This is a genomic window from Gallintestinimicrobium propionicum (assembly GCF_025567525.1).
GTDB classification, from domain to species: Bacteria; Bacillota; Clostridia; order Lachnospirales; family Lachnospiraceae; genus Gallintestinimicrobium; species Gallintestinimicrobium propionicum.
Genome location: NZ_JAOQJY010000014.1, coordinates 1 through 108,201, shown reverse-complemented (window position 1 = coordinate 108,201; position 108,201 = coordinate 1). Strand labels below are relative to the sequence as shown.

88 protein-coding genes, 2 tRNA genes, 2 pseudogenes and 1 riboswitch are annotated in these 108,201 nt (G+C 48.0%); of the genes and pseudogenes, 15 read left to right on the top strand and 77 right to left on the bottom strand.

Features of this window, described 5'->3' with window-relative positions; genetic code table 11:
* Nucleotides 1-197: 197 nt before the first annotated feature.
* The 23 genes and pseudogenes from OCV62_RS11465 to trxB form a co-directional block, all read right to left on the bottom strand.
* Nucleotides 198-287, bottom strand: a tRNA-Ser gene (locus OCV62_RS11465).
* A gap of 98 nt (nucleotides 288-385) precedes the next feature.
* Nucleotides 386-471, bottom strand: a tRNA-Ser gene (locus OCV62_RS11460).
* 175 nt (nucleotides 472-646) lie between these two features.
* The gene (gene ispD / locus OCV62_RS11455) at nucleotides 647-1,384 is read right to left on the bottom strand and encodes a 2-C-methyl-D-erythritol 4-phosphate cytidylyltransferase (RefSeq protein WP_262586795.1); all 738 of its coding nucleotides are present in this window, start codon (nucleotides 1,382-1,384) and stop codon (nucleotides 647-649) included.
* Complete coding sequence (gene tsaD, locus OCV62_RS11450) at nucleotides 1,384-2,421, bottom strand: tRNA (adenosine(37)-N6)-threonylcarbamoyltransferase complex transferase subunit TsaD (RefSeq protein WP_262586793.1); 1,038 nt, start codon at nucleotides 2,419-2,421, stop codon at nucleotides 1,384-1,386. Before tsaD ends, ispD begins: the two co-directional genes overlap by 1 nt.
* 11 nt (nucleotides 2,422-2,432) lie before the next feature.
* Nucleotides 2,433-3,344 (bottom strand): ribonuclease Z, encoded by a 912-nt coding sequence (locus OCV62_RS11445; protein ID WP_262586791.1) that lies wholly within the window; start codon nucleotides 3,342-3,344, stop codon nucleotides 2,433-2,435.
* A 41-nt stretch (nucleotides 3,345-3,385) separates the two neighbouring features.
* Nucleotides 3,386-3,631: a hypothetical protein gene (locus OCV62_RS11440; RefSeq protein WP_262586789.1), complete on the bottom strand. Its 246-nt coding sequence runs from the start codon at nucleotides 3,629-3,631 to the stop codon at nucleotides 3,386-3,388.
* A 58-nt stretch (nucleotides 3,632-3,689) separates the two neighbouring features.
* A complete protein-coding gene (rimI, locus tag OCV62_RS11435; protein ID WP_262586788.1) occupies nucleotides 3,690-4,175 on the bottom strand; it encodes a ribosomal protein S18-alanine N-acetyltransferase in 486 nt (161 codons plus the stop codon).
* Nucleotides 4,172-4,921 carry a tRNA (adenosine(37)-N6)-threonylcarbamoyltransferase complex dimerization subunit type 1 TsaB gene (tsaB, locus tag OCV62_RS11430; protein WP_262586786.1) on the bottom strand — a complete coding sequence of 250 codons (750 nt, stop codon included), beginning with the start codon at nucleotides 4,919-4,921 and terminating at the stop codon, nucleotides 4,172-4,174. Before tsaB ends, rimI begins: the two co-directional genes overlap by 4 nt.
* Complete coding sequence (gene tsaE, locus OCV62_RS11425; RefSeq protein WP_262586784.1) at nucleotides 4,918-5,349, bottom strand: tRNA (adenosine(37)-N6)-threonylcarbamoyltransferase complex ATPase subunit type 1 TsaE; 432 nt, start codon at nucleotides 5,347-5,349, stop codon at nucleotides 4,918-4,920. Before tsaE ends, tsaB begins: the two co-directional genes overlap by 4 nt.
* Before the next feature lie 23 nt (nucleotides 5,350-5,372).
* Entirely contained in the window at nucleotides 5,373-5,849 is a 477-nt protein-coding gene (locus OCV62_RS11420; protein WP_021914239.1) for a YcxB family protein, read from the bottom strand.
* Nucleotides 5,850-5,989: 140 nt separating this feature from the next.
* On the bottom strand, nucleotides 5,990-7,780 hold the full coding sequence (locus tag OCV62_RS11415) for a glycoside hydrolase family 35 protein (RefSeq protein ID WP_262586783.1): 1,791 nt from the start codon (nucleotides 7,778-7,780) through the stop codon (nucleotides 5,990-5,992).
* An 80-nt stretch (nucleotides 7,781-7,860) separates the two neighbouring features.
* Entirely contained in the window at nucleotides 7,861-9,075 is a 1,215-nt protein-coding gene (locus OCV62_RS11410) for an ABC transporter permease (RefSeq protein WP_262586781.1), read from the bottom strand.
* Nucleotides 9,076-9,090: 15 nt separating this feature from the next.
* The gene (locus OCV62_RS11405; RefSeq protein ID WP_262586779.1) at nucleotides 9,091-10,650 is read right to left on the bottom strand and encodes an efflux RND transporter periplasmic adaptor subunit; all 1,560 of its coding nucleotides are present in this window, start codon (nucleotides 10,648-10,650) and stop codon (nucleotides 9,091-9,093) included.
* Nucleotides 10,651-10,888: 238 nt separating this feature from the next.
* Nucleotides 10,889-11,586 (bottom strand): annotated as a pseudogene (locus OCV62_RS11400) (ABC transporter ATP-binding protein).
* Between the two features lie 322 nt (nucleotides 11,587-11,908).
* Complete coding sequence (locus tag OCV62_RS11395) at nucleotides 11,909-12,637, bottom strand: ECF transporter S component (RefSeq protein WP_021914368.1); 729 nt, start codon at nucleotides 12,635-12,637, stop codon at nucleotides 11,909-11,911.
* Between the two features lie 196 nt (nucleotides 12,638-12,833).
* A riboswitch (FMN riboswitch) is annotated at nucleotides 12,834-12,991 on the bottom strand.
* Between the two features lie 65 nt (nucleotides 12,992-13,056).
* Complete coding sequence (locus OCV62_RS11390) at nucleotides 13,057-15,546, bottom strand: Tex family protein (RefSeq protein ID WP_262586776.1); 2,490 nt, start codon at nucleotides 15,544-15,546, stop codon at nucleotides 13,057-13,059.
* Nucleotides 15,547-15,729: 183 nt separating this feature from the next.
* Nucleotides 15,730-16,737 (bottom strand): D-alanyl-D-alanine carboxypeptidase family protein, encoded by a 1,008-nt coding sequence (locus OCV62_RS11385; protein ID WP_262586774.1) that lies wholly within the window; start codon nucleotides 16,735-16,737, stop codon nucleotides 15,730-15,732.
* Between the two features lie 146 nt (nucleotides 16,738-16,883).
* Complete coding sequence (locus tag OCV62_RS11380) at nucleotides 16,884-18,383, bottom strand: MBOAT family O-acyltransferase (RefSeq protein ID WP_262586772.1); 1,500 nt, start codon at nucleotides 18,381-18,383, stop codon at nucleotides 16,884-16,886.
* Between the two features lie 332 nt (nucleotides 18,384-18,715).
* On the bottom strand, nucleotides 18,716-19,777 hold the full coding sequence (locus OCV62_RS11375; protein ID WP_262586770.1) for a bifunctional glycosyltransferase family 2/GtrA family protein: 1,062 nt from the start codon (nucleotides 19,775-19,777) through the stop codon (nucleotides 18,716-18,718).
* Between the two features lie 70 nt (nucleotides 19,778-19,847).
* Nucleotides 19,848-21,887: a hypothetical protein gene (locus tag OCV62_RS11370; protein ID WP_262586769.1), complete on the bottom strand. Its 2,040-nt coding sequence runs from the start codon at nucleotides 21,885-21,887 to the stop codon at nucleotides 19,848-19,850.
* A 197-nt stretch (nucleotides 21,888-22,084) separates the two neighbouring features.
* Nucleotides 22,085-22,612 carry a ribosome hibernation-promoting factor, HPF/YfiA family gene (gene hpf / locus OCV62_RS11365; protein ID WP_262586767.1) on the bottom strand — a complete coding sequence of 176 codons (528 nt, stop codon included), beginning with the start codon at nucleotides 22,610-22,612 and terminating at the stop codon, nucleotides 22,085-22,087.
* 677 nt (nucleotides 22,613-23,289) lie between these two features.
* Nucleotides 23,290-24,669, bottom strand: coding sequence for a C40 family peptidase (locus OCV62_RS11360; protein WP_262586766.1), 1,380 nt, complete (start codon nucleotides 24,667-24,669; stop codon nucleotides 23,290-23,292).
* 213 nt (nucleotides 24,670-24,882) lie between these two features.
* The gene (gene trxB / locus OCV62_RS11355) at nucleotides 24,883-25,794 is read right to left on the bottom strand and encodes a thioredoxin-disulfide reductase (protein ID WP_117961790.1); all 912 of its coding nucleotides are present in this window, start codon (nucleotides 25,792-25,794) and stop codon (nucleotides 24,883-24,885) included.
* 237 nt (nucleotides 25,795-26,031) lie between these two features.
* Between trxB and ymfI the strand changes: the two genes are divergently transcribed.
* On the top strand, nucleotides 26,032-26,793 hold the full coding sequence (ymfI, locus tag OCV62_RS11350) for an elongation factor P 5-aminopentanone reductase (protein WP_021914377.1): 762 nt from the start codon (nucleotides 26,032-26,034) through the stop codon (nucleotides 26,791-26,793).
* Nucleotides 26,794-26,809: 16 nt separating this feature from the next.
* On the opposite strand, the gene OCV62_RS11345 is transcribed toward ymfI, so the two are convergent.
* The 12 genes from OCV62_RS11345 to OCV62_RS11290 all read right to left on the bottom strand — a co-directional run bounded on the left by OCV62_RS11345 (nucleotide 26,810) and on the right by OCV62_RS11290 (nucleotide 45,974).
* The gene (locus OCV62_RS11345) at nucleotides 26,810-27,214 is read right to left on the bottom strand and encodes a hypothetical protein (protein ID WP_021914378.1); all 405 of its coding nucleotides are present in this window, start codon (nucleotides 27,212-27,214) and stop codon (nucleotides 26,810-26,812) included.
* A gap of 122 nt (nucleotides 27,215-27,336) precedes the next feature.
* A complete protein-coding gene (locus OCV62_RS11340) occupies nucleotides 27,337-29,214 on the bottom strand; it encodes an ABC transporter ATP-binding protein (protein ID WP_262586763.1) in 1,878 nt (625 codons plus the stop codon).
* A 282-nt stretch (nucleotides 29,215-29,496) separates the two neighbouring features.
* Nucleotides 29,497-32,031: a beta-mannosidase gene (locus OCV62_RS11335; RefSeq protein ID WP_262586761.1), complete on the bottom strand. Its 2,535-nt coding sequence runs from the start codon at nucleotides 32,029-32,031 to the stop codon at nucleotides 29,497-29,499.
* Between the two features lie 29 nt (nucleotides 32,032-32,060).
* Nucleotides 32,061-33,917, bottom strand: coding sequence for a beta-N-acetylhexosaminidase (locus OCV62_RS11330; RefSeq protein ID WP_262586759.1), 1,857 nt, complete (start codon nucleotides 33,915-33,917; stop codon nucleotides 32,061-32,063).
* Nucleotides 33,908-36,211: a glycoside hydrolase family 3 N-terminal domain-containing protein gene (locus tag OCV62_RS11325; RefSeq protein WP_262586757.1), complete on the bottom strand. Its 2,304-nt coding sequence runs from the start codon at nucleotides 36,209-36,211 to the stop codon at nucleotides 33,908-33,910. The genes OCV62_RS11330 and OCV62_RS11325 overlap by 10 nt, the downstream gene beginning before the upstream one ends.
* Nucleotides 36,212-37,684: a sulfatase family protein gene (locus tag OCV62_RS11320; RefSeq protein ID WP_262586756.1), complete on the bottom strand. Its 1,473-nt coding sequence runs from the start codon at nucleotides 37,682-37,684 to the stop codon at nucleotides 36,212-36,214. It lies immediately after the preceding gene.
* A 59-nt stretch (nucleotides 37,685-37,743) separates the two neighbouring features.
* Nucleotides 37,744-38,502 carry a response regulator transcription factor gene (locus tag OCV62_RS11315; RefSeq protein ID WP_117961775.1) on the bottom strand — a complete coding sequence of 253 codons (759 nt, stop codon included), beginning with the start codon at nucleotides 38,500-38,502 and terminating at the stop codon, nucleotides 37,744-37,746.
* Nucleotides 38,477-40,261 carry a sensor histidine kinase gene (locus tag OCV62_RS11310; protein WP_262586755.1) on the bottom strand — a complete coding sequence of 595 codons (1,785 nt, stop codon included), beginning with the start codon at nucleotides 40,259-40,261 and terminating at the stop codon, nucleotides 38,477-38,479. The genes OCV62_RS11315 and OCV62_RS11310 overlap by 26 nt, the downstream gene beginning before the upstream one ends.
* Nucleotides 40,262-40,586: 325 nt before the next feature.
* Entirely contained in the window at nucleotides 40,587-42,083 is a 1,497-nt protein-coding gene (locus OCV62_RS11305) for an ABC transporter substrate-binding protein (protein WP_262586753.1), read from the bottom strand.
* A gap of 112 nt (nucleotides 42,084-42,195) precedes the next feature.
* The gene (locus tag OCV62_RS11300) at nucleotides 42,196-43,146 is read right to left on the bottom strand and encodes a carbohydrate ABC transporter permease (protein WP_021914387.1); all 951 of its coding nucleotides are present in this window, start codon (nucleotides 43,144-43,146) and stop codon (nucleotides 42,196-42,198) included.
* Between the two features lie 12 nt (nucleotides 43,147-43,158).
* The gene (locus tag OCV62_RS11295; RefSeq protein WP_118496864.1) at nucleotides 43,159-44,106 is read right to left on the bottom strand and encodes an ABC transporter permease; all 948 of its coding nucleotides are present in this window, start codon (nucleotides 44,104-44,106) and stop codon (nucleotides 43,159-43,161) included.
* Nucleotides 44,107-44,447: 341 nt separating this feature from the next.
* Complete coding sequence (locus OCV62_RS11290; protein ID WP_021914389.1) at nucleotides 44,448-45,974, bottom strand: ABC transporter substrate-binding protein; 1,527 nt, start codon at nucleotides 45,972-45,974, stop codon at nucleotides 44,448-44,450.
* Nucleotides 45,975-46,428: 454 nt separating this feature from the next.
* Between OCV62_RS11290 and OCV62_RS11285 the strand changes: the two genes are divergently transcribed.
* Nucleotides 46,429-47,865 (top strand): sulfatase-like hydrolase/transferase, encoded by a 1,437-nt coding sequence (locus OCV62_RS11285; protein WP_262586749.1) that lies wholly within the window; start codon nucleotides 46,429-46,431, stop codon nucleotides 47,863-47,865.
* A 155-nt stretch (nucleotides 47,866-48,020) separates the two neighbouring features.
* On the opposite strand, the gene OCV62_RS11280 is transcribed toward OCV62_RS11285, so the two are convergent.
* Nucleotides 48,021-49,310, bottom strand: coding sequence for a glycoside hydrolase family 125 protein (locus OCV62_RS11280; RefSeq protein WP_262586747.1), 1,290 nt, complete (start codon nucleotides 49,308-49,310; stop codon nucleotides 48,021-48,023).
* A 243-nt stretch (nucleotides 49,311-49,553) separates the two neighbouring features.
* Between OCV62_RS11280 and recQ the strand changes: the two genes are divergently transcribed.
* Together recQ and OCV62_RS11270 are read left to right on the top strand one after the other, a co-directional pair.
* A complete protein-coding gene (gene recQ / locus OCV62_RS11275; protein WP_262586745.1) occupies nucleotides 49,554-51,437 on the top strand; it encodes a DNA helicase RecQ in 1,884 nt (627 codons plus the stop codon).
* A 6-nt stretch (nucleotides 51,438-51,443) separates the two neighbouring features.
* Nucleotides 51,444-52,094 carry a YitT family protein gene (locus OCV62_RS11270; protein ID WP_262586743.1) on the top strand — a complete coding sequence of 217 codons (651 nt, stop codon included), beginning with the start codon at nucleotides 51,444-51,446 and terminating at the stop codon, nucleotides 52,092-52,094.
* A 95-nt stretch (nucleotides 52,095-52,189) separates the two neighbouring features.
* Here the strand turns inward: OCV62_RS11270 and OCV62_RS11265 are convergent, their stop codons facing one another.
* The 12 genes from OCV62_RS11265 to OCV62_RS11210 form a co-directional block, all read right to left on the bottom strand.
* On the bottom strand, nucleotides 52,190-52,921 hold the full coding sequence (locus OCV62_RS11265; protein WP_262586741.1) for a nitroreductase family protein: 732 nt from the start codon (nucleotides 52,919-52,921) through the stop codon (nucleotides 52,190-52,192).
* Nucleotides 52,918-53,805, bottom strand: a complete 888-nt coding sequence (locus tag OCV62_RS11260; RefSeq protein ID WP_262586739.1) for an SDR family oxidoreductase — start codon at nucleotides 53,803-53,805, stop codon at nucleotides 52,918-52,920. The genes OCV62_RS11265 and OCV62_RS11260 overlap by 4 nt, the downstream gene beginning before the upstream one ends.
* A gap of 34 nt (nucleotides 53,806-53,839) precedes the next feature.
* A complete protein-coding gene (locus OCV62_RS11255; protein WP_262586802.1) occupies nucleotides 53,840-54,340 on the bottom strand; it encodes a GreA/GreB family elongation factor in 501 nt (166 codons plus the stop codon).
* 286 nt (nucleotides 54,341-54,626) lie between these two features.
* Nucleotides 54,627-55,433, bottom strand: coding sequence for a glycerophosphodiester phosphodiesterase family protein (locus OCV62_RS11250; RefSeq protein ID WP_262586737.1), 807 nt, complete (start codon nucleotides 55,431-55,433; stop codon nucleotides 54,627-54,629).
* Between the two features lie 75 nt (nucleotides 55,434-55,508).
* A complete protein-coding gene (locus OCV62_RS11245) occupies nucleotides 55,509-56,789 on the bottom strand; it encodes an MFS transporter (RefSeq protein WP_117961746.1) in 1,281 nt (426 codons plus the stop codon).
* A 197-nt stretch (nucleotides 56,790-56,986) separates the two neighbouring features.
* Complete coding sequence (locus OCV62_RS11240; protein ID WP_021914228.1) at nucleotides 56,987-57,532, bottom strand: hypothetical protein; 546 nt, start codon at nucleotides 57,530-57,532, stop codon at nucleotides 56,987-56,989.
* On the bottom strand, nucleotides 57,517-57,855 hold the full coding sequence (locus OCV62_RS11235; protein WP_021914227.1) for a hypothetical protein: 339 nt from the start codon (nucleotides 57,853-57,855) through the stop codon (nucleotides 57,517-57,519). Before OCV62_RS11235 ends, OCV62_RS11240 begins: the two co-directional genes overlap by 16 nt.
* Nucleotides 57,856-57,864: 9 nt before the next feature.
* On the bottom strand, nucleotides 57,865-58,776 hold the full coding sequence (locus tag OCV62_RS11230; protein WP_021914226.1) for a hypothetical protein: 912 nt from the start codon (nucleotides 58,774-58,776) through the stop codon (nucleotides 57,865-57,867).
* A gap of 18 nt (nucleotides 58,777-58,794) precedes the next feature.
* Complete coding sequence (locus OCV62_RS11225) at nucleotides 58,795-60,171, bottom strand: MATE family efflux transporter (protein WP_262586733.1); 1,377 nt, start codon at nucleotides 60,169-60,171, stop codon at nucleotides 58,795-58,797.
* Nucleotides 60,172-60,442: 271 nt separating this feature from the next.
* The gene (locus tag OCV62_RS11220) at nucleotides 60,443-63,565 is read right to left on the bottom strand and encodes an alpha-mannosidase (protein WP_262586731.1); all 3,123 of its coding nucleotides are present in this window, start codon (nucleotides 63,563-63,565) and stop codon (nucleotides 60,443-60,445) included.
* Nucleotides 63,566-63,623: 58 nt separating this feature from the next.
* Complete coding sequence (locus OCV62_RS11215) at nucleotides 63,624-66,503, bottom strand: translation factor GTPase family protein (RefSeq protein WP_262586729.1); 2,880 nt, start codon at nucleotides 66,501-66,503, stop codon at nucleotides 63,624-63,626.
* 90 nt (nucleotides 66,504-66,593) lie between these two features.
* Nucleotides 66,594-66,806 (bottom strand): cold-shock protein, encoded by a 213-nt coding sequence (locus OCV62_RS11210; RefSeq protein WP_021914222.1) that lies wholly within the window; start codon nucleotides 66,804-66,806, stop codon nucleotides 66,594-66,596.
* A 261-nt stretch (nucleotides 66,807-67,067) separates the two neighbouring features.
* On the opposite strand from OCV62_RS11210, the gene OCV62_RS11205 reads away from it, so the two are divergent.
* Genes OCV62_RS11205 through OCV62_RS11185 form a run of 5 tightly spaced genes read left to right on the top strand, consistent with a single transcriptional unit; the run spans nucleotide 67,068 to nucleotide 72,219 of the window.
* Nucleotides 67,068-69,065, top strand: a complete 1,998-nt coding sequence (locus OCV62_RS11205; protein ID WP_262586726.1) for a glycoside hydrolase family 31 protein — start codon at nucleotides 67,068-67,070, stop codon at nucleotides 69,063-69,065.
* 36 nt (nucleotides 69,066-69,101) lie between these two features.
* Nucleotides 69,102-69,893 carry a GTP pyrophosphokinase gene (locus tag OCV62_RS11200; protein WP_021914702.1) on the top strand — a complete coding sequence of 264 codons (792 nt, stop codon included), beginning with the start codon at nucleotides 69,102-69,104 and terminating at the stop codon, nucleotides 69,891-69,893.
* Nucleotides 69,894-69,907: 14 nt separating this feature from the next.
* On the top strand, nucleotides 69,908-70,585 hold the full coding sequence (locus tag OCV62_RS11195) for an amino acid ABC transporter permease (protein ID WP_021914701.1): 678 nt from the start codon (nucleotides 69,908-69,910) through the stop codon (nucleotides 70,583-70,585).
* A gap of 3 nt (nucleotides 70,586-70,588) precedes the next feature.
* A complete protein-coding gene (locus OCV62_RS11190; protein ID WP_262586724.1) occupies nucleotides 70,589-71,326 on the top strand; it encodes an amino acid ABC transporter ATP-binding protein in 738 nt (245 codons plus the stop codon).
* A 59-nt stretch (nucleotides 71,327-71,385) separates the two neighbouring features.
* Nucleotides 71,386-72,219: a transporter substrate-binding domain-containing protein gene (locus OCV62_RS11185; RefSeq protein WP_262586722.1), complete on the top strand. Its 834-nt coding sequence runs from the start codon at nucleotides 71,386-71,388 to the stop codon at nucleotides 72,217-72,219.
* Between the two features lie 83 nt (nucleotides 72,220-72,302).
* Here the strand turns inward: OCV62_RS11185 and gloA2 are convergent, their stop codons facing one another.
* From gloA2 to OCV62_RS11155, 6 genes and pseudogenes are all read right to left on the bottom strand, one after another.
* The gene (gene gloA2, locus OCV62_RS18500) at nucleotides 72,303-72,680 is read right to left on the bottom strand and encodes an SMU1112c/YaeR family gloxylase I-like metalloprotein (RefSeq protein WP_262586800.1); all 378 of its coding nucleotides are present in this window, start codon (nucleotides 72,678-72,680) and stop codon (nucleotides 72,303-72,305) included.
* A 141-nt stretch (nucleotides 72,681-72,821) separates the two neighbouring features.
* A pseudogene (locus OCV62_RS18495) lies at nucleotides 72,822-73,637 on the bottom strand (serine hydrolase domain-containing protein); the annotation flags it as partial.
* 157 nt (nucleotides 73,638-73,794) lie between these two features.
* A complete protein-coding gene (locus OCV62_RS11170) occupies nucleotides 73,795-74,916 on the bottom strand; it encodes a DUF362 domain-containing protein (protein WP_262586720.1) in 1,122 nt (373 codons plus the stop codon).
* A 132-nt stretch (nucleotides 74,917-75,048) separates the two neighbouring features.
* Nucleotides 75,049-76,017 (bottom strand): TlpA disulfide reductase family protein, encoded by a 969-nt coding sequence (locus OCV62_RS11165; protein WP_262586719.1) that lies wholly within the window; start codon nucleotides 76,015-76,017, stop codon nucleotides 75,049-75,051.
* The gene (locus OCV62_RS11160; protein ID WP_330667369.1) at nucleotides 76,014-76,970 is read right to left on the bottom strand and encodes a 4Fe-4S binding protein; all 957 of its coding nucleotides are present in this window, start codon (nucleotides 76,968-76,970) and stop codon (nucleotides 76,014-76,016) included. Before OCV62_RS11160 ends, OCV62_RS11165 begins: the two co-directional genes overlap by 4 nt.
* The gene (locus OCV62_RS11155) at nucleotides 76,963-77,109 is read right to left on the bottom strand and encodes a CD1871A family CXXC motif-containing protein (RefSeq protein ID WP_021914695.1); all 147 of its coding nucleotides are present in this window, start codon (nucleotides 77,107-77,109) and stop codon (nucleotides 76,963-76,965) included. The genes OCV62_RS11160 and OCV62_RS11155 overlap by 8 nt, the downstream gene beginning before the upstream one ends.
* 146 nt (nucleotides 77,110-77,255) lie before the next feature.
* On the opposite strand from OCV62_RS11155, the gene OCV62_RS11150 reads away from it, so the two are divergent.
* From OCV62_RS11150 to OCV62_RS11140, 3 genes are all read left to right on the top strand, one after another.
* Complete coding sequence (locus tag OCV62_RS11150) at nucleotides 77,256-77,933, top strand: response regulator transcription factor (protein WP_262586717.1); 678 nt, start codon at nucleotides 77,256-77,258, stop codon at nucleotides 77,931-77,933.
* Entirely contained in the window at nucleotides 77,930-79,102 is a 1,173-nt protein-coding gene (locus tag OCV62_RS11145) for a sensor histidine kinase (RefSeq protein ID WP_262586715.1), read from the top strand. The genes OCV62_RS11150 and OCV62_RS11145 overlap by 4 nt, the downstream gene beginning before the upstream one ends.
* Nucleotides 79,103-79,173: 71 nt before the next feature.
* The gene (locus OCV62_RS11140; RefSeq protein WP_021914692.1) at nucleotides 79,174-81,660 is read left to right on the top strand and encodes an excinuclease ABC subunit UvrA; all 2,487 of its coding nucleotides are present in this window, start codon (nucleotides 79,174-79,176) and stop codon (nucleotides 81,658-81,660) included.
* On the opposite strand, the gene OCV62_RS11135 is transcribed toward OCV62_RS11140, so the two are convergent.
* The 17 genes from OCV62_RS11135 to OCV62_RS11055 form a co-directional block, all read right to left on the bottom strand.
* Nucleotides 81,655-81,843: a hypothetical protein gene (locus tag OCV62_RS11135; protein ID WP_262586711.1), complete on the bottom strand. Its 189-nt coding sequence runs from the start codon at nucleotides 81,841-81,843 to the stop codon at nucleotides 81,655-81,657. The genes OCV62_RS11140 and OCV62_RS11135 overlap by 6 nt on opposite strands.
* Before the next feature lie 333 nt (nucleotides 81,844-82,176).
* Entirely contained in the window at nucleotides 82,177-82,497 is a 321-nt protein-coding gene (locus tag OCV62_RS11130; protein ID WP_262586709.1) for a nucleotide pyrophosphohydrolase, read from the bottom strand.
* 422 nt (nucleotides 82,498-82,919) lie between these two features.
* On the bottom strand, nucleotides 82,920-83,336 hold the full coding sequence (locus tag OCV62_RS11125) for an MmcQ/YjbR family DNA-binding protein (RefSeq protein WP_262586708.1): 417 nt from the start codon (nucleotides 83,334-83,336) through the stop codon (nucleotides 82,920-82,922).
* Nucleotides 83,337-83,720: 384 nt separating this feature from the next.
* Entirely contained in the window at nucleotides 83,721-84,173 is a 453-nt protein-coding gene (locus OCV62_RS11120) for a hypothetical protein (protein ID WP_262586706.1), read from the bottom strand.
* 31 nt (nucleotides 84,174-84,204) lie between these two features.
* On the bottom strand, nucleotides 84,205-84,543 hold the full coding sequence (locus tag OCV62_RS11115) for a hypothetical protein (RefSeq protein WP_262586704.1): 339 nt from the start codon (nucleotides 84,541-84,543) through the stop codon (nucleotides 84,205-84,207).
* Between the two features lie 28 nt (nucleotides 84,544-84,571).
* Entirely contained in the window at nucleotides 84,572-85,276 is a 705-nt protein-coding gene (locus tag OCV62_RS11110) for a hypothetical protein (protein WP_262586702.1), read from the bottom strand.
* Entirely contained in the window at nucleotides 85,269-86,627 is a 1,359-nt protein-coding gene (locus OCV62_RS11105) for a PglZ domain-containing protein (RefSeq protein ID WP_262586701.1), read from the bottom strand. The genes OCV62_RS11110 and OCV62_RS11105 overlap by 8 nt, the downstream gene beginning before the upstream one ends.
* 105 nt (nucleotides 86,628-86,732) lie before the next feature.
* The gene (locus OCV62_RS11100; RefSeq protein ID WP_262586699.1) at nucleotides 86,733-89,420 is read right to left on the bottom strand and encodes a DEAD/DEAH box helicase; all 2,688 of its coding nucleotides are present in this window, start codon (nucleotides 89,418-89,420) and stop codon (nucleotides 86,733-86,735) included.
* Nucleotides 89,402-89,905 carry a type II CBASS E2 protein gene (locus OCV62_RS11095; protein WP_262586697.1) on the bottom strand — a complete coding sequence of 168 codons (504 nt, stop codon included), beginning with the start codon at nucleotides 89,903-89,905 and terminating at the stop codon, nucleotides 89,402-89,404. The genes OCV62_RS11100 and OCV62_RS11095 overlap by 19 nt, the downstream gene beginning before the upstream one ends.
* Nucleotides 89,862-91,007, bottom strand: a complete 1,146-nt coding sequence (locus OCV62_RS11090; RefSeq protein WP_262586695.1) for a nucleotidyltransferase domain-containing protein — start codon at nucleotides 91,005-91,007, stop codon at nucleotides 89,862-89,864. Before OCV62_RS11090 ends, OCV62_RS11095 begins: the two co-directional genes overlap by 44 nt.
* A gap of 3 nt (nucleotides 91,008-91,010) precedes the next feature.
* On the bottom strand, nucleotides 91,011-92,153 hold the full coding sequence (locus tag OCV62_RS11085) for an SAVED domain-containing protein (RefSeq protein WP_262586693.1): 1,143 nt from the start codon (nucleotides 92,151-92,153) through the stop codon (nucleotides 91,011-91,013).
* A gap of 14 nt (nucleotides 92,154-92,167) precedes the next feature.
* A complete protein-coding gene (locus OCV62_RS11080; RefSeq protein WP_262586691.1) occupies nucleotides 92,168-94,717 on the bottom strand; it encodes a DNA methyltransferase in 2,550 nt (849 codons plus the stop codon).
* A 53-nt stretch (nucleotides 94,718-94,770) separates the two neighbouring features.
* Nucleotides 94,771-95,769 carry a PDDEXK nuclease domain-containing protein gene (locus tag OCV62_RS11075; RefSeq protein ID WP_262586689.1) on the bottom strand — a complete coding sequence of 333 codons (999 nt, stop codon included), beginning with the start codon at nucleotides 95,767-95,769 and terminating at the stop codon, nucleotides 94,771-94,773.
* A 37-nt stretch (nucleotides 95,770-95,806) separates the two neighbouring features.
* Complete coding sequence (locus OCV62_RS11070) at nucleotides 95,807-99,481, bottom strand: DUF6079 family protein (RefSeq protein ID WP_262586687.1); 3,675 nt, start codon at nucleotides 99,479-99,481, stop codon at nucleotides 95,807-95,809.
* Nucleotides 99,482-99,495: 14 nt separating this feature from the next.
* Nucleotides 99,496-99,918 carry a BREX-3 system P-loop-containing protein BrxF gene (gene brxF, locus OCV62_RS11065; RefSeq protein WP_262586685.1) on the bottom strand — a complete coding sequence of 141 codons (423 nt, stop codon included), beginning with the start codon at nucleotides 99,916-99,918 and terminating at the stop codon, nucleotides 99,496-99,498.
* A gap of 13 nt (nucleotides 99,919-99,931) precedes the next feature.
* Nucleotides 99,932-100,168 (bottom strand): helix-turn-helix domain-containing protein, encoded by a 237-nt coding sequence (locus OCV62_RS11060; RefSeq protein ID WP_262586683.1) that lies wholly within the window; start codon nucleotides 100,166-100,168, stop codon nucleotides 99,932-99,934.
* Between the two features lie 426 nt (nucleotides 100,169-100,594).
* Nucleotides 100,595-101,035: an Rrf2 family transcriptional regulator gene (locus OCV62_RS11055; protein WP_262586681.1), complete on the bottom strand. Its 441-nt coding sequence runs from the start codon at nucleotides 101,033-101,035 to the stop codon at nucleotides 100,595-100,597.
* A gap of 128 nt (nucleotides 101,036-101,163) precedes the next feature.
* Here OCV62_RS11055 and OCV62_RS11050 point away from each other — a divergent pair, with 128 nt between their 5' ends.
* Nucleotides 101,164-101,919 carry a 4Fe-4S binding protein gene (locus OCV62_RS11050; RefSeq protein ID WP_262586679.1) on the top strand — a complete coding sequence of 252 codons (756 nt, stop codon included), beginning with the start codon at nucleotides 101,164-101,166 and terminating at the stop codon, nucleotides 101,917-101,919.
* 70 nt (nucleotides 101,920-101,989) lie between these two features.
* On the opposite strand, the gene OCV62_RS11045 is transcribed toward OCV62_RS11050, so the two are convergent.
* The 3 genes from OCV62_RS11045 to OCV62_RS11035 all read right to left on the bottom strand — a co-directional run bounded on the left by OCV62_RS11045 (nucleotide 101,990) and on the right by OCV62_RS11035 (nucleotide 104,151).
* Nucleotides 101,990-103,291: an RNA-binding domain-containing protein gene (locus tag OCV62_RS11045; RefSeq protein ID WP_262586677.1), complete on the bottom strand. Its 1,302-nt coding sequence runs from the start codon at nucleotides 103,289-103,291 to the stop codon at nucleotides 101,990-101,992.
* Between the two features lie 168 nt (nucleotides 103,292-103,459).
* Entirely contained in the window at nucleotides 103,460-103,669 is a 210-nt protein-coding gene (locus OCV62_RS11040; RefSeq protein ID WP_262586675.1) for a hypothetical protein, read from the bottom strand.
* Between the two features lie 38 nt (nucleotides 103,670-103,707).
* Nucleotides 103,708-104,151 (bottom strand): GNAT family N-acetyltransferase, encoded by a 444-nt coding sequence (locus OCV62_RS11035; RefSeq protein ID WP_147601824.1) that lies wholly within the window; start codon nucleotides 104,149-104,151, stop codon nucleotides 103,708-103,710.
* 387 nt (nucleotides 104,152-104,538) lie between these two features.
* Between OCV62_RS11035 and OCV62_RS11030 the strand changes: the two genes are divergently transcribed.
* Nucleotides 104,539-104,775: a DUF6061 family protein gene (locus OCV62_RS11030; RefSeq protein ID WP_262586673.1), complete on the top strand. Its 237-nt coding sequence runs from the start codon at nucleotides 104,539-104,541 to the stop codon at nucleotides 104,773-104,775.
* A 117-nt stretch (nucleotides 104,776-104,892) separates the two neighbouring features.
* Here the strand turns inward: OCV62_RS11030 and OCV62_RS11025 are convergent, their stop codons facing one another.
* Together OCV62_RS11025 and OCV62_RS11020 are read right to left on the bottom strand one after the other, a co-directional pair.
* Complete coding sequence (locus OCV62_RS11025) at nucleotides 104,893-105,492, bottom strand: DUF1349 domain-containing protein (RefSeq protein WP_262586671.1); 600 nt, start codon at nucleotides 105,490-105,492, stop codon at nucleotides 104,893-104,895.
* A 42-nt stretch (nucleotides 105,493-105,534) separates the two neighbouring features.
* On the bottom strand, nucleotides 105,535-106,746 hold the full coding sequence (locus OCV62_RS11020; RefSeq protein WP_262586670.1) for an MFS transporter: 1,212 nt from the start codon (nucleotides 106,744-106,746) through the stop codon (nucleotides 105,535-105,537).
* A gap of 115 nt (nucleotides 106,747-106,861) precedes the next feature.
* Here OCV62_RS11020 and OCV62_RS11015 point away from each other — a divergent pair, with 115 nt between their 5' ends.
* Entirely contained in the window at nucleotides 106,862-107,758 is an 897-nt protein-coding gene (locus OCV62_RS11015) for an AraC family transcriptional regulator (RefSeq protein ID WP_015559398.1), read from the top strand.
* A 125-nt stretch (nucleotides 107,759-107,883) separates the two neighbouring features.
* Here OCV62_RS11015 and OCV62_RS11010 read toward each other — a convergent pair whose 3' ends face one another.
* Complete coding sequence (locus OCV62_RS11010; protein WP_262586667.1) at nucleotides 107,884-108,102, bottom strand: PF20097 family protein; 219 nt, start codon at nucleotides 108,100-108,102, stop codon at nucleotides 107,884-107,886.
* Nucleotides 108,103-108,201: the final 99 nt, after the last annotated feature.

Sequence of the window (108,201 nt, the reverse complement as noted above, 5' to 3'; positions counted from 1 at the left end):
TTTTTGTTCTGTTTGGAATTTTCAGGGTTGCATTACTGTTTATTTGTCAAGGTGCTGTTCTTCTTATTGGAAGTATTTCCAGAAGAACTTTCGTTCCTGTCGCTCAGACAGCTTATTGAGTTTATCATAAGCAGTTTGGCTTGTCAAGAACTTTTTGAACTTTTTTCAAAGTTCATTGCCCAATCAAGTTGAGCGAACGGAGAAGGAGGGATTTGAACCCTCGCGCCGCTATTAACGACCTGCACCCTTTCCAGGGGTGTCCCTTCAGCCATCTTGGGTACTTCTCCATGTGCTGATTCACATTTACCAATATGACAATCTCGCGATTGTATCTGGAGGATTCCATCCACAGCCATGCTCCGCAAGACTATTTGCTGGAATCTAACGGAGAGGGTGGGATTCGAACCCACGCGCCCTTTCGGACAAACGGTTTTCAAGACCGCCTCGTTATGACCGCTTCGATACCTCTCCGGGTCATTCGGCTCATCTTTTGAACTTGCCGCGCTTCATCAGCGCAAGATGTATTCTATCAGAGCTTTACAGGAATGTCAACACTCTTTTTCATTTTTTTTACTTTTTTTGTAAAAAGCCGATTTTTTGTTGAAAACAGCCGGTTCCCGACCTAGAAAAAACATGTCCAAATCCTTTAACTGTGCAGATATTTTTCTGCAAGCGGAAGATCTTCCGGTGTAGTCACTTTCAGATTGCGGTAGCTTCCCTCAGTCAGTTTCACCTGATGATCTGTAAACGTCTCCACCACCATCGCGTCATCTGTAATTTTGATTCCTTTTTCCGCCAGAGTATCTTTTTGTGCTGCAAGTTGGGCATAGGCATCATAAATCAACCCAAACGAAAATGTTTGAGGTGTCTGCACCTGCCATACGCGATCCCTGCGGGGTGTCGTTTCCGCAAAGCCGTTTTCATCCGCAATTTTAATCGTATCCTTTACCGGCACTGCGGCAACACACGCATTATATTTTTGGGCATCCTGAAAACACCGTTCCAGAATATCCTCCGATACCATTGGTCTTGCTCCATCGTGAATAAACACAATTCCCTCTGTCGCTTCTTTTGGCAGATCGCCCTTTACCGCCTTCAGTCCCATCCAGACGGAATCATAGCGTTCTTTTCCACCTGTGATAACCGAAGCAACCTTCTGAAAGCCATAGGGACGCAGAATAGTCTCCTGACAATAGGAAATCTGTTCTTCGCTGCCGACAGTCAGTATGATCTTATCAATCCGCGGGGAACGTTCAAAAGCAAGGAGCGTATAGTACAGAAGCGGTTTCCCGTCTATTTCGAGATACTGCTTTGCAATCTTTGTCCCCATTCTTTTCCCGGAGCCTGCTGCCAGTACGATTGCCGTACAGAATGTTTTTTTCATCAGATTCTCTCTCCCAGTTTCAGGTTCGGCACCGCGTTTAAGTCCCAGCCATGCCGGACTCCCTTTAAATACTCATAATATCCTGCTGCTCCGATCATTGCAGCATTATCCGTACACAAAATCGGAGATGGTCTGTAAAACTTCACACCCTGTTTGCTGCACGCACTCTCCAGTGCCGCCCGCAGATGGCTGTTTGACGCAACACCTCCTGCAATCGCAAATTTGTCCACATGATACCGTTTTACAGCATCCATCGAGTGTTCTACCAAAACGTCCACCACTGCTTTCTGGAAAGAAGCAGCGACATCAGCCTGATTGATATCTATGCCTTTCATCTGGCACCCGTTTAAATAATTCAAAACAGCAGACTTTAAGCCACTGAAGCTGAAATCATATACGTTATCTGCGATTTTGGCACGCGGAAATATAATTGCCTCCGGATTGCCTTCGTTTGATACGCGATCGATTTTGGGCCCGCCAGGATACCCAAGTCCGATTGCGCGCGCAACTTTATCAAAGGCTTCTCCGGCTGCGTCATCCCTTGTTTTTCCGAGGATTTCATATTCCCCGTAATCCTTTACCCGGACGAGATGGGAATGTCCACCCGATACGACGAGACATAAAAATGGCGGTTCCAGTTCTTTATTTTCAATATAATTGGCGCTGATATGCCCCTCGATATGATGCACACCGACAAGCGGCTTGTTCGCAGCAAATGCAATTGCCTTTGCTTCCGCCACACCGACTAAAAGCGCACCGACCAGTCCCGGCCCGTAGGTCACTGCGACCGCTGTAATATCGTCCAGCGTACAGCTTGCGTCCGCAAGCGCCTTACGGACAACCTGATTTATCTTTTCAATATGCTTGCGTGACGCAATTTCCGGCACTACGCCACCGTAAAGCGTATGCAGGTCAATCTGCGAATAAATGACGTTGGAAAGCACTTCCCTGCCGTTTTTGACGACAGCCGCTGCCGTTTCGTCACAGGAGCTTTCGATCGCCAGTATGAGCACATCTTTTTCTTTTGTATCTGTCATGTCCTTACGCCTCATTCTTCCTCAAATGCAAGATCCTGGGTCCATCCGTCCTTTGCCGCAAAGGAATCCGGAAATATTTTGCGCACGCCGCCCATAAATTCCTCCGGATGCACCAGTGACGGACTGTAATGGGTAAGCCACATCTTTTTCACCTGTGCACGCTTCGCCATGTCCGCAGCTTCCAGAAACGTCATGTGCTTATGTTCTTTTGCCTTATCTTTCTTTTCCGGCTCCCCGTACATGCCCTCGCAGATAAAAAGATCCGAACCTGCCGCATGCTTTACAATGCCTTCCGTAGGTCTGGTATCCGTACAGTAAGTGACCTTCAGACCCTTTCTGGCTTCTCCCATGACCATATCCGGCGTATAGATTTTCCCATCCAGCTCCAGTGTCTCACCTTTCTGCAGCTTGTTCCAATAGCGTCGCTCAATTCCGAGCGCTTCCGCCTTATCCAGCTGGAACTTGCCTGCACGGTCAATCGAAAGACTGTATCCATAGCAGACAACATTATGATTGACCCGAAAAGCTTCTATTCTCAGCCCATCAAAACACAGGGTCTGTTCATTTTCTTCAAATTCAATACATCTGATTTCAAACGGAAGCTCCGGTGCAATCACACGGAGCGCATTCACCGTCCTGGTAAGCCCTTTGGGACCGATTACCGTCAAGGATTCTGTCCGTTCTGCATTTCCCATTGTTAAAAGCATTCCAGGCAGCCCGCTGATATGATCTGCATGAAAATGAGTAAAACAGATCACGTCGATAGGCTTTGGGCTCCATCCTTTTTCTTTCATCGCAATCTGTGTACCCTCTCCACAGTCGATCAGGATACTTTTTCCATTATAACGAACCATCAGAGACGTCAGCCACCGATATGGCAGCGGCATCATTCCTCCGGTTCCCAAAAGACAAACTTCAAGCATTCTATTCCTCATTTCTAAATGATAAAATATCTGTTTTTCATTCAGAGAAGCTCTGTCGATTCTTCTTCCTGCGGTGCAATCAGAAAGCTTTTCTTTAACTCCAGATAGCATGCCTCACACAGGTCAAATCTGACTTTTGTTCCATCCATTGCGCTAAAATAGCCAAACGTCTGACATACCTGCAGGCAGCCTTCTTTCAGCACTCCGTTCTCTACCTTCAGCTGTTTTCCGCATCGGTTGCAGACAACAGACTGCAGCACAGCTTCATCCTGTTTCCATTTCCGCATGGCAACCTCCTTTTCCTGCTCATTGTAGCGCTTCTTATGCACAATAAACAGCGGTAAATTATCCCTGCGTTTCCTGCTTTTTCCATAAAATCAAAGCATCTTCCTTCGGCGAATCATAAAAATTGGGACGCACGCCCTCGTCCAGAAATCCAAGCTTATGATATAGTCCGATTGCAGCCTCATTGGATCTGCGCACTTCGAGCGTAAAATTTTTCACACCCCGTTTTTTGCCGTTTTCCATCAAAAAAAGAAGCAGCTGTTCACCGATTCCCTGCCGTCTGAGGGTCTGATCCACCGCAACGTTGCAGATGTCCGCATCCTCAAAGGACTGCCACAGTCCGCAGCAGCCGACCAGCCTGCCATCCAGCCACGCGCCCGCATACCACGCATTTTTATCTTCCAGCGCGTCTTCCCACGCTTTTTTACTCCACGCTTCCTTTAAACAGGACGCCTCCAGCTCTGCTGCTTCCATCGCTGATGTTTGTGGAAGCTGTCCAAGCACAAGCATGCCCTTTTTGTTTTCCGTGTCCGTTTTTACACTCATTTTGTGATCCCGGCTTTCATCAGCTCGCGATGCGCCTCGTCTGCTTCCATCCGTTCGCGCTCTGCCTGGGACATGCGCAGATATTCCGGTGCAAAATCGTCGGAGCTTACCGTTTTTCCTGCTGCCGCCAAGCTTTGTCCTAAGACAGCAACACACGCCGCACGCTGTCTGTTGCAGCTTGCAGGTGCAAATTCACACTGCTCCTGCAGGATTTCCTGCACTTTTTCCCGATAGACCGGAACACCATCCCCCAGCAGAATCACTTTTTTGCCGTATTTTTCGCATTCTTCTTTCAGTCTGCCCGCAAGCTCTTCTACAGAAATCGCGCACTGTTCCTGGATCACCTGCATTTCACCGTTCACAAATGTATAAATTCCAGTATATACCTGTCCTCTGCGCGCATCCATCATCGGGCAGATCAGCTGTTCACAGCCGTACAGGTTATAAGCGAGGGCATCCACCGTCGGTACTGCTGCCAGCGGAATATCCAGTGCAAGTCCGAGCCCCTTCGCCGTCGCAGAGCCGATTCTCAGCCCTGTAAAGGAGCCGGGACCTGCCGCAACCGCAATCAGATCAATGCTCTTTAAATCGAGATCCACCATCCTGCGCAGTTCATCCAGCATCGGAAGCAGCGTCTGGGAATGTGTTTTTTTGTAATCCGTCGTGTATTCCGCAATCAAAACATCATCCTGTATCAATGCAACCCCAGCCACAAGGCCGGAGCTGTCCAGTCCAAGTACTTTCAATCTTCCACCTCCGTCACTGTAATTTTCCGGTAATCAAAGCCTTTTTCCAGGTCTTTTTCGATTCGGATTTCAGTATATTTTTCCGGCAGGATCTCTTCGATCAGGTTCGCCCACTCAATCAGGCAGACACCGTCCCCGTAAAAATAATCCTCATAGCCGATTTCGTCCATTTCCTCCACATCGCCGATGCGGTACACGTCAAAGTGATACAGCGGCAGGCGTCCTTCCTCATAGACCTGCAGAATCGTAAAGGTGGGGCTGTTGACCGCCTCTGTGATGCCAAGTCCCTCTGCCAGTCCCTGTGTCAGCACGGTTTTGCCAACGCCAAGATCGCCTACCAGCGTGTAGACAGTTCCCGGTTCTGCAGCTTCACCGAGCTTTTTTCCAAATGCGAACGTATCGTCCGCACACAAACTTTCGATGATCATCGCTACCTCTTTTCTGCCGCCTTTTAAGAGCGGATCTGCACCTTTCCAGGCTCCATATGGGAAGAAATCATTGCAATTACCGCAGACTGTTTCTCGCCCAGATCCTTTCTCGGGAAAATGCTGGCATGGATTTTGTCTGTATACAAAATCAGGCTTTTGCCTGTGGAAACCGCGCGGTACATATCTTCCCATTTCTGAAACTGCTGCGTCTCCTTCTGGGAAACCTCCACGCCCTCTTCGGTCATCTTATAATGAAGAGGCTCCTTAAAAACGGGAAGCAGCGCCTGTTTCTGCGCACGCAGCCATAAAGACACCGGCTGATACAGTAAAACCACCGCGCCGAAAATCACATAAATCGGATACCGCTGCATCATGCCTGCAACAATGCCGAGCGCGCCTGCTGTACTTCCCAGAATCCCCGCAGCCTTTGTAAAAGTATGGCGGAGCATATAATCGTATAACGCATTCGCATCCACATGTACGTCAAATTCCAGTTCCATCGCTTCCTCCTGCGTCTCTTTCTTACCTTTATCAGATTACAACAGAAAAAGAGGGCGGTCAAGCAAAACCGCCCTCCAAAAAGGTATGCATATGCCTGTTGCTGCAGCGTTGACTATCTATCACGCTTTTGATTTCCGGATCACTCGTCTCCGAGATCCGGCGTATCGCACAGGATTACTGTAGCTTTGTGTTTCCCTTCTGTTTCGAAAATCAAAAGCTCGTTTTTGCCGGGCTTTAATAATGCGCCAGGCAGATAGAGGCGGCGCTGGGGACCTTCTTCCCAAAAGCGTCCGAGATTAAAGGCGTTTACAACCACGAAGCCCTTACCCCAGCCTGTCATATCCAGGAACGTATCTGCAGGCTCGTCTACGTTAAATTCTACCTGATAAAAGGCAGGAAGTCCTTCTTCATAACCGGCTTCAAAGTTCAGCTGATCCAGGTTCGTCATGGGCAATGCATACTGCTTCCAGTTATGCTGTGCAAAACGGTCGTTAATCATAACGCAGCCGTCGATACCTTTTCTCTGCCAGTTTAAGTACGGTCCGTAGTTGACGCGTCCCATGTTCTCCACCAGAATGTCGAGGTGCATATTTTCCCCATGGAACGGTCCTACCTCATGACGCACTTCCAGCTCCCGGTCGTATGCTGTCATCGCGCGCTGTTTATCAATAAACGCGATTGCACGGTCCGCCGCTTTGAATAATTTCAGGCTGTTTAGCTCCGAGCTGGATTCCAGAACAGCAGAATACAGCATGTAGCCGTAACTCTGTCCCATCCGTTCCATCGCCTGCGGCGTTACACTCTCCTGTGGCTGCGCCAGATCCGGCAGGGCATGGAACAGATCGGTCTTTGCCACAACGGGCGCTTCTCCGTATGCGCTGCGCTTTACCGGTGGCAAGAGCTCTACTTCCTGCTGTGGCTCAAACTCTGCGATCACCTTCTGGCATTTTTTATACTTTTCAGTAATCTGACCGTCCTCTGTCAGCAATGCATCATAATCGTAGGACGTTACATCCGGTGTCAAAAACTCGCCATAGTTAGAACCGTTCATGAAGCCGAAGTTCGTTCCGCCCTCCGCTACATACAGATTGACACTGCCGCCCTCCAAAACCTCACGAAGCTCCTTTGCCGCCTGATCTGCATCCGTTGTATGATGCTTTCCGCTTCTCCAGGCATCAAACCACCCTACCCACAGCTCTGCGCACATACAGGGACCGCCGTGATTATATTTTTTCAGACAGTCAAATGCGATCTTCCCTCTGCTGCCAAAGTTTGCCGTCGGAAACAGGTCCTCCACCGCTGTATTCTGAAAAATATCATCGGCCGGGCCATCCGACTGAAACAGCGGCACATCGATTCCGCCTTCGCGCATCATATCCCGCAGCGCCTTGATATATTTTTTGTCATTTCCAAAGGTACCGTATTCGTTTTCCACTTGCATCATCAAAACAGGTCCGCCCTGTGTGATCTGCAGCGGCGCAAGATAAGGCATCAGCACCTTGTAATAGTCCCGGACGTGACGCAGATACCGCTCGTCGCTCGTCCGCAGCGCCATATCGCCGTCTGCAAGCAGCCATGCCGGGAATCCGCCAAACTCCCATTCCGCGCAGATATACGGGGACGGACGCAGGATCACCCACAGTCCGAGCTTCTGCGCAAGCTTTACATAGCCTACAAGGTCTGTCAGCCCGTGAAGCTTTTCCCCGGTAAAATCAAACTCGCCCTTTTTCGGCTCGTGCAGGTTCCACGGTACGACCGTCTCTACGGTATTGCAGCCCAGCGCCTTTAATTTTAACAGACGGTCTTCCCAGTATTCCGGAAGTACCCGGAAATAATGCATTCCGCCGGAAATAATCCGAAACGGGTTCCCGTCCAGATAGAACTGATCCTTAATTTCAAATGTGTGCAGCGGTTCCATTTTTCCTCCCATTTCTGCGCACGTTTTTTGCGCATGCCAAGTTTGTGTCAAGTGCGAGCAGACACAAATCTTTGCCCTCTCTTTATGCCAGTTTATTCATGCCGGAGTGCTTCAATCGGACTCAATTTTGCAGCCTTTTTTGCAGGATAGATTCCGAAGAAAATTCCAACCGCTGAAGAAAACAGCGTCGCGCCCAACACCGTAGACAGCTTCACCTTTGCAGAAAAGCCGATCAGGCTGCAGACGCCAAATGCGCCCAGTACGCCCAGCAAGATTCCGATCAATCCTCCCAACAATGTAATAATTGCAGATTCGGACAAAAATTGCAACAGTACAGAACCGGTTCTTGCACCGAGCGCTTTACGGATTCCGATTTCCCGCGTCCGCTCCGTAACTGATACGAGCATGATATTCATAACACCAATGCCGCCCACCAGCAGAGAAATCGCCGCTACCAAAACAACAAAAATCGTGATGTAATTCAATACGCTGTTGACCTGGGCAAGCGCATCGTTAAAGCTCTGCACTAAAATAATTCCCTTTCCGCGCACATTATGGCGTTTTTCCAGAAGGCTCACGCTGTCCTTTGCAATCTTCGAGGTATATTCATTGCTTTCCCCAATAATGTAAAAGTCTGAAAAATTGCTCACATAATAGCCGAAGGTTTCCAGCGTCGACAGCGGGATCTCCATGGACTGCATTCCTCCGCTCGTCATATTGATCAATGCGGCGCTGCTATCCTGCCGGATACCGATCACTTCAAATTCCTGGGAAATACCGTCGATATCCAGATTCAGCGTCATTCCGACCACATCCGTCGTGCCAAATAACGTCCTCGCAGTGCTCTCCGGGATCACGCAGACCTTTTTTGCCCCATAATAATCATTTTCTGTAAAGAAATGTCCTTTGATGATCGGGTCTTTGCTATAGTCCTTCAAGCCAGCCGTCCCGCAGCTGAGCATGATATCAAAGCTTCCCTTCCGGGTACTCGTGGAACCATATACATTATAGACCGGCGTAACACTCTTTACATGAGCCACCTTTTCCTGAATTGCATCAAAATCTTCTTCACTGAAAAAAACCTGTTCCTCCTGATTTTGCTGCACATCCGTATAAATTGCGACCTGTCCGCCAGCCATATCGTTTAACTCGCCGTTTACCTCTGACTTGATGCCGTTTCCGACCGAAATAATCATGATGACAGAGGAAATACCGATGATAATACCCAGCATCGTCAGAACAGACCGTCCCTTATTGCTCCTGATATTCATCAGCGCAATTTTGATATATTCCCAAACCTGTGACATATATTCTCCTTTTGCTTACTGCATCACAGGATTTACCTGCAGTCCTTCCATCAGATCCATATCCGAGGAAATCACAACAGTATCCCCCTCGCTGATTCCTTCTTTGATTTCAACATCCATATCGCTGGAAATTCCAGTTACAACGTTCTGCCGCACAATCACACCGTCTTTTACCAGATAGCAGAAATCGCCCTCCTTATCCGTGTTGACCGCCTCATAGGGGACGAGCACGACGCCCTCTGCGGAACCGGTCAGGATCTCCGCCTTTCCTTCGATGCCGAGGAAAATATTGCCGTCCGGATTTTCGATCGTCACATCCGCATAAACGACCGGTGTATTCTGGGCGTTATTCTGGGCAACGCGGTTGATCCGGCTCACCGTTCCCGAATAGGAAACGCCTGCGACCGTCACCGTCGCGCTCTGTCCCTCTTTGACCTTTTCCAGATCATATTTGCTCAGTTCAACCGTTACCTGTACCGCGCTGCTGCTCTGGATGGTGAACAGCTCGCTGCCCTTTTCCACGCGGCTTCCGGCTGCAGTCTTAATCCCGCTGATGATTCCGTCAAAGTCCGCAATAATGCCTTCCTGCGCCTTTTCCAGATCGGAGGCTGCCTGATCGGCATTCAACCTTGCGCTTTCTACGCTCGCCTCTTTGCTCTTTTTATCATAGCCGTTTAAAATGCCGTTCTCGGAGGAATCTTTTTTGCTCTCGCGTTTCTGAATTTCCTCCTGCATATCCTCCAGCTTTTTCTGCTCAGCGTCAATCAGGCGCTGCTTCTGCAGAATCTTTTCATCGCTGTCGATCATGCTCAGCTGGTTCGCCACATCCGCACGCTGACTGTTGATATTGTCAATGACTTCACTGATGGACTCCGTATCGCCGCCGTATGCCTGCTGCTCGGAAAGCTTCCGGTTCTGATAGTTCTGCTCCTGCATCAGCTTCTTGTCCCATTCGTTTAGATCCTTGCGCTTTGCGTTCTTGTCATCCTCCAGCTCGTATTTCAGACCCTGAACATACTGCTCCTGATCTTCCTTCATCTGTTTTAATTCATCGAGACCAATGGACGCGTCGGAATATTTATTCTGATTTTCGTTGCTCTGCTGCAGAGCGCTCTGATAGCTGCCCTCGCTTGCTTCCGCATCCAGGTCTGCCTTTTCCTTCGTCAGCTCCAGATCCTCTGTGTCGAACGTTACCAAAACATCTCCCTTATGTACCGCGTCGCCCTCTTTGACATTAAGTGCCTGCACAATCGTGCCGACCGGCGCATAGTAGGTCTGGGTTTCCGCACTGCCCACCTTGCCGCTTGCAGAAAGCGTCTCCTCCACATCCCCGACAGCTGCCGCCTGACACAGAACGCTCGGAAGCACCTTGCTGCTGCTCACTCTCACATACAGCCCTACGCCAATGACCGCTACTGCAGCAATCGCTGCAATCCATGCCTTGCGGTGCTTTTTCCCGGTTCCGGACGCCTTTTTGGCTGCCCGCTCTTTTTTCTTTGCTGCACGTTTTTCCTTTGCAGTCCGTTCTGTGCCGTTTTCCTGCATACCCTCCATTTTATCCATCTGATCGCTCATTTTCAGTCTTTCCTCTCATTTCTGCGCACGCTTTTTGCGCATGCCGAGTTTGTGTCAAGTGCGCGCAGACACAAATCTCTTGATTGAAAAATTTTATTTTTCAATCTTCGAAACTGTTCAGTACCCTCACAGTTACGCGCAAAAATCCATTCCAAATCGGCTGTGCCGATAGGATTTTTGCCTTCTGGTCTAAGTTTTCTTACGGTCAGCGCAGTAAATGCGCAGACCTACTGAGCAGTTACCAATCTTCTACCTGCTGTTCGAAATCCGCCTCGATTTTTCCGTCTTTGATGCGGATGACCCGCCTTGCCTGCGCCGCGATATCGTTATCATGGGTGATCAAAATCACGGTTCGTCCCTCGCGGTGGAGTTGTTTTAAAATGCTCATGATTTCTTTGGTGGAACCCGAATCCAGATTACCGGTGGGTTCGTCCGCCAGGATCACCGGCGGCGCCTGTGCAATTGCCCGCGCAATCGCAACCCTCTGCTGCTGTCCGCCGGACATCTCCGATGGCTTATGCGACATACGCTGTCCCAATCCGACCTTTTCAAGCGCTGCTTCCGCCAGCTCCCGGCGTTCTTTTTTGCCGACGCCACGGTAAATGAGCGGCAGCTCTACATTTTCCAGCGCCGTCAGATTCGCGATCAGGTTAAAGCCCTGAAAATAAAACCAATCTCCCGGTTTCTGACGTCCGACAGTTCATCGTCACTCATGCGCGACACATCTTTTCCATGTAAAAAATAGGAGCCGCTGGTCGGCACATCGAGGCAGCCGAGCATGTTCATCAACGTCGATTTGCCCGAGCCGGAATGACCGATAATCGCCACAAATTCCTTTTCCTGAATGGATACCGACACATGATCCAGCGCCCGGACTTCGTTCTCACCGGGGTTATAGATCTTGCAGATATCCTTAACTTCCACAAGTGCAGCCATTGATTTGCCCTTTCTGTATTATTTGTATAATACAATAATACGGTTGTGTTTTTCTGTCAACCCACAGGTTTTACACATTGTAGTTCATTGTACCTGAATACCTTTGAAAAATCCCCCGTCTTTCATAAAATCTTTCTTAAATTTTTCCAAAGAAATCAGAACCCGGAGAGCAAGGCGCACTTTTTTGAAAAACAAAACCGCAGAGGATTTCGCCTCTGCGGTGCGTGGTGGGAATTTGTGTGGATTACGACAGCTGCTTTGCAGCCATGTAATCGGTATTTTTTATTGATGACAATAGAATACTCGCAGAGCGTGCATTCTATTATTTATGCGCTGCCTTTAAGATCGGACTGAGCTTTTTGTAAACTAAAATAGTGATCAGCGATACCAGGCCGCCTTTTAAGAGGTTTAACGGTACAACACACATCAGCACCAGTCCGCTGATGCTGTGGATCGCCGGGTTAATCGCCGTTCCCATTCCGATGATCGCATCCAGCGGGATTCCGTACAGCTCAGAAAATTTCGGAAGCAGATAAATGGCATTGAAGCAGGAGCCAAACGCCGTCATGATCAGTGTACCCACAACGGTGCCGAGAATCGCCTGTTTTCTCGATTTTTTGAACAGGTAGATCACGGACGCAGGCAGCACCAGCATGCAGCTGATCGAGAAGTTTGCCAGCTCTCCGACGAACGCTGTGGAAGAGGGCTTTAACACAAGCTTGATCAGAATTTTACAAAACTCAATCATGACACCCGCCACCGGTCCGTATGCAAATGCACCGATCAGCGCCGGAAGCTCGGAAAAATCCAGTCCGTAGAAGGACGGTGCGAAGGGAACCGGAAACTCCAGTACCATCAGGATCGCTGCAATTGCAGAAAAAACGCCGATCACGACAATTTTTCTGGTTGCAAGGACACGCTCTGTGTCGCTATTTTTTTTCTTGACTGCTTTTTCAATGACATAGGCGATCAGAAACATCACCACGATCAGTGCAAGAAACTCCAATACAAATACTACGTTTTCAGATACGGTTTGCCATAAAGAACTCATTTTTAAGTCTCCTTTCGATTTGCAGGAAAGTTCTTTGTACAGCAATATGCCTGTCAGGGATCCTGCCAAAGGGCTTTTCCCCCACAGGATATCCCCTTCCTTTGGAACATAAAAAACCCGGAAGAGAAATCTTCCGGGTCTGTGCGCTGTTTGCTTTGGGTTTCTTCTGCGTCGGCAAAAACGCATCAGAAAAAGCAATCGTCTTCTTCCATCCAGACTGTACTGTCGGCTTCGGAGTTTCCGTCTGCTCCCATTGCAGAAGGATCACCGAATCATGCCCCCGCTGACTTATACAGCGAAAGGCTCGTGGGCTATACCACCGGTTGGGACTTGCACCCGACCCTGAAGAACTTTACCTTTATTAACGTGTTGAGTATATGACGTTTTTGATAAAAAATCAAGAGAAAATTTATTTTTTCTTATTTCTGATCCAGCCGCATCGTCAGGCCGATCCGTTTTTTGACCGGATCAACGTCCAGTACCTTTACATCCACGATATCCCCAACGCTGACGGCTTCCAGCGGATGCTTGATAAAACGGTCCGTGATCTGGGAAATGTGCACCAGTCCGTCCTGATGGACGCCGATATCCACGAATACACCAAAGTCGATGACGTTACGGACGGTTCCCTTTAACACCATGCCGGGCTTTAGGTCCTTCATATCCAGCACGTCGCTGCGCAGGATCGGGCGGGGCATATCCTCACGCGGATCGCGGGCAGGCTTTTCCAGCTCCCTGACAATATCTGTCAGCGTGATCTCGCCAATACCAAGCTCATCCGCCAGCTTTTTCTTGTCCGGGATGCGGCGTTCCAGTGCAGAAACGGCTGCTGCCTTCTGGCTGCCGGATGTGCTGCTGACTGCAGCGGCTCCTGTCGACGCATTTGCAGCGTTCAATGCTCCTGCGCCAGACCGCCCCGATGCGTTTGCTCTTTTTTTGTCGGTTCCGCCATTGTCTGCATCCAAAGTCATTCCCTGCATGGCTGCTGCCAGTGCGCGTCCCATCGCCGTATCCGTATTGCGGATGTTGAAGCCGTTTTGTCTGCGGTCCTTGCGGTTTGCTTTATTTTTGGCGGACACATTCTGGCGTGCAGCGTCGCCTGAAGTATTTTTGCTGTCAGCGCCCGATGTGTTCTGCGCAGCGCGTCCCTTTTTGGCTTCCGCCTGCAGCATGCGCACATCTTCCATGGAAAGCTCCAGTTTCTTTAACAATTCCATCGTCGCAGGATAGGACTCGGGATGTACGCTCGTCGCATCCAGCGGATTTTCTCCGTCCGCAATCCGCAAAAAGCCTGCGCACTGCTCAAAGGCTTTAGGCCCCAGCTTCGGAACCTTTAACAGCTGCTTCCGGTTTGTAAAGCGTCCGTTTGCTTCCCGGTATTCTACGATATTTTTTGCAACCGTCTTGGAAATACCGGAAATGTACTCCAAAAGCGGAGCAGATGCGGTATTTAAGTCCACGCCTACCCGGTTTACACAGTCCTCTACCACACCGCCCAGGGCTTCCCCAAGCTTTTTCTGGTTCATATCATGCTGATACTGTCCGACACCGATGGATTTGGGATCGATCTTTACCAGCTCGGAAAGTGGATCCTGCAGACGGCGTGCGATCGAAGCCGCACTTCTTTGTCCCACGTCAAACTGCGGGAACTCTTCCGTTGCCAGCTTGCTGGCAGAATAAACAGATGCGCCCGCTTCGTTGACGATCACATACTGAACCGGCTTTTTCAGCTCTTTGATCAAATCGACGATCACCTGCTCGGACTCGCGGCTCGCAGTGCCGTTTCCCACAGAGATCAGAGAAATATCGTACTTGTCGATCAGCTTCTTTAATTCCTTTTTGGCTTCTTCTACTTTGTTCTGAGGTGCAGTCGGATAAATGACCTTCGTATCCAGTACCTTTCCGGTCGCATCCACAACAGCAAGCTTACAGCCGGTACGAAACGCCGGATCCCAGCCGAGCACTACATGTCCGGCGATGGGAGGCTGCATCAAAAGCTGTTCCAGATTCTTGCCAAAGACGCTGATTGCACCCTCTTCGGCTTTTTCTGTCAGCTCATTGCGAATATCGCGCTCGATCGCCGGGGCGATCAGACGGTCATAGCTGTCCTCAATCACGGCGCGCAGTACCGCCTCCGTCACCGGATTTTCTTCGGTAATTACTTTTTTTGCAAGGTACTGCAAAATACGGTCACGGGGTGCTTCCACCTTAACGGTCAGGAATTTCTCTACCTCGCCGCGGTTCAATGCCAGCACACGGTGTCCCGCTGCCTTTTTGAGCGGCTCCTCGTACTGATAGTACATCTCATAAACACTCTGCGCCTTTTCATCCCGCGCGGTGCTGGTGAGCTTGCCCTCGTCCATCGTGATTTTCCGGATGTACATTCGGTAATCCGCTTCATCGGAAATTCCTTCCGCAAGGATATCCTGTGCGCCCTGCAGCGCTTCCTTTGTATCCGCTGCGCCTTTTTCAGGATTCACATAAGCAGCTGCCGCTTCTTCCAGAGAACCGGAAAATTTCTGTTCCCGGATCAGATCGGCAAGTCCGTCCAGCCCCTTTTCCTTTGCAACACTCGCTCTCGTCTTTCTCTTCGGACGGTAAGGGCGGTATAAATCCTCTACGACAACCAGCGTTTCTGCCGCCTGAATTTTATTTTTCAGATCGTCCGTCAGCTTGCCCTGCTCTTCGATGCTCGCCATAACGGAGGTCTTTTTCTCCTCCAGATTGCGCAGATAGTTCAGACGCTCGTACAGATTTCTCAGTACCTCGTCATTTAAAGAACCGGTTGCTTCCTTTCGGTATCTGGAAATAAAGGGAATCGTATTGCCCTCGTCGATCAGCTTGACCGCTGCTTCTACCTGCCAGCGCTCTACCTGAAGTTCCTCTCTGAGCTTATTTAAAATGTCCATGTCAATTTCCTTTCTGTCTGTTTGCTTCCTGCCTGCACTGCAGCGCGTCCTGGTCGATCAGCAGCGGTATATTTTACCAATCTGCGGCGCATCCGGCGCGCACATTCCAGTCCGAAACCATATTTGACAGCATACCAGAAGTCCCGTTTTTTGTAAAGCTTTCGCCCGGTCAGCACGCAGTCCTCATTCTCCGGATTTCATGAGCTGGTTTTCCCACGATTCATAGCCCTTTTGTCCCCTGCGGTCGGGAAAGCTGTAGTTTTTGGAAAGCCACTTTCCAAGATACGCCGTGTACTTTGCGCTGCCCGCCTCGTTTAAGTGCGCGTGGTCTGCATAATCCGTTGAAAAATCCAGCCCCATCTCCCGATAACGGGCAGGCGTATTAGTGTTCCAGAACAGCAGTCCATCTTTTTCTGCCAGCTGCCCAATGGAATTGTAAACCTCCTGATCCCTTTCCTCCAACAGATACGGTCCGGAAATCAGCGCAAGTGTAATGCCTTCTTTTTTTGTCAGCTCTACGATTTTTTCAAAATATTCCTTTGATTTTTCGGTCATTTCCTGCGATGTCGTCACATGGCTCATATCCGGCTCCGTCAGCTCTGCGTGGCGTTTTAGCGGCGTGTAGCCTTTCCAACGCTCCTGCGTTTTCCGATTCCAGACGAAATTCTGAAAATCCTCTGTCGTCAGCTGATCATATCTGGAATGATATTCCGTAAATCCAAGGAAAAAGTGACTTTGCTCCTCCTGCACGCTTGTATACACTGCTTCCAGCTTATTCAGGGATATCCGCATCCCGTCAAGGTTTTCATCTGCCCATCCCGGCTGGAAATCATCATAAAAACGACTCGGACAGAACATGTCCAGCACCACCAGCTTCGGCTTCTGGGTCTTCAACGCTTCTTTCAGATTATAATAGCTGTTCCAAAGCGGCTGCTCCGCGCCGGTCATCAGGTACGCTGCCATGCCGTATTCGTCCCAGAGCAGCTGCGTATTCACGTTGCAGTGAACGTGGCTGCTGCCCAGAAAAAGTACGTCGATTTTATTTTTCGGCTGCACATACAGATACCGCGCCTGATCGACTCCATGCGGCGATTTGACACACAGAATCCGATTTAAATTGCTCAGTAAAAGGAGCACCAGACACAGAAAAATGCCCCCTCGAATCCACTTTTTTCTCATTTTATTCTCCATTCCACAGGCGCTTGCGCCGAAGGAATCGCGAGGCGAACATCCAGTTCGGCTCTGCAATCCCAGCTACTTTGTGACGCCTGCGGCACAAATAGCAGTGTGAAAAATAAGCGATCACGCTTATTTTTCACATTAATCCCCCACACGCCTTAAAATTCCACATAAATAAATCCGGACGGGTCAAAGCCCTTTCCATATTGCCCGACCACGAACACTGCGCCGATCAAAAACAGACAGATCGCCCAGCGCACCGGAAGCGGCATCCTATAAATCCAGACTGCCGGCTCCTGTTTCTTTTTTTCAGAAATCAAATCGATTCCAAACAGCACTGCAATCCCAGCGACTGCAATGAAAAACTGCGTTTTTTCCAATCCCATCGTGAACAAAAACTGTCTCCAGTACAGAAATCCGTTCCACCTGGTAAACATATTTTTCAGACAGATCACTGCCATCGATACCGATTCGCTGCGGAAAAAGATCCAAAAACACATCACCGTAAAAAAGGTCAGCAGAACCGAAAGCATATGCCGCAGCTTTTCCAGGCCAACTTTTGCTTCCCCGAATACCGCTTGCTTCGCCTTTTTGTAAAAATCCTGCACGACCTGTCCGGCACCATGCAGCAGTCCCCATGCCAAAAACTGCGGCGCGCCGCCATGCCACAGACCGCTGATGAGAAAAACAAGCAGTATATTGCGCTGTCTGACTGCAAGTCCCTTTCTGCCGCCGCCCAGCGGAATATAAATATAATCCCGCAGCCAGCTGCTCAAAGAAATGTGCCATCTGCGCCAGAAATCCGTCAGGTTTCTGGCAAAATATGGCTGCTTAAAGTTCTGGACCAGCTCAAAGCCAAATAGTCTGCCGACACCGACCGCGATCATCGAATAGCTCGCAAAATCACAGTAAATCTGAACCGCATAAAAGAGCGCCGCCATCAGCATCGTAAAGCTGTTGGCATCCTGATACATGCTGTAAACCTGATTCACGAGAATTTCCGCCCGCTGCGCGACGATCAGCTTCATCCCATAGCCGAGCAGCATCGCAATCAGCCCCTGCATGACCCGGTCGTAATTTAGAAGCTCACGCCGCTTTTTTTTCGTAATTTCTCTAAGCTGTCCCAGAAAATGGTCTCCACGCTCGATCGGTCCGCTCATAATGTTCGGAAAAAAGGAGAGAAATGTCGCAAAGCGCCAGAAGCTTTTTTCCGCAGGATATTTTCCCCTCGAAACGTCTATCAGATAGCCGATCGCTTCCAGCGTATAAAACGAAATTCCGATGGGTGCGACGAGTCCGAACTTCGCTGCAACATCCAAATGAACGATTTGCAGACCTCTTCCATATGTTTTGTTGATGATTTCATTCCAGACCGGCAGATATTTAAACACTGCCAAAAGAATCAGCTGAAAAGAAAGGCACGCTCCGATCAGCAAACGGCGCTTCGTCCTGTCTGCGCCTTTTTCCACTAAAAGGGCACAGCCCCACGTCAGACACACAGAACTTAGCAGCCAGATGCCCGCAAACGGATCTGCCCACTCGAAAAAGAGGATATTGAAAATCAGTAAAACTGCCAGCCGTCCCTTTTTCGGCACGGCATAAAATCCTCCTACTGCTGCCGCCAGAAAAGCGGCAAATGTAAATGATTGAAACGACAAGACTTTTCTCCCGGATATCGGGAAACCCCATTCCCGTATTTGTCCGTCGACCCCTCGGGCAAAGCCGGGTCGTTACGACAGTGCGGAATGGATGCAGGGTAGCTGGCTCAGCACCGCGTGGTTCGATCCATCTAACGAACTGCAGCTCCGTTTTGCGTAACGACTGGCTGTAAATCCGGTTTCTGAAAACTCCATTGCCCTGTTTTCTCCGAAACCGTTTTCTCATTTCCTGTTGAGAGTATTATATCCATTTTTTTCAGAAAGCGTCAATCGTTTCATCCAAATCCTAAGAAAGACTTAAGCTTTTGAGGGAAGATGCAAAGCAGCGTTCTTTAACGGTACACGATTTCCCGCTGGATCAGGAAGCTGATAAAGAACAGGAATACGTCCACCAGGATCTTAACTGCCACCTCCGAGCCACCCAGAACGCCATACAGCAGGCTGACCAGTCCGGCGCTTGCCAACATCTGCACGACTGCGAGCACAAAATAGCGCACCGCCGATTTCCACACTGCGCCGCTGCTTTTAAACACGACCCTGTAATTCAGGAAAAAGTTGTAGCCCGCCGACACCACGCGCGCAAGCACGGTCGAAACCACAATATAGCTGACAGCCTCCGGCATTCTTTCTTTCGTCAGGCTGCAAAACAGCGCAAACAGCACCAGATCGATGATGCACGATGACAGGGAAGAAAACAAAAATTTTGCAAATACCAGATAAATCCGCGCTGAATCCAGCAGCGGGTTGAAATGGCTGCCTTTGTTATCGTTTAAGTAAACCGTTTCAATTGGCACTTCGCGAATGCCGACCTTTTGCTCTCCGGCCTCCAGAAGCATGTAGGTTTCAAACTCGAACCGCTCGCCCTTGACGTTCATCAGATGGCGCATAAACGCAGCCGGAATGCCGCGCAGCCCGGTCTGGGTATCTGATACCGCCACGCCGCAAAGGTATTTAAGCACCTGACGTGTGATTTTGTTGCCCCATTCCGATTTTGCCGGGACGTTGTCCTGATCGAAATTCCGGCAGCCTAAAATCAGCTTTTCCGGCTCTTTTTCCATCGCTTCCATACATTTCTGAATGCAGGCGGGCGTATGTTGTCCGTCCGAATCCGCGGTAATCGCTCCGATCGCCTCCGGATATCTGTTTAAAACTTCATTAAAAGCAGTTTTTAATGCACGCCCTTTCCCCAGGTTCACCGCATGAGTCAAAACAACCGCGCCGAGCTGTTTTGCCTGTTCAAACAGGTTCCGATACTCGTTTCCGCTTCCGTCATCCACCACGACGATTCTCTCGATTCCAGATTCCTGCAGCGTCTGCAGCAGGCGGATCATTTTTTCATCCGGTTCATAAGCCGGTATAATGACCGGTATCCGTTTCTCCATTGTATTCTCCATTCCAATGTTTTCCTTGCGCTATTTCTGTGTACCCTTACTTCTGGTGTTATCCAACGCCGTTTGATTCCTTTTATGGCTGTCCCTGTCGGCTTTCTTCCGCTCTTTCCAGTGTCAATGTCCCATCGTTCATTTGAATTCGATACAACGTTTTCCATGCAAATTCCTCTGTATAAGGCGCAAACAGCTCTTTTAACGCTTCATCCGTTTCATCTGCATATAAGTAGCCCGCATGGGAAGCCTGCACCAGCTCCCACACCTGTCCGGATGTGGTGTCTTCCCCGATTCCGCCAAACAGCACTGACACCGGAGATGCCTCAAATGAAATGTAGGTATTTCTGACCCACTGCGCCGCATCCTGCGCATTTTTCAGATACAGCACCCGCATCCCGCTGCCCACGTCCTGTTTGGACATTTTTTCCAGAAATTCCTCCGACGCTTCCGTGATCATGTTCGACCGTGCCTGCAAATCGTCGTCTAAGCGCTGCCGGTAACCGATCATCCCGTCGTAGACAGCGCCCCAGTTTGCGCACAACAATACAGCTGCAGCCAGCGCTGCATAGGGCGAAATTTTTCCCCACAGCCTCGGACTGCGTTCCAGAAAAATCCCGAACAGCAGATACAACGTTCCAACTGTAAACGGTGCACTGTAGCGTTCGATCGACGCGATCATCCCGGTTGCTTCCAGATACTGGTTTTCTGTCGCAAAAATCGTCAGATGGCTCACAAGGTTGATGCCGTAAAAAACAATTCCCGTCAGCGGCACATACACAAACAGGAAATTCCGCTCCGTTTTGGTCAGAAGCTTCCTACGGTACAGCCATGCGATTCCGATCAGAAAAATCACAAACAGGGCAAGCGCCGAAACACCGATCCAAGAAAATCCATCCCGATGCAGCGCCCGTGCTGCAAATGCTTCTGCATACGCATGCAACAGCTTCTGTACCGTTCCTTCAAGCAGGATCGGCAGGTTGCCCGACGCCATCGAAACCGCCGCCCCGGTCAGTTTTGCCACCCGCTTCATGAGCAGACAAAACAGCATCCAACTTCCTCCGCTGACGGCTGGAAGTGCTGTGATGCAAAGCAGCTGCCGTATTTCTTTCTTTTTGTCCGCTGCGCCATGCAGCCGCCAGAACCAGACAAAGACGAGGGCGAACGCCGCCCACAAAAATCCAACGGACTTTACGAGCACCAGAACGCCGAGATACAGGGCGATCCGCAGGTTGGAGAAGACGCGGGAACGGGAAGCTGCATCAGCAATGTCTGCGGTAGCAGTGTCTGCGGCGGCAGTGTCTGCGGCGGCAGTGTCTGCGGCGGCAGTGTCTGCGGCGGCAGTGTCTGCGGCGGCAGTGTCTGCACCAGGCACAGCCCGATCTTCCAGACAGCTCATCAGTATCACACCGTAGATCACCGCCATCACCAGGTCGGCGCACATTCCTCCGAGGTAAAACGTCTCTGTCATACTCGGAAACGCTGCCAGGCAGACCACAAGCACAACGGTCCAGAAAAGCTGCTTCACCGTCCGTCTGTCAGTCTGCAGCGCTTCGTCCAGCCTGCTAAGCAGTGGCGTCAGAAAAACAAACACGCCGAAATAGTATCCGGCAAACATCAGCCCCTCAGAAAAGCCGTCCGGCTTTAAATGAACAAACCACCATTTGAGCAGCTGGATTCCCGGCGGGTAATCGCCAAACTCCGAAGCTGCATTCGTATATTTCGCTGCAAAGCCATCCAGCGCATACAATGCCTTGACGTCCGTTGCCCAGAAATTCAAGTCATCCCACCACGTTGCAATTTTATTTCCGGTCAAAAGCACTGCACCGGTCAGCAACACCATGGCAGCAATCGCAGACGGCGCAAAGAACAGCTCCCGCAGCTGTGCAAACAGCTTTTTCTTCTTTTCTCCGGATAAAAACAGAACTCTCAAAACTGCTCCCACCACAATCGCTGTGCTGAAATAATCGATCCAGGACAGCCGCCGGAAAAATGCGAGTACATATAATATTAAAATCAGAATACAGGTTGCCAACGGCAGGACAGCCGTCAGCTGCTTTTCAAATCTGAGCGCCAGCAGGCAGGCGATCATCAAAAAAGCAGCGAGCAAAACAACAGCCATGTTCTTTCTCCTTCTTCTTTCGTGTCTGTTACATCTTAGCATAATACAGGATGGCGGGCAACTGCAGAAGTGCTGCGCAGTGCGCCTTGCGGCATAACGTACATCGCTGTAAAGCGCACCGCAAAATCGGGCGGAAGCTTTCGCTCCCGCCCGATTTTGGTTTGCTGATTCAAATTTGTCAATGGCTCTGTCCAGATTTATACTTCCGGCTCAATCAGCCCGTAGGTATTGCCTTTTCTTCTGTAAACAACATTTACCTGATCCGTCTCTGCATTGCAGAATACATAAAAGCTGTGTCCTAAAAGCTCCATCTGTACGCAGGCATCCTCCGGATACATCGGTTTGATATCGAACTTCTTGGTTCTGACGATTTTAACCTCTTCCTCCTCTTCTTCATCCCCTTCCAGGTAATCAGGCTGGAAGCTTGCAGCCGCCTGCTGCTGTGCGATCAGCTTCGTCTTGTATCTTCTGAGCTGTCTCTCGATAATTTCCTCTACCAGATCGATCGATACATACATATCGCTGCTGGTCTGCTCCGACCGGATAATGTTTCCTTTCATCGGGATGGTCACTTCAATTTTCTGTCTGTCCTTTTCCACACTTAATGTTACATAGATTTCCGTATCCGCTGTAAAATACCGCTCCAGCTTACCGAGCTTTGCTTCTACTGCACTGCGCAGACCGGGTGTAACGTCAATGTTTTTTCCGCTGATAATCATCTTCATAAAATCATCATCCCTTCTGGTCCATAATTAGGATATTGCAAGAGCTTTCTTTCTCTATCCTTATTCAGATTATACCATAAGTCCTCGTCCCAGGCAATATTTTCTGAGCATTTTAAACAATTGTCTTTTTTTTCTGACAATTATATTTCTTTTCAGACTGCCGCCAAAAACCGGATTGCTGTGATAACTTCACAAAACAACTGTTTGTTTTGGACATTCCGTATTCCACAGGATTCGGTTTTTTCGTCTGTGGATAATGTGGATAAAATAGTGTATAACTTAATTTCCTGCATTTTTCGCCTTTTTTCGATGTGGATAACTATGTGAGTTTTCATTTTTGTTATTTCGCACATTTTTGTTCCTTCTTGTGTATTTTAACAAATCCGGCTCCTGAAATTTCATTGCTGCTTTTTATCAATATCAGACAATTTCCGTGTTTTGAAACAATGGGCAGATTTTCGCTTTCTCCCTGTGAAAAAGAATGTGCCTTGGCACATTCTCGCGCCGAGGCGCGGTTGCTTCAGCAACCATCTACCACTGCGCCGAGTGCGCATCCTCGCGGAGCGTTTATTATCGTATGGAAACGAAGTTTCCAATACGATGAGAAAACCGCCGTACATTCCTGCACAGCGGTTTCTCTATTTCTTATTTTATTTTGCGTATTTACTGCAGCCGTCTTAGAAAATACGTCTGATCGCCACAGGTGTTCTGTAGCTTGCGTTCGAAATCTTGATACCGGTTGCTTCCGTGCTGGCATGGACGATCTGTCCGTTACCGATATAAATCGCAACATGTCCGGAATAGCAAACCAAATCACCGGGCTGCGCGTTTGCCAGACTTCCTACGTTATAACCGACATAACGGTCGGAAGTGGAGGAATGCGGCAGGGATACGCCGAAATTCTTATAAACGCTCATAACAAAACCGGAGCAGTCCGCACCGTTTGTCAAACTTGTCCCACCGTATACATAGGGATTACCTACAAACTTTACCGCATAGTTTGCAACAGACTGTCCCAAGCCGGAACCAGAAGATGAAACTGTCGCCTGCTGAGAAGCAGTGGATTCGGAAGAAGTACTCTTATCCGTTATCTCGGCATTCTTCCCTTCCTTTGCCTTTTCCTTCGCTTTCATGCGCTCTTCCGCTGCCTGCGCGGCTTTCTTTGCGTCTTCTCTTGCCTTTTCTTCTTCGGCAATTCTGGCTTTCTCTTCTTCGATGGATTCTGCGGTCACATACTCTGTTGCAACTACGACATAATCCTCGGAAACCCAGCCATCACCTTCCTCAATGCTGACTTTGACGAAACCGTTTTCTTCATCCAGAACGGAAAGCTCTTCGCCTCCTGGAACCAGACCAATAACGCTCGCTTCCAGGCTCGCATCGCTTCTGACCTTCAGGGTCTCGGTGTTGACAGTCGCCATCTTCTGGCCGACTTCATCTGCGATCTTCTCCGCCTCGTCTCCGGTCTTGAAATACTCCGCCTTAACATAGCCTTCTACGCTGCCGGATTTTACCTGATACCAGTCGCCGTCCTTTGCAACCAGCGTGCCGACAGAATTGTTATACAGCTTACCGACGATTTCGCCGTCCGTGCTGGCGGTGCTGCGGATATTTACATAATCGTTGACCTGCGCGATGATCAGAACGTCCTGTTCCTTTTCACGCTCTTCATCGGAGATCTTCGTCTCAGGCTCTTTTAATACCGGCTCTACCGCTTCGATAATCTCCGTCTCAGCTGTGCTTTCCGCCTCCACTGCAGCCTCTGCTTCTGTCGCAGATTCTGCGACTGTCTGTGTTACAGATGCCTTGGTGTCGCTGGATGCAACCGGCTCTGCCGGCTCTTTTTCTTCTTTTCTCTTTTTAATTTCTTCACGAATCTGCGATACCGAAACACCGTCATTTAATACCAGGCCAACGCCTGCTGCCGGCAGGACTGCTGATATCGCAGACTTTGCGGATACCGTCGCTGTATTTAGTTCTGCAGCAGGCATGTTTCCGGTAACTAATACTGCCATCGCCATAGCCGCTGCGGTCATTTTAATCTTATGATAATGCATGGATTACTCCCGATTCTCAAAATTGTTACATTTGTTACAAAATTATTAAATCCGAAATATACTATAGCACTCCATGTTATTTTTGTCAATTCCTGCAGATCGCAATCTGACGGAAATACTGTAACAAATTTATGAATTTTTTATGACTTCATACAGCCAAAGCATCTTTAGTTGCTCCGGTGACCAGCAGTTTTCCCTTTGGACGCTGTTTTTTTACCGTGTCTGGAAATATTCCTGCACAGAGTTGACCGCATTTGCCCCGTCTGCAACCGCCGTCACGATCTGACGCAGCTTTTTCGTCCGCACATCCCCGACTGCAAAAATGCCCGGTACGCTCGTGCAGCAGTCCTCTCCCGCACAGATATAGCCTGCTTCGTCCGTTTTTACAAGGCTCTTGAAGCTCTCGGACACCGGCTGAATCCCGACCGCAATAAAGATTCCGTCCGCCGCGACAAAACGCTCTTCTTTTGTCTGTGTATCCAAAAGCTGCACGCCGGTCACGAAGGCTTCTCCCGTGATTTCCTCTACAGCTGCGTTCCAGACCAGCTCCACATTCGGCAGGGTAAACAGCTTTTCCTGCAGGCTCTTTGCCGCACGCAGGCTGTCCCTGCGGTGGATCAGGTAAACCTTTTCACAAAGTCCCGCCAAGAAAATCGCATCCTCCACAGCAACATCCCCGCCGCCGATCACTGCCGTCACTTTCTTCTTATAAAAAGCGCCGTCACAGGTCGCACAATAGGAAATACCTCTGCCAGCCAGCCGTTTCTCCCCGGGCACGCCAAGCTTTTTGTGCTCCGCACCGGCTGCAATAATGACCGCCTTTGCCGTAAACTCCCCAGCCGACGTCAGAACCTTTTTGCAGTCCGGCAAATTTTTGATTCCGGTCACATCCGCTTCCACAAATTCCGTACCGAGTCTGTCCGCATGCTCCCGAAATTGCATGCCGAGGTCAAAGCCGTTGATACCGGGAAGCCCCAGATAGTTATCCACCTCACAGGTATTTAACACCTGACCGCCGCTCATGGGATTTTTTTCAAGCACGAGCGTGGAATATCCCGCCCGTTTTCCATATATTGCCGCCCCGAGCCCCGCAGGACCGGAACCGATAATGATTAAATCGTACATAATTCCTCCATTCTGCAGACAACGCTTGCACTATTGGAATCGTTACTGTTTCCTGTGCGCCGACTGCCTCTTCAAAAGTATACGCAAAATCCGGCATTTTCACAAGTGACAACACAAGAAATCTGTGCTACGCTGATCCTAGTATTACAGTTTCCTCGTGCCATGAAAGCTACGTGTAAACTGTAACATCACAGTAGTGCCAGGTGTCAGAAAACGCCTGCGGAATGGAGATTTTTTATGTACTCTGATCTTACCCCTATTTTTCCGGCGGAAAGCTCCTCCCGCCCCATCGCGCTGATCACCGGCGCGTCTCGTGGTATCGGAAAAGCAATCGCCGAAACCTTTGCGCAGGCAGGCTATGACCTGATTTTAACCTGCCGCCAGAACCGGGAAAAGCTGGAAACGCTCTGTAAAAGCCTTTCCGAAGCTTATTCAATCCAGGCAGCCGCTTTTATCGGCGACCTCGGCGACTATGAAACGGTAAGGGAACTTTTTGCCCCGATCCGCCGTCTCAATCTTTTAGTCAACAATGCCGGAATTTCCCATATCGGACTTTTAACGGACATGTCCCCTGACCAATGGCACAGAGTTATGTCAACCAATCTGGACGCCTGCTTTTATACCTGTAAGCTCGCCGTTCCACTCATGCTGCACCGCCACTCCGGGCGGATTTTAAATATCTCCTCCGTCTGGGGCAATGTCGGCGCTTCAATGGAAACCGCCTACTCCGCCTCCAAAGGCGCAGTCAACAGTCTGACCCGCGCACTGGCAAAGGAGCTTGCGCCCAGCAATATTGCGGTAAACGCCATTGCCTGCGGCGTCATCGACACCGACATGAACCGCTGTTTTTCTGAAGAGGAACTGCAGGCACTGATCGAAGAGATTCCCGCAGACCGCTTGGGACAGCCTGAGGAAGTCGGACTGCTTGCGTTAAAGCTTGCAGAATCGCCCCTTTACTTAACCGGGCAGATTATCACAATGGACGGCGGATTTTTATAATCCGCCGTCCATTGTATTACTTTCTCCCCATTCCCTTCGGGAAGTTTACCTGATTCTTTTGTTCCTGCATCCGCTGTCTCTTGTTCATAATCCGTTTTAAGAAATAGATGATATAGGCGGTCTGAAGGTAATTGATCTCCATATTCCAGCCGATTCCCCCAAAGAAAAGGACTTCTGAAATCCCATACAGGACGATCAGCACCATCGGAATATAGATACCCCATTTGCCAAAGTAGTTCGAATGCCAGCCAACGACACCCATAAAGACCTGATTGACGAACATAACCAAAATAACCATGGCGTTGCCTTTTGCAGGATCGGGCAGCTGCATCAAAATCAGCGGCACCAGATAAAAGAGAAGAGTCCCCCCGGCGCTGAAGCACGCCAGCCGAATCCAGTTTGCCTTGCTCAATTGTTTCATAACGTATATTTCTCCTTAATTTTCCACAAGCCAGTCGCGCTATCCTGCGCGCTCAGCGCCCCTGCGATACGCTTTTTCGTCCGTCGATGCGCACCGCACCCACGGCGAGCTACGCTGCAGCGTCAGGACTGCAGTGCTTTCAGCTCGTAGAAATATCCTTTCTTTTCCATCAGCTCGTCGTAGCTGCCGACTTCGACAATCTTACCGTCCCGCATCGCAACGATCCTGTCCGCATTGCGGATCGTGGAAAGTCTGTGTGCCACCAGGAAGGTCGTACAGTTTTTCATCATGTTGCTGGTCGCTTCCTGAACTTTTTTCTCGGAGGCAGAATCCAGCGCGCTCGTGGCTTCATCGAATACGATGATCTTCGGCTTACGAATCAGTGCCCTGGCGATGGAAATTCTCTGACGCTGACCGCCGGAAAGCTTATCCCCGTGTTCTCCCAGCTGCGTATAGATGCCATCCGGAAGCTTTTCGATCATATCCTCCAGTCCGACATCCTTTATGACCTCCATCACTTCCTTTTCCGTCACATGTTCCAGACCGTAAGCGATATTGTCCAGAATCGTTCCGGAAAACAGGATTGTATTTTGCGGCACGACTGCGATCTGATGACGATATTCATTGATATCCAGATTGACCATATTGATGCCGTCGATCAGGATCTTTCCGCTGACCGGAGGGATAAAGCCGATCAACAGGTTCAAAACCGTAGATTTTCCGGCACCCGATTCTCCCACCAGCGCAATGCTCTCCCCAGGTTTTACATCCAGAGTGAAATCGCTCAGCGTATTTTTATCGCTGCCAGGATATTTAAAATCCACATTGACAAATTTTACTGCGCCCTTTAATTCCCCCAGCGGCACAATGGAATTGTTTTCCTCCACATGGCTGTTGCCCATGATGTCGCCGATGGACTTGACAGACTCCAAACCCTTGCTGATCTGCGGATAAATATTGATCAGCGTCGAAATCTGTCCCACCAGAGAGGTGAAGTAGGTCTGATACAGAACAACCTCGCCAACCGAAATTTTGCCTTTGACTGCCAGATACGCAGTAAAAGCAAGACAGATCATCTGGAAGGACTGGAATACAACCCAGTTGACTGCACCGAAGAGCGCATTGATCAGATCCAGATTGTAACCGCGGTCTACGATCCGGTTCAGGTAGGTATTCATCTTGCTGATTTCCACTTCCTGCAGACCATGTGCCCGCGCCACCGGAATCATTTCAAGCATTTCGGCAACTGCACCCTGCGTGTTTTCCATCTCGCTTCGAAATTCCTGGTTTTTCTCCCGGACAGGCTTTTTAAACGTCCGCATTGTCAGGACTGCAAAGGGTACGACCACAAGGAAAAACAGAAATACCATCGGACTTTTCCGCAAAGTAATGACAATGATCACGGAAATATCCAGGACAAAGAAAAACAGGGTTCTGAAAATCTGGTTCAAAAGCTCCGTAACATTTTCCACGTCTCGCATGATCTTTGATTGCAGACGTCCTGACTGTACTTCTTTGTGGAACATGATGGAGAGCTGCTGCAGTTTTCTGACCATTGCATTTCGAAGAGAGCCTTCAATTCCTCTGTTGACGCTGGCAAATGCAACCGTTGCCAGATAGTTCGTTCCTGCGTTCTGCATAATAAAGAGCAGTGCAACCATCACATTCAGCAGGATGATCTCCAGGGAGCCTGCATCCGGATTCGTCGCTGCATTGATGATGTTGCTCGTTGCAATCGGAATGATCCAGATCGGAGAGCGCTGCAGGATCAGGAAAAATCCTGTTTCTACCAGCTTCTTCTGCTTGCCTTTATAAAAACTGCACAGGATTTTTATCGGATGGTCTTTGTTCGTGGAATAGGTCTGCAGATAATCCTGAAACCTTTCCAGCCCCGCTTCTGACGGTTCTCTTCTTTCCGACCAGCGCACTTTCCTGGGCTTCTCCGGTTTTGTCCCCGCCTGTTGTCCCTCCGGAGCCTTTTCTTTTTTATGGAATAACATAGTAAGCGTCCCTCCCGTTGTTTTCTTCCATAATCCTGATTTTTAAAAATGAATGTGCCTTGGCACATTCTCGCGCCGAGGCGCGGTTGCTTCAGCAACCATCTACCCTTGCGCCGAGTGCGCATCCTCACGGAGCGTTTTTATCGTATGGAAACGAAGTTTCCTATACGATGAAAACGCCGGTGCACAACCGTCTGTGCACCGGCCTCTTCCTAACTTATAGATGCGCACTACAGCGCAGTACGCCAGGCTTTCCTATGGGCCTGCGTGCCATGCTTTCGATCAGCGAATATCGTATACGCTGCGCAGACGCAGGTTTTCGGTACTGCCGGAGATCACCTTCACACGCTTCTCATTTGCATTTAAGTCGAAGTAGTTGTCTTCCAGAACGAGGTCTTCGTTCTCGTTGAGGATTTCAACGCTCTTTGCATATGCTTTTGCGGATACAACGATCTCATCGCCCTCTACGCGGCAGGTAAGCTCGGGATCTTCGTAACGGAAATACTTCGGATAAGAGAAGTTTACCGTACCCTCGGATACAACCTTGCCGTCGCAGATCAGCTCGTAGCTTACATAATGGGAGAAGATATCCGCATCCGGGAACTCTACCTTATCCAGCCATGTGCTGGTCAGGGCGGGAACGGTCAGCTCCTGCTCGCCGCTTTCCAAAACAGCTGCACCGGGATCCCGCAGTGCCCAGCGAACGGTTACGTTCTGATCCTGCATGGTTTCGTTTGCAACGTTTAAGCGGATGGACTTCTCGAATACGAAATGCTCACGGTTCATGTTCGCCTCGGAGCTCATCATGCCCTGCTCTTCACAGGAAATCATCAGCGGTGCGAAGAACCGTTTTGCATAGTAATGCAGTGCCTTTAAGCGTCCGCAGTAGTCTACGGAAGACCAGGAAATTACCGGCCAGCAGTCATTTAACTGCCAGTACACAGCACCCATACAACGTCCTCTGTTGCGGCGGAAGTGTTCTACACCGTAACGGATACCGTCTGCCTGCAGCAGCTGGGATGCGTATACAAAGGTCGGGAAGCTGTTGGGATATTTGTAGGTCTGCTGCATATAACCCATGATCTTTCCGTTTGCACTGTACTGACGCTGATGCTTCTCCATGATATAGGAGAAGGGGTTCATATCCTCTTCGTTATCCGTAAACTGCTCAATCGTTTTCACAGACGGGAATGCCTGGAAACCAAACTCAGACAGATAACGGAAGAAGTATTTGCGGTACTCGGTGAACGGACGGTTTCCGTGCCATACCTTCCAGTAATGTACGTCGCCGCGGTTCGGATCGTTAGGCTCGTCCAGACAGCCGCCTGAAGACGGGCTTGCAGGCCAATAGAAGGTCTGCGGATCGTACTCATGAACGATTTCCGGGATAATGCGCTCGAACATCAGGAAGTAATCCTTAACTTCGGAGGGCTTGGTCAGCCAGGAGTTGCGCTCGAATACGAACTGTTCCATTTCGTTGTTGCCGCACCACAGTCCCAGAGATGCGTGATGGCGCAGACGTTTTACATTCTCGATAAATTCCTGACGGATGTTTGCTTCGAATTCAGGTGTCAGCTCATAAACTGCGCACGCGAACATGAAGTCCTGCCAAACCATCAGACCCAGCTCATCACAGATATCATAGAACCAGTCGGAGGGATAGTAACCGCCGCCCCATACCCGGATCGCGTTGTAATTTGCAAATTTTGCTTTTTCCAGAAGCTTTCTGGTGGTCTCAGGATTCACTCTGCCAAGCAGATTATCCTCCGGAATATAGTCAGCGCCCATTGCGAAGACATCCACACCGTTTACCTGATGTGCGAAGCACTCGCCCCATTCGTCCTTTTCGATGTGCATGGTCATGGTGCGCAGACCGATTCTGCGGGTCCACTCATCCAGCGCAACGCCGTCGCTAAACAGGGTAACCTTTACTTCGTACAGGTTCTGCTCGCCGTAGCCGTTCGGCCACCACAGCTTGGGATCGTCGATCTTGACCTCAACCGGAGAGTTCTCATACAGCGTCTTGCTTCCATCCGGAGCAGTGATCTCTACGGTGTAGGTATAAGCCTTGCCGCACTTTTTGCAGGTATGACCGCCGGTAATGTTCTTTAACTTCGGTCCTCTCTCTGCATTGCCCACGACCTCCTGCTCCACGTCGAAGGTCAGAGTAACGGATTTTGTGATGGGACGAACGGTACCGGGCTCTGTCTCGCCGGTGCGCTCATGGGTCTGCTTAATGTATACACTGTCAATTCTTGCAGTGTTGATGCCAAGCAGGGAAACCGGACGGAAAATACCGGCATCCGGAAGATGTGCGCCCCAGTCCCAGCCGAACATATAGTGTGCCTTACGCAGATGTACGAAACCTTCGAAGGTATCGTCATTGCCCAGGGTGCGGCATTTTTTGAAGGCTTCACGAATCCATTTGTTGGGAGAATGCAGGATAACCTTCAATTCATTGTCCTTATCATGCAGGATTTCCTTCACATCATATTCCCATACACGATGCATGCTCAGAGGGCTGCCCAGATGGATTTCATTTAAATAAACGTCGCCGACCGTATCGATCCCGTCAAAACGCAGCACTACGCGGTCGCTGTCTAAAAGACCGTCCTCACAATCGAAGTGAGAAACATATTCGTAGTCTTCCTCCATCAACTCGCAGGCATCGTTTTCATTGTCTTTCCAGAACGGGTTTTCCATTTTCCCGTTGGAAAGCAGGTCGCCGTATACGCTTCCGGGTACGGCTGCAGGCAGGAATTCGTCGTTGCCGATCTGCCGCATTTCCCAGTTTTCATGTAAAAACTGCTGTTTCATTGCTGTTCCCTTTCCTTTCGTACATTCTGTTATTTGATCTGACGCAGGTAATCTCCATACCAGCATACCAGCTCCTGGATATAACGCAGTTCAGATTCTTCACTGATGCTGCGGTATACTCTCTTGTAAAAATAGAACCATGTCTCCAGCTCCTTGGCAAGTGCCCAGCTGTCCGGCATATTCTCATAGGTGCAGCCCAGCACATCCGCAGTTGCGAATTTGCCGATCTGGTTAAAGATACGGATCGCATCCACTGCAACGATCTGGGGCATTACCAGTGCGCGCTTGCTGCTGTCCATCTGCTCGATCTGTGCATACAGCTCTCTTGCGATTTCTTTCAGATTTGCGTCCTTCTGATCGATGTTATCCATCTGACCGATGCGTTCCTTCATCAGGCCAACGCTGACTTCATCCTGTTCATGCAGACCGCGCTTCATTTCCCAGTAGCGTACTGCAACATTCCAGTCGTAGCCGCTGTTTTCCTGAATCTTTGCTACAACAGCCAGGTAGTTCTCACTGCTGTCCCGATATTCGATTCTGGAAATCTGACGGTTGATATCCTCGTAGGATGGAATATTGCTGTTCCAGGAGAACGCTGCACCGTAAATCATGCCGACTCTTGTGAAATCGGGATGGTTGACATGCAGATAATCGCCCCAGTCCGTATTTAACAGACCGATCGCACCGTACTTGTTTGCATAGGTACACAATCTCATGATGTTGTTGTATGCGTACCAGTTGAGTGCAGAAAATTCATTCCATCCACAGCAGCCGGGGCAGCAATACTGAACCGCTCCTGCTTCGTACATCCACTTCGTCTCTTCTTCGCGCTGGTTCCACATATAACCCCAGTTTAAGCAGATGATCTCTTTGGGAAGCTCTTTGATCATCTCCGGGAAGCCGAGGATAATATCCCCCCAGAACATGGGCCGACGGCCGTTATCCAGTAAGAACTGAGCCAGCTTCTTAATATAATCGATATAAACTCTGTCCTTGCCCAGCTTTTCCACTGCTTCTTTGTTGCGTCCTCTGCCCAGGTCAAAGGTCTCATCTGCACAAATGTTGAACTGTCTGGAGGTAAACAGCTCCATATATTCGGAAATCATACCTTCGATCAGCTGCAGGCTCTCCGGATCGGAGGTGTTGATCGTGTGGTGTGCCATTCTGCCGGTCTGGGAGAAGGGTTTTCCTTCGGAATCCTCCAGCTCGCATAAATGAGAGTATTCTCTGGAGCAAAGCAGCTTGTAAAGGTGTCCAAAGCTGGACAGGGACGGTACAAGCTCGATGCCGCGCTCTGCACAGTAACGGTCAAACTCCATGATCTCTTCTGCAGTCAGCGGAGTGTCATCTCTCCACAGCTCTGTCATACCGCGGAACAAATAGGAATGCTCTACGTACAGCTGTAACTGGTTTAACTTGTAATAAGCCATCCGGTCAGCCAGCTGCTTCAACCAGGAAAGCTTCGGAATACGTCCTCTGGTGCAGTCGAAGTAATAGCCGCGGTTTACAATTGCCGGAGCATCCTCGATATGTAAAGCGGACAGGCATGCGCCTTCCTGCTCGAGGATCTGCAGCAGCGTCTGCATACCATGCCACAGACCTGCCTCATCGCCGGTCAGTACAATTGCATCCTCGGTGATATCCAGCACATAGCTCTGGGCTTTCATGGTGTCATCCTGCTTGAAAACGACATCACCAGCCTGGGCAGCTCCTCTTGTCAGAAGGGGACGGTAGCCCAGTTCTTTTTCTGCGCCGTCACAAAACAGGGACGCCTGACGGGTCACCAGCTGGCTGCAGCTTTGATCTACCGTCACATATCTGTCATAGGCCCAGATAAAACGGCCTTCTTTTTTCTCCAGCTTCGCCGGAGCGGGAATTAAATACATAATGTAAATTCTCCTTTCCATATGGTTTGCGCGCTGTCAGACAGCTCAATCCGGAATACTCCAGGTTCCGCAACATACTTCATCTTCTGATTCCACAGGCAGAATGCCTCCTTGCCAAGCTGCAGGGAAACGGTTCTTTCCTGTCCTGCATCCAGCCATACCTTCTGGAATGCTTTCAATTCTTTCACTCTCCGTACCGTGGATGCTGCAACGTCCGTCACGTAAATCTGCGGTACGATATAGCCGCCTCTTTCACTGGTATTTTTTACAGAAAAGCGGATGGTCAGGCCCTTATTTTCCAACGCAGCCACATTGCACCGTTCTGTGCTTAAGCTGCAGGCTCCCCATTCAAAGGTCCCATAGCCAAGTCCGTAGCCAAAGGGAAACAGCGGTCCTGCCTCCTCATCCATATAGGTCATCGCCCGGTAGGAATTTTTATAATTGTAATAAACAGGAACCTGTCCTGTCGATCGCGGCAGGGAAACCGGAAGTCTTCCGGAGGGAGCAACTCTTCCTGAGATCACCTCTGCAATTGCCTGTCCGCCTCTGGGACCGGGATAAAATCCAAGGATTACACCGTCTGCCAGCTCACACACCTGGGTCAGCACCAGCGGGCGACCGCAGATCACAACTGCGATCACAGTTTTTCCGGTTTCTTTCAATGCCTTTAACAGCTCCAGCTGCGCATCCGGAAGCTCAAGGTCGCTGCAGTCCATTCCCTCTCCGCAGTCCATCAGCGTCCCCTTGTCGTCGGCCGCAGCATTATCTAAAAGCGCCGCGCCGTTTGTGTCAAAACTTGCACCGCCGAACCGGCTCGAGGAACCGCCCAGCACACAGATCACAATGTCACTGTTTTTCACAGTATCCACTGCCTCTTTCAGCAGGTTTTCATCTCGTTTTCTCAGATAACATCCCTGTGAGAACCGGATATCAGATTCTTTGAAAATCAGCTTCATGCCGTCCAATACCGTGATACCGTCGTCCCTGCGCAGCGGAGGTGTGTAGTCACCCAGCTGGTTATACAGATCGTCTGCATTTGGTCCGACCACAGCGATCTTTTTACCGGATGCCTGGTTTTCCCAAAAGGGAAGCCCCTGGTTTTTATTTTGCAGAATTACAAGCCCTTCCCGCGCCAGCTGTACACTCTCCGGATTCTGTGCATAATCCATATGGATCTCTCCCTCTTCTTCGAGGTAAGGATGCTCAAACAGTCCTCTCTCGAATTTGAGGGTCAGCACACGCAGCACTGCCTGATCAATCTGGGCTTCCTTTACAAGACCTCTGCGTACTGCTTCTTCCAGTTTGCCAAACGCCTCATCCCACAGACCGACGTCCACGCCTGACTGCAGGGCCAGCGCACCGGACACCACATTATCACCAGTCATGCTGTCAAGCTGATCGATGGCAACACCATCAGACATCACGATACCGTCAAAGCCCATCTCCTTGCGGATGACATCATTTAACAGCCAGCGATTTGCGTGACAGTAAACGCCGTCAATCTCATTATAGGCAGCCATGATGCCCTTGGCTCCTGCCTTGATTGCAGCCGCTGCCGGAGGAAAATGAATTTCCCGAAGTTCGCGTTCTCCAATTCTTGCCGCGCTCGCATTGACGCCGCCGGTTCCTTCGCCCTGTGCTGCAAAATGCTTTGCTACAACCTCAGGTCCGCTTTCCTGCATACCGATTACGGCAGCTTCTGCCATCCGCGCAGACAGATACGGATCTTCACTGTAGCATTCCTCACTGCGTCCCCATCTGGGATCCCGCAGCACATCCAACATCGACATTAAGGCAAGATCCACACCCATATTCTGCAGCTGACGGCCGCTTACCCGGTACGCTGCCCGGACCATTGCAGGATCAAAGGTCGCTCCGGCCAGAAGGTTTACCGGAAGCAGATAGCCGTCCAGCGCCTGATGTCCGTGGGGGCATTCCGAGCTCATCATTACAGGAATACCGAGTCTGGAATGCTCCAGCACATAGCGCTGTACCTGATTATATGCTTTTTTGGAAAGCACGCCGGTCAGACCGGTTTCGTAATTCTTATCCGCCCAGGGATCTGCACGATATAAACCGTACAAAACTCCCAGACCGCTGTATTTTTCAACCTCCTGACAAAATTCCTCCGACAGCTCGATGGTATCCTCACCATTTACACATTTCCGCTCATAAATCCGAAATCCGTAAAGGCGTTGATTGAGCTGACCGATCTTTTCTGCCAGAGTCATCTCCTCCAGGAGAGCCTTCGCCCTCCTGACAGGAGCTAAAGAAGCATCCTGATATGCCTTCATTTATTCACAATCTCCGTATTTTTCTTTCAGCAGTTCGATTCCGTACTCTCTCGGAGTACCCTTTAAACGCTCCATATAGGACTTCAGCTGTCCTCTGCAATGCTCGGGGCCGCCCTCCCGCATTACGGTCCACATGGGATCTACATCGTAATGAGAGGTCTTCATCATCTTGTCATTCCAGTCGAGGATCATCTTCGCACCCTTTGCGCACAAGTCAGGGCGCTCCTCTGCCAGGTTGTGCTGCTCGTGAGGATCTTCCTTTACATTGAACAGCATTTCCTCCGGGAACAGATGATACCCGCCGTGTACGGTTCTGATATATACATAGTCATCAAACCGGGCACTTCTCTGGCACACATGGGCACACTGGGTCAGAATCGCATAGGGCTTGGAGCAGTCTGTTCCATCCCTTAATGCCTTTGCAAAGGAATTGCCGTCATAATGATAACGATCCGAAAACATCGGTGTACCCAGCAGTTCCTGCACGGTAGGTGTCAGGTCTGTATTGTCATAGAAGCCCTTAACCACTGCGCCTTTCTGCATGCCGGGCCAGCGAACGATCATAGGAATACGGCAAACCGGCTCATCCGCAGTGCCATGCTCTCCGTAGATACCGAACTCGCCAAGGTCTTCGCCGTGATCCGCTGTGATAATGAACGCAAGATCATCGTCATACAGTCCGTTATCCTTTAACCAGCCAATGATCTGACCGATGTTATCGTCTGTGTATTTTACGCCGTCATCATACAGATCCAGAAGGTGCTTTGCCTCTTCCAGAGTTGTCAGCTTACCGGGGTGCTTTGGCCACTGAGGAAACGTATCATCATTCCACATGTTGATCTCGTTTGCGCAGTGGGGTCCGATGTGCAGCAGGTGCTCTTCAAAGGTCTTCTCGTCGATCCAGTCATCCGGAAGCGGCGTATCCGCAAACTGGCTCGGATAATCTGCCGGTGTACGATAAGGGGTATGAGGATCCCAGTAATGCACATGCATCATCCAGTTATCCTTCTTGCCGTTTCTCTCCAGCCAGTCCAGCACATGAGGCGTTACCATCTCTGCGGACTCGCTGCCTCTCCTGCCTACGTTGTAGCATTCATTGAAACCGGAATTAAACCACCATGCACTGTGACGTTCTGCAAAGGAAGAGAAGGAAACCGTATGCATTCCGGCTCTTCTAAACTGCATGAACAGTCCGTTCTCAGACATGTCATCCGTAAAGCTTCTGGTGATTCCCTGCAGACGCATATCCGCAGCTGTACCGCCATGCCCCACAATTCCGTTATGAATTCCATACTGTCCGCTGATCATGGATGCTCTGGACGGAAGGCACGGTGCATTCGGGCAGTAATAATCATCGAACCGCACTCCCTCCTTTGCAATTTCATCCATTACAGGTGTGGTATTTCTGCCATAGCCATAACAGCCCATATGATCCGCCCGCAGCGTATCAATGTCAAACAGTAATACTCTCATTTGTGAGTTGCTCCTTTTCCCCATTTTTTATAACAACAGAAAATCATTTTCTGCAGTTTTCAATTTTTCCCCGCTCTCATTTCGGAAGGTGTGCTGTCATAATAATTATGAAAATGCTGATAGAAATAATTCATGTTGGAATATCCTACTTCCGCGGCTACCGAAGAAATCTTGTCGTCGGTATTTAGAATCCTCTCCCGCGCGACATACATCCGGTATGCCATCAGGTATTCCGAAAATTTCATATCTGTTTCCTTGATAAAAATCTGACCAAGATAGGTCGCATTCATCCGGAATCGGTCGGCTATACTTTTTAAGGAAATATGCTGCCCATATTCCATTGCCACGATCATAACGATCTTACGGATCAGCGGGGAAAATTCCTCATAGGGCCGCCGCAGGATCGGATCTTCGTTTTTACGCACCTCCAGCTGCACAGTTCCGTGCAGGTTTTCTACCACAACCTGTTCAATGCGCTTCTGAAGCTGATCCTTATCAAGGGGCTTTAACAGATAATCCACTGCGCCGCAACGCAGTGCTTCACAGGCATACTGAAAATCGTCATATCCGCTCATCATAATATAGTTGGATTTGACACCCATTCCATTTAAACAATTAATCAGTTCATAGCCAAATTCATTGCCGATCCGTACATCCACCAGGCAGACATCCGGTTTCCAGTCCACCACATGGGATACCACTTCAAAACAGCTTCTGGCGGTCCGGATTCGTTCAAAGCCAAGAGATTTCCAGTCAAGAAGCCTGCAAATGCCTTCGGCAATGGCAGGTTCATCATCCACGATCACCAATGTGTACATCTTCTTCCACCTTTCCCGGTATCAGGATAGAAATTTTAAATCCCCCTTCCGGGTTATTCCCGATTTCCATCTTAAAACCATTTCCATAAAAATAATTCAAACGCATATATACGTTTCTCAGTCCGATATCCGCTTCCGGATCGTCATTTCCTTCGCGCATCGTCTTCTGTACCTGCTCCAGCTGATCTGCAGGAACACCGGAGCCATTGTCCATGATTTCGATCACGGTGTCCGAGCCTTGTGGATGTCCGCTGATGATCAGCAGATTATACATGCTCTCCCGGTCAAAGCCATGAGTAAAGAAATTTTCCGCAAGGGGCTGCAGCCAAAAACTCACCGTCGGGATTTCTCTGAGTGCATCTTCCAGCTCGACCTGATAGAAGAAATTATCTCCAAACCGCAGCTCCATGATCTTTAGATACATTTCAAGCAGCTTAAACTCTTCTCCCAGCGTGATGGTATCCTTCGTATGGGTTCTGGCACGATACAGAGCCCCAAGCAATGCGATCGCATCCGCCGTATCCCGGTCTCCTTCCAGCAACGCCCTGGAGCGCAGCGTTTCCAGTGTGTTATATAAGAAGTGCGGGTTGATCTGATGCTGCAGTGCACGCATCTGAGTCTCCTGCTCCTTCAGCTTCCAGACATATTCCCGCTGGATATGACCCTGCAGTTTTGCACCCACATCCTTTAGGGCAACTGCGATCATGCCATATTCATTTTTGCGCCGCTCGCTGCTTAAATCTTCCTCCTGAACATCCGCAAACTCACCGGATTCCATGTGCGAAAGCATATGAATGATCTTGGAAAGAAACTCATAATCCGCTTTCAGCTGCATATTGGTAAACAGAATGATCCCAAAGGCTATCAGAAACAGTGTTGTCCCTATCACGCCAACGACATAACGATTATCCGCCACCAGCTCTCCGATACTTTTTATGACAACATAGGAAAACGTTCCCTGGTTGGATGTATGTTTTGTAAAAAAAGTCCTCCGGCTGCCGGTATTCTCCAGCCAGTCAAACTGCACCCCCCGCAGGGCCGCCTGGAACAGCTCTGCTTCCTGCTGTGGGCTCATCTTGCTGTGGGCAAGCATATCCCCATCTGCATCGAAAATCCCCCAGGAAGCATTGATCTCATCATTGTCCTCATAAAAATCCGCCGTGCTGATCCAGAAATCCATCGTTCCCATTGAAATACTCATGTTATCCGGATCACGAACCGAATAAGAGGACGCCATAATATCCCCGAATCCTGGAATTGTCTTCACATCCTCGATTGTACGACATTCAAAATCCACCCACAAATCATAGTTCGTCATTCGCAGAGCTTTTATACCGTTATCCGACCGCAGCGTTACACCGCAAATCTTCGTCCTGCCATCTAAAAACAGCTTCTTGATATCTGACGGCACATACCGGATTTCCGAATCACTGTTCAAACTGTTTTCCCGGCGCTTTGCGATGTAGTCCTGATTGTTCACAGCGCCAAACAATGCCTTTAAATCTTCCATCAGCGCCGTATCGGTGTACAAGCCTTCCACATAGGACCGTGTCCAGGTCTGAATATTTTCCAGCTGGCGCTCCTTTTGCTGGAAGCGGTACTGAGACTGGATCTGCACATCATTGATCCAGTTGCGGATAAAGAAAAACAGAACGCCCGAAAACGCGCTCAGGCAAAGCACAATGACTACGATGATTGTCCCAAGAAATTTTTTCCGATAGATCCGATATTCCAAAAATGTACTGTGGCCTTTGCTCATTTGCTGTCTTCTCCTGTGTCATACATCTTCTGCGAAGCCGCAGCTTTCCGATCCCTATTCCTAGCTCGATTATATCCTGTCTATATAGACTTTGCAAGCGTGACCACTCTGCGGACGCTGTGTTCTTCGTGCTTTCCCATGCACAGATCTGCATGGGGACAGGTTATCTGTACATGGGAAAACACAAAGGAGCTGTTATGGCAAAAGGCCGCCCGAACCAAAGTTCGGACGGCCTGTCTTTAGTTCCTTATCCAATCAATATGACAGGGAAATGTTACTTCACCTTTTACAGTTTCTTCTGCATCCGGCATTCTTCCCCTGCAGATTAGTTCGCAAAGAACTCGTCAACCTGCTTCTGTGCCTCTTCGATAACGGTATCCAGGCCTGCAGCCTTCAGCTCTTCGATACAAGCGGGAACTGCAGTTGCCGGATCAGATGCACCGGTCAGCAGGTCATTCTTGTACTTATCCCAAACAGTGTTGCAGTTTGCGATCTCGTTCTGAATATTGGTTACATCCAAAGCAAAGCCCAGGCAGGTAGAAGATACAGCAGATTCGTTCTGCTCTTTTACCTGATTCCATGCATCCGGATCGCCATCCGCCTGAGTAGACAGGATGAAGAAGGTACCCTGTGTATAGGAAGGCCAGTTCCAGTCATCACGCAGCTTCTGTACTGTGCCGTCTTCTGCGTACTCCATGTAGTTGCCTTCTGTACCATATGCACACATATCACGGAATTTGGAATCTGTGTTCATCAGCTGCAGAACCTTCAGCGCTTCTGTCTTATACTTGGAGTTTGCAGAGATCGCGTTCATAGAACCCTGAATGGTCTCGGTTGTGTACAGAGGTCCGAATACCTGAGTCAGGTCATACTTCTCAATACCCGCGTTGAATGCCCATGTGGTTGCTGCTGCAGGCCAGCCCTGTGCAGAACCGAAGATGGAACCTTTACCGCCGTCTGTTACAACGTTAGCATCGGGATTGATGATGCCGTCCTGATACCATTTGTGCAGCCAGTTTAAGCCGTCCATGATATCATCCTGCTCCAGTGTGCATACAACCTTGCGGCTTGCATCGTCATATTTTACGCCGATGGGCTGCAGACCGGAAGCAAGACCGTCATAGTTGTTGAAGAAGCCGTTGAAGGTAGAGCCCTGAGCCAGCTGCATCGGGTATTTAGATTTGCCTTCCCCCTCTTTGATGGTCTGCAGAGCGTCATTTAAGGTTGCATAATCTTTGATGCTGTCTACATCAATGTTATACTTCTGTACATAAGCATCATCCAGCATCCAGAACTGGGTCAGGGAAGAATCCTTGTAGGTCGGTACTGCATATACATTACCGTGGATCTTGGCACCTTCCCACAGGTCTGTAGGAATGAAGTTGTACAGATCGGGGGTTTCCGTCTGAACAAGGTCTGTGATGTTCTCCAGAGCATTCAGATTTACAAATTTGGTGTAGTTTGTGTTGTTTACGAACATCAGGTCGAAGTATTCGCCGGTGTTGATGATGTTGTTCATCTTGGTTTCGTAATCTGCCCAGCCTGCGATCTTAACATCGATTCTTACGCCGATCTTTTCTTCTGCGTAATCGCTGATCTGAGATACAGCCTGATCGAAATCGTCTGCAGGTGTTCCGCCTATAGTCCACCATACCAGGGTAGGTACTTCACCATTGCTTGCTGCAGAATTAGAAGCGGCTTCTGTTCCGGCTGCAGCGCCGTCAGTTGTGGACGCAGAGCTGCCACAGCCTGCCAGCATTCCAGCTGTCATAGCGGCAACAACGCCCAGGGCAAGAATCTTGTTCATGCTCTTGTTTTTCATAATGTCTCCTCCTTAAAATCGGGCTCCCTGTATGCAGAGAGCCCGTTTCTATACCACAGCCGGTTCTTCCGGCAGGATATCAAATTAAAACACACAGATAATATAGGGAATATCAGCCCTTAACCGCACCAACCGTCAGACCGGAAATGAAGTACTGCTGGAAGAACGGATATGCGCAGGCGATAGGCAATACGATAATAACTACGATAGACATACGAGCCGCTTCCTTCGGCATCTTTGCAAGCATTTCTGCTGCAGATGCACCCAGTGTTGCTGCATTCTGTACCAGCATCTGGATATTGGTCAGGATCTGGTTTAACAGAGCCTGCAGGGAAAGGAGCTTGGTGTTATCAATGTACAGCATGGACTGATACCAGTCGTTCCAGTATGCGAAGCAAAGGAACAGACCGATAGTTGCCAGTACCGGCAGGGAAATCGGAAGAACAATTCTGCTGAAAATCGTCAGCTGAGATGCACCGTCCATCTTCGCGGATTCGATCAGGGATTCCGGAACTGTTGTCTTAAAGAAGGTACGACAGATAATAACGTTAAAGGATGAAACTGCCAGAGGCAGAATCAGTGCCCATATCGTGTTCTTTAAGCCCAGCAGCTGGCTGACTACGAAGTAGGTGGAAACCAGACCGCCATTAAATACCATGGGGATAAATACCACCATTGTAAGGAAACCGTTTAATTTGTAGTTCGGACGGGAAAGTACATAGCCCATCAGAGTTGTCAGCATAACACCCAGAACCGTGCCAACGATCGTTACAAACAGAGAGACACCCAGTGCTCTCAGCAGCATCGTGCTCTGAGAAGCCAGGAATGTGTAGCCCTCAAGAGAGAAGATCTTGGGGATGAAGCGATATCCGTATTCTGTGATGGAATCCTCAGCAGAAAAAGAAATTGCAACAACCAGCAGGATCGGTATTACGCACAGCAGCGACATAATAATGAAAATGATATTCAGTACAGCGTTAGCGCCTTTGGATACCCGGTTGAACCGGTCGAACCCGGTAGGCTCGTCTTTGTTTACTCTTTTAATTTTTTTCGTTGTTTCCATTGTTCTTCTCCCTTAAATCATTGCGCTCTCACGGTCAATCTTACGAACGATCGCATTCGCCGTCAGAATCGTAATACATCCGGCAACAGACTGTACAAAGGCCGCAGCGGACGCCATACCGGTGGTCGAAGTTTTCAACTGTTTGAAAACATATACATCCAGAGTATATACATAATTGTACAGCGTATTGGAATCTCTGGGCACCTGATAGAACAGACCGAAGTCGGAGTAGAAAATACGTCCTACTGCCATGATAAACATCATGATGATAACGGTCTTCATCAGAGGCAGAGTGATGTAGCGGATCTGCTGCCAGATCGTAGCGCCGTCGATACCGGCTGCTTCATAATAGGTCTTGTCAATACCGGTGATGGTTGCCAGATAAACGACCATTCCGTAGCCAAGACCCTTCCACAGGTTCATAAATACCAGGAACGGAGGCCACATAGCAGGCTTCATATACCACTGCTGACGTTCCATTCCCCAGGACTCCAGCATACCGTTGATCAGACCCTTGTCATAAGACAGGAATGCCCAAACCAGTGCGCTTACAACGACCCAGGACAGGAAGTAAGGCATGAACATCGCAGTCTGATACGCTTTTGCAAGCTTCTTGCTGTGGAGCTGTCCAACTGCGATTGCTGCAGCAACCGGTGCCACAATGCCAAGGATAATGAAAATGACATTATATCCCAGCGTATTACGCAGGATCAGCCAGATATCCTTTGAGGAAAACAGGAATTTAAAGTTGTTAAATCCCACCCATTCACTTTTAATAAAGCTTGTTAAAAATCCACCGTATACCTTGTAGTTCTTAAATGCGATGATAATACCGAACATCGGCAAAAAGCAGAACAGCAAATACCAGATGGTAGTCGGCAGTGCCAATAACGACAGCTCTGTGTCGTCTTTACCCCAGATGCGTTTCTTGCCTCTGCGGCCAGTCTTTTCGTTACTCATTTTCCGTTTTCCTCCTTCTTCGCAGATTCCTCACGTAAATTCCTTTACTTGGAAACTATATTGCCATTATAACTTAGTTATTTTGACTCTACAACCTAAAATTTATTATATATTGGTATAAAAAATCCAGTTCAGGTGTACAATTTCTTTTTATTTTTTTGTGCACTTTTTACACAGTTCTATCCGAGGCCACCCAACCCTGCCCGCATTGGAGTGTAAAAGCTGTATAAGGTTATATATCGCTCACCTAACGTTTTGAATACAGTCTGTGAGGAACGCTGTTTCCCCATGGAAAAGACCCCCCGGGAAACCCGGAGGGTCTTTTTATGATGACAGAATCATTATTCAGCAAAGAAAGCATCCAGCTGTTTCTGAGCCTCATCGATAACAGTCTGCAGACCAGCTGCATTCAGTTCATCAATGATTGTAGGAAGAGTTGTCTCAGGATCAATCGCACCTGTCAACAGGTCGTTATTGTATTTTTCCCAAGCAGTATTTACATTTGCAACTTCGTTCTGAACCGGTTCGGGATCGAATACGAAGCCCAGGCATGTAGAAGAGGTTGCAGATTCATTCTGCTCTTTTACCTGCTCCCAAGCATCCGGATCGCCATCAGCCTCTGTAGCAAGGATGAAGAAGGTACCCTGTGTATAAGAAGGCCATACCCAGTCATCACGAAGCTTTGTAACAGTGCCGTCTTCTTCGTACTGCATGAAGTTGCCTTCGGTACCGAATGCACACATATTACGGAACTTCGCATCGGTGTTCATCAGCTGAAGAACCTTCAGTGCTTCTGCTTTATACTTGGAGTTTGCAGAAACCGCATTCATGGAACCCTGAATCGTTTCAGTAGTATACAGAGGTCCAAACACCTTTGTTACATCGTACTTTTCAATACCCTGACCAAACGCCCAGGACTTTGCTGCTGCAGGCCAGCCCTGACCTGTGCTGAAGATAGCGCCCTTGCCGCCATCTGTTACAACGTTAGCATCAGGATTGATAATACCATCCACATACCATTTGTGCAGGTAATTCAGGTTTTCTTTTACATCATCCTGCTCCAGCAGGTTTACAACCTTACGGCTCTCATCGTCATACTTAACGCCCATGACAGTAACACCTGCCGTCAGTCCGTCGTAGCCGTTGAAGAAACCATTAAAGGTAGCTCCCTGAGCCAGATGGATCGGATATACGGACTTGCCTTCACCCTCTTTGATGGTGTGGATGACGGGATCGAGAGTTGCAAAATCTTTAATGCTTTCCATGTCAATGTCGTACTTCTGTACGATAGAATCATCCAGCATCCAGAACTGGGTCATGGAAGAATCCTTGTAAGTAGGAACTGCATAAATCTTCTCTTTGATAGTAGCGCCCTTCCACAGGTCTTCGGGAATGAAATCATACAGCTCAGGTGTCTCAGACTGTACCAGATCTGTGATATCAGCAAGTGCATTCAGGTTAACGAACTTGGTGTAGTTTGTATTATTTACAAACATCAGGTCGAAATACTCACCGGTGTTAACGATGTTGTTCATCTTGGTTGACCAGTCAGCCCAGCTTGCGATCTTAACATCGAGTCTTACGCCGATCTTCTCTTCTGTATAGTCGCTGATCTCTGCGATGGTCTTATCGAAATCATCGGGAGGTGTTCCGCCGATGCTCCACCAGATCAGAGTAGGCACTTCACCATTGTCTGCCTTCGCAGTATCGGTGGAAGTTTTGTCATCCGTAGCTTCTGTAACGGTTGTGTCAGCAGCACCATTGTCTGTTGTTGTGGATGCTGTGTTTCCGCAGCCTGCCAGCATACCGGCTGTCATGGCAGAAACAAGACCCAGCGCAAGAAGCTTGTTTACGTTCTTCTTTTTCATACATTCCTCCTTTTGTGCACTTTTGCACTTTTAATTCCCTCTCAGGAATATTTTTGAACAATTTGAATCGTTTTGGGCCGATTCAATCGTTCCGTCCGTCATTCGGTATACATTCTTATGTTCCGAACTGATGTATTTATTATATATTAGCAAATCTGTCCGCACAACCTAAAATATGTTATATACCAGTATAAAAATATTATCTTCAATATACAAAAGCGGAACTCTTTTTTGTGCATTTTGTATGTCTCCCTGTTTTTTGTTCTGCTGCTTCACTGTGGTTACGCATAAAAAAGGGTGTTTTTTGAAATACGCCATCTCACTTTTTTAGGATAGACACCACACTTTTATAAGGCTTATACTGTGCATAAAGGCAACGGCTTTGTCCGTCCTTCGGCAGAATTCTGACATGCTCTGCCTCAATATTGCCATCCGGAGGAGGTTATCTTATATTATGGCAAAGGATAATATTTTGCTGATCACAACGGATCAGCAGCGTTTCGACACTCTGAACGCATGGGGGAATCAGAGTATCTTTACACCGCATCTGAACTATATGGCGGCAATGGGCATCAGCTACAAAAACTGCTATGCCAGCTGCCCAATCTGCGTTCCGTCCCGTACAACCATCATGACCGGACGTCAGGGTTACGAAAGCGGTGTTATTTCCAATGAAACACATGAGACCTTTATGCGTGCCTGTACCGAGGAACGCTCTACCCTTCCCGCCGTTTTGACAGACGCTGGCTATCAGACCTGTGCAAAGGGTAAAATGCACTTTGAGCCCGCCCGCGCCCACTATGGCTTCGAGCATATGAAGCTGCCCCTTGACTACATGCGCGAATATGACAAGAAGCAGGTTCTTGCACATCCCAAGGCTCACGGTGTCGGCGAGTGTGAGGTAGAGCCTGTGATCTCCACGGTAGAGGTCAAGGACAGCATTACCAGCTGGATCGCGGAGGAAGCGATTGATTTTCTGGAGACCCGTGACACGACGCGTCCGTTCTTTTTATGGACAAGTTTTACCAAGCCCCATCCGCCCTTTGATCCCTGCCGTGACTTCTGGGAGCTGTATGACAACATCCCGATGCCGGACGCGGTTACAGGCGACTGGTCCAGAACCGTTGAAGAGACCCCTCAGGGCTTCCTTGCAGGCGCTTATGAAAACACGAACCTGTATCTGCTCGGCAAAGCGCAGCGCGCTGCTTCCAAACGCGCCTACTATGCCTGCATCACACAGGTCGACTATGCACTGGGACGTATCTTTGGCTGTCTGAGAGAAAATGATCTGTTCAAAAACACCTGGGTCATCTTCACCGCAGACCACGGCGAGATGCTGGGAGACCACCATATGTCCCAGAAGAATCTGTTCTTTGAGGGCAGTGCCCATGTACCGCTTCTGATCATGCCTCCCCAGGGACGCAGCCTTCCTTACAACATCAGCGTAGAGGCCCCGGCTGACCTTGTAGATATCTATCCTACGATCCTTGCAATGGCAGGGCTTTCTTCCCCTGTTTCTGTCAGCGGCAAAAACCTGCTTGAGCCAGTTCCCATGGATCGTATGTTCTTTGGAAACTCTTTAAACAAGAATTTCTGTGTCATGGAGGAAAAGGTGAAGCTGGTTTACTCTGCAGTCGGCGATCACGTTCTGCTCTTCGACTTAAACACCGATCCGATGGAGCAGCATAATCTCGCAGAGGACCCTGCCTGGCAGGAGCGCAAGGCAAAGCTCTGGAAGCTTCTGCTGGAGCACACCGCACAGTACACGCCTGAGGCGCTGGGCGAAAACGGTCAGTTCCTTACCTACGAAGCGCCCCATTTTCCCGGTGATGTACCCGGACGGTGGTTTGGCTTCCATTATCATGATTATTCCGTGGATACGTTCCACTAAGGGCTGCGGATAAGACTCAAAAACCGGGCAGAGAGAATCTGCCCGGTTTTTGAGTCTTAGTGCTGTCAGATTAACGATTTATCTTTTGCAGTTTTTATCACTGCAGAAGACTTGCCGCCTCATCGACTTTTTGAAGTTCACACGTCCCGTATATCTTACCGTGCTACGCGGATATCGCAGTAGTCCAGAACCAGCTCACAGAACATAGCGTTTGCCCAGGAGAACCACTCTCTGGTGTAGTTTGCAGGATCATTGACATCGAAGCCCTCGTGCATCATGTGCTTGCCGGCATCGGTATTTTTCATGGTGTTCAGGATCGCAAGCTTTTCTTCCTTTGTCTTGCTGGTCAGACCCTGGATCGCCAGAGCAATATGCCAGATATAGCCAGGCTTGGTGTGCTGGCTGCCTACACCCTTTGCACAGCTGCCTTCATAATAGTAAGGATTTGCACAGCTGAGCACAAAATTGCGGGTGTTTTCCACAACCTGACGGTCATCCGCCTCGTAGCCAAGGTAATCCATAGCCAGCAGGCTGGGTACATTTGCATCGTCCATCAGCATATACTGACCGTAGCCGTCTACTTCGTATGCATAAACCTTACCATAGTAATAGTTATCTACGATCGCCATGCTTTCGATGGCATCGTGGATCTCTTTTTTCAGGGAAGCAGCTTCTGCTGCCAGAGCCTCATCCTTTAATACTTCATGTGCAATGGTTTCCATATAGCCCAGAACAACTGTTGCAAACATATTGGACGGGATCAGATAGCCGTAGATGCAGGCATCATCGCTGGGACGGAAGCCCGACCAGGTCAGACCTACGCCGGATTTTACCAGAGCGCCCTTGCCTTCTCTGGACAGGGTATCTGTAAAGTAGCAGCCCTTACGCTGGAAGGAATAAGGGGATTTCTCCTCGTGATACTGTTCGGTTTTCCATACGTTCAGGATGGTGTGCAGGCCTTTTACGAAATTGTCATCAAAATGGTCTGTACGTCCGGTGTTTTTCCAGAGCAGATATGCGAACTGAACGGGATAGCACAGAGAGTCGATCTCATATTTGCGTTCCCAGAGCCAATCGCTCATTTCCGTCTCATCGTGATCCCAGCAGTTGCCGTTTTCTTCCTGATTGAAGGCATTTGCATAGGGATCATGGTTTACAAAGAAAAATTGTCTTCTGGACAGACCAGCCAGCAGGTCGGAAATCTCCTGATCCTCTGCTGCAGCTACCAGATAGGGGCGCACCTGTGCAACGGAATCCCGCAGCCACATCGCCGGGATATCACCGGTGATAACATGGGTTGTGCCGTCCTCCATCTTTTTCACAGTTGTATCCAGGGTGTTGGAAAAACAGTTGATAAACAGTTCTACCATTGCAGGATCCTCTACAAAGGTCTCTTCCACCTTGTGAATCAGCTTCTGCAGGGATACCGGTAAATTCTCTTTCATTGGTATGTACTCCTCTCTTCTTAGATACTTCTATAGTGCTGGGTTTTTCCCAGTCTGTCAAGATATAAAAAACTCATATTCTATCCCCTTTTTCTTAACCCTGAAGTTCCCTCGCATCTTTCCGAATGGTGCGTGGCTCTGCAGCACTTGCCCTGTTTTCAAAACCATGTTAAAATCAATCCATTACGATTCACAGGATAGGTTCCATTACAGCAGGAGCAAAACGAGACAAGGATTTTTATCATGAAAAAGCAGCAGGACAAATACGATATTTTAAAAACCTATTATGGATATGATACGTTCCGTGACGGACAGGAGGAGCTGATCGACTGTCTGTTAAACGGTCAGGATGTCTGTGGAATTATGCCCACCGGCGCCGGGAAATCCGTCTGCTATCAGGTTCCAGCCCTGCTGCTGCCTCATGTTACCCTCGTGGTCTCCCCCCTGATTTCCCTGATGAAGGACCAGGTTCGTGCCCTGAATCAGATGGGGGTCCACGCAGCCTATTTAAACAGCTCTCTTTCCTGGAATCAATATAAAAAGGCCCTCGCTTATGCCAAAGAAGGCCGTTATAAGATCATCTACGTCGCGCCGGAACGGCTGCTGACGGAAGATTTTCTGGATTTTGCAGCCTCTACACCGATTTCGCTGCTGGCAGTTGATGAAGCCCACTGTGTATCCCAGTGGGGACAGGATTTCCGCCCCAGCTATTTAAAAATCCCGGAATTTGTCCGCACGCTGCCCATCCGTCCCGTCATCGGCGCTTTTACCGCGACGGCAACCAGGGAAGTTCGCGAAGACATCATCCGGATGCTGGAGCTGTCCGATCCCCATGTCGCTGTGACCGGTTTTGACCGAAAAAATCTCTATTTCGAGGTTCGCCACGATAAGGACAAGTACCGTAGCATCCGCGATTATCTGCTCGCCCATCCCGACAGCTCCGGCATCATTTACTGTGCAACACGCAAAAATGTCGAAGAGGTCTGCGACAGGCTCCTTGCGGATGGTTTTCGGGCAACCCGCTATCACGCCGGACTTTCCGACGAAGAACGGCGCGCAAACCAGGAGGCCTTTACCTACGACGATGCACCGATCATGGTCGCAACCAATGCGTTTGGCATGGGCATCGATAAATCGAACGTCCGCTTTGTCCTGCATTATAACATGCCGAAAAATATGGAAAGCTATTATCAGGAGGCCGGGCGCGCCGGACGGGACGGTGCAAAGGCCGATTGTATTTTATTTTACAGCGGTCAGGATGTTATCACAAACCAGTTTTTTATCGAACAGGATCGTGATAACGAAGAGCTGACCGGCGAAGCGCTGGAGGAGGTTCGCAGACAAGACCGCGAACGCCTCAAGAAAATGACCTTTTACTGCCACACCACCGACTGTCTGCGGGACTACATGCTGCGCTATTTCGGTGAGTTTGGCTCCAACTACTGCGGCAACTGCAGCAACTGTTTAAATACCTTTGAAACCATCGACATCACAGAGCTTGCCAATGACCTGATCGGCTGTATCTTAACAAGCGGCATGCGCTTTGGCGTCAACGTCATTCTCGACACGCTGCGCGGCAGCAAAAACGAAAAGGTACTGCGTTTTGGTCTGGATTCCAACCGTTACTACGCAACGCACGCCCAGGATACCATCGTTTTTCTGCGGCAGGTGCTCAATTATCTCGTTCTGACGGATTATCTGGTCGTTACAGACGATCAGTTTCCTATTGTAAAAGTGAAAGAAAAGGGACTGTCTTTTTATGCAGAGTCCGGGGAATTCCGCCCCGTACTCACGATGAAGGCAGCAAGGAAGACTACGCAGACACCTGCAAAAGCCGGGCAGCTTCCCGGCACGGACAAATCCGGCAGAAAGCGTTCTTCCCTGCACACCGGCAGCGATCCCTTCGAGGCGCTGCGCAGGCTGCGTACCGAAATCGCACGGGCACAGCATATTCCTCCCTATCTTGTCTTTTCCGACAAGTCACTGGAATCCATGTGTGTCCTTCTGCCTCAGACGAAAACTGAAATGCTCGCTGTCCATGGCGTCGGCGAGCTGAAATATCAAAAATACGGCGAACAGTTTCTGGCGCTGTGCCAGAAGCTCGCCGGAGAGTCAGAGGAGTTTTAAGCTTTTATGTTTCAACAAAAATTAAATAAAGATACCATCCTTCACTACGGTTCTATGCTGCTCGGCGCAGCAGTGCTGTCCTTTGGTCTGTTCAACGTCCACAGCCAGAGCAAGATCACAGAGGGCGGAATCCTGGGACTTACCCTGTTTCTGCACCACTGGACGGGCATTTCACCCGGCATCTTTTCCTTTCTGCTCGACATGACCTGCTACATCATTGGCTTTCGGCTTCTGGGCACCGACTTTTTGAAGAATGCCATTTTTTCCACCTGCTGCTACGCACTGCTGTACCGGTTCTGGGAATTTACCGGACCGTTTCTGCCCTCCTACGCAGATAAACCACTTATCGCCGCCATCCTCGGCGGTCTGTTCGTTGGCATCGGCGCAGGCTTAATCGTCCGCAGAGGCGGCGCTTCTGGCGGAGATGACGCACTGGCACTCATCCTCCATCAGGTGACCGGCTGGAAAATTTCCCGCTCCTATTTTTTTACGGATTTCGTCGTGCTGATGCTTTCGATTTCCTACATTCCGCTACGCAACATCTTCTTTTCCCTGCTGACAGTTACGCTGTCATCTGCAGTCATCGAGCTGTTGCAAAAGAGCGGACAGAAAGCAACGGCGGAGGAATCAGGTCGCGAAAGCAGCTGGAAGGATTGATTTTTTACCTTCCGAGCATTACAATTAGATATAGAAATGCAATGATGTCCAAGTGGACAAAAACGCCCCCGGAGTGCCAGCTCCGAGGGCGTTTTTTACTCGTTTTCAAACTGTTTCAGGTATTCTCCGACTGAACGCGTCATTTCTTTTGCAAAATCGGAACCGTATTTCCGGTTGCAGAACGCATTCATCCAGTCTTCAAAGCTTCTGTTCTTACACTGATATCCGAACATCTCCCGAAGTTCGTTTCCATCCATACTGCGGTAGGTGTTTTCATGCACGATATGTTTCTGGTCACAGCGCTGCGGTTTTGTCCGCTCGAGCTGCTGCTTCGTCGGCCAGCCGAACACAAGCATCACGGCAGGAAAAACATACTCCGGCAGGTTCAAAATTCTGCGCTGTTCTTCACAATTTTCCATGATGTCTCCGATATAACAGGAGCCGATCCCGAAGCTCTGTGCGGCGACGACCGCATTCTGGGCTGCGATCGCTGTATCCGTCACCGCCAGCATCAGGTCGCCGACGCCAGGCTTTCTCGGACTGCAGCCCGCTTCCAGATAAGCGTCGTACCATTTTTTACAGTCTGCACAAAAGACAAGAACCATCGGCGCGGTTGCAATGAACGGCTGGTTATCACAGGTTTTTACAAGCTCGTCCTTTAGCTTCTGATCAGTGATATCCAGGATTGTATACAATTGCTGACAGCCCGCGCTCGGCGCCTGTGCAGCAGCTTCTAAAATGATTTGTTTCATCTTTTCAGGAATCGGTCTGTCCTCATAGACGCGCACCGATTTCCGGTCATATAAACTTTTTATAATTTCATTCATAGTGCTCCGCCTTTCCGCAGAAATGCTTCCAGCCCTGCTGCCGTATCCGGAAAGAAAATTCCGTGCTGCGCCAGCTTGTCTGTACTCATCATCAGATTGCGGACATTTCCGCCTGTCGCTTTTTCTACAAGAGCTTCCTGCCCAAAGGACGCCATCACGCGGCGCACCGTTTCATACATGTCTGCATCGTTGCTGCTCCCATAATTGTAAATGCCGCCCGGCAGTTTCCACGCTGCTTCCATGTTCTTTACGACAAGGGTTACGTCCGTCACACCACGGTGGTCCGTATCCGAAAATTTCCGGGACTGCTTTTTGTCGAGCATTTCCCGAAGCATCGTTGCAAGGTTGCGTCTGCCTTTTGCCAGCTCGTTCTCTGTCAGGCTGTCATACATCCACGAAAGCCGAAGCACTACGCTCTCCGGCTGGTATTTTAAGCAGAACTCCTCACCCTGCAGCTTTTGTTTCCCGTAAAGTGGCTCCGGCGTTTCGATGCAATCCTCCCGGTGGGGCTCCAGATATGCGTCCAGACTTTCCTGCTCTCCCCGTTTTCTGAAATAAACCTGATCCGAGCTACACATTACGAGCTTCGTTCCTGTTTTTCCACAGGCTTTTGCAAGGTACTCCATTCCCAGCACATTGACGGCATGAGACAGCTCCGGTTTTTTACTGCATTCTGCCACGTCCGAAATCGCTGCACAGTGAATCAGCACATCCGGGTGGTAATTTTCCACTGTTTTGAATACCGCTGCCTCATCCGTCAGATCCAGGTCTTTGTGGGTTACGCCCCACACGTCGTATTTTTTCCCATAATAGGCTGTCAGACGGCTTCCTACAAAGCCGCCTGCGCCTGTCACCATGATTTTCATAGATTTTTCCGTCTCCATGCAATCCTCGCTGTCTCTTGCACAGGCTCTTTGTTTAAAAGTTTCTCAGCTCATCGTCATCCCCTGCCGACTTGTCAATCGACCGGATCACGACATAGTAGCCGTCTCCACCGCCGATTTCCACAAAAATTCTGTCACCGACCTTATGCCCCAGCAGAGCCTTCCCCAGCGGAGACTCGCCGGAAATCAGACCTTTTAAGGAATCCTGGCGCATTGTCGTCACAATTTTGTAGGTTTCTGTCTCGTCATCCTCTTCAAACCAGACCTCTACCTTATTATTCATGCCGACCTCGTCCGCTGCGGATTCGTCCGAAACAACCTCCGCCGTTTTGATCATCCGCTCCAGGAAACGGATCCTGCTTTCGTTTTTGTTCTTGAATTTTTTTGCAGCATAATATTCGAAATTCTCCGAAAGGTCGCCCTGGGCCCGCGCTTCTTTTACATCCTCCAGCGCTTCCTTGCGGACAACAAGCTTCCGGTATTCGATTTCCTCCTGCATCTTTTTGATATCGCTTTCCGTCAACTGATTATGCATGATTTCCTCCATTTTGAAAATATTCTGCATATTTTCCTGCTTTTTTGGCATGTCTTTTCAAGCATCCTTTTAAAAAGAATGTGCCTTGGCACATTCTCGCGCCGAGGCGCGGTTGCCTCGGCAACCATCTACCCTTGCGCCGAGTGCGCATCCTCGCGGAGCATTTTTATCGTATGGAAACGAAGTTTCCTATACGATAGGAAAGAGACGGAACTCTTTCGGAATCCCGCCTCTGTTTTGATTTCTGATACTAGAATTACTTCCGACGCGCGCACATCATCCTGCCTCACTGCTTCGGTGCAAATCCTTCAAAAATAAAGTAATCGAAGGACCTGCTGCAGGCATCCAGCTGTGCCTGACATTTTACCGTCCATGCAACGGACGGACAGCCGAACAGATTCCGGCAGATGTTTTTGGATACTGCATGCATTGCACGGCAGTCATATGCGATGAAATCCGGCTTTGCAAGAAAATTGGTCAGCAGATGGCGCAGTGCAAAATACTGCGCACCCTTTGTATTTTCGTCCCGCTCAAAATTCATCGACAGCTGTCCGCGGCAGATATGGGGATAGTTTTTCCGATACCAGACCAGTACCTGCGGATGGAAGGATTCGATACAGTAAATTCCGGTATAGCTGTTTAAAATCTCCTGGGCTTTTTCACAGATCTTGCTGCCCTCTTTATATTTCAGCTCAACGATCAGCGGTACCTTTCCGTCCACTGCCTTTAAAACATCCTCAAACAGCGGCACCCTCTGGTCGCTTCCATAGATCGGATAATCCTGCAGTTCTTCATAGGTGCACTGGTCGATCTCCTTGTCCACACCACTGATCCGCTTGAGGTTAAAATCATGTACAACGACAACCTTTCCATCTGCAGTCATCTGCACATCCAGCTCAATGCCATAGCCTGCATCCACCGCTTTTTGGAAGGCTGCAAGGGAATTTTCAGGCGCGTCTGAAATATTATCATGCAGACCGCGATGCGCGTAATACACCTTCGGCATACGCTCCGGCCGTTCGCAAAGTCTCGGAGCGATTGCAATTAAATAAGCACCTGCAGCGGTCGCTGCCGCCGGTATCCATTTTTTCATCGGTATGCTTCTCCTTTGATCCAGTCATCTTTCCGTTTCATTGTCGTTTTCGCAATTCTGAACTATGAAAGTATTTTAATCCTCTACGTCAAAATTTTCCAGCAGATTTTTTTTGCGTTCCGGTTTATTATCGCCGTGGTGCACCATGCTCATGGTAATCATCGCTGCAACCGTAAAGACACAGGCATACGGAAATAACGTCCGATAGGAAACATACTGTAAAAACGCGCCGGACAGAATCGGGGTCACAATCTGTGCCGACATGGAAAAGGTATAATAAAGCCCCGTATATTTTCCGACATCTTCACTCGAACACATCTCCACAACCATTGGCAGGGAGTTTACACTCACTGCTGCCCAGCCCATTCCGATCAGGGCAAAGCCAAGATTGATAACTGCGTGATATTCCGTGAAGAAAATCGCCGCAAAAAAGCTGATCAGCATCAGTACCAGACCGCCCATGATCGTTTTTTTTCTGCCCACCTTCGCGGAAATCATGCCGATGGGGATATAGCTGATAATCGCTGCTACGGTTGCTACCATCAGGCAGTTGGCAAAGCCGCCGCCCTCCATGCCCCATACGGTACGGGCATAGCGGGAAAATGCTGTCGTCACTGCATTATATGCGGTAAACCACAAAAAGATCGAGATCAGGATCATCGTCAGACTGCGCTTTACTCCCGGAGTAAGCTCTCCTGTCTTGTCCGCCTTTTGTTCTTCCTCTGTTTCTTCTTCCAGATTTGCTTTCGCAACCTCCTGTGCAAGCTTCTTTTCCCGCACTGTCAAAACAAGAAGTACAACAGCAACCACCATCAGAAGTGCTACACCCAGAAAGACCGGCGTATAATCCGGTTTGTCTCCGCCCTTTAACAGCAGACTGATCAAAATCAGGGTATAAATACCTCCTACTGCACCCATCAGGTTAATGATCGCGTTTGCCTGACTGCGCAGCGGCTTCGGTGTCAGGTCAGGCATCAGCGCTACTGCAGGCGACCGGTACAATCCCATCGCAATCAGCAGGAAAAACAGGCTGATGACAAACAGCACAAAATTTCCTGTTTTATCCGCATGCGGAAGCAGCATCATCAAAACAACCGCGAGTACCGTCCCGACCACAATAAATGGCGTCCGTTTTCCCCATCTGGTATCCGCTTTATCAGACAGTGAGCCCAGCAGCGGAAGCAAAAATACCGCAAGTACATTATCTGCCGCCATAATTGCTCCGGTGAGTGTCTCATTTAAGTGAAACGTTCCCTGCAAAATCAGCGGGACGATGTTGTCATACATCTGCCAGAACGCACAGATGGACAGAAAGGCAAGTCCTACCAGAAATGTTCTTTTGTAATTCAGTTTCAAAAAAATACCCTCCTTTTCCTGCGCTGCAGGACAAATTCCCCCGATGCCTCAGCGCGTCCTCTATTTTCTACTATACCCCAGAAAGAGGGATTTGACAAATTCAAATGGAACAAAACCGCGAAATCCGAATTACATAACCCGGAGCGTATCTGCAAACATCTGTTTCCTGCCACGGCTGTTTCACTGCCGCGGCTGTTTTACTGCCGTCCCCAGATCTCCCCGGCGCGAAAGCCCAGAAGCATCAGCTCCAGCATTTTCGGGTCGTACTGGCGGTATTTCAGAAAATAGTAGAGCGTATCCAGATAGTTCATAAACGCCTTTTTATCCTGCTCCCGCAGCACCTGGTCTTTGCGGTTTCCAACCAAAAATGCCGCAAGTCTGGAGAAAACGAATTTTTCATTGATAAATGCCAGAAAATCATCCTGCCGCTGTGTCACTACCTGCAGTGGTTTTCTGCGCAGCAGCCAGAATGTCTCGTATGCGATCACCTTTGTTTCGTTGATATGATGGATATGGTGGAATTTTTTCAGTCTCGACACATCCGAAAAATAATCCAGCACTGCATGCATCAGCAGTACTTCATCCAGCCGCACCTCTGACTCCAGCTTCTGACTTTTCAAAAATTCCATACATTCCTTGTACAAAAAAGCGTACCTGCTGCGGATGACATCCTCCGAAAATTCCTCCAACAGTCCGCTATAGTTCAAATACATGCTTTCGATAGAATTCATTCCGCTGTCCATCCGGCATTTCTCCCTTTCTGTTCCTCCCTGCAGCAGGCGGCAGGCGTTGTTTTCTCTCCCTGCTCTGCAGCCAATCCATCCGATGCTGTCTCGTCCTGAGCAGACATGTCTGCTCCCTCCAGCTGCAGAATCTCACAGCAAAGCTTTGTCTGCAAAAAATTGCAGTATTCATCCACGCTCTGATCCTCAATCGTGCCATGCCGGATCCGAGACGTATCTCCCAGCAGGTGCTGGCGGATTCCGCCCTTTCGCGCAAGTGTAAGCATTCGATCCGCGCTTTCATACGCACTCTTGGGAATTCCCCAGAATAAACTATCCTCCATGCAGCCTCCTTATTCCGCCAGAATGGAATCGATCGCATCCTGAACGGTCTCGATTTTTTCCAGTTCTACACATCCGACCTGGGTTTCATGAGTCTCATATTCCCGCCGGACATCCACCATACTCTTTTTGTCCAGAAAGGCATCTCCCGGAACATCCTGCAGACGTCTGTAAAAGGACGCCATTTCGTCCCCCATTCCGGCAAGACGGTTCAACAGCTCCGAAAATTCCGTCAGCATCGGATTCTGTTTTTTGTAGGGGTAAAGAATGTGATGATCGATTTCTCCCCACCCCTCCTCAAACAGCGTCCTGACCTGCACCTCCAGGTACATGCCGCGGTATTTGAGAATATAATGCACGGAACGGTAATATTTCTGATCATAAATATCATCGCTGGCGATCCAGTCTGCATAAATGTCCGCGAAATCCCCCGGACGCATGTGTACCTTGGGTGCTTCCACCATATAGCGGTCGCGGCTTTCGTCAAAATCCTTCAGACAGTCATGCACATACCATGAGGCATGATTTTCAAAATGCTTCAGCAGATATTTATGGAACACCACCCAGTCTTCCCGGTACAGCAAAAGTCCACGGAACCCGATGATGTCTGTAACGAATTTCAGATAGTTCTCCTTCGTCAGTTCTTTATATTTCCGATAATTTTCAACCCGTCTGCGGATAATTTTTTCTACCAGATGCCCCGGTGTTTTTATTCTGGTACGATAGGAATGCAAACCGGTCTCGTCTTCTTTATTTTCGATCAGTTCTTTTAAAAACATATCCCGAATCATGTAAAATCCGTCCACGCGATAGGCATAGTCCTCCGCAATCGCTTCCAGATCCGCCCAGCTCATACCGGCTTCTTCATACATCTTTTCCGGAATGGCATATTGGTTTAGAAAAGCAGTTTTATCTCCCAGCATTTAAATCCCCCTGTTGCATCACATCTTATCCATCCGGTCGGAATGAGCAAGCCATTTTTCTCCGCGAAAGCGCAGACCAAAGGCAACTGTTTTGACCGCCCATTCGGTACACATCGCTATCCAGACGCCCTCCAGACCCAGTCCCATCGGGATCGCCATCAGGTAGCCCAGTCCGACACGAACCACCCACATCGTAACAAGAGAAAAGTAGGACGCGTAGGACGCATCACCCGCCGAACGCATGACAGAAGGAAGCACACTGGATGCCCCCCAGAAAAACGGCATGCTGACTGCCGCAATGATCAGTACCCGGTAAATCATCGGAACCGTTTCTGCCTGCGCCTGATAAAGCTTTAACAGAAGCGGAATACACGGCATTCCGATCGCCAGTGACAATAACACCAGAACAGTACACAGCCAAACCATGGATCTGCCGTAACGGCGCGCCAGCTTTTTCTCTCCTGCACCGATACACTGACCAACTATCGTCACAGCCAGCGTCGCCACTGCGGACGGTGCCGCATACAAAACAGAAAAGATCGAGTTGGACACGGCATTTGCCGCAACGCTCGCCGTTCCCAATTTTGCAATGTAAACCTGAACCAGCATCGCGCCTCCGTTCATAAACAGCTGCTCCATTCCACAGGGGATGCCGATCCGAAAGATTTCTTTCTGAATACGCCAGTCGATTCGAAAAACGTGCCTCGGACGGATCTCAATCGAACTTTTTTTGGATATCAGCATCAGGACTGCAGCCATGCCGCCCACCAGACGCGCCAGATTCAAAGAAAGTGCGCTTCCCATGATATCCAGCTTCAAAATATTGATAAATACAAAGCTTGCCGCAAAATGCAGGACATTAATCAAAATCGACAGGTGCAGACATTTTTTCGTCTCTCCCAGTCCACGGAATACCGCAAATCCACTCATGTAGACAGATAAAAATACCGCCGAGATCGCAACCCCGATCAGATAATGCTCTGCCTTTACGAGAATCGTTTCCTCCATTCCATGAAACAGGAAACGGATCAGCGGATCTGCACAGAGCACAAGAAGGATACATGCAGCAAGAGAACAAAGCGGCAGTCCCACGATCAGCTGACCTGCTGCCTCTTTTACCCGCTCGGTTTCCCCTTTTCCCTTAAACATTGCAACCACAACGGTACCACCGGCAGAAATGGCATTGTTGATGGCATATACCATCATATAGAGCGGCCCGACCAGGCTGATGGCCGCTACCGACTCCTGACTGGAGGAGCTGATCATCGCAGTTGTCAGTACACCGATACCGAAAACGAAAAACGAATCCATGATCAGCGGCATCAGCATCGAAATGATCTGACGTCCTGTAAAAATCGAGCTTCCAAGTTTTTTGTCCAAAATTTTCGTCAACATGAGTGTACACCTTTCTGTCGGTTTCTCTGTGGAACCTTACGCGGTAGCGCACCGCGCGAATACAAGCTGCGCCCGGCACGGCATTTTTCGCGTGCGATCCGCGTAGAGCGTTTCTTATCGTATGGAAACGAAGTTTCCTATACGATAAGAAAGCCCGGTGCCAAGTTTCCTGTAAAGCACCGGGCATTTCTGTATGTGATTTTATCAGAGCCACCTAAAAAAACAAGTACCGAATTTTATATAAATCCGTAAAATTTCAGAACTCACATTTTTATACTTCAAACAGCAGCGTCACGATTTCATAAGGCTTTACGGTCCTCTGAATCATACCGTTTTCTTTAAAGTCGCCCTGCGGACGCTCTCTTAAGTCGCATTCGCAGTAGCGCTTCCACACAAAACCGGGCGTTATGGTCAGCTTGTTCGTTCCGCCGGTAAAGTCGTGGAACCGGACTGCAATATATTTTCCATCCTCTGTCTTCTTGACAGCATCCAGTTCAACGCACTCTTTGTCAAAGCCTACAAAAGAACCTGCAAACGGAAGTTTTACGCTGCCTGCAACGCTGTGCATCGGCCAGTTCAAATCGCTCGCTTCCTGTACGGTGCGGCCTGCAATAAAGTCTCCGGTATGAGGCAGCAACGCATAAGTGAAGTGATGCTCGCCCTGATCCTGGCTGTGATCCGGATAGGTTGCTGTCTTGATCAGAGTGATGCGCAGTACATTATCCTTTACATCATGACCGTACTTGCAGTCATTTAACAGGCTGACGCCATAGCCGTATTCGGAAAGATCTGCGAAACGATGTGCAACGCTCTCGAACTTCGCCTGATCCCAGCTTGTATTCCAGTTATTAGAACGACGTACATTACCATACTGTACATCGAACGTTCCGTAAGTGGTGCGGATGTCAACCGGGAATGCAGCCTTCAACAGCTGATGGCGCTCATGGCAGTCTGCATCCGTCACGAAATCAATTCTGCGGTCATCTGCATACAGGATAACATCCTGGTCAATGGTGGAATTCATATACTTCCATCCCATGTGAAGCACCAGACGAACCGATCCGCACTCTTTGACTTCAAAACAGGTCAGTCCATCAATGACACGCATCTTTTCCTGATAGTAGATCTCGATATCCCATGCGTCATTGCCCATCGGCTTATCTTCAAATACCTGCAAAACGTTGCCGCACTGTCCGGGTGCAAGCACCTCACGGTCATTTTCTTTATCATACAGTCTGGAAATCTGACCGGCTTCATTAAACTCAACCAGATAAAACGGAGTTTCAACCTTATGTCCGTCTACGGTAAATGCCGTATTCTCTGCAGCAGGTGCTTTTTTCAGGACAACCGCAGCGGTGCCCATTGCGGGAACCTCCGGGATTTCCACAAGAAGTCCGCCTTCTGTTTCCTGACTCTTTAATGCCGTGCCGTCCTCCAAATAAGCGCTGTTTCCTGCAGCACCGAGCAACAGAACCGAGCCGCCTTTTCTTACAAAGCTGTTGCTGTTAAAAACGGTATAAACAGAGGCTTCTTCTGTTACGGCGTCTGCAATAAAGCCTGCTTCCACCTCTTCGCCCTGTGTTGCGATCCATTCGTAATCTTTTTTGGAATCCTCATATACTTCGAAGATCGAGGAGCCGGGGATAATGTCATGGAACTGGTTGGTCAGGATATGTTTCCAGCCGGCTGTCAGCTTTTCCTGCTCCGCCAGGGACAGATCATTACCAAGCAATGCACGCAGTACGGTAAAATACTCTGCCTCACGATATAACAGCTCCATCTTACGGTTCATGCGTTTGTTATGCGCATGGCTGGTATAGGTACCGCGGTGATATTCCAGATACAGCTCGCCATCCCAGGTATTGACATAGCGGTCTGTCTTTGCAACCGTTTCCTTCAGCTTACGGAAATATTTGCCTGCGGTAGTCGTCTCCACATGCGGCAGTCCCGGAATCTTATCCAGTCTGCGGCGCTGCTCCAGCATATCACGGTTGACACCGCCGCCGCCATCTCCGTAACCATAGGAAAGCAGCAGGTCATGATTCATTTCCTTTTCGCTGTATCCGTCCCAGATACCCTTGACGGTACGGGGCTCAATCAGTCCGTTATAGGTATAGAACCAGCTGTCTCTTTCTCTCCCGGGCTCCGGCGTCGTAATAAAGTGGGTCAGCACTTTGCTGCCGTCGATGCCTTTCCAGTAAAACGTATCATGCGGCATACGGTTGTACTGGTTCCAGCTGATTTTTGTCGTCATAAACATGTCGATGCCGGCTTTTTTCAGGATCTGGGGGAGTGCCCAGGAATAGCCGAATACATCCGGCAGCCACAGAAATTCTACTTCCTTGCCGAATTCATCCTTGATGAATTTGCTGCCGATTAAGATCTGACGGGTCAGAGACTCACCGCTTGTCAGATTACAGTCTGCCTCAACCCACATTGCACCGTCCGCTTCCCAGCGGCCCTCTGCCACGCGGTCTCTGATCTGGCTGTACAGCTCCGGATAATCTTCCTTTACCCACTCATAGAGCTGGGGCTGTGTCTGCAGGAAATCATATTCCGGGAACATCTCCATCAGGCGCATGACGGTTGTAAAGGATCTGCCGCACTTTTCTCTGGTGTTTTTGAGTCTCCAGAGCCATGCAGTATCAATATGGGTATGTCCAACTGTGTATACATGGATATCGGAGTGCTTGTCCATCGCGTCAATTGCTGCGTTTAAGCAGTCGTCTGCTTCCGCAACAGATGCATAGAAGTCATCGCTGCCCGGATAAGACCAGTCAATCTTTAAAAATGCACGGTCAAGGGCTGCCTGCAGGTTATGGCGAACCGGATCGTTCTCGGAAAGCTCTTCAATTGTCTTCCAGACCATCAGGCCAAGATAATACAGGTCGTCTGTCTTTTCATCCAGATAGCCTAAAAATGCGCTCTTTAAGCGATGCTCCACCTCTCTGGGCAGTCCGCCGCCTTCCAGACCGGACCAGAGGCGGAAGGTCAGGCTGACCTCATTTCCACAGATCTCAGGTCTGAAAAATACTTCCTTATGATTGGCATCAACCGCCTGATACTGTTCGCCGTTTACAAACAGCAGTGATTCAAACCCGCTGTTGTTGCCGCCGCCTGTCATACCGAAGTCAAACACGCCTACCGCGCGCTTTCCTTCCCATTCTGCCGGCACCTTCATCTCCCCATGCAGCCAGAGATATAAATCCCTGCCCTTCCAGTCAGAGCCGGTACAGATCCTGTCCCAGCCGGTAAAATCTGTAGGCACATCCGGATTTACCAGGCCGCTTTTGTCTTCTTTTGCCAGAAACGATTCAAAATTTCTGACGTCCCGGTAACGGTATTCTCCCAGCTCCCGGATTCTTCCTTCCAGCTTTCGCTGTGTGAAAAACATGTCCATTGTGTTTCCCCTTTCTTGTTTCCCTTTCCTTTTTCCCTTTTTTATAAACTCCCTATAATTCCCGTTTGCCCAGCCTGACCTCTTCCATATAAGAGACCAACTCCTCCGGCAAATGGTCAAACAGGTAATTATGGTCGTTTTCCGTAAGTTGTTTCTGCGTGCTGCCCGGTCTTTTTTCAATCCGTTCCAGCACCTTTTCGCGGGTCAGCTCGACTTCCTCCAAAAGCTCCCGCGCCGCCATCCTGCGCGCGCCCTGTCCGTAAATGATGACCTGCTCCAGCGCATCGGAGGTCGCTACCGTCACATCTGCTTTTTTCCCGATTTTGTGGACGGTTTTTTCGATATATTGGTCAGCCGTCTCCGCTTCCTTCGTAAAGACGACGTGAATATTATGATAATTGAAAACGCGTTCCTGCCCGCCTTCCACACGGTAAGCGTCGAAGACGAGGATCAGCGTGCAGCCGTTAAAGCCCTGGTAATCGCACAGAACATCCATCAGGAGGTTCCTGGCGCTTTCGATATTAACCTTCGAAAGCTCGCGCAGCATTTCCCAGGAAAAAATGATATTATAGCCGTCAACCAAAAGATAGCGTTCCCGCGGCTTGCTCCGATCCGCCTCTGCCGCACGGGAGCGTTCCATCAGGCGCCGTGCGGGCGCTTCTTCCCTGCAGCGCTTCTGATAGCCCTTTTTGCTCTTCGGCTCGCTGTTCTGATAATAGGTGCGCTTGAAAATTTCTTCCAGCTCTTCTTCGCTGACAAAGGTTTCCGGCGTCTCTTTTCTTTCACGGACAAAATATTCTGCGCGGCTGCTCTGCGCTATCCCGGACGCTTCTTTTTCGTCTGCACTGCCTTTTTCAGACGGCAGCGCAACTGCTTCAAGGTGCATATAATCCTCCACCTGATCCCATGGTACCACAAATCCGGCTCCGTGTGCACAAAAAACGGAGGAAGGAGGATTTTCCAGGTCTGCTTCCGGATCATAGCCGGCTGCCGCCATCACTTCCTCTGCGTTATGGCACGCAGCATAGCCCTGCAGCGTACAGAACAGCTTTCCACGGCCTCGGCTGTAGGAGGTAACCTCCTGCTGATAGCCCCGCATACATGCAACCGGCGCGCTTCCGCACAGAATCGCAAATTCCCCTTCCGTCTGCGGCGGCTCGAAGGTACCGTTCATCCGCTGAATATCCGTCATCGCCCGTCCGATCTGCTCCTGTGGGATTTCCAGCCGAAAGCTGTAAACAGGCTCTAAAAGTACGTTTTGTGCTCGCATCAGTCCCTGTCGGAGTGCCCGGTAGGTCGCCTGACGAAAATCGCCGCCCTCGGTGTGCTTGATATGCGCCCTGCCATTTACCAGCGTAATCTTCATATCCGTGATCTCTGCGCCGCATAAAACACCTTTATGGCGTTTTTCTTCCAGATGGGTCAGCACCAGCCTCTGCCAGTTACGGTCCAGCACATCCTCGCTGACAGCTGATTCAAACTGCAGTCCCATGCCGCGTTCCAGGGGTTCCAGCAAAAGATGAACCTCCGCATAGTGCCGAAGGGGCTCAAAATGTCCGACGCCCTCGACGGGCGCTGCGATGGTTTCCCGGTATACAATGCTGCCCTGTCCGAAGGAAACCGGCACGCCGAAGCGCTCTCTGATCTGGTTTTTCAGGATTTCCATCTGCACTTCGCCCATGACCTGTGCGCAGATCTCAGAGGAGGCTTCCTCCCAGACAATCGAAAGCTCCGGTTCCTCTTCCTCTAACTGCCGAAGATTTCTGAGCATCGTATGCGCATCGCAGTCCGGCGGCAGCTCGATCTGATAGGTTAATACCGGCTCCAGCAGCGGCAGCACCGGTTCCGTTTGCGCCCCAAGCCCTTCTCCTGCATAGGTTTTTGACAGTCCTGTCACGCTGCAGATTTCTCCTGCGGCCGCCTGCTGTACCTGTTCATAGCCACTTCCGTTATAAATCCGGATCTGGTCGGCTTTTTCTTCCCATTCCTGTCCATCAGCAGTTTGTCCCCTCAGGCTCTGCCGCGTAAAAAGACTTCCTCCGGTCAGCTTCATATGCGTCAGACGCTTTCCGGTTTCGTCCCTCGTGATCTTAAAAACACGTGCTCCAAACTTCTCTGTGTATTCCGGCTCTTTCATCAGCTTCGACAGCCCGGACAATAGCGCATCCACGCCACAGACTTTTAGTGCCGATCCAAAAAAACACGGAAATAGCTTTCTTTCCTTTACCAGAAGTGCTGCATCCTCCCAGATCAGCGTATCGCCATCGAGATAGCGTTCCAAAAGGTCTTCCTGACACATGGCGACATTTTCCCAGAAATCCGGGACAGGAACCGGTGCTTCACATGGCTGCAGGCTGTCCGAAGCGTTTGCGCGCATGGCGGACACTGCGTTTGTACCTGTGCCAAAAGGCCTGATGCCGGGTGCTGTATCTGCGCTATCTGGCTGCTGCGGCATACTGCACACTTTGATGCAGTGCTCGTTCAGCTGTTTTTGCAGCTGCAAAAGAAGTTCTGCCTCATCTGTCCCTTCCTGGTCCATCTTGTTGATAAACAAAACGGTGGGGATCTGATAACGGGAAAGCAGCCGCCAGAGTGTCTCCACATGTCCCTGCACCCCGTCCGCGCCGCTGATGACCAGCACCGCATAATCCAGCACCTGCAGGGTCCGCTCCATCTCTGCAGAAAAATCCACATGTCCGGGCGTATCCAGAAGCGTCACGTCAAAATCGCCCAGTACAAACTTCGCCTGTTTTGAAAAAATCGTAATACCCCGGGCCCGCTCCATCGCGTCCGTATCCAGAAAGGCATCCTGATGGTCCACCCTGCCCAGTCGCCGCAGTGTACCGGTCCGATATAAAATTGCTTCTGCCAGTGTGGTCTTTCCGGCATCCACATGTGCCAGAATACCGACTGTTACCTTTTTTGTGCCCAACTTCCGATTCCTTTCTGTAAGATTTTGCGATGCATTGATATCTCCACTGCTAAAAAAAGCCCCGCATATGCGGGGCTCTTTTAGTCATCCTTATGCGATGTGAACGTTAACCGCTCTCAGCTTTCTGGAATCCTTAGGATCGCTTTCTACATCGAAAGTTACCTTCTGGCCTTCTTCCAGAGTTTTGAAGCCATCTACCTGGATAGCGGAGAAGTGTACGAATACGTCCTCGCCGTTTGCATCGTTGGTGATGAAGCCATAGCCTTTGCTGGAATTAAACCACTTAACTACACCTGTGTTCATTTTCAAGTACCTCCTGAATAATTTGGATCAATTGGAGACGCCGCTGCGCGCTGACTTACGAAATCTATCCGTAAAAAAAGACTGTCCGCAAGCCACCATAAAGAAAAGGACGACTTTTCAGTACAGTCAGTTCTAAGCTCAAATTGATTCTGGAGCTATCATAGCATTATTCCCCTATTTTGTCAAAGATATTTTGCAGTTTTTTCAATATCGTAGTATGCTAAAAGGAGGTACCAAACGAAACACCAAGGAGGTTACAAAATGCAGTATTTTGAACGTCAAAATGACAGTCTGATCTTTCGCTTAAATGGAGAAACCGTCATGGTTTCCCCTTGGGGAGAAGACAGCCTGCGCACGCGGGCGGCATTGTTTAACGAGCTTTCAGACAACAGTCCGGCACTTCTTTCTCCGACAAAAAGTGAGCCTGTTATCGAACTCGGGGAACGTCAGGCTGTAATTACCAACGGCAAAATCCACGCTGTGCTTTCCATGCAGGACTGGGGCGATGAGCTGCAGATTTCCTATTATAATCAAAAGGGCGAGCTTCTGCTGCAGGAAATTCCAAACGGCGGTGCCCTGTTTTTAAAGGCACGTCGCTTTCAGTCCCTGCCCGGTGACTCTTTTTTCCTGACCGCATCCTTTCTCTCCAACCCATCAGAAAAAATCTACGGTATGGGACAGTATCAGCAGGAAACCCTCAATTTAAAAGGCTGTAATCTGGAGCTTGCCCACCGCAACTCACAGGCGAGCATCCCCTTTTACGTTTCCAGTCTCGGTTATGGCTTCTTATGGAATAATGCCGCTGTGGGAGATGTCCATTTCGGCACGAATACGACACAGTGGACCGCCCGCTCCTGTAAACAGCTGGACTACTGGATCACTGCAGGCGACACTCCTGCTGAAATAGAAGAAGCTTATGCCAACGTAACCGGAAAATCTCCCATGATGCCCGAATACGGTCTTGGCTTCTGGCAGTGCAAGCTGCGCTACTATAATCAGGAGCAGGTGCTTTCCATTGCCCGTGAATACAAGAAACGGAATATCCCCCTGGACGTCATCGTGATCGACTTCTATCACTGGCCCTACTGTGGTGACTGGCGTTTCGATGAAGAATTCTTCCCGGATCCTGCTGCCATGATAAAGGAGCTGCAGGAGCTTGGCGTAGAAACCATGGTTTCTATCTGGCCTGCCGTAGATTTTCGCAGTGAAAACTACGAAGAGATGAAGCAGCAGAATATGCTGGTAAAATCCAACTCCGGCGTCGATGTCCAGATGATCTTCCACGGCAATAATGCCTTTATGGACGCAACCAATCCCAAAACACGCCGCTATGTCTGGGAAAAATGCAAACAAAACTATGCGGACCTCGGCATTCGCACATTCTGGCTGGACGTTGCAGAGCCGGAGTATACGTCCTACGATTTTGAAAACTACCGTTACTATTCCGGTACGGTACTGGAAACCGGCAATATCTATCCCAGAGAATACGCGCGGCTTTTCTACGAGGGGCAAAAGGAAAACGGTCAGGACGACATCGTCAATCTGATCCGCTGCGCATGGGCAGGCAGCCAGCGTTACGGTGCTCTGGTCTGGTCCGGAGATATTATGTCAACTTATGAGGACTTCCGCAAGCAGATCTGTGCCGGAATCCATATGGGACTTTCCGGCATTCCGTGGTGGACAACCGATATCGGCGGTTTCCATAACGGCGTTGCTGCAGATCCCGATTTTAAAGAACTGCTGATCCGCTGGTTCCAGTTCGGTACCTTCTGTCCTGTTATGCGTCTGCATGGCAGCCGCCAGCCCTATACCCCAATTTATAACAAGGCGGGCGAGCTTCGCGAGGGAACCGGAACCGATAACGAGGTATGGAGCTATGGCGAAGAGGCTTATCAGATCATGACAAAATTCATCCATGTCCGTGAGCTGATGCGAGACTATACGAGAAGCCTCATGCAGCAGGCACACGAAAACGGTCATCCGGTGCTCCGTGCTCTGTTTTATGAATTCCCGTCCGATCCGATCTGCTGGGACATCAAGGATTCCTACCTGTTTGGATCTGATCTTTTAGTCGCACCGATCTGCCATGAGCATGCAGTAGACAGACAAGTTTATCTTCCTGCCGGCATATCCTGGACAGATGCCCGCACCGGAGTAGTTTATGAGGGCGGTCAGTGGATCATGGCGGATGCGCCGATGGATACGCTCCCCGTGTTCCTGCGCGACGGCAGACAGGACTACCTGATCGGAGAGATCTGATACCGCCACCACCGTTAAGAAAGGAACTTTCAACCAATGGATACCAAAAAAGACCCTTTCCAGAACCTTCAGGAAAGAATGCGCAACGCCCTTGCTGACCACTCGATCCGCGCGTTTCAGGAGCTTTCCAGCTCCACGCGGGATCTGATGTCCTGCTATCGCTGCGCGATTATGGAGATTGAAACGAAATTTCGCGTATTAAACGAACGCTTTTCCCTCCAGCACGACCGCAACCCCATCGACAGCATCCAGAGCCGCTTAAAGTCCCCCGACAGCATTCTGGACAAAATGCTTCGAAAAAAGCTACCCTTTACCCTCGAGGCAATTGAAAACAACATCTTCGACATCGCAGGCATCCGTGTCGTCTGCTCCTTTGTGGACGATATTTACATGCTCGCTGACTGCCTGTTGCAGCAGGACGATATCACGCTGATCGAGCGCAAGGATTACATCAAAAATCCGAAGAAAAACGGTTATCGCAGCCTGCATCTGATTATCGAGGTGCCGATCTTTTTACAGAATGAGAAAAAAATCATGAAAGCGGAGGTACAGCTGCGCACGATTGCCATGGAGTTCTGGGCAAATCTCGAACACCAGCTCCGCTATAAAAAAGACCTGTCACCCGAGTTAATGGAGCAGACCTCCTACCAGCTGAGCGAATGCGCACGCTTAAGCGCTGTCCTCGACGAGCAGATGCAGGCAATCCGGGATATTATTGAGAAGGAAGAAGATTCGTCTGAAAAAAGCGACAGCCCTAAAAAGCCTTCCGACCGACTTTCCCGTCCGATCTTAAGTGCGCTGGAAAACTATGCCCCGAAGGCAGAATAAGGAGGATACTTATCATGTTCAGCAGTCGATTATGGCAGCTATTTTTAGACTCTTTTCCCAAAATCCTGCTCCCGGGCCTGACGGCAACCATCCCGCTGACAATTATTTCCTTTTCGCTGGCGCTGGTGATCGCGGTGGTTGCGGCCCTCGTGCAGTTTGCAAATATTCAGGGACTCAAGCAGATCGCCCGCTTTTATATCTGGATTTTCCGTGGAACGCCGCTTTTGGTACAGCTGTTCGTCGTGTTCTTCGGTCTGTCCAGAGTCGGCATCGTCCTGGATCCGTTTCCCGCTGCAGTCATCGTCTTTTCTTTAAATGAAGGCGCTTACTGTGCAGAAACCATCCGGGCGGCACTGGAATCCGTTCCGAAGGGCCAGCTGGAAGCCGGTCTTTGTGCAGGACTTTCCTATTTACAGACCATTTTCCGCATCGTGCTCCCCCAGGCGATGCGTACCGCATTTCCGCCGCTGTCCAACTCCCTGATCTCCATGGTCAAGGATACCTCTCTGGCAGCCAACATCACCGTAACGGAAATGTTCATGGTAACCCAGCGAATCGTTGCCCGTACCTACGAGCCGCTTCTTCTGTATCTCGAAGTCGGTCTGATCTACCTGATCTTCTCCACCGTCCTGACAAAGCTTCAGGCTGTCGGTGAGAAAAAACTCGGTTCCTACGGACAGAAAGGAGTCTGACCTATGCTGGAAATCCGAAATATTCATAAATCCTTTGGCAGCACTCCTGTCTTAGGCGGAATCGATCTGGACGTAAAACAGGGAGATGTTATCGCCATCATCGGTCCGAGCGGTTCTGGCAAAACCACACTGCTGCGCTGCCTGAATTATCTGGAGCACGCCGACGAGGGCACGATGGTCTTTGACCAGGAAACCTTTGCGATGAATAAAATTTCCAAAAAGGACATCGCCCGGCTCCGCAAAAAGACTGCCTTCGTGTTCCAGAGCTATAACTTATTTGCCAACAAAACCGCCCTCAAAAACGTCACAGAGGGACTGATTGTCGGCCGCAAAATGCCCAAAGAGCAGGCACGTGAAATCGCTATGAAGGCGTTGGAAAAGGTCGGGCTTGCCGACCGCAGCGACGCTTATCCGGCACAGCTTTCCGGCGGTCAGCAGCAGCGTGTCGCAATCGCGCGTGCCATTGCCGCCCAACCGGAAATCATCTATTTCGATGAACCGACTTCGGCCCTCGACCCGGAGCTGACCGGTGAGGTCCTTTCCGTCATGCGTTCCTTGGCAAACGAGGGAATGACGATGATCGTCGTCACACACGAAATGAGCTTTGCCAAAAATGTTTCCAACAAGGTCATCCTGATGGAAAACGGGCGTATCGTGGAACAGGGATCCTCGAAGGAGTTTTTTGCAAATCCGAAAGAAGAACGTACCAAAGCATTTTTACAGTCTTTTGACCAGCAGTAATCCGGCGCTTTACCTGTCCGGCTGCCGCTGGCAAGAATATCAGAAAGGAGTTATTTTTTATGACTTTCAAAAAATCTATTGCACTGCTGCTTTCCGGCTCTATGCTGGCAGCGGCTGCTTTAACCGGCTGCGGTTCTGACAACACTGCAGCAGCTGTCTCCAACACAGCAGGCAAAGACCTGTTAGACCAGATCCAGGCACGGGGCAGCATCACGGTTGCCATGGAGGGTACCTGGGCCCCCTGGACCTATCACGATGAAAACGACGAGCTGGTGGGCTACGACGTAGAGGTTGCAAAGCTGATCGCAAATGAGCTCGGCGTCGATGTCAACTTCGTCGAGGGCGAATGGGACGGTCTGCTCGCCGGCCTGGACGACGGCCGCTACGACATCATGGTAAACGGCGTAGGTGTTACACCGGAGCGTCAGGAAAAATACGATTTTTCCGTACCTTATGCCTATAATAAAACTGCTGTCATCGTCCGCAGCGACTACGATGAAATTCATTCCATGGAGGATTTAAAGGGAAAACACACTGCAAACACCATCAGCAGTACCTATGCAACCCTTGCGGAAAAATACGGTGCAGAGGTAAAGGGCGTCGATGACCTGAATCAGACCATCGAGCTTTTACTTTCCAACCGAATCGATGCAACCCTCAACACAGAAGTGACCTATTATGACTACTTAAAGGCACATCCTGATGCAAATATCAAAATCGCCGCTTTGTCCGACGAGGTAGAAAAGGTTGCAATCCCCGTCCGCAAGGGCGACGATACAAAGACGCTGCTTGCAGCCATCAACGACGCTCTCGCAAAGCTGGACGAATCCGGCGAGCTGACCGCATTGTCGGAAAAATACTTCGGAACCGATATCTCGAAGCTGGAAAATTAAATCACCAAAATTCACTTCAAAAAGCTCCTGTGCATATTCCTGCACAGGAGCTTTTGATTCGTAGGGTGTATTGTTTCGAAAGTTTATTCGTGAATTTCCAACGGAAGTCCGTCGGGATCTGCAAAAAATGTCATCGGTTTTCCGGTAAACTCATCGGTACGGATCGGCTCTGTCACAATTCCGAGGCTGTTTAACCGCACAACCGTATTCTCCACGCTCTCCACAAAAAATGCGAGATGCCGAAGTCCCTGTGCCTCCGGATAACTCGGACGCTTGGGTGCATCCGGCTTGATAAACAGCTCGATCTCCTGCTCTCCGCATTTCAGATCGATCTTGCAGTCTGCTTTGTCTTTCCGGTGGTTTTCCCGGATCACCGTAAAGCCGAGCAGATCCACATAAAAATGTCTGGAGCGCTCATAATCGCTTCCGATGATCGCAATGTGGTGGATTTTTTCGGACAAAGCGCCCGCTTTGATTGTCAGCTGTCCGGTACGCTCTTTCAGCACGTCTGCTGCCGCCGACGCATCCTGTGCACTGTCTGTCAGGGTCGGAACGATTTCTTCAAAAATTCCATCCAGCTCGTCCTGGGTCTGATAGGTTCCCGTCGTCAGGATCACAAACAAATCCTTATCAGGCAGCACAACGCCGAACTGTCCGAAGGCGCCATCCGCACGGAAGGATCCGGGTGTCCTGCACATCCAGCACTGGAATCCGTAGCCGTAAGCCCATTCTTTGGCGTGTCCTTCCGCGTCTCCGGCAGTCTCGATCTGCTTGGTGCAGGCAAGGTCAAACCATTCCTCTTCCAGCAGCTGCCTGCCTTCCCAGCGTCCACGGTTTAACACAAAATAAATAAAACGCGCCATGTCCTCCGTCGTCATCCGCATACCGCCGCCAGCCATTTCCACTGCTTCCGGTCCCTGACACTTCGAACAGGTCAAGGAAGTAATGCCCAGGGGCTCCAGCAGACGGGGCTTTAAAAATTCCGTCACATCGCAGCCTGTTTTTCTCTTCAACACAGCCGCCAGCATGTTTGTGCCCGCCGTATTGTATTTATAAAATGTTCCCGGCTCATGTAAAAACGGATGCTGTAAAAACTCCCGAATCCAGTCGGGGGATTCCATATCAATTTCCGTCTCATGTCCGCAGCTCATGGTCAGGAGATGCCAGAGGGTGACCTTCTGCAGATTTTCTGACGGCTCCTTCGGAAGAAGCTCCGGAAAAAGATCCACTAACCGCTCCTCCAGTGACAGGATTTTTTCCTGTCGTGCAAAACCGATTGCCGTTGCCGTCAGGGTTTTGCCAAAGGAATACAGCGGGTGCGCAAGCTCCGGTGCATACGGCTTCCACCAACCCTTTGCCGCACATTTCCCATGCCGCACCACCATAAAGCTGTGCAGCTCGATGTTCTTTTCCTCCATCCGGTCCAGAAACCGGAGAATTCCCCCGGAACTGATCCCCAGCGATTCCGGTGACGCATCCTGAAAATAAGACATACCCCATATCCTCCTCTTTTTTAGATGATCTGCAAAAAACGGCTCCCTGTTTTCGGAGCCGTTTTTGGTAATACACATCGATTCAGACCCGTTTCAGTTCATATGCACGGGTGCCCAGACCGATTTTTTCTGCCTGATCCAGCGTCGCTTCCCATTCCACATTCGGATTGGAATCCAGGAAATGATCGTGATGATGATGCCAGTCGGGCTTTGCCAGATGTTCTCCAAGCTGGCTGTTTGCGATCGGAGTCGCCTGCAGGCAGGCATCCGCACACGCCTGATCCAGTGCTACCGGGTCAAAGCTTGCAAACATACCGATATCCGGCAGGATCGGCGCATCATTTTCGCCATGACAGTCGCAGTTGGGGCTGATATCCTGCACCAGTGAAATATGGAAGCAGGGACGGTTCTGACAGACAGCCATCGCATATTCTGCCATCTTCCGGTCCAGCAGCTCGTTTGCACAGCTGTTTTCATTGTAGACTGCATCAAAGCTGCATGCTCCGATACAGCGTCCGCAGCCCTTACATTTGTCGTAATCGATAACCGCTTTTCCATTCAGATATGTAATCGCATCGCTTCCGCACTCATGTGCACAGCGTCTGCAGCCGCGGCATTTTTCCAGATCGATAGCCGGCTTTCCGCTGGTATGCTGCTCCATCTTGCCTGCACGGCTGCCGCAGCCCATGCCGATATTTTTGATGGCACCGCCAAATCCGGTAGATTCATGTCCCTTAAAGTGCGTCAGGCTGATAAAAATATCCGCATCCATAATTGCACGTCCGATCTTCGGTGCAGGACAATACTCTGCATTCGGAACCGGTACTTCTACCTCGTCCGTACCCCGCAGACCGTCTCCGATCAAAATCTGACAGCCTGTTGTGATGGTATTAAAGCCGTTTAAATTTGCACAGTCCAAATGCTCCAGCGCATTTTTGCGGCTGCCGGGATAAAGGGTGTTGCAATCCGTCAAAAACGGAACGCCACCCTGTGCCTTGCACAGATCTGCCACTGCCTTTGCATAGTTCGGACGCAGAAATGCCAGATTTCCAAGCTCGCCGAAGTGCATTTTGATCGCGACAAACTTGCCGTCCATATCAATACTTTTAATGCCTGCCGCGAGACAGACCTTTTTTAACTTATCCAGCTGACTTGTACCAACCGGGCACCTGAAATCCGTAAAATAAACTGTTGATTTTCCCATGCTTCCCTCCAAATTTTAGCTATGCACGACACGTGCCATTTTTCTGCCTTGAAGACATTTTATCATTTTACATCAGGAAATCCAATGCACTTTTCAAAAATTTGTCGGGTGACGCCACAGCCTGTAGTCCTGTTATTCCTCGTTTTCTCCCGTATCGGAAGCAATGGCCTGATCTATGAGCTTTTGCAGCGTTTCCGCCTGATTCTTCTCCGTAATAGCGCCCACGATGGGATCCCCGACGATATTGCCGTTCCGATCTACTACATAGGTAGTGGGATAGGCATAAATGCCGGTGGTAAATCTTCCCGCCTCGCTGTCAGAGTCAAAATACACATTCTGATACGTAGCGCCTTTCTTGGCCAGTACGTCCTTCGCCTCGGAAATTTCTGCCTCATTCCCATCCAGCGTAAAGGAGTTCACACCGATGAGTGCGCCGTTTTTCTCTGCAAGCTCTTTGTTCAGCGCATCCAGCTCCCCAAGCTCGCCTACGCAGGGACTGCAGGTGGTAAACCAGAAATTCACCACGGTTACTGCATTCCTGGAAAACAGCTCGTCACTCTTGACCGGGTTTCCATCCAGATCCTTGCCTTCAAAGGCAGGAAACTTCTGTACACTGCTATCCTCAGAGGAGCCTGCCTGGGCACTGTCCCCAGGGATACTCGTTTCACTGTCCATGGATTGCTCCACGATCTCAGGATATTTTTGCTCCAGCTCCGTCAGCTTGTTTTCTATCTCGCTGATCTTTTCAGCAGAGGTTTTGAGCAGCTCATATTCTTCGTCCGAAAACTGATCTTTGACATTCTCTATCGTGTCCAGCAGAAAATCTCCGTAGTTTTTTCCGTTTTCCAGCATGGCTGAACCCTTGTCAGCCTCCATATAGACCTTTTCCCACAAATCGGTATTCTCCGAAAGAATCTCGTTCTCCTGATCCATCAGCTTCTTATACGTAGAAAGTGCCTCCTGGGCATTTTCTGCTTCCGCCGTCATCGTAACAGCACTGTTGCTCTGATCTGCATTCCCGCTGTCCTTTGTGCCGCAGGCTGTAAGAGAAAATGCCAGCAGTACAGTCAGTCCCAGTTTGATCCATTTCTTTTTGTTCATTTTGATTCCTCCATATTTGTTTTTTTTGTAGTTTTCTTTGTCGTTTCATTTACAGCTTCTTTTGTCGTTTCATTTGCAGCCTCTTTCCCGTCGTCAAAGCCGTAGCGGAAGCAAACCGCACCGGTAGGACAGGCACGAACACACATCCCGCAGCGGATGCACTCCCCATGATTGGGTGTTTTTGTCACATCCACATCCATTTTGCAGGCTCCGGCGCATTTCCCGCAGGAAACACATTTGCTCTCGTCCACCTTCATCTGAAAAAGGGACACCCGGTTCATCAGGGCATAAAATGCTCCCAACGGACAAAGCCATTTACAGAAGGGGCGATAGAACAATATGCTCAGTACAAGGATTCCCAGCAAAATGGTGAATTTCCATGTAAAAAGAGAGCCAAGTGCCGCCCGGATGCCGGAATTGGCAATAGACAGCGGGATCGCCCCCTCCAGCACACCCTGAGGACAGAGGTATTTGCAGAAAAAAGGATCTCCCATGCCTACATCGTTTACAACCAATGCCGGCAGCAAGACCACCATTACCAGCAAAACCACGTATTTCAGATAGGTCAGTGGCTTCAGCTTTTTTGTGGAGAGCTTTTTCGTTGGAATTTTATGCAGTAGCTCCTGAAACCAGCCGAAGGGGCATAAAAACCCGCAAATAAAGCGTCCCAGCAATACTCCCAGTAAAATGAGAAAGCCGGTTACATAATAGGAAAAACGGAACCGGGAGGAGCCTGCCACTGCCTGAAATGCCCCAATGGGACAGGCGCCGGAGGCTGCCGGACAGGAGTAGCAATTCAGCCCCGGTACGCAGACCGTTTTTCCTGTGCCCTGATAGAGTCCGCCCTTGATAAAATTCGGCAGATGCAGATTGGTCAATAAAGCTGCGCCTGCCTGGATCCAGCCCCGAAAACGGGACATAAGCTGTGATACACCTGAAATTTTCTTATCCAATTCCCACACACTCCAGACATAATTTGATGGCTTTACTCAGTACCGTCGCTGCCTCGCCTCTCCAGGCACCAAAGCACAGCATTGCAGCTCCTGTTATCAGCAGTGCGATCTGCGCTGCGACTTTTTTCTTGTAACGCAATTTTTTATCACCCTTTCTGTTTTTTACGTTCTGATCATAGCACAAATCAGTTAAAGTCTCTGTTAAGAATGAAAAATTAACACAAACTTTATCTGCTTCTGCTATAATTATGGGAAAACAATCGCTATTAAAATAGGAGGATTCTTATGCACCTTTTGGTCATTGAAGATGAGCGCGTCCTGTGCGAGACAATCGTCCGCAGTCTGCGGCGTCTGGCATACAGCGTGGATCACTGTTACGATGGAGATAAGGCACTGGAGCTTCTTGGCACAGAGCGGTATGATCTGGTTCTGTTGGATCTGAACCTGCCCGGTAAGGATGGCATGACAGTACTGCGCACCTTTCGTCAAAGGGATCGTAAAACCCCTGTGCTGATCCTTTCCGCCCGCAGTGAGGTGAAGGACAAGGTGGAGGGATTGGATGCCGGAGCCAACGACTATCTTTCAAAGCCCTTTCACTTAGCCGAGCTGGAGGCCCGCATCCGCAGCCTGACTCTGCGGCAGTTCACCCAGCAGGATGTGTTGCTGACCTTCAAGACTCTGAGCTTCGATACCCGTTCCCGCACCGCCACCGTTAACGGACAGACGCTGGCCCTCACCCGCAAGGAAACAGGTATTCTGGAATATTTAATGGTACATCAGGGACGGCCGGTAAGTCAGGAGGAACTGATGGAGCATGTCTGGGACAACAGCGTGGACAGCTTCAGCAACTCCATCCGTGTGCATATCTCTGCCCTGCGTAAAAAACTGCGCGCTGCATTAGGTTATGACCCCATTCGCAACCGCATCGGCGAGGGCTATCTAATGGGAGGTGACACAGATTGAAAAAAATTTCTCTGCAATGGCGCATCACGCTAATGACTGCTCTGCTCATCGGCGTTACCTGTATCGCCATGAATCTGCTGCTCTGCTCCTCCGGCATCTATTATATGGATACCATCGCCGACACACTGCAGGGCGGCGACAGGATCCTCCTCGACGAGGAAGACACCGTGAGCTTTGATCCGCAGCTGGCAGCGCCTGACGGCGAGCTGACGATCCTTATTGATGGAGCACAGGGCCGCTTTCGCACAACAAACTGGTATATCACGGCGGTGGTGACGGCATTGAGCGGTATTCTTGCCTACTTCGTCAGCGGGCATGCCCTGAAGCCCCTGCGCAGCTTTGCCTCCCAGACAGAAAAGGTACAGCTGAACAATCTGGCAGATATCCGGATCAACGAAAATGTTCTGCCGGAATTCAGACAGCTTGGTCACTCCCTGAACCAGATGCTGGAGCGGTTAAACAATGCCTTTTCTGCCCAGAAACAGTTTACCGGCAACGCTGCCCACGAGCTGCGCACACCTCTGGCGCTGATGCAGGCGCAGCTGGAGCTTTTTTGTGCAGAGCATCCCGACATGCCGCCGGAAACGGCAGACTTTCTCTCCCTGCTGCAGGAACAGACGGAGCGGCTGTCCCAGATGACAAAAACCCTGCTGGAGATGAGTAATCTGCAGCAGGTAGAACGAAACGAATCCATTCAGCTTGCTCCCATGGTGGAGGAAATTTTCACAGACCTTACGCCGCTGGCGGAGAAATCCGGCATCACTCTGGAGCTTGCAGGTGACGGTGTTATGACCGGCAGCGACGCACTGATCTATCGTATGATCTTCAATCTGACAGAGAATGCGATCAAATACAATCGTCCAGACGGTTCTGTACAGGTCTGCATCACCCAGGAGCCCGAAAAGCTTCTGATCCTTGTTTCCGATACGGGACGGGGAATTCCGGAAGAATATCAGCAGAGTATCTTTCAGCCCTTCTTCCGTGTAGACAAGTCCCGCAGCCGAACCTTCGGCGGTGCCGGCCTTGGTCTTGCGCTGGTATGGGAGATTGCAGCCCTTCACGGAGGCTCTGTCCGGGTTGCAGAAAGCTCAGACAGCGGAACCACCATCGCTGCAGAGCTGCCACGCTCCGGCAATCATGCAGCAGCTCCCAAAAACGAAACACTTTAGAAACAATAGAATGCTCGCCCTGCGAGCATTCTATTGTCATGAATCAAAACGAACAGAAATGAGAGGAAAATATGATCGATAAAATGCTGATCCGTGGAGCAAAGGTCCACAACCTGAAAAATATTGATGTGGATATTCCGCTTGGGAAAATCGTGGGAATTGCAGGCGTGTCCGGCTCCGGCAAATCATCCCTTGCATTGGGCGTGCTCTACGCGGAGGGCTCCCGGCGCTATCTCGAAGCCCTCTCCACCTATACGCGCCGCCGCATGACCCAGGCCTCCAGGGCCAGTGTGGATGAAGTCCTGTATGTTCCCGCTGCACTGGCACTGCATCAGCGCCCCGGTGTGCCGGGTATCCGCAGTACCTTCGGCACAGGAACAGAGCTGCTCAACAGTCTGCGCCTGATGTATTCCCGTCTTGCCAGCCACCGCTGTCCTAATGGACATTTCCTTTCTCCGTCTCTGGCTGTCGCCGCAGGAAAAGAGCTTGTCTGTCCGGAATGCAGCGCACATTTCTATGCACCGTCTGCAGAAGAGCTGTCCTTTAATTCCCAGGGAGCCTGTCAGAGATGCGGCGGCACCGGGATCGTCCGCACTGTGAATCCGGATACGCTGGTGCCGGATGACTCGCTGACGATCAACGAAGGGGCTGTTGCCCCCTGGAACAGCCTGATGTGGTCCCTGATGACAGACATTTGCCGGGAAATGGGTGTGCGCACGGATGTGCCGTTTCGGGAGCTGACAAAACAGGAAAAGGAGATCGTATTCCACGGTCCTGCTGTGAAAAAGCACATTCTTTACCGTCCGAAAAAATCTGACTCCAACGACTTTGCAGAACTGGATTTCACCTATTTTAATGCCATCTACACCGTAGAAAATGCCCTTGCCAAGGTCAAGGATGAAAAAGGCATGAAACGGGTAGAAAAGTTTCTCAAAGAAGATATTTGTCCGGATTGTCATGGCACACGCCTGTCTGCCGCTGCCCGTGCGCCGAAGCTGCAGGGTATTTCGCTGGACGAAGCCTGCGCTATGACACTCTCTGAGCTGGTCGTCTGGGTAGAAGGCGTCCCCCAAAGTCTGCCGGAAGAAATGCGTCCCATGGCCCAGAGTATCTGTGAAGCCTTTCAAAGCACCGCAAAGCGGCTGATGGACTTGGGACTCGGCTACCTGACCCTTGATCGATCCGCATCCACACTCTCTACCGGCGAGCGGCAGCGGATGCAGCTGGCTCGCGCCGTGCGTAACCGCACCACCGGCGTCCTCTATGTACTGGATGAGCCCTCCATCGGTCTGCACCCTTCTAATATTGTGGGGCTTACCGGTGTACTGCAGGATCTTGTTGCAGACGGAAACTCCGTCATTTTAGTCGATCACGATACGCAGATTCTGAAGGAATCCGACTGGCTCATAGAAATGGGTCCGGAGGCCGGCGCAAAAGGCGGTCACATCATTGCGCAGGGCAATATTTCCACCATCACAGCAGATCCTGCTTCCCAGATCGGGCCGTTTCTTTCCGGCACAGCGAACACCAGACTGCGCCCCTGCATCGAAAAGGAAATGCTCTTTACAAACGGCAGGATTCACCTGTCCACGGATCGGATCCATACCGTAAAGCCCCTGGAGGTCGATATTCCAAAAGGACGGCTCACAGTTGTCACCGGGGTATCGGGCTCCGGCAAAACCACTATGGTACTGGAGAGCCTGATTCCTGCACTGCAGGCAAAGATCAGCGGCAGTGCACTGCCTGCCCACATCCGCGCAGTCGATGCCGACGGCATTGCACACGTCAAGCTCATGGACGCCACGCCCATCGGCATCAACGTCCGCTCCACTGTGGCAACCTATGCAGGCATCCACGACGAGCTGCGCAAGCTTTATGCGAAGTCTCCGGATGCCAAAGCCCTCGGCTACAAGGCCGGTGATTTTTCCTACAACACCGGGACGCTCCGTTGCCCCGGCTGCGACGGAACCGGCGTTGTCAGTCTTGATGTACAGTTCCTGCCGGATGTGAACATCCCCTGCCCGGACTGCCGGGGCTCCCGCTACAGCAAGGCAGCTTACACGGTAAAGCTCACCAATAAAAGCGGCGCGCACATTTCCTTACCGGAGCTGATGGATATGGACGTAAACACCGCCATCGACTTTTGCAGGGATATAAAAAGCGTCAGCCAAAAGCTGGAAATTCTGAAGCAGCTCGGACTCGGCTACCTGACCCTTGGCGAAGAAACGCCCGGACTGTCCGGAGGCGAGGCACAACGGCTCAAGCTTGCCAGCGAGATTGGAAAGACCCAGGAGGATTCCGTATTCGTCTTCGACGAGCCCTCCATCGGTCTGCATCCGCTGGATGTGCAGGTTCTGCTGGGCGTCTTTCAGGCGCTTCTTCATCACGGTGCGACCGTTGTCGTCATTGAACACGACCTGGATGTGATCAAAAATGCGGACTATGTGATCGACATGGGACCGGGCGGCGGCGAAGCGGGCGGACAGATCATAGCCAGCGGGACGCCGCAGGAAATCAAGGAAAACCCAAACAGTATTACCGGGAACTATATCTCATAAACCTCGTTCTCGAGGTGGCTTGTCTTTCTCAGCCGGCCAGGATTTTCTGAGTGCCGCGTAGGAAATCAGAAAATCCGCAGGCCGGCGGCTGCCTTCAATATCCACTTTTTTGTCTTGAATATCCACTTTTTCATTCTTAATATCCACTTTTGTATCCCCAATGTCCACTTTTTCTTCATTCAAAAGTCCACTTATATGGAGATTTCTCTATAATCTGCAACAGGTTTTCTAACTGTATCTGTTCCTTATTAAGCGGAACTTTACCGCCATTAGTGCCACTTTCGTTGCGATTAACGCCATTTCCGGCATTACTAACGCCATTTTTAACGCCACCAATGTCATTTTTGGCGTCGTTGGCGTTAATCGTGGCGTCGTTTGTCCTATTGGCAGCTTTCCTGGAGAAGTAATTTCCAATCGGTTGTCATACATGTTTTGGGGGGCAGGGACCGAATTACTGTATAACTTCTTATACCCTTCCAAAAGTTACTGACACATTTTTCTCTTTCACACAGTCCATTACAGCTGATTATACTTCGCTGCACTTCCCTTTGCTTTTTCCACGGGATACTTTGCCTCATTCTGTGCCATCTTCATATTGATGATTTCATCTGCATCCAGCCCCAACTTGTCCAACAGATTCTGGCAATAAACCATGACATCCGCCATTTCCTCTTTTACATGCTGTAAATCATATTCCTCATCATTCCATTGAAAACATTCCAGAAGTTCAGCTGCCTCAATCACAATTGATTTTGCAAGATTTGCCGGAGAATGGAACTGGTCCCAATCCCTATCCTCTGTAAATTTTCGAATTCGATCTATTGTTTCCTGCTTCATTTTCAAATCTCTCCTTATTTCATTTCAAACATATTTTCAATAAATCTCATTCCGTCCGAATTATCGCAATAAATAAAGCTGCCATTGCCATCAATTGTTCTGATTACATCAAACCTTACTGACTGTACGGTACAATGAATAAGATCACAATCTGGTCCCATAAGCGTTTCATCAATTGTGCAATTATTCTCCTTTAAAATAGACATGATTTCTTCAAATTCTTCATCATCCGGTCTATTCTCATAATTAATCTGACGGAATCTCTATTCATATGAAAAGCCTTCATGCCTATTCCCCTTTTATACTTATTCTGGCAGCATGGTTCCATTTTTTAGCATCTCTACAATAGCTGGATCATCCGACTTGATTTCACCTGTCACATACATAAGATACTTACAGATGCTGGTAAGAACATATTGGGGTCAGACCCATGATTCTCCTTTTGCGGAATCTCCCGGATTTTTTGCTGATGACTTTTTGCTGCGTTTTTTCGGTGCTGTCAGCTCATAGCTCAAAGAAAGCAGGTCTTTGATGGCATGATCCAACTCCGGTTTTCCTAGCTGAATACTAAGCCACTTCTCCTTGTTCATGTGATAGGCCGGAAAATAGCCATCCTGCCCGCGAAGAGAGCCAATTAACAGCGGATCACTTTTCACATTGAGGACATCAACGATGTCTGCTTCCGGCAATCCCAACTTATCAGTCGATACCTCCAGAACTACACCATACCATTTATTATTGTCGTTGTGCCGCAGCACAGCATTCCTGTCATGCCAGGGGTATTCCGGCTCCGTGCCGTACTGCTGGCGTACCCATGTAAATAATTCTTGTCGTGTCATTCCACATTGCAAGTGAAGTCAATCTATGTTGCACTTCCCACTGCATCCTCCATTTCCACAGAATTCGCAGCCATGTGTATGCCCGTGTCCATAATACCATCGCCCATAGCGATAACCATAGTGGGGAGGACAATGAGTACAATCTCCCGTGCATCTGCCTGTACTTTTAGGCTTAGGACTGCCAGCCAGAGCCATTCCCATCAGTATACTGCTGAACAGTCCCGGCTTCTTCGGTTGTTCCCCTTTAAGCGGAATTTCCTCGTCAGGCTCATCCGGATCAGCATAAGGAATGCCGCTACGCTTTGAAATCTTCCTGATCAGCGACTCGTCCACACCATAATCACACAACTCATTCAGCCCATTTTCTGTGAAAATCGCATCTGTCTAGTTGACCAGCTGATAGATGGATTCCTCATCTGGCAGATTAGGAAGCAGTGTCAGAACATCCTCCTCTGTAAAGTGCGTTGGTTTGGAAGTAATCTTATCAATCAACTCAAACACCGGTTCCGGATCAGGAAGACAGCTCAGCAGCGTATCCAGCTGTTCCCCCGTATAAGCATCCACAGCTGTCTGAATCAACTTTTCCAGTGCTTCTTCATCTTCGATTTGCCCGCTATCTGCAATCTCCGCAACTTCCGCGGCTCGAAACCGGACTCCCGCTGCTAATGCTCTGCGAAGAATGCTGGTCGCTGTGCGCGTATCCACATACTGAATGCAGTCACATATTTCCTCAGATGGACTTCCATCCGGTCCGAAGTCCTTGATAGAGGCCAGACGGCTATACTGAGTACTTTCCTGCCATCCGTCATATCGCTCATAATATTCAGCCCAGGTCACTTAGCCGCACCTCCTCCACACTGCATCGCCATCAAAAATCATCTAATGCGGCATCTATTTCTTCCAGCCGATCAATCCAGCCCAGGTCGGATTTCTTCTTGGTTGCTGGTCTTTTCTTATCACCGCCAACCACTTCAAACCGTTTCTCTTCTGTCCCGAACAAACCTTTTACCTGAATTCTGAAATCCGGCTTGTTGTTGGTCAGTCCCTGCATAAGCTGTACATTCTTGTATCTGGGTAGAAGAATTTGACAAATAGCCTGAATGTCTTGCTCCTTAACACAGGGAGTCGCCATAAACTTTTTCGTTATGTAAGGCTTTATATCTGTCAGAACCTGTGACATCGAGGCTTTCTTTCGATTATCAGCCATAAAAATCTCCTTTCCCGGATATTTCATTTCAAGTTAACGATATCGAAATCTCACCGCCAAATGTACTGATTGAAAATCTGTCATCTGAAACAATAGTTTCCTTTTCAACATGATATTCAAAGGGAAACAGATATACTGAATCATTCAATTCCTGAAAAGAGTAGTATCCACTGTCATCAATATTCATCACTGCATATGCCATAAATGCACTGACTTGTTCATTATTTACTGTCATCCTGTTGATGTGATACTTTCCCGGTTTTTCACAGCGTAGCACATCGAATTCCTTCAATGTTGAAATCAATTTATCAATCGAATGATATAAGGTTGTTCTTTCTCCCCACTCATCAAATAGCTTTTGCTTTAACTGGGCAAGTGTTATTTCATCCTGAAATTCCGACATTTTTCCAATCAGTTTGCACATATCAAGAAACACCGGATATGCCGCCAACATCATGCACCAGTTGATACTCACCGCATATTCCGGATACTTTTCTATCAGCTGTACTGCCTCGCTTTTTAAGCGGGAGCTGTACGGATTATCATAAACCCAGATGTTCATCAAAATCTCTCTGGTCTTACGAAGAACTGTTGGGCTTTCAATCTCATAGCTCAAATACTCATTGAGCTTATCTTTAATCTCCGATTCCGATGTTCCGTCCGCCACTAAGTCAACTGTATATTTCAGCCAAGGCAATTTCAGTTTTCTTGACAAACCAACCATTTTAGCCATGATAATCCTCCGTCCTCGCGATTATGAACGGAACCACCACTTCGTCAAGCGAAATCCCGCCATGCGTCATTACATTTTCACCTTTGATATCCAAAGAATCCCCCACATTGCAGATTAGATAGTCATAATCTTTGGGCAAATAATATTTCGGATATTCCAGAAGGCCATATCGTTCTATCAAACTGTCTTTATTAGCAAAATCCTTCAATACCACCATTTTGTGGCTTCTTGTTTCAACTTCAACGCCAGAGCCGGTCAATCGTCCCAGTCCTGTACAAGGCGTGTTTCCATGATCTGCTGTAATATAGACATCAAATCCATCCTGCAACAATCGTTTGGTCAGCTCAGCAAGCTTATTCTGTTTCATCAGCACCGTATCATCATTCAACATTCCAATGCGTCCCTGATATTGGGCATGAACCAATTCATCAATATCAAGAATGATGACAGCCCCACACTTTACAAACGCCGAAAAGCTTGCATCATACCCTCGTTCATAACCTATCTGATTGTCCTTATACCCATATTTTCTTGCGCATTCGTAAAATTCATTCTTCTCTTTACTCTGCTTCCACGGTTCAATCAGCTGACTGGGATATTTTCCACTCAGTAGGCATTGGCGAGAAATAGATGTCGTAGATGGAATCATGGCAAAGGCAGCACTTTGGCGATAACAAATTCCCGCAAACGATCTTTTCAATATCGTCCAGTCAAATTCTGACATACCATCCATTACGATAATGGCAGCCTTTTCACTATGGTCATGGATATAATCCATGACACTGCTTACCATGACCGGTGATTCCAGGTTGATTTCCGAAGACAACTTTCCAAAATTTTTCATCGCATAGGCGCAGAACGCCCGATTCAATTCCGAAGTATCAATGTCAACATTATGTTCTACTGCGGTTACATCAATCGTCGCTTTTTTCTCCGCAATCTCAAACCAAGCCCTGTAATCTTCAACACTTTTCGCTTGACTTAACGCACATTCATATAAATCTCTCAAATAGTACTCAACATTTTTCTGAGAATACATTTTGCGGCGAAAAAACATTTCCGTCTGTTTCCGTTCATGGTATTCCTCAAAATCAGTCTGATACGCCAGCGTAAGAAGTTCCAAATCCAGATTTTTGCTTTCTCGCAGAACTGCGCTATTCAACTTTGGAAATAATGACTCGAACGAAATTTCTTCCTCCCGGCATTTTTTCCGGATATCATACGGCACATAAACACCCGGCTGCACCAGAATAGCAAGTTTTCCCTCTCCATTTAGAAGGCTTGTATTATTAACTCGGAAGTTCAAATCATCAGTATACGCAACAGTCCTGAAGCCATGTGCCTGAAACACCGCGCTATAATGCACTTTTTCTTCCAGATGATCTGCATCAACGAGCATCATTTTTTTCGTATACTGTGCAGCTGTTTTTTCAAACACATAGTCTCCAAACATCTGTTACGCCTCCAATCTTGCCATCATGATTAACCTAAAATCCGGATATACCTGTGAGCCTTTCCTGTGCTGTGCTTCAATGTTGGCCTTTTCTTTTTGCAGCTTTTGCAGGCGGCTTCTGCGGATATTCTCAATCCCAATATGTTCCGCAGCCTCTTGTCTCAGCTCCAAAGCATACATATATTTCTTGAAACTCTCCTCATTCTGCTGCATCTGCTTCTCTTTTAATTCAACAAATGTGTCATAGGCAAAATCCATGCAACTTTTTTCAAGCTTAGAATAAATTTCCGCATCCACATTCGGCGCAGACGAAACCCTGAGCTTGCTGTTTTCATCGAGGAAAACATCCATAATACGCTTTCCTGCCATCGGTCGCAATAACATTGCGCTGTTGACAAATATCGGCAAAATCCGCTTTCCGCTCTCTTTTTCAGAGATAGACAGCTCCCAAAGCATAAAATAGCCTTCCTCATTGGGGAAGTTATCAATCTGGATGGACATAAGCGGTGCCGTCCGATCCTGCACCAACTCTGTCTTCAAATGCTGTGTGATTTCTTCATCTGCAATGCTGATACGGTCAATCAAACGCGGGTCATGCCCCTGCCAGCACTCATAATAGGTCAGCATTGTGCGGAGCGCACTGTCTACATCGAAATTCGACTCCGTTCCGACAAGTTTTGTCAAGTCTTTCTCTTCTCGGATTACATCTTTATATTTCTGCGCATTCGTAAGCTGCTGCTTCATCTCTGCCTCAACTGGGTACAGATTCTTCTCTACCTGTGAAGCATGACCAATGGAGCGCATATACACATCTGTGAAGTCGCATTCTGCCACTTCGCTGTCCAGAACATCAGAATACTTATCAACGCCCATCTCTTTCAGAATAACGGACAGCTTTTCTTCCAACACTTCGCGGACACGGTTCTCTACCGTTTCGCCAACAATGAAGTTGTAAATATGTACATCCCGCTGCTGACCAATACGATCAACACGACCACACCGCTGCTCGATCTTCATTGGGTTCCACGGAAGGTCATAGTTGATGATAATATTGGCAAACTGCAAGTTCAGACCTTCGCCACCAGCATCTGTCGAAATAAAAATACTGGTACTGGTCTTAAACTCCTGCATGGCAGCATTTCGCTCGTCAATGCTCATGCCGCCGTTTAGAATCGTTACCGTATAGTCTCTATTCACAAGCAGCTCCTGCAAATAAGTCTGCGTAGCAACAAATTCTGTGAAAATAATGACCTTCTGTGTACGATCCTCACTCAGAATAGCATCAATCTCATTCAACAGCGGCTCTACTTTTGCATCCTGATTCTGGAACTGTGCCTGTTTTGCAAGGGAGATGATCTGCTTCAGCTCTTCGATTTCCAACTCCATATCCAGAGAAATCGCTTCAAGGGCATCCTCAACACCATCCTCGATGTTCAGTTCGTCCAAATCCTCTTCCCTTAAATTACCAACGCAGGTGCGCTGCTCCAGAAGAACATTTAATCTGCGCTCCAGGCTCTGTCGAATGGCCGCCGTACTGCTCGTCACCATGCGCTGCATGATAATCAACAGGAAGATCAGGCACATATTTTTCTTGCGATTGCGCAGTGCTTTGTTATAGGTCTTTGCGACATAGGAGCTGACCATCTCATATAGTTCCCGCTGCAAATTGTTGCGGTCGTCCCATGAAATCGTCACAAGATGCATGATACGGTTCTTGAACAGCAGATTCCCGTTATTGTCAATGGCCTCGCGCTTTTCCGTGCGGATCAGGAATGGAGCAACCTGTTCTCGGACAATAGACTTGGCATTCGGGAAAGCATCCGCATCCAGCAAACGAATCAATCGCAAAAACGGCTCAGTTTTGCCATTATGCGGTGTTGCTGACAACAGCAGCAGATATGGGCTTGCCTGTGCCAACAGATTACCCAGCTTGTAGCGAGCCACTTCGCCGGAAGAACCAGCCACACGATGCGCCTCATCTATGATGATCAGATCCCATCCACTGTTGATGATGGAATAGATTCGTTCCTCGTTGTACTTTTCAACCTTTTCCTCACTCCAACCGGCGTGTTTTTCAATCGGCTTAATAGAATCCATCGGAGAAATCACCTGATCGAACTGACCATACACATCATCATTATCCGTCAGGCGACGAATCGTATCATAATCGGATGGCAAAATTACTTGAAATTTCTCATGGAACTTTTCCTGCATCTCGCTTGCCCACTGGGTCACCAGACCAGTCGGGCAAACAACGAGAATCCTACTGACAAGACCGCGGCTCTTCAATTCACGGATGATCATACCAGCTTCAATCGTCTTACCAAGACCGACTTCATCCGCCAGAATATAGCGAATGTTGTTGGTCTCCATTGCGCGATTCAACACATGGAGCTGGTGCGGCAAGGGAATAATCCCGCTGGCAAGAGAAGAAAGGAAACCACCGGCAGTTTCGTTTCTGATTTTAGAGAGCAGCGTAACATAGCGCAGATAATTTTCATCATACTGCATCGTATTGCCCGATGAGCTAAGCTGTTCCTCATTTGCCTTATACACCCGACCGGTTGCTGGGTTAAAGACCTTATAAGAAATATAGCCCCATGCTTCGATCTTCTCCAAAACCTGCACATTTGCTTTTTCTATTGTGTCAAAAACGAAATCGCCGACAGATATCATTTCTCTTTCTTCCATTCTTTAATTTGATTTCGGCCTGTAAACATTTCATCGTAGTGCCACTTTCCAGTCACAAGCCAGTATTCATAAGTACTCAGCCATGTACAGACCCATGGCACAAACGAATCTGCAACATACATTTGCTGATTCCATTCTTTATATTTGGGGTAATAAACACACAGTTGGTAATTTCCGCTATCATCCTTGCCGTACTTATGATGTGGATATTTTCCCTCATATTTTTGTAATGGTGGCGAAATCAGCCATGCCTTTGGTGCTCCATCACTCAGTTTATAAGTAATTTTGATTCTATACACTTGAGACTCGGAGGACGGCTGTATATCTAAAATACATACAAGCATGGAATTCTCAATATAGTTTGCTACCAGTAGCCTATTGTACAAATATTGCATCTGTATTTGCTGATTCACCAACGAAATAGGCTTAGGTTTCAAATATTTACGCGCCAAAGTGATGTGCTGGTGGAACTGAAACTGTGCCATTTTTTGATATATTCCCTGTCGATGTGTCTACTTTCAAGGTTCCCGCTGCAATAGCTGATCTCACCGTCTCTGCTTCACTGTTAAAAACAGCTTTTCCGGTCTCGCTGCCAAAGCATTCTTTTAGATGATTTCCCATTTCAATTTTGTTATATTGCAAAAGTCTTCCATCAACCAAGTCTTTTCTCGCAGTATCTAACCATTTAAAAAATGCAGTAGCACGTTCCGGATGTGTATTCCACTTGTCAGCAAAGTTTTCACCTTTATAACTTGGGTTTTCTATGTAAAATTGCTGACCTTTTCGGTTATCCATAATCCAAGAAGGAGCTTTAGAAAGGATATTGAAAAGAGCATCGTAAATATTATCCTCTTCTTCATACAGCCTTCCCGCTATTGTTGTGATTATAATTGATATGGGCTTATTACCGCTGTTGTCATCTGCAAACTTAATGTCTCTATGCCGTTTAAGAATCTGTACAACGCGTTGTAATGGCGTTTTTACTTTTCTACGCTTTACATCTTCAACCTCAGCTTGCGCAACAACTGTACGATGATCCTTGATATATTGCTCATATAATCTGTTGCGTTGCTTTGCACAAGCATCGAAAAACCATTTCACATAGCCTGCCGGATTGCTTCCCAAATAATCATAAGTATCATAGTCTTCATTATGATCAGTTATACGGATTACGCTCCCATAAGTATGAGCAGGAATAACATCCATATGAAAGTTTGGAACATCATCGTATTCAACATGCCAGCATCTCTTTTTTTCTTCAATTTCCCTACTCGTTTTTTTGTAACGGACAAGCAGTGGTTTAACCACATCAACCTTCAGTTCCTTGGCTGTCAACCCATACTGACTCTTAAATTGACAGACAATATCCAAATCGTAATCATCTGCATTTGTAATTGGACGAACCACAGTTCCGAGGGCAAACGAACCTTGCGGATAAATACTAATCTCATAATCAGGAGTCTCCTGATCTATCCATTTTCCAAGATCTTTATAAGTCTTTTCTGCTGCCTCAAACATTTCATCACTAATATCAATGTTCTGAGCTGTCGATTTAAGCAGACTATTATACGCTTCTTTGGTATACATCTTTTACCCTCCAATCGTTATAGTTTCTTCAAAACTGTTTTTCTGTGAAAGTTGATCATAGATTTTAACTGGCAAATCCACCTTGGGCATAATATCCATACCCGCACGAACTGCAAGCGATGCTGGCATAGCTGGAAATAAGCAGATTTCCTTTGCCTTAGGATTATCATTCTTTATTCTTTCCATTGCCAGCCGAAAAGTACGGACAAAACTATCTTGAATCTGAGGGTTCTTGACAAACACGCGATTTGGCTCCGGAATAGTCAGATGATAGATGGAACATCTTTCGCCCAATGTATTTTCAATTCTTTGATCAATAATTTCAGCACTCAAATCAATAACCAATGCCACCGCAGTTTCAGAATCAGCCTTTGACTGATGGATTTGAAAATCCACTGTTGACTGATCATCTGGCCATGCCCATTTATCTCCCTCACGATGGCACTGGAAGACACGAACATTTAATTGATCGCAAAGTAAACACCCCAATTTAAAAAGAAGTGGTTGCGGAGCAAGTGCAAACAATGCAACAACATCTTCCTTCTTTACAATGCTACCAAAATACTGCTTGACCTGGTTTTCCAGTTCAGATGCTTGCAATTGAAAAATGTCCTTTGACGGTATGTATTTTGTAACCGATCCATTATGCAATTCTATTGGGTCATCCTGTTTTGGATAAAAACCACATTTTACAGTGGCTCTCCTAAGTACAGATGCTGCATTAAACACATCTACATTATCTATATTTGAGAAGAATGTCACTACCTTACAAGAATCAGCATCTTGAATCTCCGTTAATCTCCGAATCCGGTCTTCATGAGCCTTCTTCTGTACAATCAAAAAATCCGACAGGTAGTTTTCAGGCTTAGTATCTATTAAATGGTGATGCTCGGCACAAAGAAGCATTAAATTGTCTATGTTATTTATTTCATCTTGCGTCATATCATCAGCATGTCTTGGTCCTGTTTTACCAACTGCGTGAATGTGGGCATTTTCAGAAAAATTAGCATCATCACCATAATGTGAATCCAAATACAGCAGTTTGTTGCAAATTTCGCATCTGCCTGCTGCCATTCCCCACAAGCGCAGTTTTACTGCTTCGCGAATTGGTGTTCTCTTGATTTTAGATGATTCATTCTTCCCCATAGGCAACGCTCCTTTTACACTCTTCCAAGGCTGATATCATAGTACATCAGCAGGTTGGAATCCTCCTGAATGGTCTGCTCCGGCAGACGCTCGGCGATATCAACGATGGCTTTATAGTTCTTTTCTTTCCAAAGGCGAGAGAAGCCCACACGGATGGCCTCCGAACGGAATAGCTTCAGCTTGCCCTTGCTGTTCATGTAGCTTTCAAATTCTTTCCACAAGTTCTTCTCACGCAACTTGACCAGATCGCCTTCCTTGGTCACATCTGGGATGTACCAGCGGCCATTCTCATCTTGCAGGAAGTTCTCTTCCAAAATGGTAGCAAGCTCCGGCATCTGCTCATACTTATCCACAGCTTTGACTTCCTGCATGAACTTCGGCTGAAGCTCTGCATAGGTCTGCGGACCACAGAACTGCGGATCCAGTTGCTGATACAGCCAAGAAATAGCAGACTTTTCGTTCGTCACAAATAGCGCAAATTGGATATTCTCCACTTCGGTTGTGATACGAGCGGTATCGTACTCATTGACCTGATCCGGCAAGAAGTACATATTATCGCGTTTTAGGAACTTTTCATCCAAACCGCGATAAAAGTCGGTAGCATCCAACGGCACAGGAATACCTCTCATAATATGGTATGCTACCATACGATCAAATAGTAAATAGGCTTGCCTTTCCGCAATCATTTGTATTTTGTTATTTTCGACGCTAACCACAGGCAAATTATCCAAATATTGGCCAACAAAGAACCAAGCTGTTTCTTCACTTCCTGCCTGTTCCGAGAACTTACGTTCAAATTCCTCTTTGGGTTTGTACGCCGAAATTGCCAAATCTTGTTTTACTGCTCCATTTGCCGTCTGCTGATTATAGCTGCCCTGCCCTTTGTCGAGGGTCTTTACATAAGAAACAACAAAACCTGCTTTCTGAATTGCTTCATTAATTGCCATCCATACCGTATTCTTGCTATTATGAAACTCTATTGTTATCCATCGATTTGGTTTGAGGCATCTGTAAAATTCTCTAAAGCACTTTTCAAAAAGGTCTTGGTAATCAGACAGTGCCTTTTTTTGTGCCCTACAAATTATTGCCTCTTTCTCATTGTTTGTGACGATTCTCAACCACGCATCCCAAATAAAACTCAATTCTGAATAAATCAAGTTATCGCCAAAAGGAGGATCAACGAAAATATAATCTATTGAATTGCTGGGAATCATGCGCAAATCCGTAGATGAGCCACATGATACGCAACAATTTTCATCCTTCTTTGTGAAAGAAAATACAGGTTCTATATCCTTTATTTTCCCCCTCACAAGTGTAAAAATATTTCTTTCTGCCAGTATACTTGGAATATACAATGCATTTGGCATAGCGCCCGCTAAATTGATTTTTCCTTTTTTCATACCGACATTGTGCAATTTTGATGCCGTTTTCATTAGGACTGCTGTTATACAGAACATTATCTGGTTTTTGTACCTACTTCTTTGTGCCATATCCCATATCAAAGCAAGTGCGCAGAGATTTCTTTCTGTATAGAAAAGATTGACCTTATTAAATCCTGCTTTTATTGGGTCAGCAGTTTTTTCCCCATATGGAACCTCCTCTGTCGGATACCATTTATCCGTATCCATTTCCTTAATTTTCTCTATGAGTGCGATATCTTCAGCATCTGGTACTTTATCGTAACGTTTGCCACCATAAGAGTAATTAATCAGCACTGGAACTTGCTTAGAGATTTCTATGGTCTTTCCGCTTTTCTTGTCAATGAGTATATCTTTAGCCCTTGCGCATTGTGATTTTTTAATGATAGAGCCACACGAATCGCATCGAAGCTCCTTTTTCATATTTCCATCACTGTCAATGGCAATATTCCAGAAAACAATTTCCTTCCCACAATGAGGACAATAAAAAACGTCAGACCAAAGAGTATAATTTATTACAGCCTTTTCTCCCAAGAGATTTTCCTGTATAGGATGAGTAGAATACATCCATCCTAATTCACGTTCAGCCGCATCTACGATACGATGAGCCTCTTCAGAAAAATCATATCCATCGACCGCAGCATTATAATTTGAAGCAATAAAAGTAGCGGACGGCGAAAGATCATTCAGAATAGCTTTCCGTGCGCCCCAGGAAACACTGGGATTCAACTGTTCAATTTTGTATCTAAAATCATTATCTGGACAACCACACATTTGTGCAGCAACACCGGTCATTCCGGTACCACAAAAGCCATCCAAAACCAAATCACCGGGCTTTGTATAATGCAAAATATACTGCATAATAGCTTTGTGCGGTACTTTAGTGTGATATGTGTGTGCCATGTAGATTGGATCTGTTTTACCTTCACTCACATCCGCTGCAAACGGTTCTCTGTGATAATCGTCTGTTGCCTCATCATACGGAATGCCATACTCCTTGATAAAATCCTCGATGAAAGGATTCGGGCAGGCAGTATAAAACGGCGCATCCGAAAGCGCAATGATATCCTCATCTGTACCAATTGGAAAGCCTTCAATGTTGCGCACTTTATCTATATCTTCTTTGGTCAGCTTTCTGCGTTCCATAGCTGTTTCCTCACTTTCGTTTTCTAAATTGTGCAAGCGGCACTTGCACAATTTCATTTAATCCGTTTCTGGATATCCTCAACGGACGGCAGCTGCTTTTCCAGATCATCTGGCAGGCTACTGGTAACTTTGTATTCGCTCACTCCAATCGGCTTGGAAATGTCCTTGAGGGAGTATTCTGCTACCACGTTGTTCTTGCTCTTGCAAAGGAGCAGGCCAATGGATGGGTTATCTTGCTCTTTCTTTAAGATACCATCCACCGCTGACAGGTAGAAGTTCAGCTGTCCGGCATATTCCGGCTTGAATTCTCCGGTTTTCAGTTCGATAACCACATAGCAGCGCAGGTTCAGGTTATAGAACAGCAAGTCGATATAGAAATCATCGCCGCCAACATTCAGGTGGTACTGATTTCCCAAGAACGCAAAGCCTGTTCCAAGTTCCAGAAGCAGCTTGGTCACATCCCGCACTAATGCCTGCTCAATGTCCCGCTCCAGCATATCTTCCCGGAACGGAATGAAATCAAAGACATACGGGTCTTTCATAGTCTGCACTGCAAGCTCGCTCTGCGGAGATGGCAGACGGCGTTCAAAATTCGTGACCTTATCCACCAGAACTTGCCGCTGATATAAGCCACTTTCGATCTGATGAACAAGAACATTACGGGACCAGCCATTTTGTGCCGTTGCATTTGCATACCAGATATGTTCTTCCGCAGTTTTAACCTTATCCATCAAAGCAATATTGTGATACCAAGTAATTTGTGCAAGCACCTCTTGCACAATTTCTCTGTCAGCAAAGCGGGCTGCAAATTTCGCCATGTACTTCAGATTTCGGACAGAATACCCTTTTCTCTCCGGGAAAGTCACCTGAATATCATAGGAGAGATTTTCAATGAATTTATTTCCCCATGTTTTGTATTCGTTAATAACCGTTCCAATGTCATAATAAAGGAGTAGCAAATCCGAATTCGCATGAATCGTTGCACGGTATTGTGCAGCCTTGATCTCACTTTTGATATTTTCGATGATGGAGAGATACTCCGGTGTATTCATCAGCACACGCTTCGCCTCGCTTTCTCACAATTTTATCTTACTTAACAATAATACGGAGTTTACCTTCGTCTTTGCCCTTGGTATAGCCAGCAATCAGCTCATTCAGCTTCTGTTTGAAAGTAGATTCATCCATCGGCGGCAGCTTCGTCAGCTTATCCATCAAATCTTTTGCATCCACTACCACAGGTTCAAAGCCCTTCAGCAATGCCTGAATCGCCTTGATGAAGAAATCGTCAACACGCTTCGGCAAAGTACCGGATGCAATAAAATCATCAATGGCTTTCTGCTGTTCTGCACTCAGGTACTCTTTTTGGCTTGCCACAATCGGGTCAGAAATCGTATTCAACAGAGTCTGCGTCCACTCCGTCACCAGATCATCAATCCGAATATCCAGATTATCCAGCTGGCCCGCTACATTCGGCACTTGATCACCAAGGTTATAATGGCAATGCGGGCAGATATGAGTTGTTTTCAGCTCAGTCGGTGTCAGCTCATAGCAGATTTTCAAGTTAGCCATGTCCTGCTCGATCTTTGTCAGTTTGGCTGCCGAAAGGATTTCAACGCCACGCAACTTACGCAGATTTGCCAGTACGGAACTCTCCTGTAATTTACCGCGTCGTTTTGCATCGTCAATGTCCAGGCGTTTTTTCTTGTGTTCTTCAAAATAAATGCCGATATACTCTTCTTTAACCTTTTCAAGAGCAGCATTTACCTTCTGCGCGGCTGCATCTCCGGATGTACCGGTCAGAATGCTATCGCGTGCAGAACGGAATTCGTCTTTTGCAGCTTCCAGTTTTTGTTTGAAGTTTGCGCCAAGGTCGATGAACTCAATGTTACTCAGATAGGAAACATTGTTTGCGCAATCCGTTTTGAAAGTCACATATTCCGCAATCGCCTTGATCAGTGTAATCTGCTCCGTCAGCTTATCAATTTCCTCAAAGGTCAGCGTGAAGTTGTTCAGCTTCGCCGGAGTATTGAACCGTGCAGAATAATTGCTGAATTCATCCTTAACTGCTGCACAGGCTTTCTGCATAGCGATCAAATGCTGCGCATCCACAAGCGGTTCATTCCAAAGCTCAAATCCATTGTTCAGCTTCTGGTTCGCAAGAACAGCAGAGTTGCTCGTTTCCTGCGCTTTTTTCAGCAGTTGTTTTACTCCCTCATCACGGTCATTCGGGTTGTCCAGCAGAACCGGATTGATTTCCAGCACATCAAAAAGCTTTTTCAGCTCTGCCATTGCCATCTGCGCAGGCCGTGCCAGATATTTGAACTCATACAAGTCCAGAACACCAATGCGAGGTACAGTATCCAGATTCGATGCACTCAGAACAGTGCCATTGTGCAGAGTCATCGTTGCATAGCCCGCATACACCATGGACAGGAAGATGATCGGTGTAAAAAGATAGTTGATCTTGAAATGCTTATCTTCGTACTGATCATCGTATTTGACATCAAAGATATCCGAATAATTGATAACGCCCTGCGGCGGCAGCTGTTTCAGCTGGTCAATGTAGTAAGCTGCATACTTGGAACCTTCCGGTCGAATCTTATCGCCATCCAGAACGCCAAAGCTCTGGAGCATCAAGGTTGCCGTCTGCGTTTTACGACCAGCAAAATAATCAAATGCCTGCCGTACATTTTCTGCCATGTTTTTCCGAGTTACCTTTGTTTTCATCATAGGACAATCCGGATATTTGCCGCAGAAATATTCATCCAGACACAGGGAAGCCGCCAAATCAACGGTGTCCTTAAAATCCATATCTCGGTTATAACGTCCACGGAGCACTTCGATCATCTGCCGCTTCTGCCCCTTATACTGGATATCAAAGCAGGTGTTCTTATTTTCACTCAGATACTTAATCAGCTTTTTGCGGATCATCGCCGCTTTGCTCAGATAGGCATCCTTATCTTTGCCTTCACTGATCTGTGCCTGTGCATTGGCAGCAGAGAAGAAACCCAGAATCTCCTTGAACTCCGCAGTAGATTTGAAGAAGAAATAAACTTCATCCTCCAAATTTTTCACAGCAATGCTGCCGCTGCTGTATGGCGGCATAATATGGATATAGAAATCCCGTTCCGGCTGCGCAGTGCTACGCTCTCCCGGCAGACCGAGGAACAAATAGCCTTCACGGAAAATGTTATGGCTATCCCAGTTTAGGTCACGCTGATAAATCTCAAATCCAGGAACATACTGCTTTGCATCCCAATCGAGGCAGCTGTAAATCAGCTGATAGAAATAGCGATTCAGTTCTCCATCTGCCATGATGGAAGCCTTTTGCTTGATCTTCTCATCATAGTCAACGACCTTATCCACATCAATGTAATACTGGTTATTGGCATCGTTGTAGATAATGAACTGACCGGATACCGTGGTCATGATATCTTTCAGCGTAGTTTTAATCAGAGCCAACAGGAAGTCTGCATCCTGCTCCGGCATCGGCAAGAACAGGCAAAGGTCATCTTTCAGGTTCTCTGCCGTCAGTCCGAAATGTACATCCAAGCCATTCGTAGTCAGACGATGGACACTCAGTGCATAGATAATTTTAATTGCCAGCGGCTTATATGCGGGCTTAGGGAACGCACGGTTGATGATATCCTCCAGCTGTCCACTGGCAGTAACAACGCGGTTGATGGTCACATCACTCTTGAGTAATCCATTGGATTTGATTGCAGGCCAATAATTATCAAAAGAGATGATGCCCGGCTCATTCTCTGGCACATCGCGGTTAAAAATGTCGCGAATTGTCATAGAGATATTTTTCAGGATATGCCGGTTCTCAATCAGGTAAATCTTATTGAACACATCAATATAGGACGGATGAATTGGGAATAAATCTACAAACTCGTCCATCCGGGAAGACATACCGGTATAAAGCATTGAGAATTTCTCCAAATGCTTGCGAATCAAAGCTTTCTGCTCAGGCGTTTTCTTCAAGATACGCTCAGACACAACATAAGATGTTGCCTCTTTTGTGATGACAATCTGCGTAAAACGATCAGACACATGTTTCAGTGTGTCCGACACAAAGCTGAATCGCGGATTATCAAAAATCTTCTCCTGCACACCAAAAATCACACGCAGTTTGCTCTTGGAGCACATCTCGCCAAGTGCGCGGAAAAACTCAAGGTCGAGGACAATTTGCCGCTCGTCACGGGAAGTCAGATAGCTCAGGAACTCATCCACAACAATCAGATATCCCTTGTCTGGATACATTGCAGAGAAGGCCATCATCATATCACGAATCAGCTTTTTATTATCGCGGACTGTATCAAAATCTGGCACTTCAAAATCAATTCCTCGTGCTGCAAAATCGTCTTCAATGAAGCCAAACAGAATTTCACGCAGCGACATCGTTACGCCGCCGATTTCAATGCGAAGTACTTCAAACTTGCCTGCGATGCACTCCATCTCTTTTGCAAAGTTTTTATTCTGGAGATACTGAAGGTTATCCGTATCCTTGGCAATAGAAGAAATCACGCTCATCAAGTGTGATTTACCAGTACCATAGTTACCAACAACAAGAACACCCTTGTTATCAACCACTTCATCCATCTGAAGCTGATCCAATACCGGGCTTTTCAGATTTGCCGCCATGGTATCAGACATAACATAAGATTTCACATACTCTTTCGCCCGGTTCGCATCATCTGCTGTAGTAAGTTGAATGACATCCTCAATCGGGTTGAAGCTGATCAAGTCTGAGTACTTCACTTTTTTATCCTCCCTTAAACGACACAGGTTATGTCGTATTGTTCTACATCGTATTCTTTATAGTCCGCATATCCATCTTCCGCATAAACCAATTTTCCATCTGCCATAGTTCCCGGCCATAAAACAGAAAACGATTTGCTTCGATTCGCAACTGTAAGAAGTTGCAGTACATCTATCTTGTATGCTGGATTGAACAGCACGTCAAAGTCTCGGATACAACTGTTCTCCGGAATATTTGTAAGAACTTCCTGAAAGCATCTTTCAAGCCTCATGGTTCTTCGTTCCGGTTTAATTTTTATGAGCAGAGTCGCCATTTTCTCATTTAATGAAACCTGCTGTAAACTTTCGCAGTATTTTTCATCACAGTAGACAACTGGTCTCATCAGTCCTGTTTGATTTTCGGATTGGAGCAGCCGATACTGTATTATCCTTCCCATTCGGCCACCATCCTTATTCTACATTATCAGCTATCCCATTATCTGGACTCTCTGGGATGAAATCCAACACATCGTCAGCCGTACATCCTAATGCAAGACAGATTTTTTCTACCATTTCAATAGAAACAGGTTCTCCGCGCCCCATTTTCCCAATGGTACTTGCGCTGACTCCAGCAAGCTCGCACAGCTCTTTCTTCTTCATTTTCTTGTCTATCAACAGCTTAAACAACTTGTTATATGATACTGCCATCGCCTCTGCCTCCTGCTTAAAAACAACCTGTCCATGGGTATAATTTCTCTATTTTCAAGTATAGCGCTTATCGTCTTCTAAGTAAACAGAAAATCGTGCGTTCAAAACGCTTTTCACTCTTCTGCAAGCATGTCTTTCGTGTCACAACAAGTTTGACCCGATTGAGTATTGTGTCCATAAAAACGGACTTCATATAAATATCATGTGAGCATATGTCAAAAGTATACAAAACCTAAAATATATTCTATCACAATTTCATGGATTCTTCCATAAAAAATAAACCGACAAGGCATTACCCCACCGGTCTATCAGCTCATCCTTATTCCATTTATTTCTCCACCAGCATCTTCATCGCTTCCGAAGTTTGCCCGAGGTCTGACCCCGGGCTTGGACTGCCGCTCCCCATCCCGGCTTCAAAGAAATATTTCATTGATTTGTCTGCTGTTTATTGTGATAATCGGCAAGAATCTTATCCAGTGTAATGGATTTCATGCTGGCAATCACATCTTTTTTCAACTCTTCGTAGGTATCATCCAGCACTGACTGAATCTTCCTGCCCACAGGGCAAAACGGTGATGGTGACGAATGAATACCGATCATTTTGTCAATGGCATCCGGTTCCACTGCTGTACAAATCCGATAAAGTGTTATATCTTCGGGTTCTGCTGCAAGAGTCGCACCGCCAGTACCGGACTTCACATACAGAACACCGCTTTTTTTCAGCGCACTGAGAATACCCCTGATTGTCACCGGATTGCAGCCGGTAGAAAACGACAGCAATTCGCTCGTCACTTTATTCTCTGCTCCATATTCATGGATAAAGATCAAACAGTGAATCGCAATCGAACATTTGTTACTGACATGCATAATCTTTGCCCTCCCGCTTTCATTTTAGCATAGTCCTCTCCTGCTGTAAATATTGACACGACACCTCACAATTGCTATACTGATATCAAAGCTGTAACTCTATTTTTTACATCGAAGGAGTGTTTATAATGAAATGCTATCAGATTCTTTTCAGTCCCACTGGCGGAACCGAAAGAGTTGCCACTGCTATTACCCAGAACTGGCCGGAAGTCCAGACGATTGATCTTTCATCTACCTCCACAGATTTTGCATCGTTCTTCATTGAATCCGATTCACTGGTGCTTGTCGCCATGCCGTCTTTTGGTGGAGTAGCCCCGCAGTTGGCACTTGATCGCTTTGCTCAGATCAATGGAAATCGTGCGAAGTGCGTTCTTGTGGCAGTATACGGGAATCGCGTCTATGAGAGTACGCTTGTTCAAATGGAGGATACTGCAAATGCCGCTGGCTTTCAGGTGATTGCCGCCATTTCTGCCGTTGCAGAACATTCAATTATTCGCGAATATGCCGCAGGTCGTCCCAATGCAGAAGACTGCAAACAACTCTCTGCATTCGGTACCAAAATTTTTGAAAAAGCACTATCCGGCTCCCTGGCAGTTCCCGCCATTCCTGGCAAGCGTCCTTACAAAAAATCCAGCAGCGGATTTGTTCCCTCTACTGATTCTCATTGCACAAATTGCGGTCTGTGCGCGGAGAAATGTCCTGCTCAGGCGATTTCCAAGGATAATGGCAAGGTCACCGATAAATCCAAGTGCATTTCCTGTATGAGATGTGTCTCAATCTGCCCTGTTCATGCACGCAGCCTTAACAAGGTAACGGTTTCTGTTGTGGCATCAGCTATCAAGAAAGCCTGTTCCGTTCAGAAATCAAATGAACTTTTTCTATAAGAGGACAAACCTTTGGATGGGTTTTGACCGGGGTCAGCCCCCTGGGTTTTAAGCCAGTTGTTGCAAACGATTAACCTTTTCTGTATTTTGTTTTTCTGCCGCTTCCGTCCTGATAGATCAAGCCGTCTGTAACCATGCGTTTTAGAATACGGCTGGCCGTTGTTTGGCTGACATCCAACAGTTGATCCACATCGCTACGCACTACATAGCCGTTTTGGCCAATCAAGTCCAGAATCTTTTCTTCATTGGATTTACGTTCATTAGGCACGCTATCAGTTGCCTTAACGGCATTTCTATTGGGGAGTGTAATTTTGAAAGCGTTGTTTGTCACTTCAATTTTAGGTTCTACCCCTGTGCCTGCGTATGCTTTCATGATTTTGGGCATACCGGTTCCGTAAGCTTCAATCAGCTGTAAGCGATAGAAGATAGCTGCTAATTTCGGATTTCTGCAAACGGAAAGTCCTAGCATAATGTCATCCAAAGTGATTCCGGCAGGCAGACCGCCCACGGATACAAATTCGATTCGATCATCATAGATACTGACAAGGGTGCTGGCACTAAAAGAATAATCTCTATGCACCAGAGAATTCATCAATGTTTCTCTCAGCGCGTCCTCTGGATAATCTTTGGTATCAGTTCGGTATAGTCCCTCAAATGTGGCCTTGGTTTGATTGTGCAGATCGAGATAGGCATACAAATCCTCCATCTGCTGAAACAACGAACCGGTAAACTCACGTCTATCTTGGAATACGCTCTGATCAACACCGGCAAAGGTTGCAGCCTTGATGGTACTCGGACATTGTTCGGACAGAAGCAACGCTACATTGGAGTAAATGTCGTCCGAGGAAACCATTCCCAAAGTCTGCATCTTAGCAGCATCATAGGGAACCTTCCTCTTGGCAAACTGTGCTTCAGCTGCCTGAAATGACAAATTCTGCTGCAAAGAGCGCATGGTTTCAAAACTGTCGCCATCGGTTTCTTTAATCATTTTTCGAATGGCGGTATCAGAGGCAGGATCTGTAGATGTACCATTGCGGACATACACACCGCTGGGCTTTAATCCCTTACTGCCCAGATAATAGGGACGGTCTGTACCCTCCTGGACGGTCACGGCGATAATTTGTTTATCATTTATCACCTGTGTCTCGTAGTGGACAAACATCGTAATATCAGGTTTGATGGAATCCCGAACCATATTATTTATTTGCAAGGTAACACGGTCGGCACTATCCACACCAATCACCGTACCATTGTCCTCAACACCAATGTAAAGAGTGCCGCCTCTTGTGTTAGCAAAGGCAATCACCTCTTTGCAAAGGTCTGCAACAACCGAAGACTTGAGTTCGATAGTTTCGCTCTCAATAAATGTCATAAGGCACCTCCTGTAGTTTTCCTAATCACCATTATAATCATTGTAGTCATTATAGTCATTTTTGTCAATTTATATTCATGTGGTGATTAGAAAACCTTGACACTTCTCACAGGTGAAAGTTTGCCCGGGGTCTGACCCCGACCTTCTATTATTCCATCCTCCGTCCTATCAAAGCGGCATCGGTGTCCGGGCGATCAGAATGATCGCCAGAATCGCGCCCACAAATGCCGCAGCCCCTATGACTGCCAACACCTTTTTGTTGAACTTCTTCTTCGCTGCCTTGCAGATCAGCGTGGCGCAAGCCACACAAACAGCCGCGGCCACAAGTGCAATGCCCAGCGTTTCCCATAACCAGGATAGTTCATATAAGATTTTCATGTGATCATCATCTCCTGTTCGTTAAACTTGAAGTTTCTTTATAACTGCCTTTGCAGATACACCATATCCACCAACTGTACTCCATCCTCATATATTGGATGGTCGTAATTATCTGTAAAGAAATTTGGTATGATATGCGAACGGACAAACCCACACTTTTCATAAAATGGTATTGTCAATGGGCTATCACCTGTTCCTACTTGTAGAATAGCATATTGCTCTCTATATTTCTCTACGATAAAATCAATTAAAGATTTTGCATAACCTTTGCCTTGATAGTCTGGAACAGTTGCAATGTTCTTGATTTCAAGCACATCATTTCCTTCATCGGTAACGATGCACTCGCATTTAATCCCATTATCATCAAGCACATACATTTTGCCTTTATCAAGGTATCGGTCTATCATATTTTCCTGCTCATCTGCCAATAACAGCAAATCAAGATATTGTTTTTTATCTTCTTTGACTTCAATAATTCTCATCAATCGCACCACTAAATTCAAAGTTTCTGTTCCTACAAATTTCGATTGAGATTTCACCTGTTTTAAGAAATTTAATAACTGTTATATCTTGTTGTTAAATTCTCCGCAAGCCCTTGAAAACACTGAATTTATCACAGGCAAGCTTTCCCTTATTGTTTCCCTTGTGTTATATCGTCCCACCAGTGTTTACGAACTCTGATAAGGGAAAATACAAGGGCACAAGAGGTCCGGTGGACCTCTGCTCTGTGCCGACCGAAGCGGCAGCGGAGACCAAAAAAATTATATAGAATAGTATAACACAAAATAAAACTGACATGGTGAACTGATTGGAATGCTTCTTAATTTTTACAATTAATGATCGATTGAATCATAAGGAGATGGGATACGATGAGAACAATATTTGCAGAATACAATCCACAGTGCAACAGTATTGATGTTTATACCAGTGCCGGCTATATGCTTCGCATTGACTGCTGGGAAGCTGAAAAGAATTTAAAGACTACACCTGGATCAGACTGTGCATTAAACGCACTCGCTATTGAGGAACCACTTGAATATACAAAATTATATCTTGATGGAACGATGCAAATATGGGTGGATGCAGATGACACTCTTTATTTATAATGTTAAATAATCCCCAAAAATTCTAAAATTTTTCAGGGATTATTTTTGGCTTATATTTATTATTCAATTTAACTGATAATGATTCTCATATGAGATTTATCTTTAGAAATCATATCATCAATCACGCCAGTCTGCATCTGATCCCCATTTACATTCCGTAATCTGCATATTTGAAAATGTTGCCTTATATGAGCCTTCTGTCGGGCTGCATGCATATATTCCATAAGTAATTTTTTCTGCACCTTCCCACATATGGAAAATACGCATTTGTCTGAAATTTATGCCATCCTCACTGCATTCAATACAGTAGTCACTGTCCCTTCGTGAAAAACGATACCACATACTTTTAATATCAGAGGATATGTCTGTTGTTGCCCAGTCAGAATATCCATGATTGGTTACAACGCTTCCCAATCGCTGCATTTTTTCATTCTCATATTCTATAGATGCCTTAAACCAATTATCACTATTTAAATACATAGCCACACCACACTGGTCAAAACGACAGGTACTCTCGAATTCTGTTTTAACAATAAAAGAAAAGTACTTGTCCGTTGTTTCAACTTGAAATACTGGAGCATTATCATTTTGAAAACCATAATAAGTGCGTGCCCATAAGTCGGTACCCCTTTCTGTAAGAATTACAACTTTATCCTCACTAATTTGTACCTGCTTTGGTTGACGTATCCATTTAGGATTGTTTTTCAAAAATTCCATCTTTTTTCTCACTTTCTTTTTTATTTTAATAAGCAGCTATATTTAGTGCCTACTTTTCACTGTATTATAATTAGTAATTTTCTTTTGTCTTCTGCAAAGAATGACTCCTACAAGTAGCAACACTGGAAAAATAATCCCTGCCAAAATTCCCATCTTTAGGTTATCCCCAAAAGCTCCTGATACCATTCCAACCAATGTAGGTCCTCCTGAACAACCTATATCTCCACCTAATGCCAGCAATGCAAACATGGCTGTTCCCCCTTTGGGCAAAGCTGCTGATGCCTTGCTGAAAGTTCCAGGCCACATGATTCCCACTGAAAGCCCACAGACAGCGCAGGCAATCAGATTTAATAGCGGAATCGGGAATAATGAAATCCCTAAATAGGATAAAATACATAAAAAACTACTATAAATCATAAAGTGTTCCAAATTGATACGGTCACCATACTTACCATAAAACAATCTTGATATTCCCATTAGAACCGCAAATGCCATCGGCCCTGCTAAGTCGCCGGCTGCCTTTGAAATTCCAAGACCTTTTTCTGCAAAAGCAGAGGCCCATTGACTTACTGCTTGCTCACTTGCTCCTGCACATATCATCATAATCAACAAAATCCAAAAAATTTTCATCCGAAACAATTCCTTTAATCCAAGTCCGGTATCTCCATCCTCAAGCAATGGTGCAATGGGAACCTTTGAAAAAACAAAAGCATTTCCAATTGGAATAACCGCCCAAATAATGGCTAATATTTTCCAGTTATCTATACCGACTACATAAAAGAACACTGTTGATATGAATACAACTCCGGCGTGTCCCCAGCAATAAAAAGAATGCAACAGGCTCATTGCTTTTTCCTTATTGTCGGATGGGCAAGCCTCAACAACTGGACTGACTAGGACTTCCAAAAGTCCACCACCTACCGCATAGATCATTACAGCAATCAAAATTCCAATAAAGGAAACTGGTAAAATCTCTGGTAAAACTGTAAGAAGGAATAATCCTGCCGCTGCTAAAACATGAGCTATAATCATTGATATCCGATATCCTATTTTATCAACAAATCTGACAGAAAGAAAATCAACCAGTAGTTGTATTCCAAAATTAAAAGTCACTAACAATGTAATTTGGGAAATTGGAATATGATAGCATTTCTGAAAAAACAAAAAAAGCAGTGGTGTAAAATTATTAACGATAGCTTGTACAATATAACCTACAAAACAGGCTGTAATTGTCTTATTATATTGGCTTTTCATTTTGTCCTCCTCTAATAAATGTGATTATATCGTAAACTTTATATCTAGTCATTGTATAAAATCATGTATTTATGGTACAATATAACAAATTTTATTATTTATGAGGAAATATAGCATGGAAACTTTTAAGATAACTACAGATGAAACACTACGAGAAACCATCCAGCATGGCAACAATCGTTATCCATTTGCATACTATCCTGATAATATTTGGAAATTTGACTTCCATCGCATTGACTGGCATTGGCATCATGAATTAGAATTTCTTTATACTGCTGAAGGTACTGCGCTCTGCCTTATAGGTACAAGTAAAATAGAACTACATAAAGGTTGCGGCATATTTATCAATAGCGGTGTCCTGCATCGTTTTGAAGCACAAAGCAGTACATTTGCACCTAATATTGTTTTTTCACCAACCCTATTAGCACCCGAAAACAGCCTCATTTACGAAAAATATATTCTTCCTGTGATAAGCTCGTCTGTTCCATATCAAGTTTTCAGTCCATCCAACACATTTGGAAAACAGGTGCTACAACTTTTGTCGCAAATTTGTACTATTCAGGAAACTAAGCCGGATAATGAATTATGTACTATACAACTTTTATTTCAGCTTTGGAACATATTGCAAAAAAATATGGACTGGACTTCTGATTCTAACAGTATTCATCGATTAAATCACAAACAAGCAAGATTACAAGCTATGATGCAGTATATTCATGATCACTACATGGAAGAGATTACATTGGAGACGATTGCGGCATCGGCATCTATCAGCAAAAGTGGAGCTTTACACATTTTTCAAACTGGCATCCACTGTTCTCCGGTAGCATATCTAATTCAATACAGACTAGCACAGGCTGCTGAACAACTTTATATCACTCAAAAATCGGTTTCTTCCATTGCAGAAGAAACCGGATTTACAAGTTCCGGCTATTTCTGCCGGAAGTTTAGACAATATTATCATATGAGTCCAAATGAATACAGAAAGAAGAAAACAGAGGAAATTTCTTAATTTCTACTTTCTGTAATCATACAATATTTGGAGATGATGTTGTTTTTCGTTTTATTATCTGTATCAATTATGCTGACAATATACTATTTATGCATCATATTTACAATGTTCAAAAGATAAAAGTGTCACAGACTCTTATTTGCATAATCAATCAAAATCTTTTTGCAACTACTGCAACGATAAGCTTCACAATGCGGGATTCCGCCTGAACCTTTACTCAAGTCCAGATCGTCCGATTTTTTAATACGAAAAACTTTTGTCACATTATCAACTGCAAAAGTAATGTCTCGTGAGCTCATTAGGTATCCTCTTATCATTTCTTCACCACAATATGGACACTTCATGCTGCTTTACCTCCTATAGTCGAGTAGACTTACACCTCACAATGTAAGCCCCTCACAGAACCGTACGTGCGGCTTTCCCGCATACGGCTCTTCATAATA

Excerpts from the sequence above, each read along its gene's own strand:
- ispD (WP_262586795.1), bottom strand. The coding sequence starts at position 1,384 with ATGAAAAAAACATTCTGTACGGCAATCGTACTGGCAGCAGGCTCCGGG.
- tsaD (WP_262586793.1), bottom strand. The coding sequence starts at position 2,421 with ATGACAGATACAAAAGAAAAAGATGTGCTCATACTGGCGATCGAAAGC.
- OCV62_RS11445 (WP_262586791.1), bottom strand. The coding sequence starts at position 3,344 with ATGCTTGAAGTTTGTCTTTTGGGAACCGGAGGAATGATGCCGCTGCCA.
- OCV62_RS11440 (WP_262586789.1), bottom strand. The coding sequence starts at position 3,631 with ATGCGGAAATGGAAACAGGATGAAGCTGTGCTGCAGTCTGTTGTCTGC.
- rimI (WP_262586788.1), bottom strand. The coding sequence starts at position 4,175 with ATGAGTGTAAAAACGGACACGGAAAACAAAAAGGGCATGCTTGTGCTT.
- tsaE (WP_262586784.1), bottom strand. The coding sequence starts at position 5,349 with ATGATCATCGAAAGTTTGTGTGCGGACGATACGTTCGCATTTGGAAAA.
- OCV62_RS11420 (WP_021914239.1), bottom strand. The coding sequence starts at position 5,849 with ATGGAACTGGAATTTGACGTACATGTGGATGCGAATGCGTTATACGAT.
- OCV62_RS11415 (WP_262586783.1), bottom strand. The coding sequence starts at position 7,780 with ATGGGAGGAAAAATGGAACCGCTGCACACATTTGAAATTAAGGATCAG.
- OCV62_RS11410 (WP_262586781.1), bottom strand. The coding sequence starts at position 9,075 with ATGTCACAGGTTTGGGAATATATCAAAATTGCGCTGATGAATATCAGG.
- OCV62_RS11405 (WP_262586779.1), bottom strand. The coding sequence starts at position 10,650 with ATGAGCGATCAGATGGATAAAATGGAGGGTATGCAGGAAAACGGCACA.
- OCV62_RS11395 (WP_021914368.1), bottom strand. The coding sequence starts at position 12,637 with ATGAGTTCTTTATGGCAAACCGTATCTGAAAACGTAGTATTTGTATTG.
- OCV62_RS11390 (WP_262586776.1), bottom strand. The coding sequence starts at position 15,546 with ATGGACATTTTAAATAAGCTCAGAGAGGAACTTCAGGTAGAGCGCTGG.
- OCV62_RS11385 (WP_262586774.1), bottom strand. The coding sequence starts at position 16,737 with ATGGAGAATAAAATGAGAAAAAAGTGGATTCGAGGGGGCATTTTTCTG.
- OCV62_RS11375 (WP_262586770.1), bottom strand. The coding sequence starts at position 19,777 with ATGGAGAATACAATGGAGAAACGGATACCGGTCATTATACCGGCTTAT.
- OCV62_RS11370 (WP_262586769.1), bottom strand. The coding sequence starts at position 21,887 with ATGGCTGTTGTTTTGCTCGCTGCTTTTTTGATGATCGCCTGCCTGCTG.
- hpf (WP_262586767.1), bottom strand. The coding sequence starts at position 22,612 with ATGAAGATGATTATCAGCGGAAAAAACATTGACGTTACACCCGGTCTG.
- OCV62_RS11360 (WP_262586766.1), bottom strand. The coding sequence starts at position 24,669 with ATGCATTATCATAAGATTAAAATGACCGCAGCGGCTATGGCGATGGCA.
- trxB (WP_117961790.1), bottom strand. The coding sequence starts at position 25,794 with ATGTACGATTTAATCATTATCGGTTCCGGTCCTGCGGGGCTCGGGGCG.
- ymfI (WP_021914377.1), top strand. The coding sequence starts at position 26,032 with ATGTACTCTGATCTTACCCCTATTTTTCCGGCGGAAAGCTCCTCCCGC.
- OCV62_RS11345 (WP_021914378.1), bottom strand. The coding sequence starts at position 27,214 with ATGAAACAATTGAGCAAGGCAAACTGGATTCGGCTGGCGTGCTTCAGC.
- OCV62_RS11340 (WP_262586763.1), bottom strand. The coding sequence starts at position 29,214 with ATGTTATTCCATAAAAAAGAAAAGGCTCCGGAGGGACAACAGGCGGGG.
- OCV62_RS11335 (WP_262586761.1), bottom strand. The coding sequence starts at position 32,031 with ATGAAACAGCAGTTTTTACATGAAAACTGGGAAATGCGGCAGATCGGC.
- OCV62_RS11330 (WP_262586759.1), bottom strand. The coding sequence starts at position 33,917 with ATGTATTTAATTCCCGCTCCGGCGAAGCTGGAGAAAAAAGAAGGCCGT.
- OCV62_RS11325 (WP_262586757.1), bottom strand. The coding sequence starts at position 36,211 with ATGAAGGCATATCAGGATGCTTCTTTAGCTCCTGTCAGGAGGGCGAAG.
- OCV62_RS11320 (WP_262586756.1), bottom strand. The coding sequence starts at position 37,684 with ATGAGAGTATTACTGTTTGACATTGATACGCTGCGGGCGGATCATATG.
- OCV62_RS11315 (WP_117961775.1), bottom strand. The coding sequence starts at position 38,502 with ATGTACACATTGGTGATCGTGGATGATGAACCTGCCATTGCCGAAGGC.
- OCV62_RS11310 (WP_262586755.1), bottom strand. The coding sequence starts at position 40,261 with ATGAGCAAAGGCCACAGTACATTTTTGGAATATCGGATCTATCGGAAA.
- OCV62_RS11305 (WP_262586753.1), bottom strand. The coding sequence starts at position 42,083 with ATGAAAAACAAGAGCATGAACAAGATTCTTGCCCTGGGCGTTGTTGCC.
- OCV62_RS11300 (WP_021914387.1), bottom strand. The coding sequence starts at position 43,146 with ATGGAAACAACGAAAAAAATTAAAAGAGTAAACAAAGACGAGCCTACC.
- OCV62_RS11295 (WP_118496864.1), bottom strand. The coding sequence starts at position 44,106 with ATGAGTAACGAAAAGACTGGCCGCAGAGGCAAGAAACGCATCTGGGGT.
- OCV62_RS11290 (WP_021914389.1), bottom strand. The coding sequence starts at position 45,974 with ATGAAAAAGAAGAACGTAAACAAGCTTCTTGCGCTGGGTCTTGTTTCT.
- OCV62_RS11285 (WP_262586749.1), top strand. The coding sequence starts at position 46,429 with ATGGCAAAGGATAATATTTTGCTGATCACAACGGATCAGCAGCGTTTC.
- OCV62_RS11280 (WP_262586747.1), bottom strand. The coding sequence starts at position 49,310 with ATGAAAGAGAATTTACCGGTATCCCTGCAGAAGCTGATTCACAAGGTG.
- recQ (WP_262586745.1), top strand. The coding sequence starts at position 49,554 with ATGAAAAAGCAGCAGGACAAATACGATATTTTAAAAACCTATTATGGA.
- OCV62_RS11270 (WP_262586743.1), top strand. The coding sequence starts at position 51,444 with ATGTTTCAACAAAAATTAAATAAAGATACCATCCTTCACTACGGTTCT.
- OCV62_RS11265 (WP_262586741.1), bottom strand. The coding sequence starts at position 52,921 with ATGAATGAAATTATAAAAAGTTTATATGACCGGAAATCGGTGCGCGTC.
- OCV62_RS11260 (WP_262586739.1), bottom strand. The coding sequence starts at position 53,805 with ATGGAGACGGAAAAATCTATGAAAATCATGGTGACAGGCGCAGGCGGC.
- OCV62_RS11255 (WP_262586802.1), bottom strand. The coding sequence starts at position 54,340 with ATGCATAATCAGTTGACGGAAAGCGATATCAAAAAGATGCAGGAGGAA.
- OCV62_RS11250 (WP_262586737.1), bottom strand. The coding sequence starts at position 55,433 with ATGAAAAAATGGATACCGGCGGCAGCGACCGCTGCAGGTGCTTATTTA.
- OCV62_RS11240 (WP_021914228.1), bottom strand. The coding sequence starts at position 57,532 with ATGGACAGCGGAATGAATTCTATCGAAAGCATGTATTTGAACTATAGC.
- OCV62_RS11235 (WP_021914227.1), bottom strand. The coding sequence starts at position 57,855 with ATGGAGGATAGTTTATTCTGGGGAATTCCCAAGAGTGCGTATGAAAGC.
- OCV62_RS11230 (WP_021914226.1), bottom strand. The coding sequence starts at position 58,776 with ATGCTGGGAGATAAAACTGCTTTTCTAAACCAATATGCCATTCCGGAA.
- OCV62_RS11225 (WP_262586733.1), bottom strand. The coding sequence starts at position 60,171 with ATGTTGACGAAAATTTTGGACAAAAAACTTGGAAGCTCGATTTTTACA.
- OCV62_RS11220 (WP_262586731.1), bottom strand. The coding sequence starts at position 63,565 with ATGTTTTTCACACAGCGAAAGCTGGAAGGAAGAATCCGGGAGCTGGGA.
- OCV62_RS11210 (WP_021914222.1), bottom strand. The coding sequence starts at position 66,806 with ATGAACACAGGTGTAGTTAAGTGGTTTAATTCCAGCAAAGGCTATGGC.
- OCV62_RS11205 (WP_262586726.1), top strand. The coding sequence starts at position 67,068 with ATGCAGTATTTTGAACGTCAAAATGACAGTCTGATCTTTCGCTTAAAT.
- OCV62_RS11200 (WP_021914702.1), top strand. The coding sequence starts at position 69,102 with ATGGATACCAAAAAAGACCCTTTCCAGAACCTTCAGGAAAGAATGCGC.
- OCV62_RS11195 (WP_021914701.1), top strand. The coding sequence starts at position 69,908 with ATGTTCAGCAGTCGATTATGGCAGCTATTTTTAGACTCTTTTCCCAAA.
- OCV62_RS11190 (WP_262586724.1), top strand. The coding sequence starts at position 70,589 with ATGCTGGAAATCCGAAATATTCATAAATCCTTTGGCAGCACTCCTGTC.
- OCV62_RS11185 (WP_262586722.1), top strand. The coding sequence starts at position 71,386 with ATGACTTTCAAAAAATCTATTGCACTGCTGCTTTCCGGCTCTATGCTG.
- OCV62_RS11170 (WP_262586720.1), bottom strand. The coding sequence starts at position 74,916 with ATGGGAAAATCAACAGTTTATTTTACGGATTTCAGGTGCCCGGTTGGT.
- OCV62_RS11165 (WP_262586719.1), bottom strand. The coding sequence starts at position 76,017 with ATGAACAAAAAGAAATGGATCAAACTGGGACTGACTGTACTGCTGGCA.
- OCV62_RS11150 (WP_262586717.1), top strand. The coding sequence starts at position 77,256 with ATGCACCTTTTGGTCATTGAAGATGAGCGCGTCCTGTGCGAGACAATC.
- OCV62_RS11140 (WP_021914692.1), top strand. The coding sequence starts at position 79,174 with ATGATCGATAAAATGCTGATCCGTGGAGCAAAGGTCCACAACCTGAAA.
- OCV62_RS11130 (WP_262586709.1), bottom strand. The coding sequence starts at position 82,497 with ATGAAGCAGGAAACAATAGATCGAATTCGAAAATTTACAGAGGATAGG.
- OCV62_RS11125 (WP_262586708.1), bottom strand. The coding sequence starts at position 83,336 with ATGACACGACAAGAATTATTTACATGGGTACGCCAGCAGTACGGCACG.
- OCV62_RS11115 (WP_262586704.1), bottom strand. The coding sequence starts at position 84,543 with ATGGCTGATAATCGAAAGAAAGCCTCGATGTCACAGGTTCTGACAGAT.
- OCV62_RS11110 (WP_262586702.1), bottom strand. The coding sequence starts at position 85,276 with ATGGCTAAAATGGTTGGTTTGTCAAGAAAACTGAAATTGCCTTGGCTG.
- OCV62_RS11100 (WP_262586699.1), bottom strand. The coding sequence starts at position 89,420 with ATGGAAGAAAGAGAAATGATATCTGTCGGCGATTTCGTTTTTGACACA.
- OCV62_RS11095 (WP_262586697.1), bottom strand. The coding sequence starts at position 89,905 with ATGGCACAGTTTCAGTTCCACCAGCACATCACTTTGGCGCGTAAATAT.
- OCV62_RS11090 (WP_262586695.1), bottom strand. The coding sequence starts at position 91,007 with ATGTATACCAAAGAAGCGTATAATAGTCTGCTTAAATCGACAGCTCAG.
- OCV62_RS11085 (WP_262586693.1), bottom strand. The coding sequence starts at position 92,153 with ATGGGGAAGAATGAATCATCTAAAATCAAGAGAACACCAATTCGCGAA.
- OCV62_RS11080 (WP_262586691.1), bottom strand. The coding sequence starts at position 94,717 with ATGGAACGCAGAAAGCTGACCAAAGAAGATATAGATAAAGTGCGCAAC.
- OCV62_RS11075 (WP_262586689.1), bottom strand. The coding sequence starts at position 95,769 with ATGAATACACCGGAGTATCTCTCCATCATCGAAAATATCAAAAGTGAG.
- brxF (WP_262586685.1), bottom strand. The coding sequence starts at position 99,918 with ATGGGAAGGATAATACAGTATCGGCTGCTCCAATCCGAAAATCAAACA.
- OCV62_RS11060 (WP_262586683.1), bottom strand. The coding sequence starts at position 100,168 with ATGGCAGTATCATATAACAAGTTGTTTAAGCTGTTGATAGACAAGAAA.
- OCV62_RS11055 (WP_262586681.1), bottom strand. The coding sequence starts at position 101,035 with ATGCATGTCAGTAACAAATGTTCGATTGCGATTCACTGTTTGATCTTT.
- OCV62_RS11050 (WP_262586679.1), top strand. The coding sequence starts at position 101,164 with ATGAAATGCTATCAGATTCTTTTCAGTCCCACTGGCGGAACCGAAAGA.
- OCV62_RS11045 (WP_262586677.1), bottom strand. The coding sequence starts at position 103,291 with ATGACATTTATTGAGAGCGAAACTATCGAACTCAAGTCTTCGGTTGTT.
- OCV62_RS11040 (WP_262586675.1), bottom strand. The coding sequence starts at position 103,669 with ATGAAAATCTTATATGAACTATCCTGGTTATGGGAAACGCTGGGCATT.
- OCV62_RS11035 (WP_147601824.1), bottom strand. The coding sequence starts at position 104,151 with ATGAGAATTATTGAAGTCAAAGAAGATAAAAAACAATATCTTGATTTG.
- OCV62_RS11030 (WP_262586673.1), top strand. The coding sequence starts at position 104,539 with ATGAGAACAATATTTGCAGAATACAATCCACAGTGCAACAGTATTGAT.
- OCV62_RS11025 (WP_262586671.1), bottom strand. The coding sequence starts at position 105,492 with ATGGAATTTTTGAAAAACAATCCTAAATGGATACGTCAACCAAAGCAG.
- OCV62_RS11020 (WP_262586670.1), bottom strand. The coding sequence starts at position 106,746 with ATGAAAAGCCAATATAATAAGACAATTACAGCCTGTTTTGTAGGTTAT.
- OCV62_RS11015 (WP_015559398.1), top strand. The coding sequence starts at position 106,862 with ATGGAAACTTTTAAGATAACTACAGATGAAACACTACGAGAAACCATC.
- OCV62_RS11010 (WP_262586667.1), bottom strand. The coding sequence starts at position 108,102 with ATGAAGTGTCCATATTGTGGTGAAGAAATGATAAGAGGATACCTAATG.